We start from the raw sequence: 115,343 nt of genomic DNA on the forward strand, positions 1-115,343 counted from the left end.
CGCCGACCATGTTGAAGCCAATGGCAGACATGGGCGCCGCTCCACGCTCGAATCAGAACAAATGATGTATTCCGCTCAGGAACACCGTCTGTCTGCCGCCCGCCGCTGCGCCGATTCCAAGCGTATTCGCCACCGCCCCGCCGCCTGCGGTCTCGAACATCAAGTCCGCGTAGACCTGCGTCGCTTTCGAGAGAGAGTACACATTCGCCGCGGTGAATTGCGTCCAGCGGTGCCCCGCCAATGTCGCGCTCCACGCTCCCGCCGCGATTTCCTCCGCAGGCGTCAGACGCACGTTGACGCCACCGTCGATCGTGCGAAAGTGTTCGCTGCCGCCGTCCGACTGGATCCGCACATCCGTGGCGAGCGCGTGCAGCGTCACGCGCTCGAAGCGGTACGCTCCGCCGAGCCCCATATCGCGCACCTGCTTCGCGTTGAAGGTAGCGCCGGGCGCGAGCGTCTGCCCTTCGAACGACGTCAGGCCGAGTCCGGTGGAGAGCGGCAGCAAACGGTCGTGGTATTCGGAGTACACCGCCACCAGCTTGAGCGGCCCATTCGTGTAATTCGCGCCGAAACTGAGGGTCCGCCCATTGGTGTTGCTGGCCGACGCGCCGGGAAATCCGTAGAGCGCGCCGAAATTCAGCCCACTGTAATTCGCGCTTTTCCATTTCACCGTGCTCGACAGTTGTACCGGCAAGGTACTTCCAAGACCATCGAGATTGCCGGGGTGAAACGCGGAGAAGTCGCCGAGCAGCTGTCCGGTCGACACTGAGCCGAGCCAATCGAAATTCCAGTCCGTCTGCCGGCCGAGCGTCACGGTGCCGAACATCGGATCGGACATCCCTACGTAGGCCTGACGATTGAAGAAGGTGCTGCTGCTCGCCGATGCGCCGGTTGTCGTGACGAAACCGCTTTCGAGCCTGAATACCACTGAGCGGCCGGCGCCGATATCTTCGACGCCCTGAAAGCCGAAGCGGTCGGCCTGGAAGGTGCCCTGCTCGGCGAGATAGGCATGAGCGCCATGCAGGTTGCTCACATAGCCGAGACCGGCGTCGAGACTGCCATACAACGTGACACTGCTTTGGGCGTTGGCCGCGGTGGAAACGACGAGCGCGACCATGCACGCGACGTCCGTCGCGCGGAAAGTGAAATGGGTTTTCATGGAGAAAGGATTGAAGCGTTTGAAGGAAGACTGCGAGGGCTTACGTTAAAAGCTAACGTTAAAAAGTAAGCGTTGAAGCCCGGGGTCAGGTTGCCTGGATCTTCTCCGCAGGCCTGAGGTGCCATGCACCGAACACCACGTTGACAACGATCGCGGTGAGTGTCCCCGCCGCCATGCCGTTGCCCAGCACGATCTGCAAATAGCCGGGGAACGATGCATACACGTTGGGGACCAGAATCGGTATCAGCCCAGCAACGAGTGCGGCGGCGAGCGTGTACTGATTGCCGCGCGCATGCAGGTCGACCTTGCCGAGCAGGTTGATGCCCATCACACCGATCATCGCGAACACGATCAGCGCTGTGCCGCCCACCACCGGCGCGGGAATCGCATAGGCGAAGCGTCCGAGCGGTGCAAATAGCGCGATGACCATCAGCATCGCACCGGCCGTTGCAGTGACGTAGCGGGAGCGCACGCCAGTGGTCTGCACGACGCCGATGTTCTCCGCGCTCGTGATGATGAGCGAGGTGCCCAGCAGCGAACCGAGCAGCGACGCTACTGCATCGCCGCGAATGGTCCTCGGCACATCGCGGCGCATGTCGATCTTCTTGCCGGTGATCTCGCCGACGGCCACCGTCTGTCCGGTTGCCTCAGCCATTGAAATGACGCTGAAAATCAGCATCGGCAGCGCGGCGAGCACGTCGAAACGTGGCATGCCGAAGGGCAGCAAAACCGGCAGCGTGAAAAGCGGACCGGCCCACATGCCGCCTGCCGGCATCAGCCCGATTGCCCAGCCGGCGCAGGCGCCGATCGCGAGGCCGATCAGCACGGCGAGCCGCCCCACCGTGCCTTTGAACAGGCGCGCCACGGCCAGCGTGGCCACGATCGTGAGCAGAGCCAGACCCAACGACTGCGGCCGCGCGAAACCCGGTGTTCCCGGTTGACCGACGATGATGCCGGCGTAGATCTTGATCAGACTCACCGACACGAGCAGCAGCATCGTTCCCACCACCACACGCGGAAAAAACCGCAGGCAGCGCGCGAATACAGGCAAAACGAGCCAGTAGAACAGGCTGGTGAGAAGCGCCGCGCCCGCGGCGGTGCGCAGATCCGTCTGCGTGGCGATCACAGCGAACAGCATGGCGGGCGCGCCGCCCGGCACCATCACGAAGGGCAGCCGTGCCCCGATCGACCCCGCCCCGAGCGATTGCAGCAGCGTGCCGGCGCCGCAGGCAAAGAAAGTCGCGCCGATCAATTGCACGGTCATGTCCGATGAAAGCGACAACATTCTCGACACCAGAAAAACTGCGGTGACGGGCGACGCCGCCATCGACAGGACATGCTGCAAACCGAACAGCACGAGTTGCCACGCGGGCAAGCGCGCGTCGACGCGATGAGTGGCTGGGTCTGGATTCACATTACCCCCGAAGGATCGAAAACGCGGCGTTCAGGCGCGCAGCCACGGCAATTGCGCGCGGCTGTAGCGGAACGTCTGGAAGACGCTGTTCAACTGGCCGGGGCCGGTTTTGCGCGCCGCTTCGTCCGGGTACTCGCCGAACCAGGGAATGACGTATTCCCACACCACCTCGCCCGCGGGCGTCACTTCGAAGAGGCGTCCCGTGGCCGACTCGGTGATGTGCGTGTTGCCATTCGCGAGCCGCTGCGCGTTGCCCATGAAAGCGCTGTAGAAGGCATTCACCATGTCGTCCGCGTACGACCACACCACCGCGTTATTCGACGGATCGATCTCGAGCACGCGAGAGAAAGCCACATGCGCGCCGGTGCGGAAATTGCCGTTGTCGAACGTGAGAATGTTGCCGTTGGCGAGCGCTACGGGGGCATGCTGGTGCGACACCACGCTCGGCGGAATGTGCATCGTGACGCCACCGGTCTGGCGATCGACGGCGATGATGCCCGACGTGGTGCGCAAGCTCATCAGCACGTCACCCTTCGCGTTCACGCCGAGCCCGTTCACGAGCGGCCAGTGATACCGGCCAAAGCCGGGCGCGATCGGAAAGTCCTCGGGTTCGAGGTGCTCCCATGCTTTCCATTCCCACACCAACTCGCCCGCGCGATTCACTTCGCGGATCACGTCGGCATACATGACTTCGTCGGGACCATGCGCCGTACCACCGGGCACACGTTCGGCAAACCCCGCCGGCACCGGCGCGCAGGCGGCGTAAAGCAGATTGCCGTTAGCAAGCCACTGCGCGTCATGGTGATGCGCAGGATCCTCGTAATGCCAGACCACCTCGCCCTCAGGCGTGACTTCGGAGAAATCACCGCCATGCCACATCGACCAGGAAGCGTAGCGATTTTCCGATCTGGCGTGGTTGCCGTTGTAGCCGAGATTGCCGTTAGGAAGAATCACAGCGTGGCGCCCGGCCCGCACCGGCATCTTCCATTCGTGGACGATCGTGCCATCGATATCGATGAGATAGACGTGACCGTTCGCCGTTTGCGGCGCAATCAGCGTATAGCCGCCGGCTGAAGCCTTGGGGTCGTGAGCAATGAGGCCGACGCCGCGGCGCCGCTGGGTAATTTGATCGACTGTCGTAGTCACGGTCCGCTCCGTTAAGATGATGAAGCGAAATCTAGGCTATCCAGTCTGTCAATAAAACCTGATTATTCTTTACGGCCCGTATGGAAAAACTATACGGTCGATTTATGCGTCCAATATCGCAGACATTCCGTTGTTTCGACGAGGTAGTCAGGCGCGGTTCGATCCGCAAAGCGGCCGAATCGCTGCACCTGACCGCGGCCGCCGTGCATCAGCAAATCCTCAACCTAGAGGAGCAAGTCGGCTCGCCGCTCTTCGACCGTCTGCCGCGCGGCATGCAACTGACCACGGCTGGCGAGATCATCATTGCCGCCGTGCGGCGCGGACAACGCGATTTCGATAACGCGATGACTCAGGTGGAAGACCTGCGCTCGCTGCGCCGTGGGCATATCAACCTCGCGGTGTCGCCTTCGTCCGCCGAGCAACTGGTGCCCGACGCCATTCAGGCGGCCATGAAAAGCTATCCGGGCGTGACTTACAGCGTGCGCTCGGGCAACGGCGAAAGCATCCTCAAATGGGTGGAGACGGGTGAGGCCGACATCGGCTATGGCCTGCGCCGCAAGCCACCGCCCGGCGTCGTGGAAGTGCGCGCTTTCTCGCAGCACCTTGGGCTTGTTACGCCGCCTGCGCATCCGCTGACGAAACTCGGCAAGCGGCCGCGGCTGCGCGACTGTCTCGACTATCCGCTCATCCTCATGACACCGGATACGGAGTTGCGGGCCATGGTGGATCAGATCGACCACCGCGAGCAGCGCAAGGCACGTCCGCTGGTGGAAACGAGTTCGGTGTCGATGGTGCGCCGACTCGTGGCGGACGGTGTGGGCATCGGCTTCCTGATTGCGGAGAATGTGGCGGAGGACGTAACGCAGCGCAAGCTCGCGTGGACGCCGCTCGCCGATGCCGGCGCGAAGTCGTTCAGTTGCCTGTATCAACGCGCCGGTCTGACGACGACGGTCGCGATGAGCATGTTCCTGCAGTTCCTCGGCCACGCGATCGAGACGACCGAGAGCCGGTTCCACGCTTCAGCGCAAGCGGGTCGCAAGCGTGGGCAACGGGTCAGGTGAGGGACTCCGGAGACATGCGAAGTGCACTAGCGCGCTCAGTAGAGAATCGCTCCACACACGCCTGCCTCACCCTCTCGACCGTCGCGGACCAGTCTTCGCCCACCGCCCGGCGAAATAGCCGCAGCGTGTGCGGATACCACGGCGAATCGTCGCGCTCATGCATCCAGCGCCAGTCGACGTCCTTCTCCGGCAGCATCACCCAGCACGGTTTGCCCAGCGAAGCGGCCAGATGCGCCATGGACGTGTCCACGCAAATCAGCAGATCGAGTTGCTCGATGATCGCGGCGCTGTCCGCGAAATCGTTCACCGCCGTGCCGAGCGCAAGCAGCGGCTGACCGTCGGGCGGGTTGTGCGCCTCATCCTCACCCTGGCCTTTTTGCAGGCTCACGAAGCTCAGACCCGGCACGCTCCAGAGGGGTGCGAGCGTGGCCAGCGTGGGGATCGACCGGTTCGCATCGTTATGGTGTTTCGCATTGCCCTTCCACACCAGCCCGATTTTGTGACCGGGCGGCATCGTCTCGAGCATCGGCCGCCACTTTTCGACGAGCGACGGCTCGGCCGTGAAACGAACCGCGCGCGGAATCGTGTCCACCGTCGTACGCAAATGCAGCGGCGCGCTCAGCAGGCTCGTCCAGCAGTCGTAGGTGGATGCGGCGACACGGGCCAGTGCCGTATCGTGATCGAGCACGGCGTCGACGCCGTCCACCGAAGCCATCAGCCGGTGCAAGGCGGGCGCGCAAGCAAAGGCGATATGCACAGCCCCTTGCGCCTTGAGCAACGCGAAATAGCGGCTGAATTGAACCATATCGCCAAGCCCGTCCTCCTGCCAGACCAGCAAGGATTTGCCGGCGAGCGTCTCGCCTTGCCACTGCGGACAGCTCAACATGGAACGCGTCTTGTAATGCATGAAATCCGGCTGTTCGTAGCGGCATTCGTACAATCGCCAGCCCTCGTCGAAGCGGCCCACGCTGAGCACCAGCACGGCCAGGCCGAACCTGGCGTCGCCGTAATCGGGGCGCAGAGCGAGCGCCCGAAGGTACGCGGCTTCGGCTTCCGGCAAGCGCTTGAGCTGCGCCAACGCGGCTCCGACGTTGTAGTGAGCCTCCGCCAGGTCGGGACGGAGCGCGAGCGCATGGGCGAAGGCCTCGACCGCTTCAGGCAGACGATCGAGCAGACGCAGCACGCAGCCCAGGTTGTTGTGCGCGTGAACGATGTCGGGCCGAAAGCGAATCGCCTCGCGGTAAGCCATTTCGGCCTCGGGCAAACGCTCCATGCCGGATAGCGCGAGGCCGAGGTTGTAGTGCGCCTCGGCATAGTCCGGGCGATGCGCGAGGGCCTCCCGGTACGCCGCCTCCGCCTCGGGCAAACGCTTGAGATCCGCCAGCACCGCGCCGAGGTTGAGGTGCGCCTGGGCGTAATCCGGGCGGATGGCCAGCGCGAGCCGGCACGCCAGTTCGGCCTCGGGCAGGCGGTACGCCGCCTTCAGCACACTGCCGAGGTTATTGAGCGCCTCGGGATATTGAGGCTTGATGGTCAACGCCTGCCGGTACGCGGCGTCCGCCTCGGCAACGCGGCCGAGTTCCATGAATACGTTGCCGAGGTTGTTATGCGCCTCGGCATGATCGGGCAACCCGATCAGCGCCTGGCGATAGGCCGCTTCCGCTTCATGCAGGCGGCGCAGCTCGTGCAATACGATGGCCCGGTTGTAGTGCGCCTCCGCGTAGCCGGGATTGATCTCGACCGCCCGGCGATATGACGCCTCCGCCTCGTCCTTGTATCCCATCCCATAGAGCACGGCGCCGAGATGGTTGTGCGCGTCGGCCTGACCGGGGCGCAGCGCGACCAGTTGCCGATAGACCGCCTTGGCCGCCGACAGGCGGCCGAGCGATTTGAGCAGCACGCCAAGACTGCTGTACACCTCGGCATAGCCGGGCTTTGTGCGCAGACACTGGCGCCAATAAGCTTCCGCATCCGACAGGCGGCCCAGCCCGTACGAACAGGCTCCCGCAATATTCAGCGCGTCGGCCCGCGCATCTTCCGACACCTCGGCGCTCGGTTCGAGGATCGGCTTCACCAATAACCAGGCATCGGCGAATTGCCCGTTTTTGCAAAGCAAGGCCGCCTGACGATTAATGTCGGCTATCGAGGATGCGCGCGTCTGCGTGGCGATCATGAGTCGTGGTAACGGGTTATGGCGGCGGTCGGGCCGTCAATCGTGTTTTGCGCGCCCTGTCCGGCGTTTTACGTATCCGCGCATCCGCGCAGGGCGTCGAGGCGACAACAGGGAAAGCGGAACATTTACCACGCAGCTTAAGGGAAACAGGCAAGCTGTAACGCCCCGAAATGAGCCGGTTTCGGCCTTCTAATCCGACGCTATAAACGGAATCACACGAGAAAAGACCGCGCCGCAATGCTAGAATCGCCCGCGTCTTTACGTTCATCACCATGACTCCACACGCCCGTAACCGCATGACCGCATGGCTTGGCCTGATCGCCATGTGGCTTGTCGTGTTCGCGCCGGTCGTGAGTCAGTTGCTGGTGTCGAACCGCGCGAACGAGCCCTTCGCGGCGCTCTGTTCGGCGCTGCAGCCGGCCAATCAGAGCCTGGTGAGCCACGCCACGCAGGCCAACCCGGCGCCCGTCCATCTCAGCCATGACGACGCGTTCGGCGCATGCGGCTACTGCCATCTGCTCCAGCATCACGTCGCCATGCCGAGTGTCGCGGCCGTCGAACCGCCGCCCGCGCTCGCGCTTGCCGGCACTGTGCCGCCCGCCCTCTCCACCCGCTTCACGCCGCTCGGCGCGTTCCCGTCCGGACGCCCAAGAGGCCCGCCCGCCGTTTCCTGATCGCTGTTGTTCCTGATCGCGCGTCTTGCCGCACCCGTTGAGGGCGCGCGCGATCGCCTGTTCAATGCATCAAGGAAACGTTCATGCTCAACTTCGCTTTGCGAGGGCTGCGCTTTTGCGCCCGCCGCGGCGCCCGGCGCATTCCATCCGGCCGGCGGCCGCTGCCGGCGCTGTCGCCGCTGTCATATTTCTCAACGTATTTTTCCGCGCTGGTTCCAGCATTCGTACCGGCATTCATCGCCTCCCCGGCTCACGCGGAGAGCGCACCCGCCGACGCCACGCTGCCTATCGTAAGCGTCACGGCCAGTGCCAATGCCGTTGCCAACCCGCGCGCCGTCGATCCTAACCTGCCGGCCTCGGTCGAAACGGTGACGCGCGAACAGTTCGACAACTGGAACGTCGTCAACACCGAAGACGTGTTGAAGTACATGCCGAACCTTGCCGTGCGCAAGCGCTTTATCGGCGATCTGAATTCGATCATCGCCGTACGCGGCACCAGCAATACACAGAGCGCACGCGGTCTCGTCTACGCGGACGGCCTGCTGCTCAGCAATCTGCTCGGTAACAGTTATTCGTTTCCGCCGCGCTGGTCGATGGTGTTTCCCGACGAGATCCAGCAGGTCGACGTGATCTACGGCCCGTTTTCAGCGCTCTATCCGGGCAATTCGCTCGGCGCCACCGTGCTCATCAGCACGCGCATGCCGAAGAAGTTTGAAGCCGACGCGGACGTCAAAGCCTTCACGCAGCATTTCAGCCTGTTCGGTGTGAATCAGAACTTCAATGGCAGCGAAGCGAGCGCGTCGATCGGCGACCGGATCGGGAAATTCTCGTATTTTCTAGGCGTGAATCACCTGGAGAACACGAGCCAGCCGCTGCAATTCGCCACGCTGGCCAAGTCGGGTACGCCGGCGAAAGCCGGTGACACGCCCGTTACCGGCGCGTACTTCTACAACAACCAGACCAACACGCCGACCGCGGTGCTCGGCGTGAACGGTGAAGGGATCGAACACACGGTGCAGGACCAGTTCAAGCTGAAGATGCAGTACGACTTCACGCCGACACTGCAGGCCGCCTTTACGCTCGGCTACTGGCACCAGACCTACAACAGCGAGACATCGAGTTTCCTGCGCGACGCGAATGGCAACCCGGTATACAGCGGCAAGGTTGCGATCGGCGGCTACGAGTACACGATTCCGGCTGCCGCGCTCGCCCCGAGTCTCGGCCACAGCGAGAACTGGCTATACGGGCTCACGCTGAAGACCCGCAACGCCACCGGCTGGAACGGCGAAGCCACCGCTTCTTACTACGACGTCGGCAATAGCGTGGCGCGCACCGCCAATTCCGGTGCGCCGGGCAACGGCCCCGGCACGGTGATCTTCGGCGACGGCACCGGCTGGAAAACACTCGATCTGCGTACTACTTACACTCCCGTCACGCCGCAAGCGGGGTGGACGAATCACGCGCTGAGTTTCGGCTATCACTACGACAACTACTTCCTCGACAACCAGAGTTACAACACGCTGAACTGGCGCGACGGCGCGGCCACGTCGTTCGCCAATGCGTTCGCCGGCAAGACGCAGACTCAGGCGCTGTACGCACAGGATGCCTGGCGCTTTCTGCCGCGCTGGAAACTGGTGTATGGCGTGCGGTACGAAGACTGGCAAGCCTATGGAGGCTCGCAGGCGCTGCCCGGCAACACCCTGCCGTACAGCGATGCGAACCAGCATCATGTCTCGCCGAAAGCCTCATTGTCGTTCGATGTCACCGACGATCTGAGCTTGCGCGCTTCCATCGGCCGCGCCTATCGGTTTCCCACGGTGGGCGAGATGTTCCAGGGGCAAATCAACGGCTCGTCGATCATCAACAACAATCCGAATCTGAAACCCGAAGACGATCTCTCGAAAGAGCTGACCGCCGAATGGGCGCACTGGAATGGCGTGTTCCGCTTCTCGCTGTTCCAGGACGACGTGAAGAACACGATCTTCAGTCAGACCGATACGACCGTGATTCCGAACGTGACGAATTTCCAGAACATCGGCAAGGTGCGCTCGCGTGGCGTCGAAACGAGCTACTCGGGAGAGGATGTATTCGTACGCGGCCTGGATCTGCTGGCGAGTGTGGCGTACACACAGTCGAAGATCATCGCGAATGCGCAGAATCCTGCGAGTGTCGGCAAATACTTCTATCGGATTCCGCTGTGGCGCGTGAATCTCGCCGCGACGTATCACATCGACGAACGCGCGGCGTTCACGCTCGCCGCGCGCTACTCCGGCCGCCAATACAACACGCTCACCAATACCGACACGAATCCCGATGTTTTCGGCGGCACCAGTTCGTACACGGTGGCGGACGCGAAATTCACGTTCAAGCCGACCAGGCTGAGTGAAATCGGCATCGGCGTGGACAACCTGTTCGACGCGCGCTATTTCGTCTACCACCCGTACCCGGGCCGCACGTTCTATGTCGAAGCGAAGTTGCGCATGTGAACACGCGATCGGCATGCGCTATTTGCACGCGCCCGGTACTCGAAATGCTCGAAGCACTCGACGTGCTCGCGAATTGCAAATTCAGCCCATGCCTCGCGGCGCAAACCGATCGACCCACAATCTGCTTCAGGAGGATTGAATGTCCACCACGACTGCCCAACGCACGACCTCGGCAACAGGCACGGCCAACGCCGGCTACCGGACGCTCTGGCGCTGGCACTTTTACGCGGGTCTCTTTGTGATGCCGTTTCTGGTGGTGCTTGCGATCACCGGCACGCTGTATTGCTTCCAGCCGCAAATCGAGCCGCTGCTTTACCCGCACCGCCTGATTGTCGAACCGCAAGCCACGCCACGGCTGCCGGAAGACGCATTGCTTGCCAAAGCCCGTGCAGCGATGCCGGCCGATGCGCGCGCGTTGACGGCGCCTATCGCGAACGCCCCGAACCGCAGCACCGAGTTTATCTTTCGCCTCGCCAACGGCGAAAAGCAGAGCGTCTATCTGAACCCATATAGCGGCGAAGTACTGGGCACGCTGAGCGTCGAGCGCCGCTTCATGCAGGTGGACCGCATGCTTCACCGCAAGCTGCTGCTCGGCAAACCGGGCGAATTACTGATGGAACTGGCCGCGTGCTGGACGCTGGTGATGATCGGCACCGGCATCGCGCTCTGGTGGCCACGCGAGAAAACTACCGCACGTGCGGCGCTGGTGCCGCGTTTTTCGCTGCAAGGACGCGCGCTTTGGAAAAATCTTCACGCCGTGATGGGCATCTGGCTCGCGCTCGGCGCGCTCCTATTCGTGCTGAGCGGTCTGCCGTGGACAGGCTCGTGGGGTAAGCAGTTCAAGGCACTCGCGACCGCCGCTGATCTTGGCGCGCCGCCGGGCGCGTGGGGCGGCCTGCCGTTGCGCTCTGCCCTGCCAGGCGCGCGCGCTGACAAGCAGGCGGGCACTGCCGACACAGGCGCCGAAACGCAATCGGCCCACGGTGCAGATAGACCAAACGCTGAACACGGCGCGCACCAGGCGAACATAGACTCGATGCCGGGCATGGTGATGGACGATCTGCCATTGCCACTCACGCCATGGGCCGTCGGCAACATGCCGGTGCCGCAATCCGCCGATGCACCCGCGGCGCAAGCGCTACCGCTCGGACGCATCGTCGCCCTCGTCGCATCGCTCGGCGTCCAGAGCGGCTACGACATCGTGTTACCCACGTCTGCCACCGGCGTCTACACCGTCTCGTACTTTCCCGACGACCCGAAAAACGAGCGCACGCTGTACATCGACCAATACAGCGGCACGGTTCTGAAAGACATCCGGTACGACGACTACGGCGCGGTATCGAAGGCCGTCTCATACGGCACGTCGCTGCACATGGGCCGCTATTTCGGCGTCGCCAATCAGATTCTCTGCGCCGCGATTTCACTCGGGCTTGCGGGGATGGCCGTGACCGGCTGCGTGATGTGGTGGAAGCGGCGCCCGCAGCGCTCGCTCGGCGCACCGTCGCGCGAGCGCGCCGCGCCGCCGATGCGTGGCTGGAAAACCGGCCTCGTTCTGCTCGGCATCGTCTTCCCATTGATGGGCGCCACGCTGCTCGCGGTATGGCTAGCCGATCGCACGATTTTTGGCCGCGCCACGCGGCAATCCGCTTAACGCTTCATTTCCGCCGTTAAAACCAAGGGATATATCATGAAGACATCACGCAGACTTCTATTCGCCGCTTTGCTGTGCGGTTCATCCGTTCAGGCGTTCGCGGGTGCCGCGGCAACCGCGAGCGTATCGGACTGCTGGATTCGCGCGTTGCCGGGTGATCTGCCGTCGGGCGGGTATTTCAAGGCCAGTAATGCGGGTGATCAACCGGTCAATCTCGTCGGCATCAGCACTGCAGCCTTCGGCATGGCTATGCTGCATCAGACGCAAAGCCAGGGCAGTACATCTTCCATGGCGATGGTCGATCAGGTTGCGGTGCCCGCGCACGGCTCACTCGTCTTTGCACCGGGCAACTATCACGTGATGCTGGAGCATCCGAAGCAACCGCTCAAGATCGGCACGACGATCCCGCTGACATTCTCGTTCAGCGACGGCGAAAAGATCACGGCCAACTGTGCCGTGAGAAGCGCGGGTACGATGAGCCAGTAACATACTGGACAGGCAATGCCACAAGCTTAAAATCGGCTTACAGATAGCCTTGGCGCTGCGCATCAGCGCACCGCATCGACCCGAGGCAACCCATGGCGGAGCGAAGGTCGACGTGGTGCGGAAATCCATCGCCGCTTACTCAGGAGAAGCAAATTGAACTCGAAACTTAGCCGGCCGGCATTGATCGCCGCGGCACTCGCAGGACTCGCGGCCACTAGCATCGGCGCAGCGCATGCAGACGAGAAGGTCCAGTGTTTTGGCATCGCCAAGGCCGGTCAGAACGACTGCGCGAGCAAGACCGGTGTGCATAGCTGCGCCGGTGAGGCCAAGGTCGATAACGACAAAGGCGACTTCAAGACCGTGCCGAAAGGCACCTGTACGAAAATGGGCGGCAAGTTCGACGAACAGCATTCCTGATGCCGGCACTGCGTTCCCGTGCTGTTCGAGGTCTTTGATGCCTCCCTTCGCCACCTCTGCCGGCGCGCCGCCCGGCATCGGTATCGGGTTGCGTCACGCTCACTACCGCGACTTCCTCAGCGCGACGCCCCCGCTCGACTGGGTCGAAGTACACAGTGAAAATTATTTCGGCGACGGTGGCTTCGACCTGCACGTGCTCGACACCGTGCGGCGCGACCTGCCCGTCAGTTTGCATGGGGTCGGTCTCGGCCTTGGCTCGACCAACCCTCTCGACTTCGCCCACGTTGCGAAGCTCAAACGCCTGATCGAGCGGATCGAGCCGGCTGTCGTCTCCGAACATCTTTGCTGGGGCGCGACCTCAGCCGGCCATCTGAACGATCTTTTGCCGATGCCCTTGACCCAGGCGGCGCTCGCGCTGATCTCTGCGCGTGTCAGCGAATTGCAGGACGCGCTGGGCCGGCCGGTTCTGCTGGAAAACGTCTCCACCTACGTTCGATTCCGCGACGATCAGTACAGCGAGGCAGCATTCCTCGCCGAACTCGCGTCACGCACGGGTTGCGGCGTATTACTCGACGTGAACAACCTGTATGTGAACCAATGCAATCATGGCGAGGACGCGGTCGCGGCCATGAACGCGCTGGCGATCGGCACGATTGGCGAGATTCATCTTGCAGGTCATCGCGTGACGGACGTCGCCGTCATCGACGATCACGGCTCACGGGTCGCCAACGAAGTCTGGGCGCTCTATGAATACGCGCTACAGCGGTTCGGTACGATACCGACGTTGATCGAGTGGGATACCGATATACCGGCTTTAAGCGTCATGCTCGATGAAGCCGGCCGCGCCCGTGATGTTCAGAAAACCGCGCACGCCGGACGATCGGCTCTCAATCCCGCGATTCAATACGACGCTGGCGATGCGCACGCCGCTTGAGTCACTGCAGCGCATGTTTGCCGAATCGCTGGAGAGCGAACAGCGGCCTGTGCTTTCGCGACTGCAACACACGGCGCGCGAAGTCGGTCACGCGCAAGCTCGCGCCGACAGGGCGGTATATGCCGATGGACAAACAGCCTGCCTCACCGGCAAGGGCAGTGGCAGTGGTACCGCCGACGACAAGGACAGTGTCAACGTCGACGTCGTTGGCAATGGCAATGGCAATGGCAATGGCAATGGCAATGGCAATGGCAATGGCAATGGCAATGGCAATGGCAATGGCAACGACAATAGCACCGCCACCGAACTCACAGACAATCTGCGTCAGCGCGTCGACCTCTATCGGAGCAGCATTCGCGCCAATCGGCGAACTGCACTCGCGAGCGCCTATCCCGTCTTACTCGCACTAGTCGGCGACGCCTGGTTCGATGCGCTGTCAGTGGCTTACGCGCAAGCGCATCCGTCGCAGAGCGGCGACCTCAATCACTTCGGCGCAGCGCTACCGGATTTCATCGAAACCTATGAACGGACCCCGCGTTTCCGCTATTTTGCCGATCTCGCGCGTCTCGAGTGGTCGCTGCATCTGGCCTACTTTGCAGCGGACGCGAAGGGCCTTACGCAAGCGGAATGGGCCGCCATCCGCCCCGAAGATCTGCTCGAAGCGAAACTGACCGTGCATCCCGCCTGCGCGCTCATCTCTTCCCCCTATGCGATCGCCGGAATCTGGATTGCACATCAGCCGGGCGGCTCTTTTCCGGCAGATATCGAGTCACCGACCTATGCACTGGTCGTGCGACCCCATTGGCAACCGCAGATACTCATTCAATGCGCCGCCGCACATGCGGCTTTCGATGCGTTACAACGTGGAGCGACGCTCAATGACGCGCTCGATTCGGCATTTGCAATCGATGCCGAATTCAATTTCACGTCGCAATGGCGCGCGTGGATTGCGGCCTCGGCGATTACAGGCGTCCAGCTCGCCTAACCTGCGCTCCCGCCGGTGCCTTAACGATCTGTCGATAACGTAGCGTCAGATGAATGTCTGATTGGGTCGATAACCCGCGTAGCCACGCCACGTGGTTTCGTCCTGCCCCCGACGGCTCTCGGTCTGCCACTTTTTCCCGTTATTGCACACCACGCTCGTTTACGATACATTTTGCTCGATTGTGATCGTTTCGAAATCGAGCAAGGTGAAGTCATGCAACGGACGCGGCAGGACGCAATGGAAGGGCTGCTGCCCGACGAACGGGCGCGGCTGATTCTGGAACGGTTACGGGCGCAGGGCCGCGTCCTCGCATCCGAACTCGCTACCGAACTCCAGACATCCGAACACACAGTGCGCCGTCACTTGCGCGAACTGGCCGATCAGGGCCATTGCAAGCGCGTGTATGGCGGCGCCCTGCTGATCTCGCCTGCCGGCGTAGACGCGTCGGTCCGCATGCACGAAGCCCTGGATCGCAAGGCCTGTCTCGCCGTCGCCGCGGCGTCCATCGTCCGGCCCAGTCAGGTCATTTTGCTGGACACCGGATCAACCAACGTCGCGATTGCCGCCGCGCTCCCGGACCACGCGGATCTGACCGTCGTGACGAACTCCCCTGAGGCTTGCGCGCGCCTCCTGAACCGGCCGGGGTTCGACATCATTCTCATCGGCGGGCGCATCGCACAGCACGCAGCCGGCTCAACGGGAGCGACAGCCTTGCTGCAGATCCAGCAGATCAAGGCCGATCTTTGCTTTCTGGGTGCGTGCGCGTTCGATCCAGACGAAGGCGTCGCCGCGTTCGACGCCGAAGAAGCCGAACTCAAACGTGCAATGGTAAAAACAAGCAGCCGGGTCGCCATCGCCATGACGTCGGAAAAATTGATGACCGCCGCGCCGTTTTCCGTTGCACCGGCGCGCTACGTGGACTATTTATTCGTCGAAGCGGATGTGACAGCCGAGCGGCGCGCCCAACTCGAATCGGTTTGCGACAACGTCATGGTGGCGCGCTCATGAAAGCACTCGCCAATCCGGTCAGCACGCCGCTCGTGAAGCCGTTCAAGGAACGTGTGGCCACCCTTGGCGTATTTCTCGCCAACGGATTCGGGATCGGCGCCTGGGCTGTCGAAGTGCCGCGCATCAAGGAAAGCCTGTCACTCAGCGACACATCGTTGGGCATCGCGTTGTTCGCCTTTGCGCTGGGGGCTATCGTCGCGATGCCATTGGCCGGGCAGTTGGCGCCGCGCTTCGGCAGCGGCCGGGCCACCGCGCTGCTCGGCGCGGCATTTGTCGTGGCGCTGCCGCTCCCCGCCCTCGCGCCGAACCTGGTGACGCTGTGCATTCTGCTCCTCGCACTCGGTGCGGCGAACGGCGCGCTCGACGTCTCGATGAACGGCCATGCCAGCACGATAGAAACGCAGTGGAAGTCGCCCATCATGTCCTCGTTTCATGCGGCGTGGAGTGCGGGCGGCCTGCTTGGCGCGGCGATGGGCGGCATGCTCCAGAAAAGCGGCGTCGGCGTGACCGGCGGTCTCTTGCTGCCGGATGTGTTCATCGCCGTCCTCGTTTTCGCCGCTGCGATGCTCGCGTTGCGCGATCTCGGCCCGAGGGCGGCCGCGTCCTCGAGTGGATTTGCGCTGCCCAACGCTGCAGTGATGAAACTTGCGCTGCTCGCGTTCCTTTGCATGATGGTGGAAGGCGCAGTGGCCGACTGGAGCGCGGTGTACTTGCGCTCCGCCTTGAATGAAGAAGCCAGCGTCGCCGCGGTGGGTTATTCCGCGTTTGCGTTCTCGATGGCCGCCTGCCGCTTCGTGGGCGACGTCTCCGTGCGCCGTTTCGGTTCGAGCAAGGTGATCAGCTTCGGCGGTCTTCTGGCGGTGGCGGGGCTCGCGCTGGTGTCGAGCCTGCCGACTGTGTTCACGGCATGCGTGGGCTTCGCCATGGTCGGCGTCGGCCTCGCGAATATCGTCCCGGTGATTTTCAGTGCGGCGGGCCGCTCGACCGTTACACCGGCTATTGGTGTTTCGATGGCGGCCACGGCGGGTTATGCGGGCTTCCTGGTCGGGCCACCGCTGATTGGACTCGGCGCGGGTTTGCTCGGCTTGCGCGTGGCGCTATGCGTGCTCGTCGTGGCTGCTATGGTTGTTTGTTTGACGGGTGGCAAGGCGGTGCGTGGAGTGGGTGTGAGGGGGGGGTAGAACACTCCGGGCAGGCGTTTGCAGCGGCCAGCTCAGCGCACCCAGCAGCGAACGCGGTTGCGCGCCGTCGTCCAGACCAGTGGCCGGCCATTCGTGCTTCGAGGGCACCCAGAGCGTGCCGAACAAATGGTCCCACAGCGGCAGCAGTTGTGTGAAGTTGTGGTCGAAATGCTCGGTGCGGTTCGAGTGATGCAGCCGGTGGTATTGCGGATTGTTGACCCACGTCGTGAAGCGGCCCAGGTCGATGCGCAGGTTCATATGCGCGAAGTAATTGCCGAACATGAAAATGATCGCGGTCACGCCGACAATCCATGGTTCGACCTTGAACAGCACGCCAACTACTGGATAAAGCAGGCAACCCTTGATGAGCACCTCGAACCAGTGATGCCGGAACGTCACCGTGACATTGAACTCGTCGGCACTGTGATGTAGCGAATGCAACTTCCACAACACGGGCCATGCATGCTGCAAGCGGTGAAACGCATACTCCAGCAAGTCGAACGTCAATAGCACGATTACGATAGAAGCCAACGCGCCCCACCCTCGCGAGGCCAACACGACCCAGCCACCGCCGAACGCATTGACAAGCGCGACGCTGATCACCGCCAGGAGTGGCCGCATTGCTTCCGCGAACGCCATATACAGCGCCGCGTAGACGACGTTAAAGCGCATCCCGGCGCGCGATTGCAATAGCTCGGCCGGCCAGCGGCGCTCCAGTGCCCCACCGCCCGCCATCATCAGCAGTGCGAGCGCGTAGCCGCCCAGCCAATGGGTCGCGTGGTGCAGCAGTTCAGAAAATGGGCTAGATGCAAACATGGGCAAAAGTTGCATGGGGCGCTCACTGTGAAATGCGGAGGATCTGCGATGCTAGCTGCGAATAGCACGGTGCAAGGTCCGCCGGAGTCGCAGCGTAACAATAGACGCCGACGGGTTGTTTCGGGTTGTAGCATCGAGGCAAAGCATCCGGCACGTTTGCTATGCATTTCAGAACATCTTCGCCGGGCTCATTATCCCACCCGGTGCCTCCTGTCAGGTACGGACCATATCCGAGTGCGAACACAAAGATGCCTTCAGCGCGTGCTTGCGCAGCCATCGCTTCGAGCAGATTGCGCGAAGCCCGATTGACGTTTATGTATCGGGTTTGGTAGCTGGCGCCGTTCATGTCTTTGGTCACGACGCGCGGAGTGCCCGTAACGATCGGAAACGTAACGAGGGGCTCCGACGCGGCGTGCGCGTTATACATGTCCGGCAAATGGTCGATGTTCGCGGCTGTGCTCGAATAACACGACCCAGACAGCGCCTGCGCCTGGGCGCTCATACTGTCCAATCCGCCTGGATTGCTTTGCACTGACTTCCCGTTCTGCGGCGGAGCGTCGCCCGTCATGAGCGTTCCAAGGGGCTTAGCACACGACGATGCCGCACTCGTCATCGGGAAATTCGATGAAAAACTGTTCGGCGCACCATCCGAAAAAAACACAATAACGCGCTGACTGGATGGCTGCGTGATGACATGGTTCAACTGCCATCTTGCATTCCACATAGCTTCCGAAGAGTTTGTGTTTCCGTTGAACGTGTAGTTGTTTATGTCCGTCGTCATAGTCGTACGGTCGAATCCACGGACGTTGCTATTCTTGAACGGTACGTCGACCACCGTGCCGGCTGCGAAGTGCATTAACGCCACGCGGTCGTTCGTGACATCGAAATTGTTGAGAAAATTTGCCGCACCAGCGCGCACGGCTTTTTGCGTCACGGAATCGCTCATCGACGAAGTCGTATCAATCACAAACGCCATATCGAGCGTCTTGCGGATCGCCTGCGAAGATGCACTGACGTTCAGCACCTTGAAGCCAAGCGTCTGCATGAAGGTGACCGGCACCTGCGCCTGCGCCGACATGTTGATCGTCACGGTCCCTTTGTTGTCGAACACGACTGAGGGCGTGCCGGCCGTCGCCGTCGAACCGAGAAAACCAGCCGGATAGTTGGCCGTGAAAAACGCGTTGGCCGCCTGCGTTGCGTTCGTGGTCTGCTCCGACTGATTGTTGCCGCGCGTCACGGCCTGGCCCGCGGCGACTACCGCGCCGTCGGTGGCCGCATCGAGCCGCGCCCTGATCATATAGCCGAGGCCCGAATCGATCGCAAGGCCAACAATGCCCAGCAACGCGACCAGCGACACCGCGACAATGATGCTGATCGAGCCTTTCTGATGTTTGTGTGACGCTGTTTTCATTCCATCCCCCGACCTGCTTTTATTTTGAATCAGAACACCGTCATCGCATACAGATTCGGCGACAGCGCGGGTGTCGTGATACCGCCGCCCAGTTTCAACGAGCCGATCAGCGGTGTTTGCAGATAGAACGCTTCGACGGCGTATGCAATCTGCCCGCTCGATAGATTGCCTTGCAACAGGTTCACTACCGGCGACTTGCTGCCTGGCGCGGGCAAGCCGCTACAACTACCCGTGCCGTCGGTGGCCCAGCTCGTACTCGTGCCGCTACTGCTGCCGCAGGTCCACAGCTTGCTCGCCGGAAAGTAGTTGCCGCCGGTCCAGCGATACTGCGCGACCACCACCCCGGTGCAGCTGTTGCCATTGGCGTCGCAATTGTTGTTGCCCATGATCTCGGTAATGTAGATCATGCCGTTCGCGTCCATGTTGAGTGGCGGCGTCGTCGCAGTGAGCGACGACATGATGGTCTGCATCGGATACGTCAGCGACGCACGGGACGACAGGTTTGCCCCTTCGCGGCTCACATTGATCAGAATCATCTGCGCCTGGATGTTGCGAGCGACGTCGACGACCGGCAGCGCAAGTGCAACGAGTACCGGTAGCAGCAGCGCCAACTCCACGCTGACGACACCAGTGGTCTTGCGACGGCTCTTCCCCCATGGTTTTGTCTTCACGTTAGAAGCCCTCGTTGCGCATCGTCGTCGCGACGCTAAAGCTATATTTGCCGCCGGAAAAAAACGGGCTGACCAGTGGGGTCAGCAAAGGCCAGATGCAATTGATCTGCAGCACCACGATGTCGCCAGGATTGCCGAACATGCCGGATCCGTAGCTCGCCTGTGTGTTGTAGGCTTGCGTGGTACCGTTGATCGTGATCGTATAGCTGGGCGACACCAGGTTGTACAAACCCATCGAGCTGTTCTTGATCTCCTGCACAATCGCGAGATAACGCTGCTGGTTGGTCGCGCTCGGGTCGAGGTTACTTTGGCCGGTCACCGAATAGCGTGCTCCCTCGCGCACGGCATATTGCATCGTCAGGTTGACCCACAGCGCGATACCCATATCCATCACAATGCACAGCAGCAGAAACAGCAGCGGTGCAAGCAGCGCAAACTCAACAGTGACGACCCCACGCTGTTTGGGCGTGCGCTTCGGCGCCTGCTTCAGTTGCGGGCGAGCAGTTCTCATATCGCCTCCTCGTTAAGGGTCACCAGGCATTGTCGTCGAAGCCGGCACGGTGTCTGGCCTCCCTAGATGCCACTCATCGTTGGCACCAGTTGGCGTATCACCTGGATCGCCGACGGACCAATCAATACCGTAACCAATGCAGGAAAGATAAAGAACATCAGCGGAAACAGTAACTTGAGCGCGATCTTGGCAGCCTTCTCTTCGGCGCGCATGCGGCGTTTGGTGCGCAGATTGTCCGTATAGACGCGCAGCGAGTCGCCGACGCTGGTGCCGAAGCGATCGGCCTGAATCAGCATCGCGGTGAGCGTGTCAATATCTTCGACGCCGGTGCGCAGCGACAGGTTGCGCAGCGCCTTGTCGCGTCCCGAGCCAGCACGCAGTTCGAGCAACACCAACTCGAATTCATCTTTCAGCGCGTGACTTCTTACGCCGATTTCTCGTGTGACACGCATCATGGCCGCGTCGAGGCCAAGGCCGGCCTCCACACAGACGGTCATCAGATCAAGCGCATCGGGCAGGTCCTCGAACAGCTTGCGCTGGCGTTGTTCGATCATGCGTGAAAGGACCAGGTTCGGCAGATAGAAGCCGAGCGCCGACGCAGCGAGCACTGCAAGCAGCAGCAACATGCGCCGCTCAGGGGTAAAGAGGCTTCCACAAAAAATCAGGGCTATCGCAGGCAACACCAGCGCCAACAGAGTCTTCGCGGAAAAATAAAGCGCCGGGGCGGACGGATTGCGGATGCCTGCGTTGGCGAACCGCAGCCGGAGCGTCGACTTGTCCCAATCTTCTTTCGGCAAAGAAAGTTTTGCGACATGGTGGGACATTTTCGTGACGGTTTCGACCCACGTATTCTGTTCCGCCGAGTCGGACTCGTCGAGGGACGCCGGCGCGCCGACATGATCGATACGCCGTTGCAATGGATCGGGTCGCAACAGCATCATCGCCTTCAACATGGCGCAGAACACAATGATAAACATCAGACCCAGCACGACGATTTGTTCGGTTCTCATGGTCTGCGGGTTGTCCCGCCCTCCTCGATTCGTTGTTGCCTGATGCGCCGGCCTGAAATCACTCCGATCCCGTGACTACACACGGATACGTATCACCTTACGCATCCACAAGATGCCGAACAGCATCATCGTGAGCGCAGACACAGCAAGACGGATACCGATCGGATCGGTCCAGAACACCTTGATATATCCCGGGTTGAGCAGGGACAGTACCCCCATGACGACGAACGGCAGCAAGCCGAGAATCCACGCCGACAGCCGCCCCTCCGCCGACAGTACCCGCACCTTGCCGAGAAGCTTCAGGCGCTCGCGAATAATGTTGCTGATGCAGCCGAGAATCTCCGCCAGGTTGCCACCCGCCTCGCGCTGGATCAGCACGGCGATTACAAAATAGCGGAGATCGTCCACCGGCACCCGGTTCACCATGTTCAGCAGTGCATCGTTCATCGACACGCCGTAATTGATCTCATCGAACACCAGTGCGAACTCTCCGCCTAGCGGCTCGGGCAACTCTTCGCCGACCATCCCGAGCGCAGCGGGAAACGAGTGACCGGCGCGCAGCGCACGGCTGATCAGATCGGCTGCGTCCGGCAGTTGTCGTTCGAGCTGCAATACACGCTTGCCGCGCTTGCGTCGAAGAATCATCAGGGGCAGCAGCGCACACGCGCCGGCGAGCCCGAACATCACGGTCCATGGCGCATGCAGCACGATTCCGATGAAAAGCCCGACGAGCGCGAACAGCAGCGTATAGGTCACAAAACGCGCTACCGACCACGTGAGCCCCGACTGTTGCAACTGGCGATCGAGCGTATGGACGCGCGGCAAAACCATTAGAAGCCGCGTGACCAGCGGCGATTCGCTCAGCATGCGCTGCTTCAGAATCGACAGTTGCTCCGCGCTCACATTGCCGCCTGCGGACAACGCGCGGATGCGCTCGTCCATGCGCTTGACGACGGGGCCGTGATGGCTGCTCCAGAACAGGTAGATGCTCTCAATCAGCAGCACGATCGCCAGAAACGCCAGAACCGCAAAACCGATAAACGCTGTGTTCATGCTCGACTCCTTGGACGACGCAGACCTTGCAGTTCGCGTCGCGTGCTTACACGTCCAGATGCCGCGAAGGATCGAACATCTGATCGGGCAGCGTGATACCGAAGCCGGCCAGCCGGTCGCAGAACTTCGGACGCACGCCGGTGGCGCAGAAGTAACCTTTGATCATGCCCTTTTCGTCGACACCGGTGCGCTTGAACGTGAAAATCTCCTGCATGTTGATGATGTCGCCCTCCATGCCGGTGATTTCCTGAATACTCATCAACTTGCGGCGGCCATCCGTCAGCCGCGACGCTTGCACGACCACCGTGATCGCCGATGCGATCTGCTGGCGGATCGCCTTGATTGGCATCGTCAGGCCGGCCATGCCGACCATGTTTTCCAGTCGCGTCAGACTATCGCGCGGCGTATTCGCATGGAGCGTCGCCATCGAACCTTCATGGCCGGTGTTCATCGCGTGCAGCATGTCGAGTGCTTCGGCGCCCCGCACTTCGCCGAGCACGATGCGATCGGGCCGCATCCGCAACGCGTTGCGCACCAGTGAGCGCTGCGAGATTTCGCCTTTGCCTTCGATATTGGGCGGACGTGTTTCGAGGCGCAGCACGTGTTGCTGTCGCAGTTGCAGTTCCGCCGCGTCTTCGATCGTGACGATCCGTTCGTCGTCGGGAATGAAACCGGACAGCAGATTCAGCAAGGTCGTTTTTCCGCTGCCCGTACCACCCGAAATCAGCACGTTGAGCTTCGATTTGATCAGTGCTTCGAGCAGTTGCGCCATCGCCGGCGTGAAGCTCTGGTTGTTCACCATGTCGGTCACGGTCAGCGGATTCACCGCGAAGCGGCGAATCGACACCAGCGGACCATCGATCGCCGACGGCGGAATGATTGCGTTGACGCGCGAGCCGTCCGGCAGGCGCGCATCGACCATCGGCGTCGATTCGTCGATGCGGCGGCCCACACGTGAGACGATGCGCTCGATGATTTTCATCAAATGGGCATCGTCGTAAAAGGTCACGTCAGTGTGTTCGAGGCGGCCACGGCGCTCTACGTACACGTGTTGCGATGTGTTGATCAGAATGTCTGAGATAGTCGGATCGTTGAGCAGCGGTTCGAGCGGTCCGAGGCCAACCATCTCGTCATGCACGTCCTGCGCGAGCCGACGGCGCTCCAGCTCGTTCATCGGAATCTTGTCTTCCTCGACAATGCGCTCGACGAGTTGCGCCAGCTCGCGCTTGACCTGTTCTGGAGAGAGACGCTGCAGCTTATCCAGTTCGACGCGCTCGATGATCGTTTGATGAATATTCATCTTGAGCTGCTGATACGCGCGCCGCGCCGCGAGGCTCTCGGCCGCGACACCTGCCGCTGCCGCACCCGCCGCATCTGCCGGCAAAAATCCGCTCTGGATCGACATCTGTTCGCGCAATGACATGATGGTCTCCGCTGCCGTTAGCCGGTCAGTGTTCGGTCTTCAACTGTTGAAGGGGATTTCGCCGGGTCGCGAAGAGGCGGCTCAGCACACCCGTGCGTGGCGTCGCGACAACCGGCCACAACATCTCGGCGAGCAGGACGATCCCCTGAGCGAGCGCGCTGCCCTTGGCCGCCGTGACGACCGGTATGCCGTGATTGAGCGCGTCGTTCGCGTGTTTTTCGTCGCGCGGCAATTGATGCGCGACCTTCGCGCCAAGCGTCTCTTCGAGCGTCGGCAAGTTGATCTGTGCGTTCTTTTCGTACTGGTTCACAACCACGCGCACCTTGCTGGCCGGATAGCCCAGCTCTTTAAAAATATCGAGCATGCGACGCCCCGAGTGCAGGTAGAGAATGTTCTGCCGCACCACCATGCAGATTGCGTCGCTATGATCAAGCACATGAATCGTCAGCGGGTTGATGCTTTGCCCGACATCGACGATGACCGCGTCGTATTGTTCACGCACCAGGGTAAGCATCCGTTCCAGATGCGCAGGGCGCAGCTCGGCCGCTTTGACCGGATCGCCAGCGCCGGCCAGCACGTCAAGATTCGCGTGAACATGCATCACGCAGGCTTCGAAGAAAGCGGAATCGAGCCGGTCGATCTGCGAGCACAGATCGGCGAGCGTCGCCGGCGGCGCCTTGTCGGCTACCAGCAGGCTCGCATCGGCAAACTGCTGGTTCAGGTCGATCAGCAACACGCGCTTGTCGCGCTGCGCGGCGAGGGTGTACGCGAGGTTTACGGCGATCAGCGTGGTGCCGCTGCCACCCTTGCACGAACTCACCGATACCACGCGTCCCTCGCGGCGCAACCCTGCGTTTTTCTTGTTGGCGACATGCGTGAGCGCGTCGACGATCTCGCGTTCATCCAGCGGCCATGACAACACGTGACGCACGCCAACGCGCATCGCAGCCATCAGGAGGTTGGTCGACGGCGCGGGCGTGATCAGCATGCAATGCAGATGCGGCGTCTGCACGAGCGCCTCCTCGATGCCGCTCAGTTCGCGCGCCGTCAGATCGACGTCGTCGACGATCAACAGATCCGCGGTCTTGATCGCCGTGGCATGCGCGCGCAATTGGCGCACCTCGCCGTGCACGGTGCGCAGCCGATAGGCGACGCCGCTTTGTTCGAGCTGCGCGCCGATGTGCGTCGCGCGTTCCGCGCTGGACGAAATCAGGAGGATGTCGATCATTTCAAGTCTCCGCTGACCCTGCAAGGTGTTGTTGGCAGGACCTGTTTCAGTAACTACTGCTCGAGCCGACGCCGATCGTAAACATATTGGTTGGCGGCGTCGGCGCAGTGAACGATTTGGCATACCCTTTCTGCGCCGCTGCCGCCGCCGGACCGTCGATGCCCGCCACCGGATCGGTGTTAGCCGAGGCATCTGGATTGAGTGTTTGCATTGCCTTGACCTGATTGACCGAATCGCCGAAGGTCGCGTCCCAGTGGGGCGTCGAGGTGAGGCACCCGGCGAGCGTCGCAGTCACACCTGCGCACAGCGCGAGGCGGATCAGTGTGGGAATGGTTTTCATGTGGATCTCCGAATAACCGTTGGATGCGCGCCTCTATCACCGCGCCGCGTGTGAGTCGTCGTCCGCCGGGAGCGCCGCGCTGACTACCGCCGCCGCGGGAACTGATTCGCTATGCGGTGCGTCATTGGGTTTCGTCGACGTGGGCGGCTGCGAGCCGGGCGTGCCGTGGTCGTCGTCCGGCGCCGGTACCCTGGCGGGCCCGGACACCGGTACCGGGTTGCGATCTGGGGCGGGTGCCGGTTGCTGCGGCAATGTCGGTGCCGCCAGCACGGGCGACGTCGCCGCAGCGGCCGATGAAGCGCCTGCCGCAGGCGCCACGCGCTTCTTGCCCTCCATGTTGCCAGTCAGATAGACGTTGGCTTCACCTGCATCGCCAAACCCGTCCGTCGGCAGCGGATAGTTCTGCGGCAGCGGCTTGGCAAGTCGAGGCGTGACGACGAAAACCAGTTCCGTCTTGTCCTGCTCGTAGCTCGTGCTGCGAAACAGCGCGCCCAGCACGGGGAGTTCGCCCGCTCCAGGCAGGCCCTTGATCGCGCCCGTCACGTTGTTTTTGATCAGACCGCCAATCGCGAAGCTCTGACCGTCATAGACTTGCAGCGTGGTCGAAGCGCGGCGGGTTGTGATCAGCGGCAGGATCGTCGTGTTGCTCGAACTGCCAGCAGTTATCGCCACACCCGTCGGTGACAGTTCGGACACTTCCGGCGCGACCTTCAGGTTGATGCGACCGCCTTCGAGAACGGTCGGCGTAAAGGTCAGCCCGACACCGTACTGCTCTTCTTGCAGCACAATCGTCGTACCGCCCGTGCCGTTGCTTTGCGGCACTGGAATATAGACCTTGCCGCCTGCCAGGAAGCTGGCTTCCTGGCCGCTGATCGCCATCAGATTCGGCTCGGCGAGGATCTTCACGAGCTGATCCGTTTTCTGGGCGTCAAACGCCAGCTTCAGCGGCGAGTTGTTGGCCTTCGATGCTGTGATGGCGCTGAGCCCCCCTGACAGAAAATCCGCCAGCAAGCCAAAACTCCAGCTACCGATCCCGCCGTTGATGTTGGCCGACATGCCCAACTGATCGATCAGTGTCTTCGATACTTCGGCAACCTTCACCTCGAGCATCACCTGCTGAGGCGCGGCGATATGCATCATATTGATGACGCGTTCCGAATTCCCGCTTCCCAACGACGGCGGCGGCGCCGGCTGCAAGGCTACGCGTACACCGCCGATTGGTAGCGGTCCCGCAGCCGGCGCGGCGCCCTGCACGGCCGCGGTAGGACGCGCCACGAATGCGTGCGCGAGTTCGACGATGCGTTCAGCCTTCACCGAATCCGATACCACGCCGGTCAGCACCAGCGTGTCGGCAGCGGCCTTCACGCGCACACCGGTTTCTTCGGGCATCAGCACCGCGAGTGTCTGCTGCAGGCCTGCCGGGTCCGCACCGACATTCACGTCGATGATCGTGCACGAACCGCTCTTGCCCTGCACGATCATGTTGGTTGTGCCGACGTCAGACCCGAGCAGATAGAGGGTTGTCGGCGACACCAGCATCGCCTGCACGATCGATGGGTTGCCGACCGTGCGCGTACGCACCGGCTCGCGCAGATCGACCATAGTCGACTTGCCGACCGGAATCTGCACCGACGTATGGTCGGCGACCGGCCCTGTGCAATTCGGGCCTTTGCCGGCTTGCGACGAGCCATTGGTGGGCGCACCGCTGCCGCTCATGCCGATGGTCAGATGCACCGGTCCGCTGGCCGCGACGCTGAGCGGTGTGTCCGGCAGCGCCGGCACGTTCTGCCCGGCGGCCTGCGTGGCGGCCTGCGTGGCGGGCAGCGCCCACAGGCACGTGCCGATCAATCCGCATGCGCTCGCCTGGGCGATCCGCAGCCGCGTACTGGGTTGTGTGACGTGCGGAGCACTCGCCGCTTTCGCGCGATGATTCGGTCTGGCGTTCATGTCCTACCCCCGTAATGGCGCCGTTTGTCACGGCTTGCAGGCTGAGCCTGTCAAAAGCATTCTTGTCTTGAATCTGCACCGTCCAGCACCCGCACGCAGTTGCCCGGCGCCCGCGCTACTACTTTCCGTACGATGTGCACCGCCGGTGCCGGTGCGGGTGCTGCCGGCACGGCCACCGGGATCTTCAGCAGCGATGCCTTGGTGGCGCCAATCGTATCGGTAGCCTGTGGATCGACCTGATTGCGCAACACAAGAGAAAGCGTGCCGATGCTGCGCGCCAGGTCGATCTTCTCAGCCTGCTCGGGCGACACCTCGAGCGTCACCGCATCGACGACTTTCGGTTTGGTCTCGTCGCGCCCGACTTCCTGCGCGACCGCCAGCACAAGAATCTTTTCGAGCACGATCTTCGAAATGTTCTGATCGCGCTGCGGGTTCGGGTCTTTGCTGTCTTTTTGTGTATTGACAATGATGTCGACGTAGTTGCCCGGCAACGCGAAGCCGGCCACGCCGATCACATCGTTCACACGCACGGTGATCGCGCGCTTGCCTTCGTTGATGACCGCCGACAAACCGCCGAGCGTACCGACCGGCGAGAGTTTCGCCTCGAGAATCGGCTCGCCGTGCAAGAGGCTTTCCTTCAGCACGCGACCGTCGAGCTTTTGCATGTCGGAGAACGAACCCGGCGGCACACTGTTCGACGGCCAGTCCGTGACTTTGAGGAAATCAGGCGAGATGCGTTGACCCAGATTGATGTCCGACACGGCCACGACGACTTTCGTCGTCGCGCTCGAAGTCTGCGACGTCATCCAGTGCGCCGCGAAGACCACTGCGGTCAGGCCAGCAATCGTCGCGATCAGCAGCATGATTAAAGCGCGGGCGTTTTTCATTTCGTTCTCCTGCATCCTGTCGTCAGCCGACGACGCTATGAGAATGGAGCTACCGCATCCGATGACGGCGTATTAACTGAATTCGACGGGGCGCACTGGTGTCGACGCAATGACATAGGAGATAGTGTCGTCCACAGTTTGAGCAGCGAGATTGGCTGCCGCACGGCGGTCCACTCGATGTGCGGGCGAAAGCCCGGCTGGCTTGATCGTTGTGTTCATCGCACTCCCCCGAATCTGGTTGGCCTTCCTGCGAAGGCGCTTGCCAGGTGGATCGCGTTTGCGTGCCACGCAAATACGACGTCCTGGTTATCCTCTTGACGTGGGCCTCTCTAAGGAGACTCACGTCTTCGCGCCGGCTGGTCAGGACCGCGCGCCGTACCTTACCCGGTCTAACTCATCACACGTTCGCGAATAACACAACCGTGCTGCCTATCGCGATCGCTACACCGTACGGCAAGGTTCCTATCGAACCACTTGCCAGACCGCCACGTCGCCGCGCCGCGCCGCCATCGGACCCAGCCCTGTCGACCAGCCGCATAGCAGCTCCGCTCAACACGGTCAGCGTCTGGCGCCGCAGGAGCAATGCCGCCAGCGACCACACACCACCGATCACAAAGGTCGCCAGTCCAATTTCGAATGCACCGATTGCGCCGCAGAACGCACCGACAGCGGCCATCAGCTTCACGTCGCCTGCACCCATCAACCGCATCAGATAACCCGGCAAGAGCAGCAGGCCACCCGTCAAACAACCACCCAACCACATTTGCATTCCTTCGGCTCCGCCGTGCAGCGTCACCTGAACCGGCAGTGCGACGACAAGCGCCATGGCAACGAGCCAGTTCGGAATCCTCCGCGTCTGGAGGTCCGACAGCGCCGCGATCATGACGAGCGCCAATACACAAGGTCCAACGGGTAAGGGCACACCGTTCATCACACGCTCCGTTGTCAGGGACGACACCGTTTGGGACCGAGCCAGCCGTCGCTTTACCCCAACATGCTTGATGAGATAAAGCAGACGACCGGACTCGCCACCCACTTCTGCTTGTAGCGATCAGGCTGCCGGGATGACGATGCCGGAGAGCTTGGTCCCGATGTTGGTGAAGAGAGCGGAGATATCCGTGCCCAACGTGGTCGCTGCAGTGATGATCCCCACCGCAATCAGCCCAGCCAGCAGGCCATATTCAATCGCTGCAACACCGTCTTCTTCGCGCAGAAACTTCTGGATTGCGTTCTTCATGCTAACCCCCGTAAGAGTGAAAGTTGACTTCGGTTTGTGCCACGACAGTTGCCTGAAAACAGGTCCACCGGTGCGGCGTTGAGGTCCGTCCACGGAGACGGAAAAAGTGGCAAGGTCAGCGCGTCACGTCGTCCCGGTCGCGAACGCCGATACCTCGTATCGATCATTCGCGCCGTGCTTTATCGACATCCGTTTTTCGTTGGCCCCGCCGCACCCCGTAAAGCGCGTTGAATTCCCCGACGCGTTCTACGAAGACTTTTTGCTGCTGCCGGAATGTGGCCTGCTGCTTCCACTCGTTTGCTGCTTCCCGGCTGCAACGTGTTTCGCTTTGTGACTCGCTTATTGCACGCGCTGTGCCATGTGCCATCAAAGCCTTGCCGGACGGTGATGAGCGATTCGGCGCACCCCGCGCAAGAGGATTCGCATCACGCGATGATTCGTGTTTGATACGCCGTGAGCGGCCGTCGCGGCGGGTTGCCGCGAGGCTCAACGCGTGATTTCCGGAGGGTGGGGAAACCCTCGACGACAAGAACTGACAATGGTTTGACGAATGACCAGGTCAAAAATGCCGGGTCTCAACATACGAAAGTAGCTTTTACGGGTCGCGGACCGATGTGTCGCAAGCTTGAGACAGCCGGCGATCGTTTTGGCAGACAGGTTGCGGAATTGATGCGGCCAGCGTGTGCATTGCTATGTGTGCTGGCCCGCACTACGGGGATTGACGGGCGATTTATGAATCGTTTGGACGTGGGACAAGCCGGCCACCGCGCAGATTTTTTTGTGTGGCGTGAGCGATGTACCCTCTTCGCCGCGCACCAGGCGCAGCGCCTTGCTGGTGGCGCGTCACGCGGCGAAACGGTGGGTTTCAAACGAGGGAATTCTGCGAGCAGCGGATAAAAAAACTTCACGCCTCGCGCGTCGCATAGCCTCCTGGATGCTCGCGAAGCACATGCTGTCCAGCTTAGCTCAGCGCTGAGTAAGAGACGGCGTGAACTGGCCGGTTTTGATTCGTCTGTACCGTGGAGAAACCCGTGCTGATGCGCCGCATATTCACGCAGCCTGCGACTCAATATTCCACGAGGAGGGTGACGCGACGGTTCGCAGTGCGCGCTGCCGCATCGTCACCGACGATCAAAGGGAAATTGTCCGAAGTCGCTATTAAACCAACGGACACCATCCGGAGAATGGTGTCCGTCATTTAACGCCAAGCTACCGGCGTGACCAATCGGACTGCCTCATGCCACCACAGGCATCCGTTTTCAGGCCTCGCGTTCGACTTCCGCGCGAGTCGGGATAGACGGCTGCGCACCGGCGCGCGTGACGGAAATCGAAGCCGCGCGTTGCGCAAGGCTGATCGCGCCTTCCAGCGGCTGCCGGGCGGCGAGTTGCGCGGCAAAGACACCGATAAAGGTGTCGCCAGCCGCGGTCGTATCGACGGCCCGCACCTGTGGTGCGGGAAAATGCATGCCTTCGCCGCCTTCCGGCAACAGGTAAGCGCCTTGCGCCCCAAGCGTGACGATCACGTTGCGGGCGCCGCCGCGTTGCAGTTCAAGCGCAGCCCTTCTCGCGCCGCTTTGCGATTCAACCGGCAGGCCGGCGAGTATCGCGGCTTCGACTTCATTCGGCACGAGGTAATCGACGAGAGGCAGCCATTCCGTGGGCAGCGGGCCCGTTGCTGGCGCCGGGTTCAGCACGGTGATCTTGCCGAGGCGCCGGGCGAGCGCGAGTGTCGCGTGAACGGAATCCCAAGGCGTTTCCAGCTGGCAGACCACCACGTCGCTGGCCTTGATCGCCGCTTCGTGGCGCGCGACGCCTTCCGGCGTGAGTTCACCGTTACTGCCCGCGACCACGACGATCGTATTCTGGCCGTCGTCCGACACCGTCACCATGGCGACGCCGGTAGGCTGCGCGGGGTCGACCTCGATCCCCGCGCAATCGATCCCTTCGGCTTCCAGATCCTTGACCCGCTGCGCGCCGTTCGCATCCTGCCCCACGCGGCCCACCATCGCCACGCGCGCGCCGATGCGCGCGGCCGCGACGGCCTGGTTGCCACCCTTGCCGCCGGCCACCTGCGAGAACGCCTGTCCGCTGATCGTCTCGCCGGGTCGCGGCAAATGCGGTGCGCGGGCGACGAGGTCGGTATTGATGCTGCCCACCACGAGCACGCGGCCCGGCTTCACTTCTTTCGACACTTTCACTCTCCTGCCGACCCTCCGCGAATGCTCGCTGACGGTCATTCATGGTCAATATTTACGCGGCACGGCGGCGGCTTCTATAGGTATCCAGCACGACAGCCACGACAATCACGGCCCCCGTGATAATGCGTTTGGTCGGCTCGGTCGCACCGATCTGGGCAAGGCCCGCAGCCAGCACCGAGATGATCAGCACGCCAAAGAAGGTGCTGATCACCGAACCGCGTCCGCCCATCAAGCTCGTTCCGCCGATCACGACGGCCGCGATCACCTGCAATTCGATGCCCGCGCCGGCGTTCGGGTCCGCAGCCTCGAGCCGCGAAATCTGGAACAGGGACGCGAGGCCGGCCAACAGGCCCATCATCGCGAACACGGCAATCTTGTACGGACGCGGGTTGACGCCCGCGAGGCGCACCGCTTCCTCGTTCGTGCCGATGCCGACCAGATAACGCCCGAACACCGTGCGGGTCAGCACCAACTGCGCGACAACCATCACGACGATGGCAATCAGGAACGCGGGAGAAATGCCGAACGCAATCGGATTGGACAGGAAGTCGAACGCATCGCCGATATAGGCCGTGCGTGAGTTGGTCATCTGGTAGGCGAGACCGCGGGCCGCTTCGAGCACGCCGAGCGACACGATGAACGATGGAATACGCCAGGCCACGGTGATCGCGCCGGTCACGCAACCCGTCAGGGCCGCCCCCGCCATGCCGAGCAAAGCGGCGGGCAATGCCGGCCAGTGCCACTGCAAGGCCGCGACGCTCGTGAGCGCCGCGCCGAGCGCCAGCACGGAGCCGACCGACAGGTCGATCCCGGCGATGATGAGCACAAAGGTCATGCCGACCGACATCACCACCAGATCGGGAATCTGGTTCGCGATCGTGCTGAAGGTGTCGTAGCTCAGGAAGTGCGAACTCAGCAGCGAGAACAGGACGATCATCCCGAGCAAGGCGCCGAGCAGGCCGAGGTAGTTCGAGAATCCCAGGCGCGTGCCGATCGGCTTCGCGTCTTTGGGCGGTTCGTTCTGCACGGTAGGCAGGCTGGTTGGTGCGGTCATGCTTCAATACTCCACAGATTTTTGATCGGGTGCCGCTGAGCCGGGCGCTTTCGCCTGGGGCGCCCGTGCGTCGGGTTCGATCGGCTCATGCAGCAGCGCGTCGCGTTTCGTGTAGCCCGCGAATGCCGCTGCGAGCAGCGCGTCCTGGGTCCAGTTGCCGCGCTCGAACAGGCCCGTCATCCGTCCCGCCGACATCACCGCGATCCGGTCGCAAATCGACATCAACTCGCGCAGATCGCTCGATACCACCACCAACGCGCGGCCTTCCCGCGCGAGTGCGCCCATCAAGGCATAGATATCGAACTTCGCGCCGACGTCGATGCCGCGGGTGGGCTCGTCGAACAGCAGCACCGTGCAATCGCGCGCGAGCCAGCGGCCGATCACCACCTTCTGCTGGTTGCCGCCGGAGAGTTCCGACACCGGCTGCGACGGGCCTGAGCTGCGGATGCTCATGGCGTCGATCTGTTGACGCGCCAGCGCCGCCTCGCGACGGCCGTCCACCACGCCGTTCTTCGACACCGCGCGCAAATGGCCGAGTGAGATATTCGCGGCAATAGGTTGCGTCAACAGGAGGCCCTCGCCTTTGCGATCCTCCGTAATCAGCGCGATGCCGCTTTTCACCGCATCCGCTGGCGACGAGATCTTTACGGGCTGAAGCGGGCCGCCATGCGCGATCGAGACCGTGCCGGCATCCGCGCGATCGGCGCCGTAGACGAGCCGCATCAATTCCGTGCGGCCGGCACCGATCAGGCCGCTGATGCCGAAAATTTCGCCTGCCTTTACTTCGAAGGACACGTCGCGCACGACCGGCTCACGCGTCATGCCCGTGACCTTGAACGCCACGCCACCGATGCGCCGTTCGCCGAGATCGATCCGCTCGCCGATGTCGCGCCCAACCATCAGCGTGACCAGGCGGTCCGCCGGGAGATTCGCCATCTCGTCGACATGCACGAGCCGCCCGTCGCGCAGCACGGCAGCGCGCCGGGCAATACGCTTCAATTCTTCCAGTCTGTGCGAGATATACACCAGCGCCACGCCACGCGCCTTGAGCCGCTCGACCTGTTCGAACAGCAGGTCCACCTCGCGGGCGGTCAGCATTGCCGTGGGTTCGTCGAGGATCAGCACGCGGCAATCGCCGATCAGATTGCGCGCGATCTCGACCATCTGCTGGTGGCCGATGCCCAGCGTGCCCACCAGCGTGTCAGGGTGAATCGCGTCGAGCCCGACCTGCGCCATGGCATGGCGGGCGTCCTCGCGCAGTTTGGCGCGGTCGATCCAGCCGAACATGCCGCGCTGCGGCAAACGGTTCAGAAACAGGTTCTCCGCCACCGAGAGGGTCGGCAGCAGGTTCAACTCCTGCATGACCATGCGCACGCCCAGCGCCTCGGCGTCCTTGCGGCTGGCCGGCGTGTAAGCCGCGCCGCCTAGCGTCATCGAACCAGTGGTCGGCGTGACGAGGCCACCGACGATCTTGGACAAGGTACTCTTGCCCGCGCCGTTTTCGCCGGTCAGCGCCAGCACCTCGCCCGCGTACAGGTCCAGCGAGATATCGGCGAGCACGGGCCCGGCGTAGGTCTTGCCGATGCCGCGAACACTCAGCACGGGCGGGGCATCGGTAAGGGATAGGTTGGGAGTGGACATCAGATTGATAAAGCCAGACAAAGATCAGGCGGCGTGGCCCGCACACGACGCGGGCCACGTGTTACCCCAATCTTACTTGGTGACCAGATCGACAGGCGTTTCGACGACGCCCGACAATTCCGACTGCTTCTTGTGCTCGGAGAGTGCCTTCAAAGCCGTATCGATACCGAACACGGCCTGTTTGGCGGCGTACTGATTGGCTGTGGCGAGAACGCGGCCGTCGGCGAGCATCGGCTTGATCGCGTCGATGTCGTCGTAGCCCACCACCTGCACCTTGCCGGCCTTGCCTGCCGCGCGCACAGCCGAGACCGCGCCGATGGCCATGTTGTCATTGCCGCACAGCAACGCCTTGACGTCCGGATTGGCATTGAGGATCTGGCTCGCTACGGCGTTGCCCTTGTCGATTTCCCACTCACCCGACTGCAGCGAGACGACCTTCATGCCGCCCGTCGCCATGGCCTGCTTGAAGCCGGCCGTGCGTTGCTGCGCGTTCGTGGTGGTCGAGACGCCTTCAATAATGGCAACGTTGTCGCCCGACTTCAGGCGCTTGGCCAGGTAGTCGCCCACCTTCAGCGCGCCCTTCGCGTTATCCGGGCCGACGAACGGGATGTTCAGGTCTTTCGACTTGAGCACGGCCGGGTCCAGCTGGTTATCGATGTTGACCACGATGATGCCGGCGTCGACCGCTTTCTTGAGAACCGGCACCAGCGCCTTGGAATCGGCCGGGGCAATGACGAGTGCGTCGACCTTCGACACGATCATCTGTTCGACGATACGAATCTGGTTAGCCGTATCGGTTTCGTCCTTAATACCGTTCGTGATGAGATCGAATTTCGCGGGGTTCTGCTTCTGATAGTCTTTCGCGCCGGTTTCCATGGTCAGGAAAAACTCGTTCGCCAACGACTTCATCACCAGCGCGACTTTCGGCTTGTGCGCGGCCTGAGCGAACGCCGCGGGCATCGGCAGGATCGACACTGCGAGGAAAGCTGCGCTGGCTACGATGGCGCGACGCCGCGCCGGTTGGAAATGACGAATCATTGATGTCTCCGTATCGCTCATTCGGTCTACATACTGACTGATAGCCGTTGAGTCGTGTGATGGGCTGGTTCGCCAAACTTGCCGCCAACGGCCGCTGAAACCCTCGGGTTTCTTTGCCAGATGCTGGGACGAGTATGGCCAGATCCAATGCTATCCTCGCGATCCACGTTATGCTATGCCCAATTTCAAAATTGAGCGTTTCAAAAATGGAACACGTAGACTGGGACGACCTGAGGATTCTGGTGGCGATCGCGCGCGGCGGCACGATGCGAGCCGCCGCGACGGCATGCGATCTGAGTCCGCCCACCCTGTCGCGCCGCCTGACCGAGCTTGAACGGCGGCTGGGCGAGCCGCTTATCGACCGGGTGCCGTCGGGCTGCACGGTGACGGCATTCGGCGCGCGCGTACTGGCCTGGGCCGAGCAGATGGAGGATCTCGCCCACCAGATCGAGCGCGCCGCGGACGTGACCGGCGGCGCCGCGGCTCATGGCACGGTGCGGATCAACGCCGTCGAATGGCCGTCTTACATTTTGCTTAAACTGCTCGGCTCGTTTCAGGACCGGCTGCCCGGCCTCACTATCGAGGTGCTGACTTCACGACGGCCGTATAGCCTTGCGCGCCGCGAAGCGGACATCGCGCTGTGGTCCGAATGCCCCGACGAGGGCGATCTGTATGTCCGGCGAATCGGCCGGATCCGCTTCGGGCTGTTCGGTTCGCGCGACTACTATCTGCGCCACAAGGCGGCGATTACGCGGAAGGAATGGGACAAACTGTCGTTCGTCGGTTATGACGACCGGCAGCCCGATCATCCCGCCACGCAATGGCTGAAAACCCTGCCCGGCGCGCCCGCGCCCTCGCTTCGCAGCAGCTATGGCATGGGCGTATTCGACGGCGTGCTGGGCGGCTCTGGACTCGGCGTGCTGGCCCAGCTCGCGGGCGACACCACGAGCGATCTCGTCTGCATCGAGAAGCACATCAAGGCGCTCGACCAGGATGTGTGGATGGTGCTGCATCCCGCCCTGCGCGATAGCGAGCGCATCCGCACGGTGGCCAACCTCATCGCCGAGATATTCCGCTAACATTTGAACCGCATCCGGCGATCGCCCCGTTAAGGGAACACCGCAACGCTTTGAACCCACTCTCCGAGGCTGATATGTATAAACGCATTCTGGTGGCGATCGACGGCAGCGAAACGTCCGAGCTCGCATTCAACGCCGCATTGCAACTCGCGGGCGAGAGCGGCGCGCAACTGCAACCGCTGTATGTCGTCGACAACCCACTGGTGGCATACGACGCCTCCGGCTACGATCCGACGATCCTGCGTGGCGCGTTCGTGGAAGAGGGTCAGCGATTGCTGGCGGACGCACTGGCCCGCATGAAACACGTGAACGTGGCCGGCACGCCGCGGATGGTGGACGTCGCGCCAATCGGCGAGGACATTTCGGAGCGCATCCGCATCACGGCGAACGAATTCAATGCGGACCTGCTGGTGCTCGGCACGCACGGCCGGCGCGGCTTCAAGCGTCTGTTTCTCGGCAGCGTCGCCGAACGCGTGGTGCGCAATGCGTGCTGTCCGGTATTGCTGGTGCCGGGCCGGCAGGCACAAATCACGCACGTAGAACCGGCCAAACCGGGGCACACGGACGTTGCCGCTGCGATGTATGAGATGCCCCGCGTTAGAACCTGAACGCTCAGCGTTGCGGTGAGTGTCCGGCACCCACAGCTGACCGCTCCGGGCGGAATGGGGATGGCGCACAAATCGGTCAGGGCAACCTTGTCACGCGAAACTGTTTGTGCGCGCACCCATTCAGGGGAATGTAAGATTCACGCCTTTCCTCGAGACTGAAAAAAGATGGAATAAGCGGCCACTCGATGTGTTTGCCCCTACATAGACGATAACAAACAGACAGTCTACGAGTTGCGGCAGATACGCTTCTGCGCCGATCCAACAGCACGTGAATCACCGAGGTGGGCAAGTAAAGACACCGTTCTTCAATCACACAGATAGTTAGATTCAATCACCATTAATCAGGTATCCAAAATGAAACTCAACATTGCAATGACGCTTTCAATGATCCTTCTTGCGTCCGCTGGCGCAGTCACCCAGGCATCGGCACAGGAAAAGACCCGTGCGGAAGTACGGCAGGAACTGGTTCAGGCAGAAGCTAACGGCTCGCGCCTCGTGACCGACACGTCCTATCCCGAGATCAACCCGATTTTCTCGCAACAGGCCGCGCGCCTGAAGATGAGCACAAGTGGCGAGGGCCCGGCGATGTCGGGTTCGACGGCGGCAGGCCAACGTTCGTCCACCACACCCACCGGTTCAGCAGGCATGGCTATGACAACGTGTGTGGGCCCTGTAAGCTTCTGCACACCGTACTTCGGCGGCTAATCGCGGACGATGCGCCGTGGGGTTCAGTTTCATATTCAGTATGAACAGTACTCCTACTATTTTTACGGCAATCAACCAGTTTTTCTCAATCCCACTACTACCAGCGGAGTGTGTCATGAAATTTTTGCCTCTCGTTGCCTCGGCCTTGTCCCTGTCAGCCTGTCTTTTCGCATCAACCGGCGCAATGGCACAGGACGCCCAGCCGCAGAATGCCCCGGTCCACAATATCGTGCTGGTACACGGCGCATGGGTGGACGGGTCAGGCTGGAAGCCGGTCTATGAGCGGCTGACTAAAGATGGCTACCACGTCACGATCGTGCAGGAGCCGTTGAGCTCGCTCGAAGACGACGTCGCCGCAACCAAGCGCGTTCTCGACCAGCAGAATGGCCCGACGATCCTCGTGGCACACAGTTATGGCGGCTCGGTCATCACCGAGGCCGGCGTGCACCCGAACGTGGTCGGCCTGGTGTATGTGGCTGCGCACGCACCGGCCGTCGGCGAAGATGAAAGCGCGCTGGGCAAGGGCATGCCCAGCTACACGTCGAAGCAAGCAGGCGCCATCATGAAGACCGGCGACGACTATACGTTCCTGAATCCCGCGGATTTCCCGAAGGATTTCGCCGCCGATCTGCCGCTCAAGGAAGCCCGGTTCGAATCGCACGCGCAAATCCTGACTGCAGCGAAAGTCTTCTCGACGCCGCTGACCGTGGCCGCATGGACCAGCAAACCGAGTTGGGGCATCGTCGCAGCCGACGACAAGATTATCAATCCCGACCTCGAACGCTGGTACTACGCGCGTGCGCATAGCCACACAACGGTACTCGCCGGCGCGAGCCACTCGGTCTACGAATCGCGTCCGAAAGAAGTCGCCGCAGTGATCGAAGACGCAGCCAAGCACGCCCAGTTGCAAGTGGGCTGATGCATGAGCCGTCGAGTCGATTCCGACGGCCGCGCGCTATCCGACCACCGCCGCGGCGCGGGCACACCATTCGTCGAAAGCGCACGCAAGCACCCCTCTCCCTCCCGTCAAACGACTGCGGCGGTCCGAATCCGGATCGCCGCTCAGTCGTGAAACGCCCGCCTGGCTGTCCCCAATCGCTCGCAGTGCCTTCCATCGGGTTGTCATTTTTATTTTTCAATGTAATGATATAACATTCCCAGTCGCAGATGACGGCGGGGTGCCCGCTTGATCGGGACCAGTCAGCGCACACCTCGTCATCCGTGCCGCAGCCAGGAAAACGTCAACAAAACCGAAAACACCTCCATCAGTGCTCAACCCGAATAAATAAAGATGAAAAACCGCACGCGTGTCTCTCATGCAGCCCTGCTGCTGTTCGCTATCGCCGCTCATGCGCACGCCGCGCCCGACGAGGGCGCAGTGACGGGCGCCGTCACCGACGCGTCAGGCAAGCCCGTCCGGAACGCCACCGTAAGCGTTCAGAACGCAAGCGGCGCCGCTATCAGCGAAGCGAAAACGGATGCCGACGGTCATTTCGCGATCGATCACGTCACGCCGGGCACCTACGCGATTGTCGTCACCGCGCCGGGATTCGCGAGCGGCAGCAGCATAACGACCACGACTGCGGGCACTGCAAACGCGGTGGACGTCAAACTCGCTCAAAGCGACACCCTCGACGTTCAGGTGAACGCAAAGCGCCTCGATCGGGCCCGCAACGGACTGCTGCCGGAAACCGGCAGCAGCGTGTACCGTTTCAGCCAGGCAGATATCAATGCGTTGCCCGCAGGGCAAGACACGCCGCTGAACCAGGTACTGCTCCAGGCACCCGGTGTGGCAAGCGACTCATACGGGCAATTGCACGTGCGCGGTGACCACGCGAACCTGCAATACCGCATTAACGGCATCATCATTCCCGAGCCGATCAGCGGTTTCGGCCAGTCACTCGACACCCGCATCATCGACCAGGTCAACCTGCTGACAGGCGCGTTGCCGGCGCAGTACGGCTATCGCACGGCAGGCGTGGTGGACATCCGCACAAAGACGGGCGATGCAGGCAACGGCGGGTCCATCGACGTGTTCGGCGGCAGTCATCAGACAATCAAGACCAGCGCGGATGTATTCGGCAATCAGGGGCCGTTCAGCTACTACTTCAGCGGCTCGCTCGGCATGAACAACCTCGGGATCGAGAATCCCACTGCCAGTGCCAACGCGATTCACGACCACACCCGTCAGGGCGATGCGTTCGGCTACATGTCGTACATCATCAACCCGCTCACCCGCGTGAGCGTGATGTTCGGCACGACGAGCAATCAGTTCGAGATTCCCAACACGCCCGGCTTGCCGACCAACTTCACGCTCAACGGCAACAATACGTTCGACTCGAGCCAGTTGAACGAAACGCAATCGGAATTGAACAACTTCGCCGTGGTGGCCCTCCAGGGCACCAATGGCGGTGCGCTCGACTATCAGGTTGCCCTCTTTACGCGCTATACGCGGACGCAATTCAATCCCGACCCGGTCGGCGATCTGCTCTTTAACGGCGTGGCGTCACAGGATTTTCACAGCAACTCGGCCAATGGCGCCCAGGTGGACACGACCTGGCGGCTGAACGACAAGCATACGGTCCGGGCGGGTGTCTTCTTCCAGCAGGAACATGCCGTGTTCAACGACAGCGTCAACGTCTTCGCAACGGATAGCAACGGCAACCCGCTGTCCGATCAACCCTTCAATATTCAGGACTCCAGCAGTAAGACCGGCTATCTGTATAGCGCCTACGTGCAGGACGAATGGAAAATCACGGACAAACTCACGCTGAACTATGGCTTGCGCTATGACAAGATGGACGAATATGTCAGCGCGAGCCAACTCAGTCCCCGCATCGGCCTCGTCTATGCGCTGACGCCGGCCACGACGGTTCATGCCGGCTACGCACGCTATTTCACGCCGCCTGCGTTCGAACTGGTGTCCGGTTCGACCATCAGCCGATTCAATGGCACGACCAACCAGAGTCCGTCGGATCAAAACGACCAGGTGCAACCGGAACGCAGCCACTATTTCGATCTCGGTGTGACCCAGCGCATCGGATCCAACGTCACGATCGGGCTCGACGCTTACTACAAGAAATCGGCCAACCTGCTCGATGAAGGACAGTTCGGCTCCGCGCTCATCTTCACGCCGTTCAACTACAGGGAGGGGCGCGTGTATGGGGTCGAGTTCACGGCCAACTACAAGCAGGACAATGTATCGGCGTATATGAATCTCGCATGGAGCCGCGCGCAGGGCACGCAGATCGATTCAGCACAGTTCAATTTCGACCCGGCGGAACTCGCCTATATCAACAGTCACTGGGTCTATCTGGATCATGATCAACGCATCACCGCGTCATTCGGCGGCACCTACGATCTCGGCAAAACGACCTTCACGTTCGACGGACTGGTAGGAAGCGGCTTGCGCAGCGGCTTCGCGAACACCGACCGGCTGCCGGTCTATGCGCAAGTCAATCTCGGCGTGATACAGCACTTCAACCAGCCGCTCATCGGCAAATTCGATGCACGCCTCGTCGTGGTCAACGCGTTCAATCGCGTCTACGAGTTGCGCGACGGTTCGGGCATCGGCGTCGGCGCACCGCAATATGGCCCACATTTCGCCGTCTACGCCGGGCTCACCAAGCATTTCTGATTCCGTCAGGCTCCGAAGAGGTAAAGCATGCAAGACTGGGCAAGCGTTCTCGCGGCGGTACGCGTAGGCGGATGGGTCATCTATCCGCTGACGATACTCGCCATTCTGGCCGTCGCCATCACCCTCGACCGGGCTTATGTGTTTGTGCGTTTTGGCCGGTTGCCGGGCACGCTACGCGGCACCCACGAAATCGCGGCGCCCGGATCGGCCCTTGATTGGGCCGGCAGATTGAAGGATGCCGCCGGACAGAACGCATTCAAACGGATGAGCGCGCCGTGGGCACCCGATCCTTCTGTGCCGCTATGGCTGCGTGAGGCCAAGGCGCAATCGGTTGCCTCGCAAATCGAACGCGACATGAGCAAAGGCTTCTGGGTGCTGGAAACCATCGTGACGGCGGCGCCTTTGCTGGGTCTGTTGGGCACCATCGTCGGCATGATGCATTCGTTTCAGTTATTCGGCGGCGATGGTCTCGTCGATCCGGGCGGCGTGACCGGCGGCGTGGCGCAATCGTTGGTGGCAACCGCGATCGGCCTCGTCGTCGCCTTGTTCGCGCTCTTTGCGTTCAACTATTTTTCCCGCCGGCTTGAACGGCTCATGGACGAACTCGAGTCGTTCGCCAATGCGCGGCTCAGCGAAATCCGTCTTGCCGACACACCCGCGGGAGCGCTGCCGTGAAGTTCAAGCGCTCGCGCGCGGCGAGGCGCGGTCGCATCGAAATCATTCCGATGATCGATGTGATGTTCTTTCTGCTGGCAACTTTCATGCTCGCATCGCTCGCGATGCAGCGGCTCGACGCGCTCAAGATCAATCTCCCCGCCGGCCACGCGCAAAAGATGGCAGCCCATGAACCGCTTACGATCACGGTCGACAGCAGCAATGCGCTATTTGTGAACCATCAGTCAGTTCGCCTTGATCAAATCGAGCCGACGGTCAAGCGTCTGCTGCAACCGGACGGCAATGTCGTGATCGCGGCTGACGACGCCGCGGGCCATGGCGTGGTTGTTCAGGCGATGCTGGCCGCGCGCCGCGCGGGTGCCGAGCGGTTTCTGATCGCCGTGCATCGTGAGTAGCCGGATGCGCCTCGCGGCCGCGGTGGACAATGCTCCGCAAATACGAATCGCGTTAGCGGTGCTGGTCGCGCTAATCGTATGGATCGTGTTTCTATTTCAACTAGGGCGCTGGCTGGGCGCAACGAAAACCACGCGTACACCGGATAGGCCACTTGAAATGCGGGTCGTGGAACTCGATCCGCCGAAAGCCCCAACGGCGACGCTTTCTGCGCCTCCGGTTACGCACGCTCCGATCGCTCCGGCGAAGCCACGACAACCTGTCGATCCGCGCCCTCACGTTTCAACACAATCACCCACCTCGAAGCCAGATGTGCACCCGGTGCAAAGCGTTGCCCCTAGTCAGCCAGCCGCCGCAACGAAAGCGGCCGATCCGTCTGCGCATGCTGCCGCCCCCGCTTCCGAAGAACGTGCAAGCGCTACACCATCGGCCACGTCATCCGGCGATGCCACCGCACACGCCATTGCCCAACCGTTGCCGGAACTGCCCGACGATTTGCGCGAGCAGGCATATCAAACCGTCGCGACAGCCCGCTTCGCCATTCACGTTGACGGCTCAGTCGATGTCGAACTCATCAAGCCGACCGCCAACCCGCGGCTCAATCAGATCCTGCTCGAAACGCTCCGTAAGTGGCGGTTTTTTCCGGCGATGCAGGCCGGACATCCGGTCGAAAGCCGGCAGGATATCCGCGTGCATTTCAATGTGGACTAGCGTGCTGAAACTTGTGCGGCAAGACTGACAATGACCGCATCACACACGCGGTTTCTCGATGTTCAAACGAGCAAGGTGACGGTATCAAACAGCGCAAGGTCTTCTTTCTTTGCCGATCTTGCATGCTTGCGGATCACGTGCAAAAGACACTCGATAAAGCAGTGTGCCGCGCCACTAAGCGTGCTGTTCCGGCGCGTGACAATGCTCAGTTGCCGCGAATCGAACTTCTCTTTCAACGTGAGCGCCACCAGTTGACTTTGAAACAGGGGAGCCGTTTGAAGGACGGTCGGGCACCACGTGCACATGTCGGCGCGCTCAACCAGCATCTGCAGCGTGCCTAGCGACTGAGCCCGCACAATGCGGTTCGCTTCAATCTGCGCGCCATGGCGCGTGAACAGATAGTCGATCAGTGCGTCCCGTCCGTCAGGCGCGAAATTGAGCGCCCAGTCCTGGTCCAGCAAATCGTAAATCGAGCCACAGCGCTGACGCGGATGTCCCCGGCGAACCATCACGGCCGTCTCGTAGTTCAAAACCGGTTCACACGAAAACTCCTGGGTTGCCGTAGACGGATGCAACTGTCCAATCACAAAGTCCATGTCGCCGGTGCGCAAAAGCGGTTGCGCGACAGCCATCAGGCTCTCGAACAGTTCCAGCTGGATATCGGGCATCCGCTTGCGAAACAGCAATACTGTCTCGCCCAGAAACGTCAACGTGATCCACGGTGTCACACCGACGCTAAGCCTGCCCTCCGCTCGACCGCGTAGTCTTGCCAGGTCGTTCTGCGCATGCTCCAGCTGATTGAGAACCAGCCGCGCGTGGGTGAGCAACGCCTTGCCATATTCGGTGAAGCTGATTCCTTCGGGTGCGCGTATCAGCAATGGCAGTTGCTCGGTGGCTTCGAGTTCGCGCAGCGCGCGCGTGACGGCGGCCTGAGAAATCCCCAATGACCGCGCGGCCGCCCGGATGCTTCCCGTTTCCGCACTCGCCACTAGCGCCTGCAGTTGATGAATCTTCACGAAACCACCCCGACAACAAATGGTTGTCAGCATAACAAAACTGCGGCTTCCGCCTCGAAATTTCGCTGAATAGCATTCCGACCAGTGCAGACAGTTGCGTCGCCTGAATCTCCAAGGGCTGACGCGACGACCGGGTCTGTCCGCTCTTCAAAGGATTTCATCAATGGTTCAAGACTTCGTTTTGCCTGGCATCGCCGCCATTCGCGAGGAAATGATCGGCTTGCGCCGCCGTATTCACGCCTATCCGGAACTCGGCCTGCAGGAGATCGCAACCAGCGAACTGGTCGCCGAATGCCTGAACCAGTGGGGCTACCAGGTCACGCGAGCTGTGGGTCAAACCGGCGTCGTAGGCACGTTAAAGATCAGCGAGGGACCGTCCCTCGGACTGCGCGCCGATATGGACGCGCTTCCGATTCACGAGACGACGGGCTTGCCGTATGCCAGCCGGAACGAAGGCGTCATGCACGCCTGCGGTCACGACGGGCACACCGCCACGTTGCTGGCCGCAGCAAAATACCTGGCCGAAACGCGAGCGTTCTGCGGCACGCTGAACCTGATTTTCCAACCTGCCGAAGAAGGCCTCGGCGGCGCTCAAAAGATGATGGAAGACGGCCTTTTCGAACGCTTTCCGTGCGACGCCATCTTTGCTCTCCACAACGTGCCGGGGTATCCCGCGGGTCATCTCGGCTTTTACAGCGGCGCATTCATGGCGTCCGCCGACACCGTCACGGTACGCGTGATGGGTCGCGGCGGGCATGGCGCCGTGCCGGACAAGGCCATTGACCCGATCGTCGTATGCGCGTCGATCGTGACTGCGTTGCAAAGTATCGTGTCACGTAACGTGAGCCCGCGCGATCTGGCCATCATCAGCGTCGGTTCGATTCATGCGGGCGTCGCGTCGAATGTGATCCCGTCGTCGGCGCAGATGCTGCTGACCGTCCGGGCGCTTGCGCCGGATGTCCGCGACCTGCTCGAACGCAGGATTCACGAACTCGTGCATGGGCAGGCGGCAAGTTTCGGTGCGCACGCGGAGATCGACTACGTCAGGTGCCATCCGGTGCTGATCAATCATCGTGCGGAAACGGACTTCGCGCGCCAGGTGGCTGCGGACTGGCTCGGCCCGCAATCCCTCATCGACAATCTCGAACCCTTCACCGCCAGCGAAGACTTCGCATTCATGCTCGAAGAATGCCCTGGCAGCTACTTCGTGATCGGCAATGGCGATGGTGAACGCAGTTGCGCACTACACCACTCCGGCTATGACTTCAACGATGACTGCCTCGCGGTGGGCGCCACCTACTGGGTCAAGTTGACCGAACGTTTTCTGGCAAAACCTGTTTGTATCGAACATCAGCATTTCAACAACGACATTGAGGAGAAACACACGTGAAAAAGACACTCGCAACCATCTCGTTCGCTTTGATGGCGCTGTCCGGCAGCGCCGGTGCCGCAGATTGGTCCGGCAAGGAAATCAGGCTGGCGGTCGATCCGACTTACCCGCCGCTAGAGTTCAAGACGCCGGACGGAAAGTTGACCGGTTTTGGCGTGGACATCGCCAACGCGCTGTGTGCCGAGCTTCACGCGCGATGCGTATGGGTCGAAACCAGCTTCGACGGCATGATCCCCGGACTGCTGGCCAGAAAGTTCGATGCGATCTCGTCCTCAATGACCATCACGCCCAAGCGCATGCAGCAGATTGCGTTTACGAACAAGATCTCCAACGCGCCGGCAAGACTGGTCGTCAAGCGCGATTCCGATCTACTGCCGACTGCTGCGTCGTTAAAAGGGAAACGTGTCGGGGTCGAACAGGGTTCGAGCCAGGAGGATTACGCCAAAGCGCAGTGGCAACCGGCCGGCGTGCAGATCGTCTCTTACCAGAATCAGGATCAGGTCTACATGGACCTGCTCTCAGGACGGCTCGACGCGGCATTTCAGGCGTCGATCGAGGCGGACGATGGTTTCCTCAAGAAGCCTGAAGGCAAGAACTACAAGTTTGCCGGCCCGGCCTTTGACGATCCGAAGTATTTCGGTCTGGGCGACGGTCTTGGTCTTCGCAAGGAGGACGTCGCGTTGCGCGATGCGTTCAATCAGGCACTCGCTGCCGTGCTGGCCAACGGGACCTATGCACGAATCAACCGGAAGTATTTCGACTTCGATATCTACGGCGCGAAGTGAACCGGCCTGAGCTAGCCACCCCATTGAACAAAATGATTCTCTGAGGCTTCGGACTAGCCCACCTGATCGCACCAGCGAAACGGCAATCTGATCGACAAATCAAGTAGAAAAAAACCTTCCATATTCAGGATCGCGAATTGAATAAAACTATTGTTTGTATTGCGATAACGTCCGCATTTGCAACATCGGCATTTGCACAGAGCAGCGTGAGTTTGTATGGCGTCATTGACGAGGGACTCGACTTTACGAATAACGTCGGCGGAAGCCACGCGTACGAACTGACAAGCGGCTATGCACAAGGCAGCCGCTGGGGACTGAAAGGCGCCGAAGATCTGGGCGGCGGCCTCAAGACAGTCTTTCAGATAGAAAACGGCTTCAATGTCAACACCGGCAAGCTTGCTCAAGGCGGACTCGAGTTTGGACGCCAGGCCTATGTCGGCATCGAGAGCGAGCAGTACGGTACGGTTACGTTCGGCCGGCAATACGATTCGGTGGTCGACTATCTTGCATTGACGACCGCCAACGGCAATTGGGGCGGCTATCTGCTATCCCATCCGTTCGACAACGACAACACAGATAACACGTTTCGCATCAACAACACGGTTAAGTATGCGAGCCCAGACCTCGCCGGTTTCCAGTTCGGCGGCACCTATAGCTTCAGCAACAGCACAGGCTTTGCCAATAACCGGCAGTTGAGCATTGGCGCACAGTACACGAACGGCGGACTGCTGATCGCAGCGGCCTATCTGAACGCGGACAATCCGGGATCGACATCCGGCGGTGCGATTGCCGGTTCGAGTTCGACGGTCGCCGCGGACGCAAACTTTCAATCCGGGCGCTTGCGCATCTTTGGCGCAGGGATCAACTACACAGTGGGCCCGGCTACGCTTGGCTTTGCGTATACCGATACGAACATCAGCAACCCCGCTGCGAATGTCGCCTACCTCAGCGCGCAGGAGAGCATCCAGCCGACCACCGGTGCGCTGGCAGGCGGAACATTGACCCGTTTGAAGTACCAGAATTTCGAACTGAACGGAAAATATCAGTTCACGCCGGCGTTCTTCGTAGGCGCGCAATACGTTTATACGCTGGAGAACTACGATGCAACGACAGGCAGCGTACGGCCGAAGATTCACACCGCCGGCCTGATGGCGGACTACAACCTGTCAAAGCGCACCGATGTCTACCTTCAGGGCGCCTTCCAGAAGATCACCGGCGACGCCACCGGATCGGCGCTGGATCAGGCGTACGTGCCTGGCGCACAGGACCTCTCGTCGTCATCGAGTCAGCTTGTTGTGCGGGCGGCGATCCGGCATACGTTCTGACGCCAATCCAGCGGGCGCGTTGCCCTGACGCGCCCTCACCCCTTCGTGGCTCCGAATGTCAGCCCCGCCACGAAATGCTTCTGCATTGCAAAGAACATCGCGACCGAAGGCAACGCGGCGAGAATCGACCCCGCCGAAACCAGATTCCATGCCGTCGTCCACTGCCCTTTCAAGGCTGCGACGCCTACGGTAATCGGCGCAGCGTCATCGCCTTGCGTCAGACACAGCGCCCAGAAGTAGTCATTCCACACGAATGTGAACACGAGAATCGCCAATGCGGCCAGCGCGGGACGGATCAACGGCAATACGATCCTGAAGAACACCGTCCACTCATTGGCGCCCTCGATCCGCGCCGCCTCGACCAGTTCAAACGGCAACTGCTTGATGAAGTTCCGCAGAAACAACGCGCAAAATCCTGTCTGAAACGACACATGGAACAGAATCAGCGCGCTTACCGTATTGAACAAACCGAGCTGCAACGACAGATCCCGCACCGGAATCATCAACACCTGCACCGGTACAAAATTACCCGCAACGAACGTCGCGAACAGCGCCGAATTGCCGCGAAAACGATAGATGGCCAGCGCGAATCCCGCCATCGCCGCAAGCGCAATCGAACCCACCACAGCGGGCACGGTAATCAGCACGCTATTCCAGAAGTAATGCAGCATCGGCGAGGTGGTCAATGCCTCGCGATAATTATCGAACATCGCGAAGTGTCTCGGCCAACCCCAATAGTTGCCCTCGCTCAGTTCTTCCGTCGAGCGCACCGAGGTCACGAGCACGGCGATCATCGGCAGCAACCAGATCAGCAGCGCGAACGGTAACGTCAGTTTGTATGCGCGGCGCGTCACCGGCTTCCATTTGTCGATCGGAATCGGAAACATGATCGGCTCCTTATTGCTCGGTGCGCAGCATGCGGCGCAGGTGATAGACGATGTACACCAGCATGATGGCGAACAGCACAACCGCCACTGCCGCTGAATAGCCGATGCGGTAATACTTGATCGCCTGGTCGTACATGTAGTACGCGAGCACGGTCGAACTTTCGAACGGTCCACCGCCGGTCATCACCGAAATCAGATCGAAGCTGCGCAACGCGCCGATCACCGTGACGACGATCGCCATGAACGTGGTCGGCCGCAATTGCGGCAGAATCACGTGCCACAGCATCGACCAGCCGCGCGCCCCCTCCATTCGCGCCGCCTCGATCTGCTCGGCGTTCAACGACGTCAAACCAGTCAGGTAAAGAATCATGCAATACGCAGTTTGCGGCCACAGTGCGGCGAACACGATCCCAAAGGTCGCGTAATGAGAGTCGCCGAGTACCGGCACGCCGTGCCCGAGAATCACCGCGAGTAAGCCGAAGGTCGGGTCGTAGAACCACGAGAAGATCAAACCCACCACTACGCCCGACAACACGAACGGCGCGAAGAACAGCGATTTGACGATGCGGATGCCGGCCACGGCCTGGTTCAGATAAAGCGCGACGGCGAGCCCCATCGGCGGGGCGAGCAGGAACAGCAGCAGCCAGATAAGGTTGTTCTTCAGCGCCGTGTAGAACGTCGGTGTATGGAACAACTCGATATAGTTGGCGAGACCGACGAAAGACGGGTCGGTCATCCCATCCCAGTTGAAAAAGCTCAGGCGGACAGTCGAGATGATCGGCCACACGACGTAGATCGCCACCATCACGCAGGCCGGCGCCAGAAACAGGAAAGCGGCTCGGCGCTGCCGGCGCGCGGTCGGCGAAGGACGGCGCCGGCGCGGCGCGCGAGACGAGCCGCCGCGCGAAGCGCCGCCCGATGCCGGTATGCCCGACGCCGGTACGCCCGATGCAGGCAAGCCAGGACCGCCCGGTTCGGCAGAGCCGCCAACAGTGTGGCGAGTGACGGAATGCGACACGATCATTCTCCTGTGTCGATTGGAATTAGCGCTTCACTTCTTATAGATCCGCTTACGCGTCTGCTCGAGTTGCGCCAGCACATCGTCGAGCTTCGAGGGATCGGAGATGAATTGCTGCATTCCCTTCATCCCTTCATCAGCCATTTCCTTTGTCATGTCACGATCGTAGAACTGCGCAATGCCGCCCTTCGTATTCGCGAGAATCTGGAAACCGATCTTCGAAATCGGATCCTCAGGTTCCGGCGATTTGCTATTCGCCGACAACGAACCGAGGCCGGCCGCCAGCTTCGCGCCATTTTCCGGCGTCTGGACGAACGCAAGGAAGGCATGCGCATCCGCCTTGTTCTTCGCCTTCGACGGGATATGCAGCGATTCGACCGGACCGTCTTCGGCGGTCGGCACGTTCGCGTCGATGATCGGGAACTGGAAGTAGCCCATTTCCGTCTTGACGTTCGGCGGGAAACCACCCGTGATGAAGGTGCCCATCAACATCATCGCGGCCTTGCCCTGGAACAGGAACGGCTGCACCGCATCCAGATCGTAGGAAAGCGAATTGTCGATGAAATAGCCGGCGTCGATCAGCTGCTTCCATGTCGTGTAGACCTTCTTCACACGCGGATCGGTATACGCAATCTCGCCCGCCATCAGTTTCTGATGGAACGCGTTGCCGTTCAGGCGCAGGTCGAGATAATCGAACCAGCCGGCCAGCGTCCATGAATCACGGCCAGCCACGGCAATCGGCGTAATGCCTGCGGCTTTCAGCTTCTTGCAGTCGTCGAGAAACTGGTTCCATGTTTTCGGTTCACCGGCAATGCCGACCTTCTGGAACAGATCCTTACGGTAGAACATGCCCCACGAGTAGTACACGGTCGGCGCGGCGTACTGCTTGCCCTTATACGACGACGCTTCTTTCGTCGACGCATACATGTCGTTCCAGCCGTTCTTCGCCCAATCGCCGCTCAGGTCTTCGAACAAACCGCGCTGCGCGTAATAGGCCATCCGCTCGCCGTCATGCCAATTGACGATATCGGGCGCGACGGTGGAGAGCCAACCGGGCAACTGGACTTTGTACGCTTCTTCGTCGACGAACGACACCTTCACGTCGGTGCCCGGATGCGTATTCTTGAAATCGTCGATGATCGACTGCCAGACGGCGCGTTGACTCGCGCCCTTGAACGCGATGTTGACCGCGAGCGTGCCGGCCTGCGCCGTGCTGACGACGGATATCCCTGCGGCCGCCGCGGCCAGCGCGAGTGCCAGCAGAATCTTGCGAGGTTTCAGTGCCATGTTGCTGTCTCCTTTATCCCTTGATCTTGCGTCGTTGTTGTTACTGCATGGAATCCTTCGTTCAGCGCTTCAGATCATTTTCCCGATCGATAGACGGCCACGCCTCGCGGTTCGATCGCGCGTGAACCGATCACGAAAGCGTCGTCGGCGACATCGGCCAGCGTGTATGTCTGATCACCGTAGTTGAATACGTAGGTCAGCGCACCACGACGGCTGAACCGCACGCTGTCGCCGAGCGGTATCGTCTCGATGCCCGCTTCTTCGGCGATCTGCTTCAGGAGGCGGACGGTGAGCGCATCGTCGAACAGGCTCGCGAAGTAGTGAAACCGACCGCTTTTCACATAAGCGGGATGGTCGTCGGCGAAACGGGCACGTATGTCGAGCGAAGCCGCCGGACCACCCTCGCCTTCGATGAAATCGCGCCAGTGACGCGCGACGCCGTCCTCCCGCGTCACGTCCCCGTTATCCACGAGCCGCACTGCTTCGGTCACATTCGGCCGCATCGACTCGACGCGCCACACGCGCAACGGCAGCACAGAAGCAAGCGCGCCCGGCGGCAGGTTCGCGGGAATCTGCACGTCCTGCGTCTTCGAAGCGGTGCGGGGACCCAGCACGACGTGCGCGCCCGAGTTCGACAGTCGCGCGGCGAAATCCGCGGGCACGACCGGCAGCGGCGGCACGACGATCAGACGATAGCCGTCGAGCGCCGCGTCGACCGGCACGATATCGACGTCTAGCCCGAGCGCGCGCAACGCCGAGTAATACTCGAATGCAAAGCGCGGATAGTGAAAATCCGCACCCTGCGGATGAATCTCGAAGAGCCACTTCGCTTCATAGTCGTAAACAAGCGCGGCTTTCGAGCGGATCGCAGCGTCGGCGTCGGCATTCGCGGCCTGCACCGCGCGAATCTCTTCGGCAACCTGCGCTGCTTCACGTCCGCCGGCATCGAGCCGGTTATCGGGGGTATTCAAACCCGCGTGCATCTGCTCCTGCGCAAACGGCGCCTGGCGCCAGCGGAAATACGACACGCAGCCCGCGCCGTGCGCGAACGCCTCCCAACTCCATAACCGCACCATGCCGGGCAGCGGCGCCGGATTCCACTGCGCCCAGTTCACGGGACCCGGCTGCTGCTCCATTACCCAGAAAGGCAGCTTCGACATGCCGCGGTACACGTCATGGTTGAACGACGCGAAGTCGGGATGTCCGCTGCGCAACCAGCGCGCCTTCACGTCCGGCGCAAACCACTGCTCTTCGAGCGCGCCGAGCGGATAGCTGTCCCACGTGGCGACATCGAGATCGGCCGACACCTTGTAGTGATCGAACTCGGTAAAGAGCTGCATGAAGTTGTGCGCGACCGGACGCCCCGGCGAATGCGCGCGGATGATCTCGACCTGCATGCGGTTGTAGCGCGCCACTTCGTCGGAGGCGAAACGCCGGTAGTCGAGCCGGTGCGACGGATGCGCTTCGGTGACGGTCGCCACCGGCGCGTCGATCTCGTCGAAGCTGCGGTACTCCATGCTCCAGAACACCGTGCCCCACGCACGATTCAGCGCATCAATCGTTTGATAGCGCGCCTTGAGCCACTCGCGAAAGCGCCCCACCGCGGCCGCCGAATAGCTGACCACCGTGTGATGACAGCCGAATTCGTTATCCGTCTGCCAGTACGCAACCGCCGGATGCTTGCCATAACGCTCAGCGACCGCCGTGCAGATTCGCTGCGACGCGGTGAAATACGAAGGCGATGAGAAATCGTAGTGACGGCGTGAGCCGAAGGCGCGCGGACGGCCGTCCGCACCGATCGGCAGAATGTCCGGATGACGGTCGATCAGCCACTTGGGCGGCGTCGCGGTGGGCGTGCACATGACGACCTGCAAACCGGCCGCGCCGAGTACCTCGATCGCGCGATCGAGCCAGCCCCAGTTGTATTCACCAGGCGTGGGCTCTATCCGGCTCCATGCAAATTCGGCGATTCGCACCTGCTCGATGCCAAGCGCTTTCATCCGGCGAGCGTCGTCTTCCCACATCGACTCCGGCCAGTGTTCCGGGTAGTAACAGACTCCAAGGCGCATCCGAATGTCCTCTATGCGTAGTGTTCGACGGATTCGAGCGAAGCGGCGGCAAAGCCGTCTTCGGTAAACAAATGGCATGCACGGCTGGGAACGCGCAAACTCGCGCGGTCGCCGGGCGCGAGACGTGTGTCGCCCGGCGCTTTGGCGATCAGCACGGCGCCGCCGGGCTGATCGAGGTGGACATAGCTGTGCTCGCCAAGCTGTTCGACGAGGGACACGGTGCGAGTCAAAACACCGTTCTGCGAGTGTTCAGACGCTGCCGCGCCGATGAATTCGAGGTGTTCCGGCCGCACGCCGAGCGTGACGGGCTGAGACGTCTGCAGACCTTCACCGCTGACGGGCACACGAACGCTTTCAGACGTCTCGTCGAGTGTGACGATCACGCCCTGCGGATCGACCGACGCCACCCGCCCCGGCAAAAAATTCATCCGCGGCGACCCGATGAAACCGGCGACGAAGCGGCTCTTCGGCCGGTGGTACAACTCGAGCGGCGCGCCGATCTGTGCGATGCTGCCGTGGCGCTCCATGTCCTTACCCGCATGCAGCAGCACGATCTTGTCGGCCAGCGTCATCGCTTCGATCTGGTCGTGCGTGACGTACACGACGCTGGCTTTGGCGAATTGCTTGTGCAGCCGCGCGATCTCGATGCGGGTCTGGCCACGCAGCGTCGCATCGAGATTGGAAAGCGGTTCGTCGAACAGAAATACGCCAGGTTCGCGCACGATGGCCCGGCCAATCGCCACGCGCTGCCGCTGCCCGCCAGACAGTGCCTTCGGCCGGCGCTCGAGCAGCGCCTCCAGTTGCAGAATGCGCGCGGCCTCCCGCACCTTGCGGTCGATTTCGTCTTTCGGGGTTTTGGCCAGCTTCAGGCCGAAGGCCATGTTCTCGAACACGGTCATATGCGGAAACAGCGCATAGCTCTGGAACACCATCGCCACACCGCGCTGCGCCGCCGGAACGTCGTTGACGAGGCGGCCGGCGATCGACAGGTCGCCCTCGGTCACATCTTCGAGGCCGGCGATCATCCGCAACAAGGTGGACTTGCCGCAGCCGGACGGACCGAGAAATACACAGAACTCGTTCTCAGCGATCTCCAGATCGACATCGCGGATCACCAGCGCACCGTCGCCATATGCCTTCTGCACGCCTCTCAACGAAATGCTCGCCATTGCATCGACTCCGTGATTTAATCGGCTCGATGTCGGAGATTAAGCGCTTAATCAGCAAAGCCGAAAAAAATCGATCGCATGCGATCGCTGGGCCTTGCCTGTCTCCGATATCGTTTTGTCTGTGCGGCAAATGGTGCCGCGCCTTGGCGTGCGATGCAAATGTCGAACAGCTATCCCAAATACTGAAAATATCATGACCACCCTTAGCGAAGTCGCGCGCCACGCGGGCGTCACCCCTGCCACGGTATCGAATGTACTGCGCAATCGCGGCCGGGTCGGCGCGAGCACCCGGCAGCGCGTGCTGGACGCCGTCGACGCGCTCGGCTACCGCCCGCATCTGGCGGCCCGCGCGCTCGCCGAGGGCCGCGCGCCGACGCTGGCGTTGATGGTGTCGAGCATTGCCAATCCGTTCTATCCGGAGTTCGCGCTCGCGGTCGAACACGCGGCGCGCAGCAGCGGCCACTTCGTGATCATCTGCAATACGAACGAAGATCCGCTGACCGGGCGGGCCTATCTCGACCAGATCGCCGGGACACTGTCCGAAGGCGTGCTCGTCACGAATGCGAACCTGGACTTCGCGGACCTGCATACGACCGAATCGCGCGGCACGCCCGTGGTGTTGTGCATGTGGGAACGGCCCAATGAGCCACCTGGGCTGCCGTGCGTCGCAGTCGACTTTCGTCTGGCAGGCGAACTGGCCGGCACGCATCTGCTGGATCTTGGTCACCGGCGAATCGGCGCGATTGTCGGCAGCAAGGCGTCGGGCATTCACGCGGCCCGCTACGAAGGGTTTGTCGATGCCTTGCGTGCGGCCGGCGTGCCGAAAAGCCGGGTCAAGCATGGGCCCGATACGATACAAGGCGGCTACGCCGCGGCGCGTGCGCTGCTGGAAGCCGATCCCACGCTCACCGCGATCTTCGCGACCAACGATCTGCCGGCGCTCGGCGCCATGCACGCCGCTGCCGATCTCGGTTTGAATGTGCCGGCCGATCTGTCCGTGATCGGCATTACCGACATCCAACTGGCGCGCGAATCACGGCCCGCGCTAACGACCGTTGCCGTGCCGACCGTCGAAGTCGCCGGCCTCGCGGTATCGCTGTTGCGCGAGCTGATCGAATCGTCCTACGGACAAGCGGGTTCTCAGGTCGCGGCAAACGTGCCGATGCGAATTTCCTCCGCGCCGAAACTGGTTGTGCGGGCCTCGACTGGCGCGCCGCGTCAGGCGCGTTGAATGAGGTGGGCAAAATCGGCCTGGCCGTGTCCCCGCTCAGCGCGAGGCATCGCTTCTTGTGACGCCTCGGGCATAGCGCGCCGTCGTCACGCCTGAGCACCGCCCCTGTTCTCATGTGGCCGTAACAGTATCGAAGACGTTACGTAGCGAACGCTGCACAGCGCCCTCTCCGCCTCCCGGGCCGCTCCCCGCAAACGCCCGTATAAAGCGGTTCCACGGCAAAAACACCGCTTCGATCAGTCTATCCATGCAGTTGGCACGGTCCCTGCAATAAAGCAGGAAAAGGCTGAGCGCTGGCATACCTATCCCATGCCGCTTGCGCTCCCCCAACCGGCCAGGCCAAGGCCATAACAAGCATGGATACTCAAATGAATGCCGCCCTTCTGCTGGACGCCGATCTCGCCGAACAGACTACCGATGCAGACTCGACCTTCGCGCAGCGCCACCCCTTGCAAATCGCCGTTTGCCTGCGCAAGCTGATGGCCGGACAAGACTTCGTGACAGTGGAATTCAACGGCCGCCAAATCGTTACGCAAGTACTCGAGGTCGACTCGCGCAATGCGCGCTTTACCTTCGACGCCGGCAGCACGGATCTGGACAATTACGCACTTCCATCGGCGCGCCAGTTAATCTTCCGTAGCCTGCCGGGAGGCATTCGCACGGAGTTCACGACGCTTAACGCAGACCCCGTCATGTTCGACGGACGCCCGGCTTTCGAGGCATCCTTCCCTTCGTTGCTGTACTACGTTCAACGTCGCGAATTCTTCCGCGTGCAAACGCCTGTGCTCGATCCGTATATCGCTAGCGGGCCGTATGCGGACGGCGATACGTTCCGGCTCGAACTGCAGGATCTTTCATTGGGCGGCGTGGCGCTGAAAACCGCCGATGCGCGTTTCGGCGCGCTTGAAAGCGGCACCGTATTGCGCGACGTCACGCTCCAACTCGGCAGCTTCGGCACGTTGCGACTCGATCTGGAAATCGTCGCGCCCCGGCAGTTGACCACCTCAAAGGGCGATCTGCGCTTCGTGATCGGCTGCAGGTTCGTGCAGATATCAGGGCCGGCGGAGCGGACCTTGCAGCGCGTCGTCACTCAGCTTGAAACGAAGCGTCAAACACTCGCATCGCGCAGGTAAGCACCTTCAGTCTCGCTCACCACGACTCTCGCGGCGTTGATCAGATGTGCGGTCATCGCCGTGCGAATCGCTGCTTTTAGTCGCCTCTTTTAGTCGCTGCTTAATCCCTTCGCGACCGCCCGCTATCGTCGCAAAGCGTCAGTTAACATTTCAAATCGCCTTCACCCGAGCCAGGACTTTCCCGGAGTCCCGGCGCTCGATCTTGCATCGCACCACGCCTTCAAAGCCCCGTCACACATAGCTCGCCGCGTTCGCGGCGGCTTCGGTGCATGGATGTTCATCCCGATCGTTTTCTTGACGGGCGTCGCCGCGCCTGCTGTACTAAATCAACCAAAGTGATTTAGGCGGTCAGTCTCGGACCGCCGCGGAACCGCGTCAGGTTCCCATCCAGATTGCGAACAGATTGCAAGCGCGCAGCGTTCGCGTACGCAATCGCCCGCAGTTCACACCGTCGTGGCCAATAACCGGAGGAGCGTCCCATGAATCTGAATTCCCGCAGGCATCCTGTCGCCAGGAAAATCGTGTCGATGTGCGTCGCGGCATCGGCGGTATGGTGTGCGAGCGCGAGCCAGGCGGCCGACCAGCCTGTCGTCGGCCTCATCACCAAGACCGACACCAATCCGTTCTTCGTGAAGATGAAACAGGGCGCTGAAGCGGCTGCCTCGAAAGACGGCGCCAAACTGCTCACCGCCGCCGGTAAATTCGACGGCGACAACGCGAGCCAGGTCACCGCCATCGAAAACATGATGACGGCCGGCGCGAAAGCGATTCTGATCACGCCAAGCGATACCAAGGCGATCGTGCCGAGCATCAAGAAAGCCCGCGCTGCAGGGGTGATGGTGGTCGCGCTCGATACGCCGACCGATCCGCAAGATGCCACGGACGCCCTCTTCGCCACCGACAACTTCAAGGCCGGCGTGCTGATCGGCAAATACGCAAAAACCGCCCTGAACGGCAAGCCCGCGAAGATCGCGACGCTCGACCTTGCGCCCGGCGTCTCGGTCGGCGTGCTGCGTCATAACGGCTTCCTGGAAGGCTTCGGCGTGAAGGAAGGCGATCCGTCGATTGTGTGCAGCCAGGACACGCGCGGCGATCAGTCGAAGGGCCAGACAGCAATGGAAAACTGCCTGCAGAAGTCGCCGGATATCAATGTGGTCTACACGATCAATGAACCGGCCGCAGCGGGCGCCTATCGCGCGCTCAAAGCGGCGGGCAAGGACAAGAGCGTGATGATCGTTTCCATCGATGGCGGCTGCGAAGGCGTGCGCAACGTGAAGGCCGGTGCGATTGCCGCGACCTCGCAGCAGTATCCGTTGAAGATGGCCGCGCTCGGCGTGACGGCGGGTGTCGAGTATGCGAAGACCGGCAAGAAGGTCTCCGGCTATCAGGACACGGGCGTGACGCTGATTACGGACAAGCCGATGTCGGGCGTCGACAGCAAGGATACGAAGTTCGGCCTCGACAACTGCTGGGGGAATAAGTAACGCGCGTTGAATGGCGGCCCACGACGCTGGGCCGCCGTCGGATCGCGAGCGGCGGATTCCGACCGCCGGATTACCGCTTGCCCTGTTTACCCGCCGCCGGCTCGCCGGCCGCAGCATCGCATCACCCGCCCCGTATTCGCCGCGTGGTCTGCCCGCCACGCTCAAGCATCAAGGACACCCATCATGTCGACACCTTCCGCGCCCGCCGGCCACCCACGTACCTTCGCCGACCGCTTGCCGTCGCTCGCCGAAATCGGACCGCTGATCGCCCTGCTGCTCGCCTGCGGCTTCTTCATTTCGCAGAGCAACCGCTTCCTGTCGTTCCAGAACCTCTCGCTGATCCTGCAGCAGACGATGGTGGTCGCCGTCATCGCCATCGGCCAGACGCTGATCGTGCTGACAGGCGGGATCGATCTGTCGTGCGGGATGGTGATGGCGTTCGGTTCGATCATCATGACCAAGTTCGCGGTCACGCTCGGCGTGCCGCCGGTTCTCGCGATTCTGTGCGGCGTGGCCGCGAGCACGCTGTTCGGCGCGCTCAATGGCGTGCTGATCACGCGCATCAAATTGCCCGCCTTCATCGTCACGCTCGGCACGCTGAACATCGCGTTCGCACTCACGCAGATCTATTCGAACGCGGAGAGCGTCTCGAACCTGCCGGACGCGATCATGTTCCTCGGTAACACGTTCAAACTCGGCCCCGCCGACGTCACCTACGGCACGGTGCTCACGTTGCTGATGTACGCGGCAACGTGGTTCGTCTTGCGCGACACCGTGCCCGGCCGGCATCTGTATGCGCTCGGCAATAACCCCGAAGCCGCGCGCCTGATGGGTCTTTCGTCGCAAAAGATTCTGCTCACCGTGTATTCGCTGGCCGGCGCGATCTACGGCATCGCCGCGCTGTTGTCGGTGTCGCGTACGGGCGTCGGCGATCCGCAAGCGGGGCAAACCGAGAATCTCGACAGTATCACGGCCGTGGTGCTGGGCGGCACGAGTCTGTTCGGCGGACGCGGATCGATTGCCGGCACCCTGCTCGGCGCGTTGATCGTCGGCGTGTTTCGTAACGGTTTGACGCTGATCGGCGTCTCTTCGGTCTACCAGGTGCTGATCACCGGCATGCTCGTGATTCTCGCGGTCGCCGCGGATAAACTTTCCCATCGTCGCGGTTGAACGTCAAAAGGAGCCTGTCATGTCGACACCTACTTCCGCTTCCGCCGTGATGCCCGTTCTGCAGGCGCGCGGACTCGTCAAACGTTACGGCAACGTCACCGCGCTCGACGGCTGCGATTTCGAGGTGCTGCCCGGCGAGATTCTCGCTGTGATCGGCGATAACGGCGCGGGCAAATCGTCGTTGATCAAGGCGCTTTCCGGCGCCACCATCCCCGATGAGGGCGACATTCTGCTCGACGGCAAGCCGGTCAAATTCCGCAGCCCGCTGGATGCACGCGCTCAAGGCATCGAAACCGTGTACCAGGAACTCGCGGTGGCGCCCGCCATGAGCATCGCCGAAAACCTGTTTCTCGCCCGTGAACTCGTCAAACCGGGCTGGCGCGGTTCGATCTTCAAGATGATCGACAAGCGCCGCATGCTCGACGAAGCCACCGCGCACATGAAGGATTTGCAGATCGGCATCCGCTCGATGCGCCAGGCGGTCGAAACTTTATCCGGCGGTCAGCGTCAAGGCGTGGCGGTGGCGCGCAGTGCGGCGTTCGCGCGGCATGTGGTGATTCTCGACGAACCCACCGCCGCACTCGGCGTCAAGGAAGGCAACATGGTGCTCGAATTGATCCGGCGTGTGCGTGATCGTGGCCTGCCGGTGATCCTGATCAGCCACAACATGCCGCATGTGTTCGAAGTCGCGGATCGTATTCATATCCAGCGGCTCGGCAGACGTGCCGCGGTGGTCAACACCAAAGACATCCACATGTCGGAGGCCGTGGCGATCATGACGGGCGCGAAGGAAGCGGACGTCAAGGCGATAGCATGATGTCTGCATCCCGCTGAGAGGCCCACGACGATGGACACCACCGGTACACGTTCGCCTCTCAAACGCACGGTCGGCTCGAATCAGGTCGGCATGCGGCAGTTCAACGAACGGATCGTCCTGCAGGCGATCCGTTTGCATGGGCCGTTGCCGAAAGCCGATGTGGGCCGTCTCACGCGTCTGTCGATGCAGACCGTGTCGATGATCGTCGACCGTCTGATCGACGACGGCCTGCTCGAGAAGCAGGCGCGCGTGCGCGGGCGCATCGGTCAGCCTTCGGTTCCGATCGCGTTGCGTGCCGACGGCGCGTACACCATCGGCATCAAGGTAGGCAGACGCAGTCTCGACGTGCTGGCGATGGATTTCGCGGGCCACGTGGTGTGCCGCGACGTATTCGAGTATGCCTACCCCGATCCGCACACGCTATTCCCCGCGCTCGAAAGCAAACTGGCGCGCGTGAATCAGACGCTCGGCGCGCGGGCTCACAAAGTGGTTGGCGTGGGCGTGGCCGCGCCATTGTGGCTTGGCGGCTGGCGCGACTTTCTCGGCGCGCCGCAGGAAGCGCTGGAAGCCTGGCACGAGATCGACTTGCGCAGCCGCATCGCGACGATGACGGGCTTGCCCGTGGAGTTCGCCAAAGACACCACCGCCGCCTGCGCGGCCGAACTCGTGATGGGCCAGGGCCGTGGAATTCACAATTTTCTCTATCTGTTCGTCGGCACGTTTATCGGCGGCGGTCTGGTGATTGACGGCCGTTTGCACGGCGGACCGCATGACAATGCGGGCGCGGTGGGCTCAATTCCATTGAAAGACGGCAGCGCGCGCAAACCGGCGCGGCAACTGCTGCATGCGGCGTCGGGCTTCGTGCTGGAACAATTGTTGAGCAATGCGGGGGCGCCGGCGGCCGCCGCGCACGACCATCGCGCGTTGTCGCCTGAATGGTGGCGGCAGACCGAACAATGGCTCGACACCGCGTGTCCTGCGATTGCCAATGCATTGACCAATGCGGCTGCGTTGCTCGATCTGGAAGCGGTGGTGATCGACGGCGAACTCGACCGGCAACTGGTCCGTGAAATCATCCGCCGAACCGAGCGCGTGCTCGATCGCTTTGAATGGGAAGGCATGGTGCGTCCGCAACTGCTGGAAGGCACCATCGGCGCGGATGCAAGGGCGATGGGCGGTGCGATTCTGCCGCTCTATGCGCATTTCGCACCCGTGCACGAGCTTTTCCTTAAGCCGGCGACGGACGCGAGCTATTAGGCGCCGAGACGAATCTGTTTCCGGTTTCGCTTGGGATCGCAGCGTGCCGCATTTTCGCTCATCAGGTGTTTGCACGGCGTTCAAGCGGTGATTGCGCCTCGCTAACTCACCCCTCTATTGCACGGTTACTTTCTCTACAGAAGCCGTTTTGGCAGGCGGATTTTGCAGCAATGGCTGCAGCACCGGCGCCAGCGACTTCAGCAACTGCACCGAAAGCGCACTTGTGAACTCGTAATGGGCCGCGTAGGGCTCATGCACCCAGGCGGTCAGCGTGCCGTAGAAGCGATCACCGATCACAAACACGAAAGTTGCGCTGCGGTTTACCTTGCGCGACTCGATCAGGCGCGCGCCTTTGGCCCACACATTGAAGCGCTGATCGCCGGTGCCGGTCTTGCCGTAAATCTCGAGTGTCTGGCCGTTGGGGAACGTCATGCCCTGCGCAAGCCGCTTGGCCGTGCCGCCTAATACGACGTCACGCAACAACCCTCTGACAACCCCGGCGATTTCCGGCGACAACTGCTGCTGCGGCGCCACCGCCGCGCGCTGGAAATGCGTTTCGTACGGCGTGTTTTTTGCGAAGTCGAGTTGCGTGAGGCTTTCGGTCGGCACCTTGTTGCCGCCGTTGGCAATCACGCCAATCAGTTGTGCGAGCGCAGCCGGCCGGTCGCCGGACGCGCCGATCGCCGCCGCATACGACGGCGTGAGCGTCGCGAACGGATAGCCGAGTGCCTGCCACGATTTGCCGATCGCATCATATGCGCGCAGTTCGACCATCCGCTTGATACGGCGATCCTGGGTGGCGTGATAGCGGGTTTTGAAGAGCCACGAATACGTCGACAGGCGCACGTCGCGACTGGCGTTCTGTATCTGGTCGAGCGTTGCGTCGGGATGAGCGCGCAGATAGTTGAGCGTCCACAACTCCAACGGATGCACGCTCGAAATGTAGCCGCGATCGTTCAGATTGAAGCGGTCGATCGCGTATTTGTCATACAGGTTCGCCAGGTCCTCATCGTCCAGGATGGAGGCGGCCGGCGTGTTTTTCAAAGCCGCACGCATCTTCGCGTTGAACCACGCATTCGATTCATCCGGCGCGACGCTGCGCAACACCGTCGCCACTTTAGGCGGCGATTTGCGCACGCCGAGCAGCAGCAAGGCCAGTTGCTGTTCGGGCGTCTTGCCGTGGTACTTCGTGTAGAAACGATTCATGTACACGCGGCTTTCCTGATCGGCGAAACGCGTGAGATACATCTTGCGGATCGCCGGATCACCGAGCCATTGCGCCGACGGTCCGGTGGTCTGCACCATCTCGTAGTGGACGATATCGCGCATCAGCCGCACGAACACCAGATTCACCGAATGCTGGAATGCACGATGCACGGTGAGAATGCGGCTGTTGTCGTCGGATTCGAAGTTGTTGAAGGTTTGCGCGCCGCCGCCCGTGTAAAACGTTTCGCCTGGACTTGCCGAGTATTTGCGTTCCACGGCCGCATCGAGCATGGCTTGCAGCGAGCGGTCCTGGGTGTGCGCCAGATAATCCAGCGCCCAGCGCGTGAGTTGATCGTTCGGATCGGGTTTCACGGCTTTCAGCTCCGCTATGCTCAGCGGAGCATAGCGCGCATGCAGGTCGGAGACGATCTGCAGATACGTCACCACGGTACGCATTTTCGCTGTCGAACCGAGATTCAGCCGTGCGCCGGAGTTGATGTCGAACGGTTGATTCACGCTATCGGTTTGCACGCGCACGAGGTTCGCGCCGCCACGCCGTTCGAACAGCGTGAAGCTATAGGCGATTTTCGACGGATCGTCGGAGGCGCGCAGCATTTCATAGCCGACGAGCCCCGCGGCTTTTGCGCCGTCGCGCGTCGCGGCGGCGGCAAGGCGCTCGCTCACCGCCTGCTGCACGGCGTTGTTGAGCGTGCCCGTTGCCTGCAGGTCCAGCCGGTCGAGTTCATAGAAACTCGGTATGCCGAGCGCCGTCAACAGATGCGAGCGCATCGACGTCACGGCTTTGCGCGACACGAACGAGTCGGCGTTCAGCGTTTTTTCCGGTGCGCGATGCAAATCCACTTGTGCGGACAGCGCGGCATCGCGCAACGGGATCGAAATGACACCGCCACTCGCCAGCAAGCGCAGATAACTATCCGTCAGACGTTCAAGTTCCGCATAGCCGTGATGCAGAAAATACGATGGCGCACGCTGCGCGATCATCAGCGAGAGCACCTGGCGAAACGCCACGCCCTGCTCCGCGAGATTTTCTTCTGTCGACGGCGCTTTGAGAATGCGGTTGACGTCGTTGAAATCGCGACCGTACCAGGCGGCGAGCCCGTCGCCCATTCCGTTGATTTCGCCGATGCCCGGTTGCGCGGCCAGCGGCACCGAGTTGAGATAGTGGACGACGATCTGCTGGCGCGCGGGCATGGTCTGCGGGCCATTCAGATACGCGCGGACCGAGGCGGATGCGATTTGCCGCAATTTCTCCGGCGGCGTTGCCGTGCGCCCACCCGCCGAGTGGCGGAACTTCTCGATCTGCGTGGCGAGCGTGCTGCCGCCGGGCGTCGATTGATGCCGGTTGAATACGCGCGCCCCCTGATCGACGAGCGCGTGGCCAAAGCGCCCCCAGTCGATCGCCGGATTACGGTTCGGCTGATCCGGATCGAGCAGATAGCGGTCTTCGATAAAAAGCAGTGAATTGACGATCAGCGGTGGGATCGACTCGAAGCTGTCATAAACGCGGCCCGGATACTGCGCGCCAAACAGCGGCGCGCCGGTACCGTCGAAGAGTTGCAGCCCCGCCTGATCTTTTTCGGCGTAGGGAATAAATAGACCGCTATCGGCCAGCGACAGCATTCGCTCGGAATCACGCGACTGTGCGCTGATTTCAAATCCGCGTTCAAGCAGGCGCTGCTGGAACGACGGTAGCAATGCGTAGCCGAGGCGGCTGTCGTAGGGGCCTTTGTCTGCCTGCGGGAAGCGGACGGAATGACTTGGACCGGGCTCGACGGAAAAACCCACGTCGCGCGTGAGTTCGGAAAGATAGCGCGCCTGCAGCCGGGACGTTTCGATCTCGACCTGAACCAGGCGGGCCGCCAAAGCCAGCGCCAGCAGAAATGCCGCTGCCAGCCCCCATTTGAGCCACTTCCTGACAGGCGCCGTACCTGCCGCGCGAAGCGGTAACCGAACCAGTGGCCGATTCATGGCTGCTCTCCCCGAGCGTGCGCCATGCTCTCGATTCTGGCGCACCTTCGATCAAGTGTAGCGCGGAACGCGAGCGGGCAATCGGTTCGGATTTACCCGACAGTGTCGCCGCCGCAACACCTTTTCACGGGGCGTGGCGAAGCACTGGTTGACATGAGATATTGAAAGTCTTTCGCGCGTCAAAAAACCCGATTCAGGCGTTTTTTTGTGCAGACGCCGCTTGCCCTTCCCCCCTGCCCGATCGTCCGTCCACGCAGCAACGCGATGAATTGCGTCGCCGGCGGCGACAGCACGCAGCCTTTGCGCGTCACAATGCCGACACCGCTGGTGTTGCGCTGGAGCGTCCAAGGTCAACCCGGAGCAGTCCCAAGCAAAACGATAAGCGCCCACGCGCATCCCTCGGCCGCAAACCCGGTCCTGCAACCCTATACGCGGCCATAAACGCGGCGGATGCAGCACACGGGAGGGGAAAACTACATATAAGGCCGCAAGGAAATTGAGTAACATAGGCCCGCAAGTTCACCACTCCACTTTCCATGACCGCCGATCCTCGAGAACTGACGCCGGAAACCCTCGCCGGGTTGCTCGAACGCATTGCCAAAGAAGACGCCTCGGCACTCCGCGAGCTATATGATCTCGCCGCGCCGAAACTGTTTGGTCTTGCGCTCCGTATATTGAGCAAGCATGAGTGGGCCGAAGAAGTATTGCAGGACAGCTTCGTCAACATCTGGCGCTTTGCGGGCGACTATCGCCGGGCACTGTCCGCCCCGATGACGTGGATGTCGGCAATCGTCCGGAACCGTGCTCTCGATCACCTGCGGCGGGTCAACAAGCAGGAAACAGAATGGAGCGATGCGTTGGACGATCTTGTGGCAACCGGCGATCCGGATCCCGAAGCGCTGACCGCAGTCAGCCGGCAGGCACGTCTGCTGGCCGGCTGCATGCAGCAGCTGGAACCGGCGCAGCGTCAGGCGGTTGCGCTCGCCTACCTGCGTGATCAGAGCCATAGCGAGATCGCGGAAACGCTGACGGTGCCGCTCGGCACGATCAAGTCCTGGATCCGGCGCGGCCTTGCCAAGCTGAAGACCTGCCTGGGAGGCGAGTGATGAATCTCCATCGCTATCCTCATCTGGTCGATATGCTGGCCGCCGAGTATGTGCTCGGCACGCTGCGTGGCGGCGCCCGGCGCCGCTTCCAACGCTACGCGGATCACGATACGGTGATTCGTCAGGCCGTCGACGAATGGCAGCGGCGAATCTCGCCGTTGGCCGAACTCGCTGAGCCATGCATGCCGCCGGCTGCCGTATGGGATGCCATCGAGCGGCGGCTCGGCCTGACGTCGGTGCGTGAAGCGGCGCGTGAGGCGGCACGACCGCGCACCGTAGTCGAAAAACCCACGCGTCCGTCCGGCAGCATCTTCGAGAACCTCGCGTTCTGGCGCGGCTGGGCCATCGGCGTGACAGGGTTCGCCACAGTCGCCCTGGTGGTTGCCGTGCGTTCGCTGCTGCCGTCCGGCGTGACGCCATCCACGGCGCCGACCGTCGCGCAACAGCCGGAAGCGTCCGTCTCGCATGTCGCGGTGTTGAACGACAAGGACGCGCATCCGGTCATGCTGGTCGCGTGGGATGAAGCGCGCTCCACCATGACGCTGCACCCGCTCGGCAAGGTCGACTTGCCGCCCGGCCGTGCGATGGAGCTGTGGGGCATCCCGGCCAATGGCCATCCGGTGTCGCTCGGCTTGCTGCCGGACAGTGCGAACGGCAAGGTCACGGCCGGTCAGCAGAAACCGGAGAGCTACGCGGCGCTCGCCGTCTCGATCGAAGCGCCGGGCGGCTCGCCCGATCACAATGCACCTACGGGTCCGGTGGTGTTCAGCGGCAAGCTGCTGCCGGTATCCTGATCCGCCATAGAACTATGCAAAGCTTTTACGAAGCCACCATCGCCCGCGCTGCCGGGCGCTCGTCCGCTTACGCGCCGCTAACTGGCCGGCGCAGTGTCAACGTCTGCATCATGGGCGGCGGCCTCGCGGGGTTGTCCACGGCGTTGGGACTTGCGGAGCGCGGCATCACCGACGTCGCCGTGCTCGAGGCCGAGCAGGTGGGCTTCGGCGCCTCCGGCCGCAATGGCGGCTTCGTGTTCGGCGGCTACAGCCTCGATTGCGCGGATCTGCTCAAAACCCTCGGCCCGGCCCGCGCGCGCGAACTCTATGCGCTGACCACCGAGGCCGTCGATCTCATGAGGCAGCGTATCCAGCGCTACCGCATCGATTGCGACGTGACCGATGCCGGCGTGATCCTCGCCAACTGGTTCGACGAACCGGCAAGGCTCGAGACGCAGCGGCGTCTGATGCGGGATTCGTTCGGTGTCGAGTGGGAACCCGTGGCGGCCGCGGAACTCGCTTCGCAATTGAAGACGAGCCGTTATCACGGCGGCCTGTTCGAGCGCAACGCGTTCCACTTTCATCCGCTGAAATATGTGCTCGGTGTCGCGGGCGCCGCAGCCAACGCCGGCGTGCAGATTTACGAGAAGTCGCCCGTTGTGCGCCTGCAGCGCAGCGGCGCCGGTTTCGTCGTGCATACGCCGCAGGGCGCACTCGAAGCACGCCACGTGGTGATGGCCGGCGGCGGCTATGCGCGCAACGTCTATGCGCGGGTCGAACGCGCGGTGCTGCCGATCGCCACTTACGTGATGGCCACCGAACCGCTCGGCGCCCGCCTGAAAGATGCAATGGACACCCGCGCCGCCGTGTACGACACCCGCTTCGCGTTCGACTATTACCGTCCGCTGCCGGACACACGAATCCTGTGGGGCGGCCGCATCTCGGTACGCGACCGCGCGCCCGACGTTATCGCGCGACTATTGCGGCGCGATCTGTTGAAGGTCTATCCGCAACTGCATGACGTGCGTATCGACTACGCCTGGGGCGGCCTGATGAGCTACGCGCGGCACAAAATGCCCCAAATCGGCCGCAGTACGGACGGCGTCTGGTATGCGGTCGGCTTCGGCGGCCACGGGATGGCGCCCACCACCGTCTCGGGCGAATTGCTGGCTGCGGCGATTTCTGGCGAACGGCCGGTGCCCGATGCATTCGCGGCTTTCGGCCTGACGCCCACCTACGGCGCGCTCGGTCTCGCAGCCGCGCAACTCACCTACACGGCCATGCAGACGCGCGACGCGTTCGCCGCCCGGCGCCCCCCGGCCCGGCCGACGTCATGACGCGATCCGGTACCGGACTCGATACGCCGCGCCTGATGCCCGAGACGCGCGCCAGAGGCCGGTTTTGCCATGCTAGAATGCGCCGTCACTGCCGCTCGAATACACAATGAAAAAGGGAAGCAAGGCCGCCGAGCCTGATACCAACGGCATCGCGTCCGACGCTCCGCGTCCCGACGCCCGGCGCAAGTACGACCCCGAACAGACGAAGCGCAACATCCTCGACGTCGCGACCCAGGAGTTCTCCGCGATGGGGCTGACCGGTGCGCGCGTCGACGCGATCGCGGAGCGCACGAACACGACCAAGCGCATGCTGTACTACTACTTCGGCAGCAAAGAAGGGTTGTACCAGGCCGTGCTGGAAAAAGTGTACGGCGACATTCGCGCGCTCGAACAGGATCTGCACGTCAGCGAACTGGATCCGATTGAGGGCATGCGCGCGCTGGTCGAGTTTACGTTCGACTATCACGATCGCCAGCGCGATTTCGTGCGCCTCGTGACGATTGAGAACATTCATGGCGCGAAGTACGTCGAGCAGGTGAAGACCTTCAAAGGCCGCAACGTCACCATCATTCATACGATCGAAGACCTGCTCTCGCGCGGCATTGCGGCGGGCCTTTTCCGCAGCGACATCGATGCGATCGACCTGCACCTGATGATCAGCTCACTGTGCTTTCACCGCGTCGGCAACCGCCATACTTTCGGTACGGCGTTCGGCCGTGATCCATCGCACCCGCGCCTGCGCGCGCGTCATCGCGCGATGATCGTCGACGCCGTACTGCGTTTCGTGCGCAAGGAAGACTGAGCCGGGCATGAAACAAAAAAGCGGGACGTGGCGTAAGCCAGGTCCCGCTTTTTTTGTTCAACCCGTTCGAACCGTTCAAACGATACGAGCCGTTCAGTCCACCAGCACGATGCGCTTGATATCGCCGACGATAAAGATGTACGACAGCGCGCCGACCAACGCGACTGCACCGATGAACACCAGCGCACCGACAAACGAACCGGTTGCCGCAACGATGAAACCCACCACCAGCGGCGTCACAATGCCGGCCAGATTGGCAGCAAAGTTGAAGATGCCGCCGGTCACGCCGAGCAGGCCTTCGGGCGCGATGTCCGACACCAGCGTCCAGCCCAGCGCCGCCATCCCCTGTGCAAAAAACGCCACCGACAGAATCTCGATCACCACCACGTTGCTCTCGACATAGTTGGCGAGAATGATCGTCGACGCGAGCAGCAGGCCGGCGATGATCGGCAGCTTGCGCGCCACATTCGCCGAGGTGCCGCGACGCAGCAGCCAATCGGAGAAGATGCCGCCGAACATCACGCCGACCGATGCGGCAATGAACGGCATGATCGCGAAGAAGCCGATCTTCAGCCACGCCATATGGCGTTCGGTGGCGAGATACGTGGGAAACCAGGTGAGGAAGAACACCAGCGTCGAGTTGCCGGCGAACTGGCCGAGACAGATGCCGGCCAACTGACGATGCTTAAGCAGGCGCCCGATGGTGCGCCATTCGAATCCGCTCTTTGCCGCTGCAGCCGGCGCGCCGGAAAAATCGGCGTCCTTCTTCCCGTGCGTCAGACCGCCGCCGGCTTCGATATAGTCGAGCTCCGCCTGATTGACGGACGGATGATCGTGCGGCTCGCGATAGAAGATCCACCAGATCATCCCGAACACGAGGCCCACAGCGCCCACCACGTAGAACAGCGAGCGCCAGCCGAATGCGCCCATCAGCATGAACAGAAACGGGCTGAAAAACGCAAGGCCGATATATTCGCCGACGGTGTAGGTGCCGGTCGCCATCGCGCGTTCGCTCTGCGGAAACCAGGTGGCCACCACGCGGCTATTGGTCGGAAAGCACGGCGCTTCCGAGACGCCGAGGCCGAGACGGAGCACGAACAACGCGCCGATGCCATGCACGAGCCCTTGCGCCAGCGTGAACAGCGACCAGAATGTCATCGACAGGAAATAGGTCAGCTTGCTGCCGAAGCGGTCGAGGAAAAGACCGCCCGGAATCTGCGAAGCCACATAGCTCCACGAGAACACGGAGAACAGCAGCCCCATCAGCGCCGCGTTGATGCCGAGTTCTCTTGTCAACTGCGGCGCCGCGATGCCGAGCACCGTGCGGTCCAGATAGTTGATCATCGTGCCGACCGCCAGCAGCGAGAGAATCTGATAACGGGCTTTCGAACGACGCACGGTGCTCGCCGTGGCATTCGACTGGGCCGTGGCGTGGCCGGGGGTCGATTGAATGGGTTGTGGCATGGCGTCTCTGTCTCCTCGGTCTGGTGGTGTACCGGCTGCGGTGCACGGCTCGCGTGCCACCGGTTTAGCGTTGCAGCAAGGACTGGAAATGCGTGTAAACGCGCTCGGCGTCGGGTTCCAGGCCCGTGAAAATGCGCATCGCGTCGACCGCCTGATAGACCGCCATGCCACCACCGCTCAGCGTGCGGCAGCCGAGCGCTTCGGCGGCCTGCAGCAGTGCGGTGCGAATCGGGAAATAGACGATGTCCGCTACCCACAAACCGCGGTGCAACAATTCGACCGGCAACGGCAAGCCCGGCAATTTCGCCATGCCGGTGGGCGTTGCGTGAATCAGGCCGTTAGTGGCGGCCAGTGATTCGGCTAGCGAGTTGCCGGCGTTGACAGTGGACGCAGGGAAGCGTTTCTGCAATTCCGCGGCGAGCGATGCGGCGCGTCCGGCGTCCACGTCGAATAGCGTGAGCGTTTGTGCGCCCATCGTCAAAGCGGCGTGCGCGACCGCTGCACCCGCGCCGCCCGCGCCCAGTTGCACGACCCGCTCCAGCGACACGTCCGGCAGGCCGCGCTGAAACGCGCGGGCGAAACCGGACCAATCGGTGTTGTGGCCGATACGTTTGCCGTCCTTGAACAGCACCGTATTGACCGCGCCGAGTGCGCGCGCGTCGTCGGAGAGTTCGTCGAGCAACGGAATGACGGCCTGCTTGCACGGATACGTGATGTTCAGTCCGTTGTAGCCCATGCGTTCAGCGGCGACGAGCAAATCGGCAAGCGCCGTGATGTCCAGCTTCAACGCTTCCAGATCGATGCGGCGGTACACATAATGCAGGCCGAGCTGGCTGCCCTCTTCCTCGTGCATCGCGGGGCTGAGCGATCCGCCGATGCCCGAACCGATCAGACCGACGAGAAAGGATTGGGGGCTGGCTTGAGCATGAGCCTGGGTGTTCGCCTGGATATTCGCTTGTGTGTTCATTTAGCCACCCTATTCTTCAGGATGACCGCCATCCGCTCCAGCGCGAGCACATAGCCCTGCGTGCCGCATCCAATGATGATTGCCTCGGCCACCGCCGACACGTACGAGTGATGCCGGAACGCTTCGCGGCGATGCACGTTTGAAATATGCACTTCGATGACGGGCTTTTCGATCGCGGTGAGCGCATCGGCGATCGCTACCGACGTATGCGTGTAAGCCGCCGGATTGATCACGATGCCGTCGACCTTGGTGCGCGCCGCATGCAGCCAGTCGATGAGCTGGTGTTCCGCATTCGATTGGCAAAAATCGACCGACAGATCCAGCCGCTCGCCCGCATCGCGGCAGAGCTTCGCGACGTCGTCGAGCGTTTCCGACCCATAGATGGCCGGCTCACGCGTGCCGAGCAGATTGAGATTCGGTCCGTTGAGGACCAGCACTGATGCAAAACTCATGACGACCACTCCTGCAAAAGTAAGGCATAAAGCGGGCCACAGCACGCGCCGCGGCTCTACAACGTGAGCGCAGTGTGCGCGCATTGCCGGCAACCGTCATTCGGGGTTTATACGAATTTGTACCATCTAGTTAGTTTGTATAGACTGTCGAAAAATTGCGCTATATTGGGTTCTTCTGGCCTTTGTATTGCTGTTTTAAGGTAACTAGCTAGACCATTTTCGCATTGCAGCATGGCGGACCACAAGACATGCGGACGCCGCACGGCGGCCACTTCGCGCCATCCCGACCACCGTTTCATTGTTTTTGCAGGAGCCGTTCATGCAACGTTCGATTGCCACCGTGTCGATCAGCGGGACCCTCGTCGAGAAGTTGACCGCAATCCAGGCGGCCGGCTTCGAAGGCGTCGAAATCTTCGAGAACGACCTGCTGTATTTCGACGGCTCGCCCGCCGACGTGCGGCGCATCGCCGAGGATCTCGGGCTGAAGATCATGCTGTTCCAGCCGTTCCGCGACTTCGACGGGGTGAGTCCGGAGCGCCTCGAACGCAATCTGGATCGGGCGAAGCGCAAATTCGACGTAATGCACGCACTGGGCACGGACCGGATTCTGGTGTGCAGCAATGTGTCGCCCGATACGATCGGCGATGATTCGCTGATGACCGACCAGCTCGGCGCACTGGCCCGCGCGGCGGAAGCGGCCGGCGTGATTGCAGGCTACGAGGCGCTCGCGTGGGGCAAGCATGTAAAGACCTACCGCCATGCATGGAAGCTCGTGAACGCGGTGAATCATCCGAATCTCGGGCTCGTGCTCGACAGCTTTCACACGCTGTCGCTGAACGATACGGTGGACGGCATCGCCGGGATTCCGGGCGAACGTATCGCCTTCGTACAAATCGCCGATGCGCCGAAGCTCGCCATGGACGTGCTCGAATGGAGCCGCCATTACCGCTGTTTCCCGGGTCAGGGCGATTTCGATCTGGCAGGCTTCACCGCGCAGGTCGTGAAAACCGGTTACACCGGACCGCTTTCGCTCGAAATTTTCAACGACGGTTTTCGCGCAGCCCCGACCACCATCACCGCGGCGGACGGTCATCGTTCGCTGCTGTTCCTCGAAGAGCAGACTCGCGCGCTGCTTGAATCAGCCCGGCAGCCGGTCGGCGATCTCTATCAATCGCCCGCTGCGCCCGCGCACGTCGGCTATCAGTTTCTCGAGTTCGCGGTCGACCACACCACCCGCGCGCAGCTCGCCGACTGGCTCGGCAAGCTGCGCTTCCGTCAGGCCGGCCAGCATCGTTCGAAAGATGTGACGCTGTTTCAGCACGGCGCGGCGTCGATCGTGCTGAACGCCGAACCGGACTCGTTCGCCAACGCCTTCTTCCAGCAACATGGTTTGTCGCTGTGCGCGTCGGCGTTTCGCGTGGACGACGCCAATCAGGCATTCGAGCGCGCCGCCGGGTTCGGCTACGCACCGTTCTCCGGCCAGATCGGCCCGAACGAGCGCGTGCTGCCGGCCGTGCAGGCACCCGACGGCAGCCTGAACTATTTCGTCGACGAAACGCCGGACCAGCCCACCCTGTTCGAAGCCGATTTCGTGCTCACCGACGTCAACGGTCCGAGCGAAGTCGGGCCGCTCACGCGCATCGACCACGTTTGTCTGTCAGTGCCGGCGCCTTCGCTGGATACGTGGGTTCTGTTTCTGCGCACCGCGCTCGGCTTTCAGGCTGAATCCGGCGTGCTGGTGCCCGACCCGTACGGGCTGGTGCGCAGCCGCGCGCTGCGCAGTCGTGACGGTTCGGTGCGCATCGTATTGAATGCCTCGGTGGACCATCACACGGCGGTGGCTGAGGCATTGCACACCTACCACGGCTCGGGTCTGAACCACGTCGCGTTCAGCACCGGCGACATTTTCAGCTCGATTCCCGAGTTCATTGCCGACGGTCTGCCGGTGTTGCGCATCCCGCGCAACTACTACGACGATCTCGCCGCCCGCTATGCGCTGCCGGATGAAACGCTCGAGGCGCTGCGCGCGCACAACATCCTGTACGACCGGGACGAACGCGGTGGCGAGTTCTTCCACGCGTACACCGAGCAGTTGGATCAGCGCTTCTTCCTGGAGATTGTCGAACGGCGCGGCGGCTACGACGGCTATGGCGCGGCCAATGCAGCCGTGCGGCTCGCTGCGCAGGCCCAGCGCCGTCGATAGGATCTTTTGCGCAACGCGCAAGTTCATGCCGGCAGCGCAGAGGGTTGCGGTTGCGGTTGCGGTTGCGGTTGCGGTTGCGGTTGCGGTTGCGGTTGCGGTTGCGGTTGCGGTTGCGGTTGCGGCCTGCCGTCTACCGCCTTCGGATTCAAGCGGATCGGGCACGGCCCATGCTTCCTCGGCTTAGGCCGACGCGCCGCACCGATATAATGGCGGCTGATCCACGGCCCGGTGCCGCGCGCACTCGGCCCATGCGGACGACGCGCGAACCGTCGGCCGAATGAAACGCCAGGAGAGATATGAAGAAGTTTGCCGTAGTTCTGTCAGTTCCCCTGCTTCTCAGCGCGTGCGCGTACTTCCAGAAAAATCCGGATGCCGGCGAACCCGTCACGGACACCACCACGCAACGCTCAGTCAACGACGTGGTCGCCTGTCTGACGCAAGTGGCGACCAGCCACAACGCCGCGTTCAAATCGACAGCAATCCCGCAAGGCCAGATGCTTGACTTCGGCGATTCGAATATCGTCAAGGTCCGCAGCGATAACGGCGCGACGACTTATCGCTTCTACGCCGGCAAGCGCCATGTGGGCAATCTGTGGATTGAATCGGCGAGCAAAACCTGCGCACCGTAAGGTAAGCAAAGGTAACAATCAGCCATGTGTAACGATCGGTAACTTGTTCCGACGCAATCATAGTGTCACGGTGTTACATCACAATGGTGTCTTAAGAATCGTTTAAGACTTCATCCGCATGATCCACCCGACACTATCCCGCACAAGGTGCGCTCCATGAACCAGCCCGATCACAACACGAACGACACGCCAGCACCGGCGAAACGGCCCACGATTCTGCGCCGCCTGCTGAGCCACCACGAACTGGCCACGCTGCTGCTGTTGCTGCACGCACCGATCGACGCATCCGCGAAACCCGAAATTCCGCAGCTTTACGAAGCCGGCTTGATCGAAACGGTCTCCAGCGACGCAGGCGCCTCGCAGATCCGTCTGACGCCTGAAGGCAATGCCGTGCTGCGCGGGCTTGGCGTGAGATAAGACCTGCCTTACGCCTGCCATACGCCGTACCCCGCCTCACGCAGTCCAATCGCCAATTCCACTTCCATATCCTGTGCGCCGCGGTAAGGCATTGGATTGAACACCTCGTACAATTCGGGCATGAGGCGCAAGCCGTAATCGCGCACATAGCGATTTGCCTGAATGCCGGCCTTATGCCGGTCGAATCTCAGATCCGGGTCCAGCCCCGTCATTCCCACGTACACGCAAGGCTTGTCGAACCGGTAATCCGGATTCGCGCGGCGAAAGCGCGCCTCGTTCCAGACCGTGTCGTCCAGCGCGACGACGTAGACGTAGTAGTGATGCTTGCGGCGAACCATGTAGGCGGCGGCTCAGCTTCGCGAGGTTCCGTGCAGCAGCATCCGGTACTCGGTCGGCGTCACGCCGACGGTCGCCTTGAATTGGCGCGTAAAGGCGCTGTGGTCGGTGTAGCCGCAAAGCGCGGCGACGTCGGTGACCTTGTCGTGCGAAACCAGCAGTGCGGTGGCGGCGTCCAGCCGCGTTTTCAACAGCACCTGACGCGGCGTCAAATGAAACACTTTGTGAAAGTAGCGCTCCAGTTGCGCCACCGACATATCCGCCATGGCGGCCAGCTGTTTCAGATTCAACGGCTGCACATAGTTTTCCTGGATGGATTGCACCACGGCGGCTAGCCGGCTGTAAGCGGGATGACTGCTTTCGTCCGCTTTCAGGTCGCGGGAAATGCCGGCGAGGCCGACCACCTTACCCGCCGGATCGCGCAACGGCTGCTTGCAGGTCAGGCACCAACCCGGCTGACGGCCGGGATACAGGTGCAGTTCCAGTTGATCGATCATCTGGCTGCCGACGTTGATGATCGCTTTGTCCTGGGCGGTGTAGATGCGGCCGAAGCGGCGCGGGAAGACGTCCTCGGCGGTCTTGCCGAGCAACGCGGACTTTTCCTTGAAGCCACAGCGCGAAGCCAGCGTGCGATTGACCAGCGCATAGCGGGCATGCGCGTCCTTGACGAAGAATACGACGTCCGGCATCGCGTCGAACACGGGCTCGAGCAGTGTGAAATGCGACAGCATGCCGGACAGCGTTGCGTCGTCCGGTTCGAGCGGATGAGCCAGCGTGTTCATCGTGCGGGTTCCGTGGTCGGGGCGGTTGTGCTGGTTTGTGCGTTGCAGCCGGGTGGTCACGACGCGCAGTTGATTATAGGGCTGCGCAACTGGCAGGAATATTCAGTGGGCTGAGGGACGCGGCGGTTGCTCTGCTGGAGGTGGTCATTCTGCTGGGGGTGGTTACTCTGCCGGGGGTGGTTACTCTGCCGAGGGCGGTTACTTTGCCCGGGGTGGCTACTCTGCCGAGGTGGTTACTTTGCCGGGGCGGTTACTCTGCCAAGGGCGGTTACTCTGCCAAGGGCGGCTCCTCGCCGACCGCCATCAACGTGCCGATTTGCGCCGGACTGAACGGAGGCCTCGGCGCCGCGGCTTGCCAGCCGAAATACAGCGACGCCGCGGCACCGCAGATGCGTCCCTGGCATGCTCCCATTCCACAGCGCGTATGCAGCTTGGCCGCGCGCCAATCCGGATAAGCGCGCACCTCGCCGAAGCTGACGTCTTCACAACGGCAGAGCAACGTGGCGTCGTCGGGCGGCGTGCGTGCGGCGGTCCGCAGGGAAAACGCCGCGCCGACGCGCTTCGCGAAACGCAGCCATCGAACTCGTTGGGCCTGCAGGGCTGCATGGTTTGCCGAGATGCGGCTTGCCGGAGCGCCGCTCGCGAACAGCCCGGCGATCTCGCCCTCCACACCCGACAGCTCCGCGCCGCCGATGCCCGTGCATTCGCCTGCCGCCAGCACGCCGTCGACGGACGTCCGTTGCTCATCGTCGACGACGATCTCGCCCGCTTCGGTGATCGCACAGCCGAGCGCTTGCGCAAGCGTGATGTTCGGCACGAGTCCATAGCCGCAGGCGATGCGGTCGCAGTCAAGCGTCAACTCCCGCTGGCCGCGCAGGATCGTCACGCGCTCGACGCGGCCAGCGCCATCCGCGCGCCGGACAATGCTGCCGGTCCAGTAGCGCACGCCCGCAAAGCCGCGTGTCATCGCACCGGCTTGCCGCAACTTCGCCGGCTCACCGAGCAGAGAAACGCCGAAGCGGGCGACCTCGAACGCCGATGCCTGCTCGACCACCGCCACCACTTGCGCCCCGGCAGCACGCGCGGTGGCAAGCGCCGCGATCAGCAATGGACCGCTGCCCGCGATCACGATCCGTTCACTACGTACTGGCATGCCGCCTTTGATGAGTGCCTGCAGCGCGCCCGCACCGGTCACACCGGGCAATGTCCAGCCGGCGAATGGTAATAGCCGCTCGCGCGCGCCGGTCGCGAGAATCAACCGATCGTAGCTGATCGACGCGCCGCCATGCTCGGCGGACTCGAGCAGCAAACCGCGTGGCCCCCAAGGGGCGATCACGCGAGTCGACGGCAAAAGGGTGACGTTGGGTTGCATCGTCAGGCTGGCGAGCAGGCCCTGTAGAGGCGCTTGCGGCGTATGGCCGGGACCTTGTCGCCAGATTTGGCCGCCAGCGCGCGGATTGTCGTCGAGTAGCGCGACTATGGCGCCTTCGCGCGCCGCTGCCTGCGCAGCGTGCAACCCCGCAGGACCGGCGCCCACTACGACGATATCGAAGTGCTGCGTCATCGTTTGCCTGTGGGGATTGAGGGGGTAATGGCGCCAGTTGCGTTGGTTGCGTTGGTTGCGTTGGTTGCGTTGGTTGCGTTGGTTGCGTTGGTTGCGTTGGTTCCGCTGGGTCCGCTGGGTCCGCTGGGTCCGTTAGGTCCGTTGGTGCTGTTGGTGCTGTTGGTGCTGTTGGTGCTGTTGGTGCTGTTGGTGCTGTTGGTGCTGTTGGTGCTGTTGGTGCTGTTGGTGCTGTTGGTGCTGTTGGTGCTGTTGGTGCTGTTGGGTCCATGGGCGTTTCGAAGCCCGCTGGATACGTTGGCCGCATCGGCGGCCCTGCTCACGGCAGTGCAAACCATCTGCCCTTCCCGGCAAAGCGTCTGGCAGGCCAACGCATGTGCCCGACCGTCGATCGTGACACGGCACTCCTGGCACACGCCCATCCCGCACAGTGCGGCGCGCGGCTGGCCGCTGACCGACGTCCGCGTGCCGCCCGCTCCCGCCATGACAAGCGCCGCAGCGACGGTCGTACCCGCTTCGACCTCGACGCTTCTACCGTCGATCATCAAGCGCAGGCGTGCTGCATCAGCATTAGTCATGGGCGGCCTTTTGCGCAAAACGGACCGGCAAGTACGGCTCGACAGGAATCGGCGCGACGTCCCCCGTGATTTGCGCGGCGAGCAATCTTGCGGTCGCCAGTGAGGTCGTCACGCCAAGGCCTTCGTGCCCGACTGCGAGCCATACGCCCGGTGCAGAATCGTCGGCCGGACCGATCAACGGCAAACCATCGGGCGACGCCGCACGAAAACCGGTCCACGCGCGAATGCCATTGAGTGTCGGCAGAACCGGCAGATAGTGAGCCGCACGCCGCAACATCTGCGCAAGCACCGGCATGTCGACGGCGGGGTCGGTTGTATCGAACTGGCGCGACGAACCGATCAGCAACTGCCCTGTAGGCCGCGGCTGCGCATTGAATGCCACCGAGGTGCCGGTCGCGTGATGCGCGCTCTTGATATAGCTCAGTTCGAGCAATTGATGGTGAATAAGCTCGGGGTAACGGTCAGTGATCAGCAGATGGCCTTTCTTCGGCTTCAATGGCAGCGACCGCAGCAGTTTCTGAGCGTCCAGGCCATTGGCCACGATCACCTTTGCAGCACTGATGCGTTCGCCATCGGCCAGCGTCACATCGCCGCCACTGACTGCAGTAACTCGCGCGCCAAGCCGCATGCGGATATTCCCCGCTCCTGAAGATTGCGTCAGCAGCCAGCTGGCCACAGTGGGCGCATATACGATGCTGTCGTGCTCGATTCGCAAGCCGCCCGCCATCGATTCCGCCAGCGCCGGCTCACAAGCGCGCAACGCAGCCGCGTCGAGCAGCTGCGCGGAGACGCCCTGCGCTTCGAAGGCGGCATGCATGACGCGGGCAGCTTGCCATTCCTCATCGTCGGCGGCGACCCACACCGTGCCGCAGCGCGCGAACGCGTCGCACGTGCGCAACTGCGGCGCGAGTTCCTGCCACAAGTCGCGTGAATAGCGGCTCAATGCGAATTCCGCAGGCGAGTCGTTCATCACGACGATATGGCCCATGCCCGCCGCCGTCGCGCCGCTGCCAATACCCTGGGCGTCGAGTACCTCGACCCGCATTCCGAGCGCGGCCAACTCAGCCGCGCAAGCCGCGCCGACAATGCCAGCCCCGACGATCAGCACGTCCGCCGTCATGCCGTGCGGATGCCCCACGCAAACGGATCGCGCTCGTCGAAACACAAACGCCCCTCGGCCATGATGTGCGCGTGGCCGGTGATGGTCGGAATCACCGAGACGCCATCGCCGGCGTGACGATAGCTCGCCTCGAATACGCTGCCGATAATGCTCTCCTGCCGCCACACCGCGCCTTCGGCCAGCTTGCCGTCGGCGGCGAGGCAGGCGATTTTCGCGCTCGTGCCGGTGCCGCACGGCGAGCGGTCGTATGCGTCGCCAGGACAGAGGACAAAGCTGCGGCTGTCGATGCCGTCGCGCGAGCCGGGCCCGAAGAGTTCGATGTGATCGATCAAGGCGCCGTCCGCGCCGGTGATGCGCTGCGCGATCAGCGCATCACGGATGGCCGCACTGAATGCGGTCAGCTCGGCAATACGCGCCGCCTCCAGCGTGCGCCCGTGGTCGGCGACGAGAAAAAACCAGTTGCCGCCCCAGCCGATGTCGCCACGCAACCTGCCGTAGCCCGGCACGTCCACCTGCACGCCTTGCCGGAAGCGATAAGCCGGCACGTTGCGCACGGCCACACTGCCGTCCTCGTTGAGCGTCGCTTCGACAATACCGACCGGCGTCTCGATCCGATGAAGACCCGGCCCGATCCGCCCCATGTGCGCGAGAGAAACGACGAGACCGATCGTGCCGTGCCCGCACATGCCGAGATAGCCGACGTTGTTGAAGAAAATCACGCCGGCCGCGCACGCGGGGTCGTCCGGTTCGCACAGCAGCGCGCCGACCACGACGTCCGAACCGCGCGGCTCGGTGACAACGCCCGCGCGCCAGTCGTCGAAATGCGTGCGAAACACGTCGAGCCGCTGCGCCAGCGTGCCGCCGCCAAGCGCCGGTCCACCCGATACCACCAGGCGGGTCGGTTCACCGCCGGTGTGCGAGTCGATGATGTCTAGGGTTTTCATGATGCACATGGTAGGAATACCGGGCGCGCGAGTCTTGGCGTGCATCATCGTGGATTGTGACGATTTCAGCATAAGTATTCTGCCCGTTCATCCACATGTCGGTTCTTGAAAACGGGAAAGACCATGCTTTGAGCCGTGTACGGCGCGTCGCATCAAAAAGGACGTGCAAAGCTCTGTCCATACGCCCTCAACATACTTCGCGTTTTGTCCTGAAATAAGCGCTATGCCCGATCTTATCGGGCGTACAGGCATAGGTACTATGCCGAAATCGTCATCCGCTACGCGAGAATCACGCAAGACGGCGGCATTTTCCCTGCTTACACTGCGCTTCGACTCAACACACTCAGGAGAGCAGTCGTGGCGCATATCTGGGAAGGCGTATGGCCCGCAGTGACCACCAAGTTTCACGCGGATTTCAGCATAGACCGCGAATGGACCGGCAAGAATATCGAGGCGCAGATCGACGCGGGTGTGGACGGCATCATCGTGTGCGGATCGCTCGGCGAAGCGTCGACGCTCTCGCTGGACGAGAAGCTGCAAGTGCTCGACGTCGCCGTCGAGGCCTCGCGCGGCCGTGTGCCGGTTTTGCTGACGATCGCCGAGAACAGCACGCTCGACGCGTGCCGCCAGGCCGAAGCCGGCAGCCGGCATGGCGCAGCCGGTTTCATGGTGCTGCCCGGGCTACGCTATCTGTCCGACCGGCGCGAAACGCTGCACCACTTCCGCAGCGTCGCCGATGCAAGCGCGCTACCGCTGATGATCTATAACAATCCGCTGGCCTATGGCGTCGACATGACGCCCGGGATGTTCGCGGAAATTGCCGACGAAAAGAAGATCGTCGCGATCAAGGAATCATGCGGCGATGTGCGGCGCGTGACCGATCTGATCAACGTGGTCGGCGACCGCTTCGCGATTCTGTGCGGAGTCGACAACCTCGCGATGGAAGCCATCTTGATGGGCGCGCATGGCTGGGTGGCCGGTCTCGTATGCGCGTTCCCGCGCGAGACGGTGGTGATCTATAAGTTGCTGAAGGCGGGCCGTCTCGAAGAAGCGCGTGCGATCTATCGCTGGTTCGCGCCCCTGCTCGCGCTCGACGTTTCGTCGAAGCTGGTGCAGAACATCAAACTGGCCGAGACGATCGTCGGACTCGGCACCGAGCCGGTGCGGCCGCCGCGTCTGCCATTGGCCGGAGATGAACGCAAGGCCGTTGAAGCGTTGATCCGCCGTTCGCTTGAAACCCGGCCGACGCTGCCGCAGGTTTGAGTTGTGGCAAGTTGATGAGTAGCGGCTCCCGGTCGCGGCGCGGCCGGTGAGGCGCGAGTTTGTCAGGCCGCCTGCTTTTCCGCACCCGCTTCGCCTTGCCGCAGATGCAGCAGCCGGTAGCCGCTCTTGTAAACGGGTTGCAGCCGGAAGTCGTTTTGCGGCTCGATTTCAAGCAGCAGGCGCAGACGCGACACATGGCTGTCGATCGTGCGGGTGAACTCACGGAATTCACGGCCCCACACCATCGCGAAAATATGGTCGCGCGACATCACGCGGCCAATATTGGAAAAGAACAGCGACGCCAACCGGTATTGCGTACCCGACAGCTGCACAGGCTGGCCGCGCAGCATGACGAGTTGGCGATGCGTATCGAAATGGTAGGGGCCGACATTGAAACTCGCGGCGCTGAAGCGGTCTGGATAGGCGCGGCGCAGCAATGCCGTGACACGCTCGCGGAATTCGCCCGGACGCAATGGCAGGCCGACATAGTCGTCGGCTCCGCCGGCAAAGGCACGCACTACGCTGTCCTCCGACGTCTCCGCCGAAGCGAACAGGACCGGCAAGCGGTCGCCACCGACTGCGCGCACCGACCTCAGGACTTCGGCGCCGGACAGGCGAGCACCTTGCCAGTCCAGCACCAGCATGTCCACGGTGGAACGGGCGAGCGCCTTCGACATGGTCAGACCGTCGTCGTAGACCATACAGGTATGGCTGGCACTCATGAGGACCTTTTCGATCGACTGACGCATGACGGGGTCACGCTGAAGGATGGCAATGCGCATGGGATGACTCTTAACTGATAGCTCGGACGCGATTCTCTGAGGGACGTCCTCGCCATCCCATAGGAGCATTCCGAATTTGCATATCAATCACTCTGTTCCGACAGGCTGTGCATAGCATTCCTACACTCGACTAAGACAGCTCGCACGACGCGCAGCCCACGCGATCCCGCAAGCCATCGAAGAGACACATGCCGGGGAACTTTTCCAATCTAATTAAGCACTTCCCGAAGCGACCGGCTTTCATCCTGTAAAATCCCGCCCCTGGCCCCAGTCGTCATCGCGCCGCCCTACCCGGGCGGCGCGCCGGTGTCCCGTGCTCTACCCAGCGCTTGCCACACTTCTCGCCCGACGACCGCCGTATTTCCACGCGCTACGTGTGGCTCCCAATTCAAGACAAAACACAAGCAATGCAAGCGACAAATCTGGGTGGAGCGCAGGCTGTCACCCCACGCCCTCTTGGGCGAAGCGATTACAAGACACTCGGCCTCGCCGCGCTGGGCGGGGCGCTGGAGTTTTACGACTTCATCATCTTCGTATTCTTTGCGCCGGCGATCGGCCAGTTGTTCTTCCCCGCCGCGATGCCGGACTGGCTGCGCCAGGTGCAGACCTTCGGCATTTTCGCGGCCGGTTATCTGGCCCGGCCGCTGGGCGGCATCATCATGGCGCACTTCGGCGACCTGTTCGGACGCAAGCGCATGTTCACACTCAGCGTGCTGCTGATGTCCGTGCCGACGCTGATGATGGGTTTGCTGCCCACCTACGCCAGCATCGGCGTGATGGCGCCGGTATTGCTGCTGGTGTTCCGCGTGATGCAGGGCGCGGCGGTCGGCGGCGAAGTGCCGGGCGCATGGGTGTTCGTCTCCGAACACGTGCCCGAGCGGCATGTGGGCTATGCATGCGGCACGCTGACGGCCGGCCTCACGGCAGGCATTCTGCTCGGCTCGCTGATCGCATCGGCGGTGAACCGCAATTTTGCACCGGCAGAAATCGCCGACTACGCATGGCGTATTCCGTTCCTCGTCGGTGGTGTATTCGGCATGTTCTCGGTTTATCTGCGCCGCTGGCTGCATGAGACGCCGGTGTTCGCCGAACTTAAGCAACGCAAGGCGATCGCCGCGGAAGTGCCACTCAAGGCCGTGCTGCGCGACCATGGCCGCGCCGTGATCGTGTCGATGCTGCTCACGTGGATGCTGTCGGCCGCGATCGTCGTGGTAATTCTGATGACGCCGACGCTGCTGCAGAAGCAGTTTCATATCGCGCCGGCCACCGCGTTGCTGGCTAACTGCGTGGCGACGCTGTGCCTGACGATCGGCTGCGTGATGGCGGGCTCGATCGCCGGCCGCATTGGCGCGGGGCGCACGATTTTCATCGGCGGCCTCGCGCTGGCCGTGACGTACTACGTGATGTTCCAGCAGCTTGCGGTCGATCCGTCGGCGCTGGTGCCGCTGTACGCGGTGGCCGGACTGTTCGTCGGCGTGATCGGCGCGATTCCGTTCGTGCTGGTCAAGGCGTTCCCACCGGTCGTGCGATTCTCGGGCATCTCGTTCTCGTATAACGTCGCTTACGCGGTGTTCGGTGGTCTCACGCCGATCGCCGTTTCGCTGATGATGAAGTCGAACCCGATGGCCGCGCCGCTGTATGTCGGCGCGATCTGCATTGTCGGGGCATTGACTACGCTGTTTATCAAAGACGCGCCGCACGCGCGCTAAGCGGGTTGTTTCACGACGGCGCACCGGGTGGTGCGCTGTTGTTTTCATGGGCTCGGCGCCGCGCTATTTCGGCTATTTCGGGATGGGCCTCGCGGTCCCGGCGATGACGACCGCCGTACTCGCCTCCGTCGAAGCGACGCGCGCCGGCACTGCGTCTGCCGTGCTGAATACTGCCCGGCAAGCGGGCGGCGCGGTGGGTGTTGCCGCCTTCGGCGCGTTGGCGAGCGGCACGGCTGCCGCGCAGATCGTCTCGGGAATGCAGACCGCGACGGCTGTCTCAGTCGGTTTGCTGGTGGTCGGCGGTGTAATGGGCTGCCTTGTCCAACCGGAGCCGCACCCGTCGAACTCCAACCCGCAGACAACCGGCCTTCAGCGAGTTCGTGAATCGCGCTGATCGTCTCTTCGGTCGGCAGCGCGGTTCGACAAATCGCACTGCCGCCGCACCGGCTTACAGCGACGCTTCCTGAATCGTGCCGGTGTCGATCGCGCGCTCGATCAAGCCTTCGTTTTGCGCCTTGGTGATCGCGTCCGCGATCAGCTTTTCCGGCTCCTCAATTTCAGCCTTGATTGTGCTGATGAGGCCGGATGCATCCAGAACTACCAATGTTTTCGCCGAGTCGGCAAGGCTGATGATGACGCGATGCGGCGTAGGTCCTTCGCCCAGACTTGCGCACAACTGCGTGACCTTTCCGCCAATAGTTTGCTCAAAACTTTGAATCATTATTTGCTCCCTTGATTACAGCCAGCATCAAAAGCGACCTGCGCAGACTACTACCTCGACTGCGTGATCAGAGATTCAACCCGCCGCGTGGCGCACGCGCGCCATCGATACTGATACGGCCCGCTCCGGTCACGAACAGCAGCAGGAAACCACCGGCAATACCGATATTCTTCCAGAAGTGGATCACCATATCGCGTTGCAAAGCAGGATCGGTAACGTTCCAGAAATCGTGGCCCAGCACTGCGGTTGCCACGGTGTAGACGGCCATGAGCAGCGCAAGCGGGCGGATCTTGAAGCCGACGATCAGCAGCAGGCCACCGAGTGCCTCGACCGCTGTTGCAATCGGCGCGGCGATCTGGACGAACGGCACGCCCTTCGAATGCAGATAGCCGACGAAACCCGCATAGCCCAGCAGTTTCATCACACCGCCCCACAAAAACAGCACGGCAAGGGCGATGCGCGCGATGAGGATGACGCCGGAATCGACGGGACGCGTCATGAGGGGCTCCTGTAGATGAATAAGCAGCAGACCCGGCCAGGCGGCCGCAGTTCCCCACTTTGCACCTGAGAATAGGTGCGTTGGCCGCCATTTCCAAGCGTGGGCCGGCGTGAACGGCGCAATTCGCGTCGTCTCAAGGGAAGGAAAAGGTGTCCGGGCGTTCAGCAAATGCCCGGGTTTGTACGGCACGGGCGGTATCGTCACCGTGCCTCTGTACGAGGATACGCAGCGACTTCGATCAGATTACCGTCCGGATCGCGGCAATACATCGAGGTCACAGTGAGGTGCTATTGCTGCGGAGCATCCGGCGCGAGCAGGACACCCTTCGTAAATACGAAGCAGCCATAACCGCGCGCTTCGCCGGTAGCGATCACGCAATAGGCTTTGCGCGCCCGCTCATAGAATGCGAAACGCTCGACCGAAGCCAGCGGCACCTCGCGCCCTTCCGCGGCATTGATCTCGATCTGCACTTCGCACTGAACTGCCGGAATCGTATCCGGCTCTCCCACCACTTCCATTCGCGATGCCGGGCGTTCGATGAACGTATCCAGCGGCATCACCGACAGAATCGCGCGAATTGCCCGCGGTGCGTTCACGCCATCGAGGCGCAACAGTTTGCCCAACACCGTCTCCTGCGCGACGGATGCGCCAGGAAAATTGGCGTCGCACACCACCAGTTCGTCGCCATGTCCCATCGAGCGCAGCGCATGCAGCACGTCGGCATTCAGCAGCGGGTCCAGATTCTTCAGCACGGTGTCTCCTTGAGGTTCGATTGGCGGCCAGCCGCCCGGGTTCGAGCGGATTGTCCCTGTAGCGCGTCGCGATCGATTGTAGCAAGACCGTGGCGCACGGTCCGTTGCCGGCGGCTCATCGTCAACTCGCTTTCCGCAACATGCGGCGAGCGGTATTCCCGCGACACTGCCACCGCAGCCATCCGACCAGCGCAAGCAGCACGAGGCCCGCTCCGCCCAGCACCGGCTCGCGCCAGGCCAGCAACGCAGTGAAGGTGAACGCGCGTGCGCCGGCCAGCAGAGCGAAGCCGGCGATCGCGCTGGAGAGCGCGTCGACGGCGCCCAACAGACGCGCGACCGTGAGGACAATACCGGGAGCCATGGCGGCAGCGGACTCATGCATGATCGTCTCCGTGAAAAAACTGCGGGTGGTCAGGTGGCGGCAGGCAGCTGGTCGAGGAAACCTGTTACTTCCTGCAGTCGGCCGTGCATGTCGAGCACGCCGAAATCGGATCCCTTGACGATCGCATCGCCGGCCGGCGTGCTGAGTTCCCACGAGAAGCGCAGCCGGTTCGCGAAGCCGTCGACCTCCGTCGTGCGGCGAAACGTGTGATGCGGGAAACGTTCATGCACTGCATGGATCATCGCGTCGATGCCGTCACGACCCGAGCCTGCCAGCAGCGGATCGCGATAATCGGCATCGGCAGTCCATGTTGCGGCGATCAGTTCGCGGCGGCGCACTGCGTCGGTTTCATTCCATGCGTCGAAATAACGGTCGATCAGATCGGTATGCGCATTCATTTCAGACTCCTTGATTGGCATGACTGAGCACTACGCTCGGCAGACACGTTGTATGCGGCGGGCTCGGAGTGAAGATTGGCGGTTTGAGCGCGGCGAGTCGATTACGTCGGAGGTAAGCATCCGGATGCACCGAATGCACCGGGTGAGGAACCGCGCCTGTTTTCTACCGGATTGGCCATCCGGCCGAATCGTCACGGGCTGCGTCAACCGCTAACCTCATGGCGGAAATGGGCGCCGCGCGACATTGATGTGCGGTATGTGACGAACTTGAACGGGCGCGGACACGAACCGCTTTTTAATATGGTTTTCACACTTGCAAGATCGTATCCAATAGGATACAGTCATCAACAAATCGGTTCACCGCCTGTATACACGGTCAACCGCACCGAGGAATTCGACCACTGGCTTGCCGGCCTCGCAGACTTGCGAGCGAGAGCAAAAATCCTCGTGCGAATCCGGCGTGCTGAGCGAGGTCATTTCGGCGACGTGAAGCTGCTGGAAGACGGTGTGTCCGAGATGCGCATCGATTATGGTCCCGGCTATCGGGTCTACTTCGCGCGCGAAGGGCGCATGGTGTACCTGCTGCTCTGCGGTGGAGATAAATCCACGCAGCCAGCCGACATCAGGCATGCCAGATCAATGTGGGCAGCAATCAGAAAGGAACTGTCATGAGCAAAGTCAAAACCGCACGGTTTGATGCATCGCACTACCTCGATAGCGAAGAGATGATCGCTGAATATCTCAACGCAGCGCTGGAAGAAGGCGACGCCGACCTCCTCCTCGCCGCGATCGCCGACATCGCAAAAGCACGCGGCATCGCGAAGGTCGCGGCGGACGCTGGACTCGGGCGCGAAAGCCTCTATAAAACGCTTGCACCCGGCTCCAAGCCGCGCATGGATACGGTGTTCAAACTGCTGCACGCACTCGGCGTCAAACTCAATGTTGTGCCGGAAGGTGTGGCGCACGCGTGACTCGTGCTTGGTGTGCTATAGCCTGGGGCAACGGCCGGAATGCGCTATGCATTCCTGGGTGCTCCTACGTTTTCTCGGATATCCCTTGGTATTTCTGAGTGTTCCGGAGTATTTCCGGGGGATTCCCGGGTATTCCCGGGTATTCCATTACCTGCCAGGTAATGGATCACTGACACGCTTTGGCTATCATCGACGGCATGAACACACTTTCTCTTGCGCACACCATCCCGTCGAACGAGCCGACGGCAAGCCGCACGGTCGGCGATCTGCTGCGCGAATGGCGGCAGCGGCGAAGAATGAGCCAGTTGCTGCTTGCCGCTGAAGCCGATATTTCAACGCGGCATCTGAGCTTCGTTGAATCGGGCCGCGCGGCGCCCAGTCGTGAAATGGTCATGCACCTCGCCGAGCGGCTCGACGTGCCACTGCGCGCACGCAATGCGCTGCTGATCGCGGCGGGTTATGCGCCGCTGTTCCGCGAACGTCCTTTGACGGACCCGCAGTTGGCCGCCGCGCGCGAAGCAGTCGAGTTAGTGCTGAAAGGGCACGAGCCGTATCCGGCACTCGCGATCGACCGTCACTGGACCATCGTCGCATCGAACAATGCGCTTGCGCCGCTGCTTGCAGGCGCAAGCCCGGAACTTCTGAAACCGCCGGTCAATGCGATGAGACTGAGCTTGCATCCGGAAGGCATCGCAGCTTCGATCGTCGACTGGCATGGGTGGCGCGCGCACGCGTTGTCCCGGCTCCAGCGGCAAATCGACGTAAGCGGTGACGACACGTTGAGCGCGTTGCGCGACGAACTAGCTGCATATCCCGCTCCACCCGGCGCGGAAGTGGCCGACCACGACGACACCGCGAACGATCAGATCGCCGTGCCACTGCGGTTGCGCACGCCGATCGGCGAGCTGTCGTTCTTCAGCACGACAACCGTATTCGGCACGCCGGTAGATGTCACACTGTCGGAGCTTGCTATTGAAGCGTTTTTTCCCGCCGATCAGCAAACCGCAGCGGCATTGCGCGAGTTTGCCGCGAGCCAAACTGCCGAGGGCCAAGGGGCGAAGCCATGAAGCGATAGCGGGACGGCAGAAACCCGAGCAACATCGAACACCGGGTTGTCACCGCTCGCTGCGCCCTTCAACCCACACGGAGAGACATACTTGATTGACAACGCCCCGCTTGTCCGCCAACTCGGTCCTGCCGACCGCGACGCCTACTTTCAGCTTCGCCTCCGTGGACTGAAGGCGCATCCGGAGTCGTTCGGTCAAAGCTACGAGGAAGCGGTGGCCAAGGGCGCCGCGGGGCATGAAGCGATGTTGCAGGGCGCACGCGCAGCCGAAGGCGACTTTTTGCTCGGTGCTTACGAATCAGCCCATACCCCGTTGATCGGCGTGGTCGGATTGCTGCGCAGTCGGAGCGACAAGGAGCGGCACAAAGCCTCCGTCATCGGTATGTATGTCGCGCCGGAGGCTGCGGGCCGCGGCGTCGGGCGTGCGTTGCTGAATGAATTGCTGGCGCGAGCGGCACAGATACAAGGTCTGCGGCAAATCCAGTTGATGGTGGGTAGCCGAAACGAGCCGGCACGCAAACTCTATGAGTCGCTTGGATTTCGCAAATATGGCTGCGAGGTCGATGCGCTGAACGTCGGCGGGGTGTTTCATGACGCCGATCTGATGGCGCGCTTCATGTAACAGCTGTCGGGTGCTGATCCGGCTTCCAGGGCGGTCGGCCGCCATGCAGCGACAAATGGGCAATCAGTGCCCACCGTGTTCACATACGGAACATAACCAGGCGCCTGGGAAGCCGGGCCGCCGGTAACGTGCTCGATACTTATCTGAGCCCGGCGTTCGGCTCGAAATCGAACGGGCCACGCAAACGGTTGCTAAAAGTTACAAATACGACCTCGTTTGTAACTGGGGCCGCACCAAGCTGTTACACATCTGATGCGTCCCCATAGCAGCGTTAACAACCGGCATTTATTACTTTCAATTACCCCCGCTTTCTATCTCCTTTCTAGTTCAGTCCTGATTTTCCGGCTCTCGACCGGATACGCGACATTGTTCATATGAATTACGCCAGAGCCCACCACACAAGGGTTTTCATGGATCAGACAAAATTCCCAAGCCATAAAAAATCCGCTAAGCATCATGTATTACAGGACCGTGAAAGAGTTACCGAAATTTGATGTATCTTTTTGAGATATTTTTTTGAGAGGGGATTGATTTCTTGTTTTACCCTTCATACAATTCGTCCCAAGCTGTTACGAAATGTAACGCGATGTATCAAAAAGTCGCGATCTGTATCAGGTGGTGACATGTAGCCGGAGGACAACGTTTCCGGTGAGGCACAAAAGACATAACGGCAAAAAATGCCGACATAGTAATTCGGGGCTTCGGAAACACAAAAAATGGACCGTAGCAGCGAGACGCTGGATTCAATCCGCGAGATCAACTTGTCGTACATCATGCTCGCGCAACGTATGTTGCGTGAGGACAAACCGGTCGGCATGTTCCGGCTGGGACTGTCGTCGGAACTGGCTGATTTGCTTGCCGGGCTGTCGCTCGCGCAGATCGTCAAGCTGGCCGCTTCCGATCAGCTTTTATGCTTCTTCCGCTTCAACGACCACTCGATGTTGTCGGCGTTGACGCAAACGACGAAGCACGCAGCAGTTGCACCGACTCACGCGGCGATCCTGCTTGCAGGCCAGCCTGCTGAGCAGTTTGCTTAATCGAGGTGACCGCGATGCAGAAGCGTAGCCTGACGGAAGATGCACAAGAAGTATTCCGTGCCATCGCGCTAATTGAACTCGGCGCGCGCATGCAGGTGCTCGAAAGCGAGTTGACGCTTTCGCGCGACCGCATGATCCGCCTGTACCGCGAGGTCAAAGGCGTGTCGCCGCCCAAGGGCATGCTGCCGTTTTCGGCGGACTGGTACATGACGTGGCTCGCGAACATCCACGCGTCGTTGTTCTACAACACGTACCTGTTCCTGAAGAACGAAGCGCGTTGCTCGCACCTGGACGCACTGACCAAAGGGTATCGGCTGTATCTGGAACATTGCCAGCACAGCGAAACCGAACCGGTGCTGGATCTGACGCGCGCATGGACGCTGGTGCGTTTCTTCGACGCCGATATCTTGCAGCAGACCAAATGCTGCCGTTGCACCGGCAAGTTCGTCGCGCACAAGCACGACCTGCAACACAACGTGGTGTGTGGCGCCTGCCAGCCGCCTTCGCGCGCGGGCAAGACCAAGAAGGCCGCAGCCGCTCGCCAGGAAGCGCTCGACGCAGCGCAGATTGCACAAGCCGCTTGAGTCGAATGTAGCGATGAGGGCCGGTCCAGCCTGATTCGAACCGAAGCACCGAGGAAAAAAGTCCGCCATCACGCGGACTTTTTTTATATGGCTTTCGCCTTGACGCCAGACACCGGTAGGCCCCACTACCGAATCAGTCCACCAACCCGACCGTCTGCACCACCAGCCACAGGTTCGCCGCACTGATCACCACGAAGAGCGACCAGGCCACGAGCCGCGTCGGCAGCCTGTTGGCAAATTCGCCCATCAACGAACGATCGTTGGTCATGCGGATCAGCGGATAAAGCGCGAACGGCAGTTGCAAACTCAACACGACCTGACTCGCGACCAGCAGCTTGCCGACAGCGCCGTTGCCCATCATCTGCACGCCGATCAACGCCGGAATCAAGGCCAGCGCCCGCGTGATGAAGCGCCGCTGCCAGCACGGAATTTTCAGCTTCAGGAAGCCTTCCATGATGACCTGCCCCGCCACCGTGCCGGTGAAGGTCGAACTCTGCCCCGACGCCAGCAGCGTGATCGCGAACAGCACCGCCGCGAAACCGGTGCCGACGATCGGCGCCAGCAGTTTGTACGCGTCTTCGATTTCGGTGACCTGATTGTGGCCGGTCGCATGGAACGCGGCAGCCGCGAGGATCAGGATCGCCATGTTGATCAGCAGCGCGATCACCAGCGAGACGATCGTATCGATGCGCGACATGCCGATCGCCGACCGGATGCTGGCCGAATCGCGTTTGACCGCGCGGGTCTGCACGATCGACGAATGCAGATAGAGGTTATGCGGCATCACGGTGGCGCCGAGAATGCCGATCGCCAGATACATCGGCTCACGGCTGCTGAGTGCCTGCCACGAAGGAATCAGTCCTTGCGCGACCGACGGCCAATGCGGCTTCACCAGCGCCAGCTCGATGATGTAGCCGACACCGATCGTCGCGATCAAGCCGAGCATGATCGCTTCGAGATCGCGGAAATTCTTGCCCTTCAGGCCGAGCACGATCAGCGTGTCGAACGCGGTCAATAACACGCCGGTGGTCAGCGAGCATTTGAAGAGCAGATGGAAGGCCAGCGCGCCGCCGAGCACTTCGGCCAGATCGCAGGCCACGATCGAGAGTTCAGCGAGCAACCACTGAAAGCGCGCGACGCCCGGTGAATAACGCAGTCTCGACAATTCCGCGAGATCCCGCCCGGTGGCGATGCCGAGCCGCATGCTCAGGCATTGCAGCGCCATCGCGGCAAGACTCGACAGCATGACGACGAACAGCAGGCTGTAGCCATAGCGCGAGCCTGCTTCGATATCGGTGGCCCAGTTGCCGGGGTCCATGTAGCCGATTGAAATCAGCAGGCCGGGCCCCGCGAATTGCAGGATTTTTTTCCAGAACGGCGCGCCTTGCGTGACGGCGACTGTGCCTTGCACCTCGGATGGGCAAAACGGCGCCGTTGCGGTGGTCGGTAATTTGAACTGCAAGCCGGTGGTCTCTCAAGGGGGATAAACCGCGACGCCTCATGCCGGCCGCCGCGAACCGCCTCAAGTGTACAAAGAAACCTCCGGCAATGTCCCGCTCAACGCAAAACGGCCGACGTCGCGCACGCGATAGTCGAGTGGGTCGTGCAGCGTATGCACACGCGCATTGCGCCAGAAGCGGTCGAGCGCGAGCGGCGCGTGGGTGGCGCGCGCACCGCAGGCGTCGAACAGTTTCTCGCTGACGTCGAGCGCGGCGCGGTGCGCGACGATTTTCGCCTCCGAAGTGGCGAGCGCCACGTGCGCGCGGGTTTCGGCGTCCAATGCCGGGCCCTGTTGCCACGCATCTTCGAGCGCGTAGGCGGCACGCGTTGCCAATGCTTCCGCGCTCACCGCCTGCAGACGCATCTCGCCAAAACGCTGGATCAGGTAGGGATCGTCGGTCGCCTTCTCGACGCCGGAAGAAATCCACGGCTTGCCGTACTGTGTGACGTACGCGCGTGCTTCTTCGAGCGCGCCCTGCGCGATGCCGACGAACAGATTGATCAGCACCTGCTGCGAGATCAGTGTGCGCAAACTCGCGTATGGCGTGTCGGCCCGCTCAAGCACCTCATGCGGTTCGACCTCGACTTGCACGAAGGAGACGCTGCCGCTATCGGTTTGCCGCTGACCGATCGGATTCCAGTCTTCATGGACGGTAATACCTTCACGCGTGGTGGGCACCACCGCGAACACGGCCTTGCCAGTCACCGGATCGTGTCCGGAAACCGTCATCATGTGCGAGCCGCGCGTGCCCGAACAGAACCCTTTCTGCCCGTCGAGACGATAGCCGCCACCGCTGGTTGCGCGTGCAACGAGTCGGGTATCGAGCGGATTGACCGCATTGCCCCACCACCAGTGCCCTTCCACGGTGCCGCTCAGATAGCGGGCACGTTGTTCCGGGTTGCCCCAGACATTGACGCTGACCACCTGCAGGCACGTGAAACCGAGCAGGTGCGCGAGCGCACTGTCGACTTGCGCGATCCCGCGGATCGTCTCGTAGATTTCGGGCCAGCGCGCGCCAGAACCGCCGAATTCTCGCGGCACGGCAAGCGTAAGCAGACCCGCATCGGCGATCCATTGTTTTTCCCGCGCGGCGTGGCCGCCGTCGCGATCACGCTGAGCCGCGCTGGCACGCAATGCGTCGAGCAGGCCGGCGAGGTCGCGCACCACGGGTGCAGCGCCGGTTTGCAGTGTTTGCAGCGCCTCGGGATGACGAGGTTCGTTCATGCAATGTCCACGTGAAGAGGTTTGGCAAACGGCATGCGGATTGTCAGCAGCGCGGCCGGCTCGTGTCCGCTCCGATGAACGGGAGTCTCGCTGCGCCTGGCGTCGTAAATAGCATGATAGACGGTGAGTTCAACGCTGAAAACGTGGACCGTATACACGTATTCTATTCGTCATGCAAATAGCGGTCGAAAGGCCACGATCACGCGCGTTGCGCGAGTCGCCGCACGAAGCGGTCCCCAGCAAACTGCACCGCCGTCACGATCACGATCAGCAACACGATCACCGTCACCATCACGGTCGTATCGAAACGCTGATAGCCGTAGCGGATCGCCAGATCGCCGAGGCCGCCGGCGCCTACCGCGCCCGCCATGGCCGAAGAACCGATCATCGCCACCACGGTGATCGTGAAGCCGCCAAGAATGCCCGGCAGCGCTTCAGGCAGCAGCACATGCCAGATGATATGCCGGCGCTGCGCGCCCATGGCCTGCGCGGCTTCGATCAAACCGCGATCCACTTCGCGCAAGCTCACTTCGGCTACGCGTGCGAAAAAAGGAATCGCCGCGATACTGAGCGGCACAATCGCGGCCCATACGCCAATCGTCGTGCCGATCAGCAAACGCGTGAGCGGCAACAGCGCGACCAGCAGAATGATGAAAGGCGTGGAGCGGAACGCATTGACGAGCGCGCCGAGCGTGCTGTTCACCACGCGCTTTTCAAAGATGCCGCCGCGCGTGGTAGTAACCAGCACCAGGGCGAGCGGAATGCCGACCAACGCCGCAACGAAGGCGGACACGCCGACCATGACAATGGTGTCGCGAATGGCATCGGCGAGTTCCGAGAGCCAGAGATCAGACATAGCCCAGTACCTCGACATGATTAGCATAGTGACGCGCACGCTCTAGTAGCGTAGCGATCTGCTTTTGCACTGTGTCTTCCGCATTCGCACGCACTTCCGCCGACACCACCAGACGCCCTTGCGCATGCCCTTGAATCCGGTCGATGCCGCCATGCACGAAACTCACGCGACCACCGTCTACGCTCAATGCCGACGTCAAACCGCCCAGATCAGGCTCACGGGCATCGCTGCCGGTGAAGCGCACGTCGAGCAGAATCCGGGCATCCGCTTGCGCGATCTCGTCCAACGGTTTGACGCGTGCGGCAAGATCTGCAGGCAGGTCGTGCACGAGGGTACGCAACAGCGCGCGTGTCGCGTCGTGCTGCGGGTCGCCGAACACCTGCCACACCGGTCCGGTCTCCACCACTTCACCGCGCTCGATCACCGCCACCGTATCGCAGACTTCGCGAATCACCTGCATTTCGTGCGTAATCAGCACGATGGTCAGGTTGAGCCGTTGATTGATATCGCGCAGCAGCGCGAGAATGGCTTGCGTCGTTTCGGGATCGAGCGCGGACGTCGCCTCGTCGCACAGCAGAATGTCCGGGTCCGTCACAAGCGCACGCGCGATGCCGACTCGCTGCTTCTGCCCGCCGGATAAGCTCGCCGGATAGGCATCGCGCTTGGTTGACAGCCCAACCAGTTCGAGCAACGCGTCGACTTTCCTGTCGATCGCCGCTTTCGGCACGCCGGCGATTTTCAGCGGCAGCGCAATGTTTTCTCGCACCGTCTTCGCGGAGAGCAAGTTGAAGTGCTGGAACACCATGCCGATACGTCGCCGCAGCGTGACCAGCCCGCGCTCGTCGAGTTCGCCGACGCTCACGCCATTCACGCGCACGGCGCCCGAACTCGGTTTTTCCAGACCATTGACGAGCCGCAGCAGCGTCGATTTGCCCGCGCCGCTGCGGCCGATAATGCCGAATACTTCACCTCGCGTCACCTTCAGCGTGACGTTGGCCAACGCCACGTTAGACACACCGCGCACCGTGGAGAACACCTTGCCCACGTTGTCAAATACAACGGTCTCTTGCGCGGTATCGGCGGCAACACGATTCAACGCGAGCGATGGCGCGTCTTCAATAAACTGCGGCACATCAAAAAGATTAGCCATGCTTCGCTCCTCTCATGCGTCCACGGTGGACTGCGTACCGGCTTGCGCGTGACGTCGATGCTGCGCGCCGGCATGAACCTCAGGCAATCGCGCGCGGCCGCCGCCAAACAGCTTTTCGCGCAGCGTCGGCGCCGGGTCGTAATCTTCCTTATAAACACCGCGATTCTGCAATTCCGGCACCACCAGATCGACAAAATCTTCGAACGATTCGGGCATGACCGTACGCGTCAGATTGAATCCGTCGACGCCCGCCTCTTCTATCCACGAGACCAGCTCATCCGCGATTTGCTGCGGCGACCCGACAACCGGCTTCGCGCGGCCGCCGAGCGTCATCTGTTCGAGCACCTTGCGTTTGGTCCATACGCCGCTCACGCTCTTCTTCGAAATCGCTTCGACAGCCGATTGCATCGATTCGGTCTTCACGTACGAAATCGGCTCATCCAGTTCGTACTGCGAGAAGTCGATGCCGGTCGAGCTGGAGAAATGCGCGATGCCGCCCTCGGCGCTCGCATAACGCCGGTACTCTTCGAATTTCTCCTGCGCGGCGCGTTCTGTTTCTCCAACTACAACGGTAATGCCGGCAAAGATCTTGATATCGTCAGGCGCGCGGCCGAAGCTCACCGCCCGCGCGCGAATATCGTCGACAATGGAGCGCGTGAGCTGCTTGTTCTGGCCGCCGACAAACACACATTCCGCGTGACGCGCCGCGAAATCGACACCCCGGCTCGACGAACCCGCCTGATACAGAACCGGCGTGCGTTGCGGTGACGGCTCGCTCAAATGAATGGCGTCGATCGAATAGTACGGGCCGTCGTGTTTGACGCGATGCACCTTGTCAGGATGCGAGAAGATGCGTGCTTCACGATCGCGCACTACCGCGTCGTCTTCCCAGCTTTGTTCCCATAGCTTGTAGACCACGTCCATGTAATCGTCCGCACGATCGTAGCGGTCGTCGTGGCTGATCTGTTGCGCGAGCCCCATGCCGCGTGCCGCGCTGTCCAGATAGCCGGTGACGATGTTCCAGCCGACCCGGCCCTTGGTCAGATGATCCAGCGTCGACATGCGGCGCGCGAACAGATACGGCGGCTCGTAAGTCAGATTCGACGTAACGCCGAAGCCGATATGCTTCGTGACATGTGCCATCGCGGGCACGATCAGCGACGGATCGTTGATCGGAATCTGCACCGATTCGCGCAACGGCGTTTCCGGTCCACCCTGATAAACGTCGTACACCCCGACGATATCCGCGAGAAAAATCCCGTCGAACTTGCCGCGTTCGAGCGTTTGCGCGAGGCTCGTCCAGTAGTCGAGGTCGGTGTAATGCGCGGAACGGTCCCGCGGATGCGTCCACAAACCATGATTGATGTGACCGACCGCATTCATGTTGAACGCGTTCAGCAGGATCTTCTTCTTCGCCATCGTGCGGCTCCTTGCTGTATGCAACGTTGCTAGCTGCGTGACTTACCAGGCGACGGCGTAGAGATTGCCGAAGGCTTTGTCGAGCGCGGCGCGCACAGCGGGCGAATGCTGATAGATCGAGATGAACTTGCGGATACGCGGGTCGTTTACGCTTTCCGGGCGCACCACCCACTGGATCGCGTAGTTCTTGTTTTCCAGGCCGTCGAACAACAATGCGCTATTCGGATCGGTGGTGCCTGCGAGCTTGATGAAGCTCGGGTAGCCTTGGGCGAGATCGACGTCGTCGAGCGAGCGGGCCAATTGCGAGGCTTCGAGCTGAACGATCTTCAGGTGCTTCGGGTTGTCGATGATGTCGAGCGTCGTGGCGCGATAGTCGATGCCCGGCGTCAGCTTGATGAGACCGGCGCGTTGCAGCAACAACAAGCCACGGCCGCCGTTGACCGGATCGTTAGCGATGGCGACGGTGGCGCCGTCCTTCAATTCATCAAAGCGTTTGATCTTTTTCGAGTACAGGCCGATCTTCATGATCGTGCCCGGCGCGATGGCGACGAAGTTATAGCCGCCCTGCTTCTTTGCGTTCTCAAGAAACGGGATGTGCTGGAAATAGTTGACGTCGATATCCTTGTTGGCGAGCGCCGCGTTCGGGGTATTCCAGTCGGTGAACTCGATGATCTTCACATCGAGCCCTTGCTCCTTCGCTTCGCGCGCGGCGACTTTGAGCGCCTCGATTTGCGGGCTGGTGGCCGTGCCGATTTTTAGCGTGGGCGTATCCGCCGCAAATGCGGGCGCGGCGGACAACGCCAGCGCGAGACCGAACGCGCTGAACAACGTCAGCGTCCGCGCCTTGAAAAAGCGCCGTGCAGTGGTCAGAGAAATGCGCATGGTGAACTCGTTAGGATGGGGGCGTGGTGTGTTTCGAGACGGACCGAACCAGCGGCATGCGGGCAGGCGCGCCGGATCGGGTCGGACAACGGAAATCTGCAGCGCGGGTTAGCCGGCGCACAGCAGCAATAGAACGCGCGAGCGGATCAGCGCGGGCAGCAGCAGGTCGGACAGGTCATCGCCTCGCTCCAGATGAGGTGCGAATCATGATAGACGGCGGGAAACCGGCGGTCTACGAACGGATTTTGGGAAGGAAAGCGGGAAAAATGATTTGGGAGCGGCAGGGTTGCAAGTCGGGCTTGAAAATCACGAAAATATGTATAAAATCAAAATTAAGTCGCTTAAATTTGATTTTATTGTGAAAAAATCCCCGCTGCTCGACATACTGCCGTTCGAAGCCGAGGAAGTGGTTGCTGCCGTGGGATACAAGATCGCGCTCGCGCGCCGGGCCCGATCTTGGACTCAGGCGGACCTCGCCGCGAAGATGGGCGTCAGCGTGAACACCGTGGTCAACCTTGAAAAAGGCCGGCCCTCGGTTGCATTCGGGCAAGTCGTTATGGCCCTGTGGTTGCTGGATTCTCTGGACATGCTTCGCGAGGCCACGCGTCCGGAAGATGACCCCGTGATCCAGAAAGAAGCGTTACGGCACTTGCCAAAACGCGTACGAGGATCGCATGACTGAAAAAACACGGCCGGTATGGATATGGCTTCCCGGCGAAGTTGAGCCAGTCGTCTGCGGCACCTTCGCGTGGTCGCCGGGGATCGGTCAATTCGCCTATCTACCGGAATATAGGGCACGCGCTGGCGCCCTGCCTGTTGATCCCAGCAACCTACCGTTCACGCGCTCGACAAAACCTGCAACGACAACACTAATGAACGGTGTTTTCGGCGTACTACGCGATGCAGCGCCCGAAGGATTTGGCCTGGATTTGCTCCTCGCGAAACACGCGAGGCAGGATCTCGACGAAATCGACCGGATGGACCTGGCGGTCGGAGATGGTGTCGGGGCAATCGAAGTCTGTTCGCCCGAAATGATCGATCGAAAGCTCGCATATCGGCCGCCATCCGAGGAAGAATTGAAACTGCAACTCGCCGATGCCGAGGCCGGATTCTCGGTGCGTCGCGTCGTTGAACAACTATCCGGAATAGACGACGGCACCAGTCTCGGCGGAGAAAAACCCAAACTAACCATCACGCGGCAAAGCGGCGGTTCGACCCAATGGTGGATTGCCAAGCTGCAGGAGCGCGGCGCGGCGCCGTTCCTTCCTGCGCGTGAATTCGTCGCCATGACGCTGGCCGCCCAATGCGGCATTGACGCGGCTCAGGTGCATTACAGCAAGATAGGCCAGCACGAAGTCGTGCTGGTTAAAAGATTCGATCGCGACGTAGTGGCAGATGGGGTCCAACGTTCGCTGTTCGCGAGCGCTGCAACTGTGCTACGACTTCGCAGCGATTCGACGCGCGAAGACCAGGACCGTTCGTATGTGAAGTTCGCGCACGAGTTGCGACGCTGGTGCGCTGATCGGCATCAGGGCTACGCCGATCAGCAGCGTGAACTATGGCGGCGTATGGTGTTCAACACGCTGGTCGGCAACTATGACGATCATCCTCGCAACCATGGACTGCTTTATCGCGCCGGCTCCTGGGCATTGTCGCCTGCCTATGACATCGTGGCGATACCGCGTCGGAGAGAAGATCAGGCGATGGCGTTGAACCGGCAGGGCAGTCGCATTGCAACGCCAGAAAGCCTGGTCGTCGACGCACCGGCGTTTTCGTACGGGCTAGAAGAAGCATGGGACACATTACGTGCAATGGCCGACGCCGTGCATACGTCGTGGCGCGCATTATTCGCGACGTCATGCGGCCTCACCGAACAGGAGGTCGAGATTCAGCGCCCCGCTTTTAAACTTGCGGAAGAGATATCGACCGGACAACAGACGCTGGATTTGACGCAGTTAGGCCGACGCCGTCGATGAAGGCATGTCGCCCATGCCGCTAACAGATGGAAAAACGCCGGGTCGCGCGTAAGCACGGCCCGGCGTTCTTCACCAGCCAACAAACTCAAAGCCAACCTTACCGCTTCGCCACCTGCTCCACCGGCACAAAGACAGAGGCAGAGGTAGAAGCAACAGCCGCACCCGATGCCGGCGCAACCGCCCCCACCGCTTCGTCACCCGCAGGCTTCACATCGCCCCAGCCGCCGCCCAGCGCGCGAATCAGATTGACCGTCGCCACCGCCTGCGTGCCTGACAGATGACTCGCCTGCAGTTGCGATATCAGCACCTGCCGCTCGCCGTCGATCACATCCAGATAGCTGACCGCGCCCTCCGTGTACTGCGTGCGCGACAGATGCGCCGCACGCTGCGAGGCCACGACCGCATCGTTCTGCTCGCGCATCTGATCGTCGAGCAAGCGCAGATCGGCCAGATTGTCCTCAACTTCACGGAACGCCACCAGCACCTGTTGACGATACTGCGCGACATCCTCGTCGTACTTCGAGCGCGCCTGCGCGAGGTTGGCCTTGCGGCGGCCGCCGTCGAATAGCGGCAAAGTCAGCGCGGTACCGGCGAACGGCCCGAGAATGAATGCGCGGCTCGACCACATGAACAGATCACCCAGCGTCGCCGATTCGAAACCGGCCCCACCCGTGATATCGAGCTTCGGAAAGAACGCCGACTTCGCCAGACCGACTCGCGCGTTCGCCGCCATCATCGCCCGCTCCGCCGCCGAAATGTCCGGCCGGCGTTCGAGCAGCGCCGAAGGCAAACCTGGCGGCACACGCACCGTCACCGGCGCGAGCGGCGCTTCTGCGAATGAGAAATCCGCCGGCGGCTTGCCGAGCAGAATCGCCAGACTGTGCTCGGAGGCCGCGCGCTGACGCGCCACGCCCACTGCGTCCGCGCGCGCACTCGCGAGTTCGTTGCGGGCACGCGAAACATCCAGCTCGCCGATATCGCCTTCCTTGAAGCGGCGTTCGACCAGCTTCAGCGTGTCCTCGCGCAACGCCACCGTACGGCGGTACAGATCCTGATCCGTGTCGAGCTCGCGCAACTGGAAGTAGTTTTGCGCAACGTCGGCTTGCAAGGACAACTGCACCGAGCGGAACAGCGCTTCAGTTTGCTGCTCGTCCGCACGCGTTGCGTTCACATTCGAGCCGACTCGCCCGAACAGATCGGTCTCGTACGATGCGCCCACCTGCGCGCGCCAGATCGTGCCCGTCGTGCCGCCCGCGCTATCCGGCTGGAATTGCGAGGCCGCCGACGCACGCTCGCGCGTCGGGCCAAAGCCCGCGTCGAGCTTGGGGAACCAGTCCGATTTCGCCGCCTGCGTCACCGCACGTGCCTGTTGCACACGTGCCGCAGCCGCCTTCAGATCCTGATTCGCAGCAGCGGCCTGTTCTTCCAGCGCGTTGAGCTGCGGGTCGCCGAAAATCGTCCACCATTCGCCGCGATGCGCGTCGTCGGCAGGTTGGGCCTGCTTCCACGTGCCCGTGTCTTGCGGCGATACGGTTGCGGACGTAGCCGACGATGTGGCCGACGTAGCCGATGCAGCAACCGGAGCTTCCTTGAACGCAACCGGCGTATCCACCTCCGGCCGCTTATACGTGGGCTCCACGGAGCAGGCCGCGAGCAACGCCACCAGCAAACCGCTGGCAGCCGCTCTGCCCCACCCGCTTAAAGATTCAAAACGCTTCATTATTGTTTTCTCCTCAGGCGTCCGTCACCGGCGCCCCAAGGTGCGGCGCGTCTTTCTGCGCGACATGAATCGTCCCGCCTGCCAACGTACGCAGCACCACATAGAACACAGGGGTCAGCATCAGGCCGAACAGCGTCACGCCGAGCATGCCGAAGAACACCGCGATACCCATCGCATGACGCATCTCCGAACCGGCTCCGCTCGAAAGCACCAGCGGCACCACACCCATGATGAAAGCGATCGACGTCATCAGAATCGGACGCAGACGCATACGGCTCGCTTCGATCGCCGCCGCCAGCGGCGTACGCCCGTCATGCTCCAACTCGCGGGCGAATTCGACGATCAGAATCGCGTTCTTCGCGGACAGCCCCACCAGCACCATCAAACCGATTTGCGTGAAGATGTTGTTGTCACCGCCCGTGAGCCAGACACCGGTCAGCGCGGACAGCACGCTCATCGGCACGATCAGGATCACTGCGAGCGGCAGCGTCAGGCTTTCATACAACGCGGCCAGCACGAGGAACACGAGCAGCACGCTGATCGGGAACACCCACAAGCCCGCATTGCCGGCGATGATCTGCTGATACGTGAGGTCGGTCCATTCGAGTTTCACGCCATGCGGCAAGGTTTCCGCCGCCACGCGTTCGGCCGCGGCTTGCGCCTGGCCCGACGAGAAGCCCGGCGCCGGTCCACCGTTGATGTCGGCGGCCGTATAGCCGTTGTAGCGCACCACCATTTCCGGACCATACGTCGGCGTCACCGTCACCAGCGACGACAGCGGCACCATGTCACCCGCAGCATTACGCGTCTTCAGTTGCAGGATGTCGTCCGCACGTTGACGGAACGGCGCGTCAGCCTGCACCCGCACCTGATACACACGGCCGAAGCGGTTGAAGTCGTTGACATACAGCGAGCCCAGATAGATCTGCATCGTGTTGAACACATCCGTAACCGGCACACCGAGTTGCTTGGCCTTCACGCGATCCAGGTCGACGTTCAATTGCGGCACGTTGATCTGATAGCTCGAGAAGGTCGGGCCCAGTTCCGGTGTTTGCGCAGCCTTCTTCACAAAGGCTTCCGCAGCCTTGTTCAACTCGGCATAGCCCACCGCGCCGTGATCTTCCAACTGCATCTTGAAGCCGCCCAGCGTACCGAGACCCAGCACAGGCGGAGGCGGAAACACCGCGACGAACGAATCCTTGATAGCGGCGTACTGCTGGTTCAACGCACCGGCAATCGCCCCGGCCGCGAGTTTCTTGCTGCCACGGTCCTTGAAAGGCTTCAACGTGACGAACACAATGCCCGCGCTCGAACTGTTGGTGAAGCCATTCACCGACAAACCCGGGAACGCCACGGCGCTTTCCACGCCCGGCTGCTTCAGGGCAATCGCGCTCATATCGCGGATCACCTTTTCGGTGCGATCCAGCGACGCGCCGTTCGGCAACTGCGCAAAGGCAATCAGGTATTCCTTGTCCTGCGCCGGCACGAAACCACCCGGCACGACGCGTGAGATCAGCACAGTCGCGCACAGCAGGATCGCGTATACCGCGAGCATTGCACCTTTACGGCGCAGCACGCCCTTCACGCCACGGCCATACTCCGTCGAACCGCGATGGAACACCTTGTTGAAGCCCTTGAAAAAGCGGCCCAGCACGCGATTCATCACACGCGTCAGGAAGTCTTCCTTCGCGCCGTGGCTGCGCAACAGCAGCGCGGACAATGCCGGCGACAAGGTCAGCGAGTTGAACGCCGAGATGACCGTCGAGATCGCGATGGTCATCGCGAACTGCTTGTAGAACTGGCCCGTCAGGCCGGTCATAAAAGCGAGCGGCACGAACACGGCGACCAGCGTCAGCGCAATGGCGATAATCGGCCCGCTCACTTCCTGCATGGCCTTATACGTCGCGTCGCGCGCACTGAGCCCGCTTTCGATATTCCGTTCAACGTTCTCCACCACCACGATCGCATCGTCCACCACGATCCCGATCGCCAGCACCATGCCGAACAACGACAACGCATTGATCGAGAAGCCGAACGCCAGCAGCAACGAGAACGTACCGACAATCGACACCGGCACCGCAATCAACGGAATGATCGACGCACGCCACGTCTGCAGGAACACGATCACCACGATCACCACCAGCGCGATCGCTTCGAGCAGCGTGTGGATCACCGCCTCGATACTCGAGCGCACGAACTGCGTGGGGTCATAGACGATCTTGTATTCGACGCCGGCGGGCATGTCTTCCGCCAGTTCCTTCATCGAGGAACGAACCTGATCGGAAATCGCGAGCGAGTTCGCACCCGGCGCCTGATTGATAGCGAGCGCTACCGCGGGCTTGTTGTCGAGCAGCGAACGCAAGCCGTATTCCGAGGCCGCCAGTTCAATACGCGCAATATCGCGCAGATACGTCACGCCACCATCCGGCGCGGTTTTGACGATGATGTCGCCGAATTCGCCCTCAGTCTTCAAACGGCCACGCGCATTCACCGACAACTGCAATTGCGTGCCCGGCACCGAAGGCGATGCGCCGATCACACCGGCTGCCACCTGAATGTTCTGCTCGCGGATCGCGTTGACCACTTCGGTCGCCGTCAAACCGCGCTGTGCGACTTTCTGCGGATCGAGCCAGACGCGCATCGCGTAGTCGCCCGAACCCCACAACTGCACTTCGCCGACGCCCTGAATCCGCGCGAGCCGATCCTTGACGTTGAGCAGCGCGTAGTTGCGCAGATACGTCATGTCGTAGCGATTGTTCGGCGAGATCAGGTGGACCACCATGGTCAGCGTGGGCGAACTCTTGATCGTCGTGATGCCGAGGCGCTGCACGTCTTCCGGCAGGCGCGGCAGCGCCTGGTTGACGCGGTTCTGCACCAGTTGCGTCGCAAGGTCCGGATTGGTGCCGAGCTTGAAGGTCACCGTCAGCGTGAGATTGCCGTCGCTATTGGCTTGCGACTGCATGTACAGCATGTTCTCGACGCCGTTGATCTGCTCTTCGAGCGGCGCGGCGACAGCCTCGGCGATCACCTTCGGGTTGGCGCCCGGATATTGCGCGTGCACCACCACCGAAGGCGGCACGACTTCCGGATACTCCGAAATCGGCAGCTTGAAGAGCGAAATGATGCCCCCCAGCAGGATCAATACCGATAGCACGCCGGCAAAGATCGGTCGATCGATGAAGAATTTGGATATGTTCATGGGAAGCTCTTAACGTTGGAGCATGCGCCCGCTACGGCCGGTCAACATGACTGGCCAAGCGCAGCGCACGAGACTCACGAATTCTTGTCCGCTGCTTTCGCCCGCGTCTGTGCAAGCGGCGCGCTGTTCGGATCCTGATCGGTGGTCATCGGCACCATGTGGGCGCGCACTGCATCGCCCGGACGCACACGCTGGATACCGTTCACGACGATCCGGTCGGTGGCCTGCAAACCGCCCTTGACGACGCGCAGGTTGCCCTGCATGCCGCCCACCGCGATCTCGCGATACACGACGTGATTGCTCTGGTCGACCACCAGCACGAATTTCTTGTCCTGATCGGTGCCCACGGCTGCGTCGTCGATCAGCAAGGCCGGATGCGGCGCGCTGCCGCCGACCTTCACACGCGCATACAGACCCGGGATCAATGCCCCGTCCTGGTTGTCGAAACGCGCGCGCACCCGGATGGTGCCGGACGACGTATCCAGCCGGTTGTCGACGGATTCGATCGTGCCGTCGCGCGAGTAGCCGCTTTCATCCGCCAGACCCAGCTGCACCGGCACCTTGCTGCCATCCTTCGCGCGGTTCAGGTATTGCAGGTAGGTTTGTTCGTCGGCGTCGAACGATGCATAGATCGGTGAAACCGACACCAGCGTGGTCAGCGGCGTCGAGCTTGCGCCTGCGGACACCACGTTGCCCACCGTGATTTCCGCGCGCGAGACACGCCCCGCCACCGGCGCAACAATCTTCGTATAGCCGAGATTGATGCGCGCGGTTTCGACGGCGGCCTGCGCGGCCTTCAGGTTGGCGCTCGCCTCACGCGCGGCGTTCTGCTTCTCGTCGTAGTCGCGCTTGGCGATCGCGTTGTCGGCGATCAGGCGTTGCGCGCGTTCCCAATCGCTTTGCGTGTAGCCCGTACGCGCTTGCGCCGCCGCGAGCTGGGCTTCGGCGCGATCCACTTCGGCGGCGTACGGACGCGGATCGATCACGAACAGCGTATCGCCCTTTTTCACGAGCGCGCCGTCCTTGAAGTTGACGGACACAATCGTGCCGGGCACCTGCGAACGCACATCCACTTTTTCGACCGCTTCGAGGCGGCCGGAATAGCTTTGCCAGTCGGTGATGGTCTTTTGCACCACGGTGGCGACATCGACTTCGGGCACGATAGTCGGCGCAGCGGGCGAGCTTGCGTCGACGCGAATCGCGCCGAACGTGCCCAGCCCGGCCACGACGATGACGGCTAGCGCGGCAATCGCCACACGGCGACGGGAAAGAGGAAGGATAGTCATGAGAAGCTCCCGGTATCGTTGATTAAAGTTCTGCTTATTTCTGTCTCAGCGATGGGCGCGCGCATCGAAGCGCCACTGAAAAAATCGCACCGCTTCCTGCAATGCCGGCGGATGATCGGCTAACGCGGCGTGCGAGATGCTGGGATAGCGGACCACCTGGGTCAGCACACCCGCGTCGATCAGACTGCTCGCGTATTTCTCCGCTTCCACATGCAGTACATCGTTTTGCGCCGTCGCGATCAGCGTGGCAGGCAGGCCCGCGAGGCGCGACGATTCGAGCGGCGCGGCATACGGATGCATGCGTTGCGACGCTTGCGGCAGATACGCGCGGTAACACGCCGCGCATTCCTTCGCGGTGATGTCCGAGCCGAGGCGCTGTTCGTCGCCGAGGCGCGTGAGGCTCGGGTCGAGCATCGGTCCGAACAGCGCTTGCGCCGCAATGCGCACGTCGCCGCGATCGCGCGCGATGAATGCGAGGCAATTGGCCAACTGTCCGCCCGCATCGTGGCCCGCCACGCCGACCTTCTTGCTATTCCCGCCAAACGCGCGGGCTCTTGTCTGCACCCACAGTGCCGCGCGATGCGCGTCTTCCGGCGCCGCCGGGAAAGGAAACTGCGGCGCCAGCGAATAACCGACCGAAACGACGAGCGCCGGTAAGTGTTCTGCGAAATAGCGTGCGGCGTAGTCGGCCTGATCGATCGAGCCCTTGGTAAAACCGCCGCCGTGAAAATAAAGCAATACTGGCAGTGCGGTTTTCTGTGCCAGCCGGTACAAACGCAACGTAATGTCCTGGGCGTGCCCTTCGATCTGCACGTCCGTGACGTCGAGCGCCGTGCTGTCGGCCTGTGCCAAGCCGCTTCCGGCGGGCACAAAGGAGTACGGCGGTTTAAATGCATCCATGTCGAGCCGCGCAATGCGCATAGAACTTCAATGGTGCGAATTGTGGGTTCGGCAGACTCGTAAATAAATGCCTATAATCCGGCAACACAATTCGGCGCCCCTGAACAATCGAATGCGATTGCTCTGCGGATTCGATTCCTGCTCAGTGCGCCCGCCCCTTTTGGAGGTTTGCAATGGACCGGCTTCAGGCCATGCAAGTGTTCACGCGCGTCGTCGACACCAACAGCTTTACCCGTGCGGCGGAAACGCTCGATCTGCCGCGCGCATCGGTTACCACCATCATTCAGAACCTCGAAGCGTTCCTCGGCACGCGTCTGATGCACCGGACCACGCGGCGTTTGTCGCTCACACCGGACGGCGCGGCCTATTACGAGCGCTGCGTGCGCATCCTTGCGGACGTCGAAGAGACCGAGGCCAGCTTCCAGAGCGGCAATAAAAAGCCGCACGGCAAGCTGCGCATCGACATGCCCGGATCGATCGGACGCTTGCTGGTGATTCCTTCGCTGTGTGAATTCCACACGCGCTACCCGGACATCGATCTGCAGCTCGGATTGACGGACCGGCCCGTCGATCTGTTGCAGGAAGGCGTGGATTGCGTGGTGCGAGTGGGCGCGCTACAGGATTCTTCGCTCGTGGCGCGGCGCATCGGTTTGTTCGAGGGCGTGACGTGTGCGGCCCCCGATTACATCGAGCGCGCCGGCATGCCGACTTCGCTCGAAGACCTCGAGAATCACAAAGCAGTCAATTATTTTTCGAGCCGCACGGGGCGCACGATCGATTGGGCCTTCATGGTTGATGGCAAAGAAATAGAAGTGAAGATGAAGGGCATTGTGTCGGTGAACGACGCCGATGCCTACGTAACTTGCGGACTGGAAGGCTTCGGCCTGATTCAGCCGGCGCTCTTCATGGTGCTGCCGCATCTGCGTTCGGGCCAGCTGATTGAAGTGCTGCCGGAGCTGAAACCTTTGCCGATGCCGATTTCCGCAGTCTATCCGCACAGTCGGCATCTGTCGCCTAAAGTCCGCGTTTTCGTAGACTGGATCGCGGAGTTGTTCGACCGCTGTCCGCTGCTGAGCGGACGCGGCAGTCTGGACGCGACATGCACGAAGCGTACTTTCGAAGAACGCGAGTCTGCTCCGATACTCGATACGCCGGTAATAACCGAGTGGGTCGCCTGATTCACGCGAGTTGAAGTACAGAAAATGGAAAAGTGAATTTCAACCGCGGCTCTAATGCCGCGGTTTCCCTTCAATAACCGGGTAATACTCGCGCTGTCGCGATTGTTCTGGATTCGCGACAATTCATTTCGCGAAAGTGAGATTTATCCGCATCCTCTCGAAGTCTACATTTCACCCTGTCGCAGCGCCGCTCGTGCTGCAAACGAATCGACAGGAGTGAATCATGAAACGCAATCTCTTAGCAGGTCTTGTTCTTTCGCTGCTAGCCAGCGCATCGGTTTTCGCTCAGAGCAATGGCGGCGGCATTGGCCGTGCAGGCACGTACGAAACGCAGCCTACCCCGAGCACAAGCGCCAAAACGCGTGCAGAAGTGAACGCCGAACTGGTCGCAGCGTATCGCGACGGCTCGCTGCCCTCGCTGAATCGCACCACGTATCCGAATAAAGGTCTGATTGGTCAAACACAGGCTGCGCGCATTGCATTGCAGGAAAGCGCCCGCGGCGACGTAACACGCGTGGCCAACGGGCAATGACACGAAGACGCCGCAATGATTCGGTTTCCAAAAGAAATGTTCATTGCGGCGCCGTCCATGCACACCTCAAAAAGGAGCACATCATGACACCCTCAGAACTCGACAATTGGGATACAGACGCACCCGTGTGGACGCCCTACCGCGCACCGCAGCGATAAGCGCTGCCGGATAGCAGCCTGCATTACGCTCTTTCTGTTTGCCTGCGACGGTGCCTCTTCCTGCTCTCTCATTTCAGGAAAGGCACCGCCGCACAGCCATGAGAGCACCAAGAGAGCCTATCGCTTCGGCACGCCATCCCGCCACTCACTCCAATGGGTGGCAATATCCTGCACAAGCGGATTTCCGGAGCGGAACAGGTTCTCGATCGCGATCGTAAAGCCCCCTTGCGCAGCATAGTTAAGCAGATTATCTGCGCTAGTCTGCCCGTCGTAAGGGCGGTCAAAATCCGACCCGGCCCGCACCACCGCAACGCGATTCAAATCGACCTTATGCACCGAGGCTGCACGCTTGAGCGCCTCATACGTAGCGTTATCCTCCTGCTGCGTCGTGCAATAAACCCCTTTATTGTCGGTCAGAATTTTGGTCCAATCCCGAGCCCGCTGTCCAAGCAGCGTCCCTGACCACCAGGTGTCGCCTGCCAGCGTATCGCATTGAATGACAGTGGGCGGCCGATTGGCCGGCGCATAGGAATACTTCGCCCGTGCGGCTTGAGCCTGAGCGTTGTCGGAGAGCGCAACGTTACGCGACAAAGCAAATGCCGTATCGGCAAGCTGCGTATTCAGCTGAAACACTTCGGTCCGATAATCCAGTGGCGGCTTGTCCGTTGGACTCGAGGTATTGATCCCGAGGTAACCCGTGTTCCAGTTGGGCGGAATTTCTCGCCCGTCGATCTCCCACTGAATTCCGAAGTCGACCAGGTACTTCGCCCACGCGGCGGACCCTACCGTGCCCTGCTGCGGATCGATTCCGGCAATCCCCGCGACCATAAAATAGGTATGCCGCAAATCGAAGCGCGGGGAGAAGGTCAACGCCATGATCGACGCCGCAGCATTCGTATGCCCCATGCCGGTGGTCATGACGCACACGTCCTGCCTGTTGCAATGAACGGCCGGATAATCGGGCGATAAACCGTCGACCGTAATCTCGCGCCATGGACCCAGCCGATCGAGCCACACCTGCCCCTCCGGCCCGAACATTGAAATAATCATCACCTTGACCGGCCGCCCGTGCGAGCCGCCGCCGCCTTGCGAGAGAGCATCATTGTCGTCCGCGCTGGCAGGGCCGGATGTAAAGGTGGCGCATGCCGCGAGTGTAATGACGGAGAGTGCGCCAAGTGTGCGAGTCAGCATCGTGATCCTTCCTTTTTGCTTTTGATGCAGATTGGGAGAGGGGCTGCTTTCAAGCCGAAAGAAGTATAGATGCGAAGAAATTATTTTCCACCACGTATTGCAGCGATTCGCGCACCACGATTGAACGGCGCCAACCCGCGCGTTTGGTCGCCCCGTCAGCCCCTCAGCACGCCAACGCGTCCGTTCCTATAATGGAGGACCGTCAGCACGCACCGCGTCTGCGCCCTTCAACCCAGGAGCACCACGATGGATTATGTGAAACTCGGCCGCACCGGCCTGGATGTATCGCGTCTTTGTCTCGGCTGCATGAGCTACGGTGTGCCCGCTCGCGGCACCCACCCCTGGTCGCTCGACGATGAAGCGGCGCGCCCCTTCATCAAGCAGGCGCTCGACCACGGCATCAATTTCTTCGATACCGCCAATGTTTACTCGGACGGCACCAGCGAGGAAATCGTCGGCCGCGCGCTAAAGGACTTTGCGAAGCGCGACGAGATCGTGCTGGCTACCAAGGTCAATAGCCGCATGCATCCTGGCCCGAACGGCGCGGGTTTGTCGCGCAAGGCGATCATGGCGGAAATCGACAACAGCCTGAGGCGCCTCGGAACGGATTACGTCGATCTGTACCAGATCCACCGCTGGGACTACGGCACGCCGATCGAAGAAACCATGGAAGCGCTGCACGACGTCGTGAAGGCAGGCAAGGCGCGCTATATCGGTGCATCGTCGATGTATGCGTGGCAGTTCGCCAAGGCCTTGCATGTTGCGGAACGCCACGGCTGGACGCGCTTCGTGACGATGCAGAACTACGTGAACCTGCTGTATCGCGAAGAAGAACGGGAGATGCTGCCGCTGTGCGAAAGCGAAGGCATCGGCGTCATTCCATGGAGCCCGCTGGCACGTGGACGCCTGACGCGCGACTGGAACACCGAAAGCGCACGTTCCGAGACCGATGAATTCGGCCGCACGCTGTACGCGCATACCGAAGACGCGGATCGCCGGATCGTGGAGCGCGTCAGCCAGATTGCCAAGGAACGTGGTGTGCCGCGTGCGCAAGTCGCCTTAGCCTGGGTGTTGCAGAAGAAGCCGATTACCGCACCCATTGTCGGCGCGACCAAGCTGCATCATCTGGACGACGCGGTCGCGGCCTTGTCGTTGGATCTCAGCGCGGACGAGATCCGTCAGCTCGAAGAACTGTATGTGCCGCACGCGGTGACCGGTTTCCAATAAGCGATCAACACATCAAACCCGCGGCACGTCCGGTTCAAAAAACACCCAGCGCACTTGCGGAAATGCCGCCTGCAAGTCCGCTTCGATCACGTTGATCGCATCGACCATCGCGCGGCCGCTCGCGTAGTCGATCATTTCCGCCTGCACGGCCACCACGACCTCACGGCCCCACTGCAGCGTAATGATGTTGATGATGCTGCGAATCTCGGAGCGCCCGCGCAGATGCGTCTCGATCGCGCGGCGCACCTCCGGGCTCGCCGATTCGCCGACGATCATCGATTTCACTTCGCGCGCCACCAGCCACGCGATCACCATCAGCAACACACCGACGCCAATGGAGCCCAATGCGTCATAAACAGGATTGCCCGTCACCATCGTCGCCAGCACGGCGACGAAGGCCATTGCAAGACCGGCCAGCGCGGCAATGTCCTCGCCGGCCACCACCAGCAGTTCGGACTCGCGCGTTTCGCGAAACCAGCGCCACAGGTGTTTGTCGGGATGCGACTTGCGGATTTCCTTAACCGCGCCCCACAACGAAAGGGATTCGAGCACCACCGAAACGCCCAGCACGAGGAGCGCCACATACGCATACTGCAAAGGCTCGCGCGCGAACAGACGATGCACGCCTTCGTACACCGAAAACGCGCCGCCGACGAAGAACAGCAGCAACGCCACCAGCAGCGAATAGAAATTGATCTCGCGGCCGCTGCCCATGGGATGCAACGGGCTCGCCGGTTTGCGCGCTTCACGCAAGCCGAATAGCAGCAACAACTGGTTACCGCAGTCGGCGGTCGAGTGAATGGCTTCGGCGAACATCGAGCCGGAACCGGTGAAGGTGGCAGCAGCGAACTTGCAGATGGCGATGCCAAGGTTGGCGGCGAGCGCGTAGAAAATGGCTTTCGGCGATTCTTCTTTCATCGTCGTGGAGAGGGTCCGTGAGTGTGCAGAGCGCTTTCAGTTGGCAATAGTTCGTATTATGGACATGCCACACGGCATGCGTCCAACTCCGGCGCTGTTTTGCGACGGGTTCTGTCACGTCTGCAACAGCTCTGCTCCTGTTTGCGCTCCGTCGTGCTATGCCCTTTCGAGCGCGGCCATCTCCCGCACGATCACCAGCAGCATGGACAAGCTCGCGCCGCCCGTGGCCCGCAGATCGGCAAGCAGACGCGCATAACGGTCGAGTTGCGCGGTGCGCTTCTCGCGCCATGCCTGAACCAATGCATCCGGCGTGGAAGCCTCGTCGGCATTGGCCAGCGCGCTCGTCGCCAAGGCGCGTTTCAGGCGTGCGAGTTCGGCCAGTGCCGTGGCGCGCGCCAGCATATCCCAGTGCGTGGGCGCCGGCAGCGCGGCCGCGCGCTCGCTGATCCAGCCGTAGTTCAGCAGCGTGCCAAGCGCGAAGTAAACCCCCGCCACGAGTTCGAGACTGCGCCCGCAGGTCGACGCCACCTCAGCGATGTCGAGCAAAGCCGCCGAGATCTCGCCGCTGGCAATCCGCACCGCGAGTTCGCTATCGACACCCGCGTCCACGAGCACACGTTGCCGCTCGGACAGTGCATCGAGATCGGCGCTCGGCAGCAGCACGGGCCATTGCGGTGCAAGGCGTTGCGCCGCGTCGCGGCAGCGTGCCAGCAAGCCGGCGACATCGCCGTCGCTGACCGCCCCCGATTGCAACTGCCGCAGGAACCACAGCGCCGAGCGCTCGACGAGCCGCGCCACTTCGACGAACATGCGCGCCTGCACATCGTCGGCGACACGGTTGTCCAGCGCATCGATACTGCGCCACACGTCGTCGAGATCGAACACGTCGCGCGCCATGATGCAGGCCCGCACGATGTCGCCAGGCTGTGCATCGGTTTCCTCCATCAGCCGATGCACGAACTCGCAGCCCACGCGATTCACCAACGCGTTGGTCAAATGCGTGGCAAGAATTTCACGCCGCAACGGGTGACGTTGCATCGGTTCGCTAAAGCGCTGCCGCAGCGGCTTCGGAAAGTACTCGATCAGCATGTCGCTGACGAGCGGGTCTTCCGGCATCGACGATTCGAGCAGCGCGTCGTACAGCCACATCTTGCTATAGGCCAGCAGCACCGCGCGCTCGGGCGTGGTCAACCCTTGTTTCGCGGCCTGGCGTTCGGCGACTTCTTCATCCGTCGGCAAGAACTCGATCAGGCGATTCAGGCGGCCTGCGCGTTCGAGGTAACGCATCAGGCGCGCTTCGGCATCGAGCAATTCGACGCTATAGCGGCCCGCGATCGAGAGCGCCTGGGTCTGGTAATAGTTGTCCTGCAAGACAAGCAAGCCGACTTCATCCGTCATTTCCGCGAGCAGTGCATTGCGCTGCTTCTCGGTCATTTCGCCGTCGGAGACGACCAGGCCCAGCAGAATCTTGATGTTGACTTCATGGTCCGAACAGTCGACGCCGGCGGAGTTGTCGATCGCATCGGTATTGATGCGCCCGCCGCGCTGCGCGAATTCAATGCGCCCGAGTTGCGTCAGACCGAGATTGCCGCCTTCCGCCACGACCTTGCAGTGCAGATCTGCGCCGTTGACCCGTATTGCGTCGTTGGCGCGGTCGCCGACCTGCAGATGCGTTTCGCGGCTCGCCTTCACATACGTGCCAATGCCGCCGTTGTAGAGCAGATCGACAGGCGCCTGCAGAATCGCACGCATCAATTCAGCGGGTGCGAGCGCCGGCGCGCTGATGCCAAGCACCGATTGCACGGCGGGAGACAAGGGAATCGTCTTGGCGGTACGCGGAAACACACCGCCCCCCGCCGAGATCAGCGACGGATCGTAATCGGCCCAACTCGACCGATCGAGCACGAACAGGCGCCCGCGTTCGGCAAGGCTGACGGCCGGATCGGGATTCGGATCGAGAAAGATATGTCGATGATCGAACGCGGCCACCAGCTTGATATGTGGCGACAGCAGCATGCCGTTGCCAAATACATCGCCCGACATGTCGCCGACGCCCGCTACCGTGAAGTCGGTCGCTTGCGTATCGACGCCCATTTCACGGAAGTGCCGCTTGACCGACTCCCACGCGCCGCGCGCCGTGATCGCCATTTTCTTGTGGTCATAGCCGACCGACCCGCCCGACGCAAAGGCGTCGTCGAGCCAGAAACCGTATTCCTGCGAGATGGCGTTCGCGTAGTCGGAGAAGGTGGCGGTGCCTTTGTCAGCGGCGACTACCAGATAGGGATCGTCGGGGTCATGCCGCACCACGTCGGGCGGCGGCACCACCGCCGTACCCGCGAGATTGTCGGTCAAATCGAGCAGGCCACGCAGGAAGGTCTGATAGCAGGCAATGCCTTCACGCATCCACGCATCGCGTTCGGTCTGCGGCGGCGGATTCTTCACGACGAAACCGCCTTTGGAACCGACCGGCACGATCACCACGTTCTTCACCATCTGCGCCTTCATCAACCCGAGCACTTCCGTGCGGAAGTCCTCGCGCCGGTCCGACCAGCGCAAACCGCCGCGCGCAACCCGGCCGCCGCGTAAATGCACACCTTCCACACGTGGCGAGTACACCCAGATTTCGAACATCGGTTTCGGTTCGGGCAAGCCGGGCACCTGCGCCGGATTGAATTTGAACGACAGATAGGGCTTCGGATGGCCGCCGGCGTCGAAGCGATAGTAGTTCGTGCGCTGTGTGGCCTTGATGACACCGAGGAATTGCCGGAGTATCCGGTCCTCGTCGAGATTCGGCACCTGATCGAGCGCGCCGTCGATCGTCCTCAGCAAGCTGTCGACGCGCGCTTCGCGCGTATCGCCGAGCACCGGATCGAAGCGCGCCACGAACAACTCCACCAGCATGCGGGCAATCGCCGGATTGCCGGTGACCGCGCGTTCGATATAAGCGTCGCTGAATGTCGACCCCACTTGCCTGAGGTACTTGGCGTAAGCACGCAGAATCGTTACTTCGCGCGCACTCAGTTGCGCGCGCAATACGAGGCGGTTGAAATCGTCGCTTTCGATTCCGCCCGTCCATACCTGTTCGAACGCATCTTCGAAAAGGTCCTTCACGCGTTCTATATCGAACTCCGCATCATCCGCGAGTTCGAGGCCGAAATCGTGAATCCACGCCGGCGTGGCGTCGAGTGCTTCGATCAGATAGGGCCGCTCTTCATCGACACGCACGCCGAGATGTTCGAGCATCGGCAAGCTGCGCGACAACGCAATGGGCAACCCAGCACGATAAACCTTGAAACGGAACGCGCGCGGCCCTGCTTCGATCGGGCGATACAGGTTCATGGCGAGCCGCTCGCTGCCTTGCACGCGTTCGATCAACTCGATATCGCGCACCGCGGTACGCGCCGGATAATCATCGCGATATCCGGGAGGAAACGAATCCGCATAGTGTTGCAGAAGACGGTTGCCCTGCTCTTCGCCGAATGCATCGA

General features: G+C 61.7%; 102 protein-coding genes and 3 pseudogenes (1 of these 105 cut by a window edge). 48 read left to right on the forward strand and 57 right to left on the reverse strand.

The annotated features are described in order from the left end of the window. Positions 1-52 precede the first annotated feature (52 nt). The 3 genes from PQQ95_RS04950 to PQQ95_RS04960 form a co-directional block, all read right to left on the reverse strand. The gene (locus PQQ95_RS04950) at positions 53-1,159 is read right to left on the reverse strand and encodes a porin (protein WP_408435435.1); all 1,107 of its coding nucleotides are present in this window, start codon (positions 1,157-1,159) and stop codon (positions 53-55) included. 85 nt (positions 1,160-1,244) lie between these two features. After that, positions 1,245-2,573: a uracil-xanthine permease family protein gene (locus PQQ95_RS04955; RefSeq protein ID WP_408435437.1), complete on the reverse strand. Its 1,329-nt coding sequence runs from the start codon at positions 2,571-2,573 to the stop codon at positions 1,245-1,247. Positions 2,574-2,603: 30 nt separating this feature from the next. Continuing rightward, positions 2,604-3,719, reverse strand: a complete 1,116-nt coding sequence (locus tag PQQ95_RS04960; RefSeq protein ID WP_408435439.1) for an aryl-sulfate sulfotransferase — start codon at positions 3,717-3,719, stop codon at positions 2,604-2,606. A gap of 104 nt (positions 3,720-3,823) precedes the next feature. Here PQQ95_RS04960 and PQQ95_RS04965 point away from each other — a divergent pair, with 104 nt between their 5' ends. Then, positions 3,824-4,780 (forward strand): LysR family transcriptional regulator, encoded by a 957-nt coding sequence (locus PQQ95_RS04965; RefSeq protein ID WP_408435441.1) that lies wholly within the window; start codon positions 3,824-3,826, stop codon positions 4,778-4,780. Here the strand turns inward: PQQ95_RS04965 and PQQ95_RS04970 are convergent. Then, positions 4,773-6,953, reverse strand: a complete 2,181-nt coding sequence (locus tag PQQ95_RS04970; RefSeq protein ID WP_408435443.1) for a tetratricopeptide repeat protein — start codon at positions 6,951-6,953, stop codon at positions 4,773-4,775. The two genes, PQQ95_RS04965 and PQQ95_RS04970, sit on opposite strands and share 8 nt — an antisense overlap. A 272-nt stretch (positions 6,954-7,225) precedes the next feature. Between PQQ95_RS04970 and PQQ95_RS04975 the strand changes: the two genes are divergently transcribed. The 9 genes from PQQ95_RS04975 (at position 7,226) to PQQ95_RS05015 (ending at position 16,775) form a co-directional block, all read left to right on the forward strand. Further along, positions 7,226-7,627, forward strand: coding sequence for a DUF2946 domain-containing protein (locus tag PQQ95_RS04975; protein ID WP_408435445.1), 402 nt, complete (start codon positions 7,226-7,228; stop codon positions 7,625-7,627). A gap of 83 nt (positions 7,628-7,710) precedes the next feature. Beyond that, positions 7,711-10,113, forward strand: a complete 2,403-nt coding sequence (locus PQQ95_RS04980; RefSeq protein ID WP_408435447.1) for a TonB-dependent receptor — start codon at positions 7,711-7,713, stop codon at positions 10,111-10,113. A 139-nt stretch (positions 10,114-10,252) separates the two neighbouring features. Beyond that, on the forward strand, positions 10,253-11,764 hold the full coding sequence (locus tag PQQ95_RS04985; protein WP_408435449.1) for a PepSY-associated TM helix domain-containing protein: 1,512 nt from the start codon (positions 10,253-10,255) through the stop codon (positions 11,762-11,764). Between the two features lie 36 nt (positions 11,765-11,800). Further along, positions 11,801-12,250 carry a copper chaperone PCu(A)C gene (locus tag PQQ95_RS04990; RefSeq protein ID WP_408435451.1) on the forward strand — a complete coding sequence of 150 codons (450 nt, stop codon included), beginning with the start codon at positions 11,801-11,803 and terminating at the stop codon, positions 12,248-12,250. Between the two features lie 153 nt (positions 12,251-12,403). Next, a complete protein-coding gene (locus PQQ95_RS04995) occupies positions 12,404-12,667 on the forward strand; it encodes a BufA1 family periplasmic bufferin-type metallophore (protein WP_408435453.1) in 264 nt (87 codons plus the stop codon). Between the two features lie 37 nt (positions 12,668-12,704). Further along, positions 12,705-13,601 carry an MNIO family bufferin maturase gene (gene bufB, locus PQQ95_RS05000; RefSeq protein WP_408435455.1) on the forward strand — a complete coding sequence of 299 codons (897 nt, stop codon included), beginning with the start codon at positions 12,705-12,707 and terminating at the stop codon, positions 13,599-13,601. Beyond that, positions 13,585-14,586, forward strand: coding sequence for an HvfC/BufC family peptide modification chaperone (locus PQQ95_RS05005; RefSeq protein WP_408435457.1), 1,002 nt, complete (start codon positions 13,585-13,587; stop codon positions 14,584-14,586). The genes bufB and PQQ95_RS05005 overlap by 17 nt, the downstream gene beginning before the upstream one ends. A gap of 213 nt (positions 14,587-14,799) precedes the next feature. Continuing rightward, positions 14,800-15,594, forward strand: a complete 795-nt coding sequence (locus PQQ95_RS05010; RefSeq protein ID WP_408435459.1) for a DeoR/GlpR family DNA-binding transcription regulator — start codon at positions 14,800-14,802, stop codon at positions 15,592-15,594. Then, entirely contained in the window at positions 15,591-16,775 is a 1,185-nt protein-coding gene (locus PQQ95_RS05015; RefSeq protein ID WP_408435461.1) for an MFS transporter, read from the forward strand. Before PQQ95_RS05010 ends, PQQ95_RS05015 begins: the two co-directional genes overlap by 4 nt. Here PQQ95_RS05015 and PQQ95_RS05020 read toward each other — a convergent pair. The 18 genes and pseudogenes from PQQ95_RS05020 to PQQ95_RS05105 all read right to left on the reverse strand — a co-directional run bounded on the left by PQQ95_RS05020 (position 16,692) and on the right by PQQ95_RS05105 (position 35,240). Next, positions 16,692-17,591: a sterol desaturase family protein gene (locus PQQ95_RS05020; protein ID WP_408435462.1), complete on the reverse strand. Its 900-nt coding sequence runs from the start codon at positions 17,589-17,591 to the stop codon at positions 16,692-16,694. The two genes, PQQ95_RS05015 and PQQ95_RS05020, sit on opposite strands and share 84 nt — an antisense overlap. Positions 17,592-17,613: 22 nt before the next feature. Further along, positions 17,614-19,002 (reverse strand): TadE/TadG family type IV pilus assembly protein, encoded by a 1,389-nt coding sequence (locus tag PQQ95_RS05025; RefSeq protein ID WP_408435463.1) that lies wholly within the window; start codon positions 19,000-19,002, stop codon positions 17,614-17,616. Positions 19,003-19,031: 29 nt separating this feature from the next. Continuing rightward, complete coding sequence (locus PQQ95_RS05030; RefSeq protein ID WP_408435464.1) at positions 19,032-19,673, reverse strand: TadE/TadG family type IV pilus assembly protein; 642 nt, start codon at positions 19,671-19,673, stop codon at positions 19,032-19,034. 1 nt (position 19,674) lies between these two features. Beyond that, complete coding sequence (locus PQQ95_RS05035; protein WP_408435465.1) at positions 19,675-20,184, reverse strand: TadE/TadG family type IV pilus assembly protein; 510 nt, start codon at positions 20,182-20,184, stop codon at positions 19,675-19,677. Between the two features lie 62 nt (positions 20,185-20,246). After that, positions 20,247-21,194 (reverse strand): type II secretion system F family protein, encoded by a 948-nt coding sequence (locus PQQ95_RS05040; RefSeq protein WP_408435466.1) that lies wholly within the window; start codon positions 21,192-21,194, stop codon positions 20,247-20,249. Between the two features lie 75 nt (positions 21,195-21,269). Further along, positions 21,270-22,247 carry a type II secretion system F family protein gene (locus PQQ95_RS05045; protein WP_408435468.1) on the reverse strand — a complete coding sequence of 326 codons (978 nt, stop codon included), beginning with the start codon at positions 22,245-22,247 and terminating at the stop codon, positions 21,270-21,272. Between the two features lie 46 nt (positions 22,248-22,293). Beyond that, a complete protein-coding gene (locus PQQ95_RS05050) occupies positions 22,294-23,670 on the reverse strand; it encodes a TadA family conjugal transfer-associated ATPase (protein ID WP_408435469.1) in 1,377 nt (458 codons plus the stop codon). A gap of 25 nt (positions 23,671-23,695) precedes the next feature. After that, positions 23,696-24,898 carry a CpaE/TadZ family protein gene (locus PQQ95_RS05055; RefSeq protein WP_408435470.1) on the reverse strand — a complete coding sequence of 401 codons (1,203 nt, stop codon included), beginning with the start codon at positions 24,896-24,898 and terminating at the stop codon, positions 23,696-23,698. Between the two features lie 46 nt (positions 24,899-24,944). Next, on the reverse strand, positions 24,945-25,238 hold the full coding sequence (locus PQQ95_RS05060; RefSeq protein WP_408435471.1) for a hypothetical protein: 294 nt from the start codon (positions 25,236-25,238) through the stop codon (positions 24,945-24,947). 36 nt (positions 25,239-25,274) lie between these two features. Beyond that, on the reverse strand, positions 25,275-27,185 hold the full coding sequence (locus PQQ95_RS05065) for a secretin GspD/PilQ domain-containing protein (RefSeq protein WP_408435473.1): 1,911 nt from the start codon (positions 27,183-27,185) through the stop codon (positions 25,275-25,277). A gap of 50 nt (positions 27,186-27,235) precedes the next feature. Next, a complete protein-coding gene (cpaB, locus tag PQQ95_RS05070; RefSeq protein WP_408435475.1) occupies positions 27,236-28,072 on the reverse strand; it encodes a Flp pilus assembly protein CpaB in 837 nt (278 codons plus the stop codon). Between the two features lie 397 nt (positions 28,073-28,469). Then, positions 28,470-29,003 (reverse strand): A24 family peptidase, encoded by a 534-nt coding sequence (locus PQQ95_RS05075; protein ID WP_408435476.1) that lies wholly within the window; start codon positions 29,001-29,003, stop codon positions 28,470-28,472. A gap of 120 nt (positions 29,004-29,123) precedes the next feature. Continuing rightward, complete coding sequence (locus PQQ95_RS05080; protein ID WP_408435478.1) at positions 29,124-29,309, reverse strand: Flp family type IVb pilin; 186 nt, start codon at positions 29,307-29,309, stop codon at positions 29,124-29,126. Positions 29,310-30,375: 1,066 nt separating this feature from the next. Beyond that, positions 30,376-30,459: pseudogene (locus PQQ95_RS05085) on the reverse strand (motility protein B); the annotation flags it as partial. A 109-nt stretch (positions 30,460-30,568) separates the two neighbouring features. Next, positions 30,569-31,501, reverse strand: coding sequence for a ribokinase (gene rbsK / locus PQQ95_RS05090; RefSeq protein WP_408435480.1), 933 nt, complete (start codon positions 31,499-31,501; stop codon positions 30,569-30,571). 58 nt (positions 31,502-31,559) lie between these two features. Then, positions 31,560-32,561 (reverse strand): ABC transporter permease, encoded by a 1,002-nt coding sequence (locus tag PQQ95_RS05095; protein ID WP_115777033.1) that lies wholly within the window; start codon positions 32,559-32,561, stop codon positions 31,560-31,562. A 3-nt stretch (positions 32,562-32,564) separates the two neighbouring features. Then, positions 32,565-34,202 carry a sugar ABC transporter ATP-binding protein gene (locus tag PQQ95_RS05100; RefSeq protein WP_408435482.1) on the reverse strand — a complete coding sequence of 546 codons (1,638 nt, stop codon included), beginning with the start codon at positions 34,200-34,202 and terminating at the stop codon, positions 32,565-32,567. Between the two features lie 72 nt (positions 34,203-34,274). Continuing rightward, a complete protein-coding gene (locus PQQ95_RS05105) occupies positions 34,275-35,240 on the reverse strand; it encodes a sugar ABC transporter substrate-binding protein (RefSeq protein WP_408435484.1) in 966 nt (321 codons plus the stop codon). A gap of 206 nt (positions 35,241-35,446) precedes the next feature. Here PQQ95_RS05105 and PQQ95_RS05110 point away from each other — a divergent pair, with 206 nt between their 5' ends. From PQQ95_RS05110 to PQQ95_RS05145, 8 genes are all read left to right on the forward strand, one after another. Beyond that, positions 35,447-36,319 (forward strand): LysR family transcriptional regulator, encoded by an 873-nt coding sequence (locus tag PQQ95_RS05110; RefSeq protein WP_408435486.1) that lies wholly within the window; start codon positions 35,447-35,449, stop codon positions 36,317-36,319. A 74-nt stretch (positions 36,320-36,393) separates the two neighbouring features. Continuing rightward, a complete protein-coding gene (locus PQQ95_RS05115; RefSeq protein ID WP_408435488.1) occupies positions 36,394-36,927 on the forward strand; it encodes a universal stress protein in 534 nt (177 codons plus the stop codon). 354 nt (positions 36,928-37,281) lie between these two features. Beyond that, positions 37,282-37,632, forward strand: coding sequence for a DUF4148 domain-containing protein (locus tag PQQ95_RS05120; RefSeq protein WP_408435490.1), 351 nt, complete (start codon positions 37,282-37,284; stop codon positions 37,630-37,632). 115 nt (positions 37,633-37,747) lie between these two features. Then, complete coding sequence (locus PQQ95_RS05125; protein ID WP_408435492.1) at positions 37,748-38,551, forward strand: alpha/beta hydrolase; 804 nt, start codon at positions 37,748-37,750, stop codon at positions 38,549-38,551. A 372-nt stretch (positions 38,552-38,923) separates the two neighbouring features. Continuing rightward, positions 38,924-41,269: a TonB-dependent receptor gene (locus tag PQQ95_RS05130; protein WP_408435494.1), complete on the forward strand. Its 2,346-nt coding sequence runs from the start codon at positions 38,924-38,926 to the stop codon at positions 41,267-41,269. 27 nt (positions 41,270-41,296) lie between these two features. Beyond that, positions 41,297-41,944 (forward strand): MotA/TolQ/ExbB proton channel family protein, encoded by a 648-nt coding sequence (locus tag PQQ95_RS05135; RefSeq protein WP_408435495.1) that lies wholly within the window; start codon positions 41,297-41,299, stop codon positions 41,942-41,944. Further along, complete coding sequence (locus PQQ95_RS05140; RefSeq protein WP_408435497.1) at positions 41,941-42,339, forward strand: ExbD/TolR family protein; 399 nt, start codon at positions 41,941-41,943, stop codon at positions 42,337-42,339. The genes PQQ95_RS05135 and PQQ95_RS05140 overlap by 4 nt, the downstream gene beginning before the upstream one ends. 4 nt (positions 42,340-42,343) lie before the next feature. After that, positions 42,344-43,048 carry an energy transducer TonB gene (locus PQQ95_RS05145; protein ID WP_408435498.1) on the forward strand — a complete coding sequence of 235 codons (705 nt, stop codon included), beginning with the start codon at positions 42,344-42,346 and terminating at the stop codon, positions 43,046-43,048. A 62-nt stretch (positions 43,049-43,110) separates the two neighbouring features. Here PQQ95_RS05145 and PQQ95_RS05150 read toward each other — a convergent pair whose 3' ends face one another. Continuing rightward, positions 43,111-44,064, reverse strand: coding sequence for a LysR substrate-binding domain-containing protein (locus PQQ95_RS05150; protein WP_408435500.1), 954 nt, complete (start codon positions 44,062-44,064; stop codon positions 43,111-43,113). A 163-nt stretch (positions 44,065-44,227) separates the two neighbouring features. Here PQQ95_RS05150 and PQQ95_RS05155 point away from each other — a divergent pair, with 163 nt between their 5' ends. From PQQ95_RS05155 to PQQ95_RS05165, 3 genes are all read left to right on the forward strand, one after another. Next, positions 44,228-45,454 carry a M20 aminoacylase family protein gene (locus tag PQQ95_RS05155; RefSeq protein ID WP_408435502.1) on the forward strand — a complete coding sequence of 409 codons (1,227 nt, stop codon included), beginning with the start codon at positions 44,228-44,230 and terminating at the stop codon, positions 45,452-45,454. Next, positions 45,451-46,239 (forward strand): ABC transporter substrate-binding protein, encoded by a 789-nt coding sequence (locus PQQ95_RS05160; protein WP_408435504.1) that lies wholly within the window; start codon positions 45,451-45,453, stop codon positions 46,237-46,239. Before PQQ95_RS05155 ends, PQQ95_RS05160 begins: the two co-directional genes overlap by 4 nt. A 137-nt stretch (positions 46,240-46,376) precedes the next feature. After that, complete coding sequence (locus tag PQQ95_RS05165) at positions 46,377-47,564, forward strand: porin (RefSeq protein ID WP_408435506.1); 1,188 nt, start codon at positions 46,377-46,379, stop codon at positions 47,562-47,564. A 35-nt stretch (positions 47,565-47,599) separates the two neighbouring features. Here the strand turns inward: PQQ95_RS05165 and PQQ95_RS05170 are convergent, their stop codons facing one another. The 5 genes from PQQ95_RS05170 to PQQ95_RS05190 form a co-directional block, all read right to left on the reverse strand. Continuing rightward, a complete protein-coding gene (locus tag PQQ95_RS05170; protein ID WP_408435508.1) occupies positions 47,600-48,451 on the reverse strand; it encodes a carbohydrate ABC transporter permease in 852 nt (283 codons plus the stop codon). 10 nt (positions 48,452-48,461) lie between these two features. After that, positions 48,462-49,475, reverse strand: coding sequence for a carbohydrate ABC transporter permease (locus PQQ95_RS05175; protein WP_408435510.1), 1,014 nt, complete (start codon positions 49,473-49,475; stop codon positions 48,462-48,464). A 27-nt stretch (positions 49,476-49,502) separates the two neighbouring features. Then, positions 49,503-50,756, reverse strand: a complete 1,254-nt coding sequence (locus PQQ95_RS05180) for an ABC transporter substrate-binding protein (RefSeq protein WP_408435512.1) — start codon at positions 50,754-50,756, stop codon at positions 49,503-49,505. Between the two features lie 74 nt (positions 50,757-50,830). Then, positions 50,831-52,825 carry a beta-galactosidase gene (locus PQQ95_RS05185; RefSeq protein ID WP_408435513.1) on the reverse strand — a complete coding sequence of 665 codons (1,995 nt, stop codon included), beginning with the start codon at positions 52,823-52,825 and terminating at the stop codon, positions 50,831-50,833. 11 nt (positions 52,826-52,836) lie between these two features. After that, positions 52,837-53,994: an ABC transporter ATP-binding protein gene (locus PQQ95_RS05190; protein ID WP_408435515.1), complete on the reverse strand. Its 1,158-nt coding sequence runs from the start codon at positions 53,992-53,994 to the stop codon at positions 52,837-52,839. 193 nt (positions 53,995-54,187) lie between these two features. Between PQQ95_RS05190 and PQQ95_RS05195 the strand changes: the two genes are divergently transcribed. The 6 genes from PQQ95_RS05195 to PQQ95_RS05220 all read left to right on the forward strand — a co-directional run bounded on the left by PQQ95_RS05195 (position 54,188) and on the right by PQQ95_RS05220 (position 61,086). Then, the gene (locus PQQ95_RS05195; RefSeq protein WP_408435517.1) at positions 54,188-55,225 is read left to right on the forward strand and encodes a LacI family DNA-binding transcriptional regulator; all 1,038 of its coding nucleotides are present in this window, start codon (positions 54,188-54,190) and stop codon (positions 55,223-55,225) included. Positions 55,226-55,593: 368 nt separating this feature from the next. Continuing rightward, positions 55,594-56,358, forward strand: a complete 765-nt coding sequence (locus PQQ95_RS05200; RefSeq protein WP_408435518.1) for a flagellar brake protein — start codon at positions 55,594-55,596, stop codon at positions 56,356-56,358. A gap of 479 nt (positions 56,359-56,837) precedes the next feature. Beyond that, complete coding sequence (locus PQQ95_RS05205) at positions 56,838-57,842, forward strand: sugar ABC transporter substrate-binding protein (RefSeq protein ID WP_408435520.1); 1,005 nt, start codon at positions 56,838-56,840, stop codon at positions 57,840-57,842. A gap of 183 nt (positions 57,843-58,025) precedes the next feature. Next, positions 58,026-59,012, forward strand: coding sequence for an ABC transporter permease (locus tag PQQ95_RS05210; protein WP_408435522.1), 987 nt, complete (start codon positions 58,026-58,028; stop codon positions 59,010-59,012). Between the two features lie 19 nt (positions 59,013-59,031). Continuing rightward, on the forward strand, positions 59,032-59,829 hold the full coding sequence (locus PQQ95_RS05215) for an ATP-binding cassette domain-containing protein (RefSeq protein ID WP_408435524.1): 798 nt from the start codon (positions 59,032-59,034) through the stop codon (positions 59,827-59,829). A gap of 30 nt (positions 59,830-59,859) precedes the next feature. Then, complete coding sequence (locus PQQ95_RS05220) at positions 59,860-61,086, forward strand: ROK family transcriptional regulator (RefSeq protein WP_408435526.1); 1,227 nt, start codon at positions 59,860-59,862, stop codon at positions 61,084-61,086. A gap of 114 nt (positions 61,087-61,200) precedes the next feature. Here PQQ95_RS05220 and PQQ95_RS05225 read toward each other — a convergent pair whose 3' ends face one another. Then, complete coding sequence (locus tag PQQ95_RS05225; protein WP_408435528.1) at positions 61,201-64,281, reverse strand: transglycosylase domain-containing protein; 3,081 nt, start codon at positions 64,279-64,281, stop codon at positions 61,201-61,203. A gap of 536 nt (positions 64,282-64,817) precedes the next feature. Here PQQ95_RS05225 and PQQ95_RS05230 point away from each other — a divergent pair. The 4 genes from PQQ95_RS05230 to PQQ95_RS05245 all read left to right on the forward strand — a co-directional run bounded on the left by PQQ95_RS05230 (position 64,818) and on the right by PQQ95_RS05245 (position 68,299). Further along, positions 64,818-65,387: an RNA polymerase sigma factor gene (locus PQQ95_RS05230; protein WP_408435530.1), complete on the forward strand. Its 570-nt coding sequence runs from the start codon at positions 64,818-64,820 to the stop codon at positions 65,385-65,387. Next, positions 65,387-66,181, forward strand: a complete 795-nt coding sequence (locus PQQ95_RS05235) for an anti-sigma factor (RefSeq protein WP_408435532.1) — start codon at positions 65,387-65,389, stop codon at positions 66,179-66,181. Before PQQ95_RS05230 ends, PQQ95_RS05235 begins: the two co-directional genes overlap by 1 nt. Positions 66,182-66,195: 14 nt before the next feature. Beyond that, a complete protein-coding gene (locus PQQ95_RS05240) occupies positions 66,196-67,497 on the forward strand; it encodes an NAD(P)/FAD-dependent oxidoreductase (RefSeq protein ID WP_408435534.1) in 1,302 nt (433 codons plus the stop codon). A gap of 106 nt (positions 67,498-67,603) precedes the next feature. Next, positions 67,604-68,299 carry a TetR/AcrR family transcriptional regulator gene (locus PQQ95_RS05245; RefSeq protein WP_408435536.1) on the forward strand — a complete coding sequence of 232 codons (696 nt, stop codon included), beginning with the start codon at positions 67,604-67,606 and terminating at the stop codon, positions 68,297-68,299. A 93-nt stretch (positions 68,300-68,392) separates the two neighbouring features. Here the strand turns inward: PQQ95_RS05245 and PQQ95_RS05250 are convergent, their stop codons facing one another. The 3 genes from PQQ95_RS05250 to aroQ form a co-directional block, all read right to left on the reverse strand. Continuing rightward, positions 68,393-69,763 carry an MFS transporter gene (locus PQQ95_RS05250; protein WP_408435537.1) on the reverse strand — a complete coding sequence of 457 codons (1,371 nt, stop codon included), beginning with the start codon at positions 69,761-69,763 and terminating at the stop codon, positions 68,393-68,395. Positions 69,764-69,827: 64 nt separating this feature from the next. After that, entirely contained in the window at positions 69,828-70,730 is a 903-nt protein-coding gene (locus PQQ95_RS05255; RefSeq protein WP_408435538.1) for a shikimate dehydrogenase, read from the reverse strand. Continuing rightward, complete coding sequence (aroQ, locus tag PQQ95_RS05260) at positions 70,727-71,182, reverse strand: type II 3-dehydroquinate dehydratase (protein ID WP_408435540.1); 456 nt, start codon at positions 71,180-71,182, stop codon at positions 70,727-70,729. The genes PQQ95_RS05255 and aroQ overlap by 4 nt, the downstream gene beginning before the upstream one ends. Before the next feature lie 319 nt (positions 71,183-71,501). Here aroQ and PQQ95_RS05265 point away from each other — a divergent pair, with 319 nt between their 5' ends. The 3 genes from PQQ95_RS05265 (at position 71,502) to PQQ95_RS05275 (ending at position 74,431) form a co-directional block, all read left to right on the forward strand. Further along, complete coding sequence (locus PQQ95_RS05265; RefSeq protein WP_408435542.1) at positions 71,502-73,385, forward strand: bifunctional sugar phosphate isomerase/epimerase/4-hydroxyphenylpyruvate dioxygenase family protein; 1,884 nt, start codon at positions 71,502-71,504, stop codon at positions 73,383-73,385. Between the two features lie 296 nt (positions 73,386-73,681). Beyond that, positions 73,682-74,014, forward strand: a complete 333-nt coding sequence (locus PQQ95_RS05270) for a hypothetical protein (protein WP_169489642.1) — start codon at positions 73,682-73,684, stop codon at positions 74,012-74,014. Positions 74,015-74,170: 156 nt separating this feature from the next. Further along, positions 74,171-74,431 (forward strand): hypothetical protein, encoded by a 261-nt coding sequence (locus tag PQQ95_RS05275; RefSeq protein WP_408435544.1) that lies wholly within the window; start codon positions 74,171-74,173, stop codon positions 74,429-74,431. Between the two features lie 8 nt (positions 74,432-74,439). On the opposite strand, the gene PQQ95_RS05280 is transcribed toward PQQ95_RS05275, so the two are convergent. From PQQ95_RS05280 to PQQ95_RS05305, 6 genes and pseudogenes are all read right to left on the reverse strand, one after another. Beyond that, positions 74,440-74,769 (reverse strand): hypothetical protein, encoded by a 330-nt coding sequence (locus tag PQQ95_RS05280; RefSeq protein WP_408435546.1) that lies wholly within the window; start codon positions 74,767-74,769, stop codon positions 74,440-74,442. A gap of 12 nt (positions 74,770-74,781) precedes the next feature. Next, positions 74,782-75,549, reverse strand: a complete 768-nt coding sequence (locus tag PQQ95_RS05285; RefSeq protein WP_115777001.1) for an AraC family transcriptional regulator — start codon at positions 75,547-75,549, stop codon at positions 74,782-74,784. 268 nt (positions 75,550-75,817) lie between these two features. After that, positions 75,818-77,113, reverse strand: a complete 1,296-nt coding sequence (locus PQQ95_RS05290) for an FAD-dependent oxidoreductase (protein WP_408435548.1) — start codon at positions 77,111-77,113, stop codon at positions 75,818-75,820. 323 nt (positions 77,114-77,436) lie between these two features. Then, positions 77,437-77,688: pseudogene (locus PQQ95_RS05295) on the reverse strand ((2Fe-2S)-binding protein); the annotation flags it as partial. Further along, on the reverse strand, positions 77,681-78,808 hold the full coding sequence (locus tag PQQ95_RS05300) for an NAD(P)/FAD-dependent oxidoreductase (RefSeq protein WP_408436102.1): 1,128 nt from the start codon (positions 78,806-78,808) through the stop codon (positions 77,681-77,683). The gene PQQ95_RS05300 and the pseudogene PQQ95_RS05295, both read right to left, overlap by 8 nt. Further along, positions 78,805-79,761 carry a 4-hydroxyproline epimerase gene (locus PQQ95_RS05305; protein ID WP_408436104.1) on the reverse strand — a complete coding sequence of 319 codons (957 nt, stop codon included), beginning with the start codon at positions 79,759-79,761 and terminating at the stop codon, positions 78,805-78,807. The genes PQQ95_RS05300 and PQQ95_RS05305 overlap by 4 nt, the downstream gene beginning before the upstream one ends. Before the next feature lie 348 nt (positions 79,762-80,109). On the opposite strand from PQQ95_RS05305, the gene PQQ95_RS05310 reads away from it, so the two are divergent. Further along, positions 80,110-81,015 (forward strand): dihydrodipicolinate synthase family protein, encoded by a 906-nt coding sequence (locus PQQ95_RS05310; RefSeq protein ID WP_408435549.1) that lies wholly within the window; start codon positions 80,110-80,112, stop codon positions 81,013-81,015. Between the two features lie 62 nt (positions 81,016-81,077). Here the strand turns inward: PQQ95_RS05310 and PQQ95_RS05315 are convergent, their stop codons facing one another. Continuing rightward, positions 81,078-81,797 (reverse strand): response regulator transcription factor, encoded by a 720-nt coding sequence (locus PQQ95_RS05315; protein WP_408435550.1) that lies wholly within the window; start codon positions 81,795-81,797, stop codon positions 81,078-81,080. A gap of 407 nt (positions 81,798-82,204) precedes the next feature. Here PQQ95_RS05315 and PQQ95_RS05320 point away from each other — a divergent pair, with 407 nt between their 5' ends. Further along, positions 82,205-83,506: an MFS transporter gene (locus PQQ95_RS05320; protein ID WP_408435552.1), complete on the forward strand. Its 1,302-nt coding sequence runs from the start codon at positions 82,205-82,207 to the stop codon at positions 83,504-83,506. A gap of 79 nt (positions 83,507-83,585) precedes the next feature. Next, positions 83,586-83,900, forward strand: a pseudogene (locus PQQ95_RS05325) (MFS transporter); the annotation flags it as partial. 54 nt (positions 83,901-83,954) lie between these two features. On the opposite strand, the gene PQQ95_RS05330 reads toward PQQ95_RS05325, so the two are convergent. From PQQ95_RS05330 to PQQ95_RS05350, 5 genes are all read right to left on the reverse strand, one after another. Next, positions 83,955-84,227, reverse strand: a complete 273-nt coding sequence (locus tag PQQ95_RS05330) for a hypothetical protein (RefSeq protein ID WP_144140691.1) — start codon at positions 84,225-84,227, stop codon at positions 83,955-83,957. 67 nt (positions 84,228-84,294) lie between these two features. Continuing rightward, on the reverse strand, positions 84,295-84,726 hold the full coding sequence (locus PQQ95_RS05335; RefSeq protein WP_408435554.1) for a DoxX family protein: 432 nt from the start codon (positions 84,724-84,726) through the stop codon (positions 84,295-84,297). A 287-nt stretch (positions 84,727-85,013) separates the two neighbouring features. Then, positions 85,014-85,478, reverse strand: coding sequence for an RbsD/FucU family protein (locus PQQ95_RS05340; protein WP_408435556.1), 465 nt, complete (start codon positions 85,476-85,478; stop codon positions 85,014-85,016). A gap of 121 nt (positions 85,479-85,599) precedes the next feature. Continuing rightward, on the reverse strand, positions 85,600-85,860 hold the full coding sequence (locus PQQ95_RS05345; RefSeq protein ID WP_408435558.1) for a hypothetical protein: 261 nt from the start codon (positions 85,858-85,860) through the stop codon (positions 85,600-85,602). Positions 85,861-85,889: 29 nt separating this feature from the next. Continuing rightward, the gene (locus tag PQQ95_RS05350; RefSeq protein WP_408435560.1) at positions 85,890-86,258 is read right to left on the reverse strand and encodes a nuclear transport factor 2 family protein; all 369 of its coding nucleotides are present in this window, start codon (positions 86,256-86,258) and stop codon (positions 85,890-85,892) included. A gap of 258 nt (positions 86,259-86,516) precedes the next feature. Between PQQ95_RS05350 and PQQ95_RS05355 the strand changes: the two genes are divergently transcribed. From PQQ95_RS05355 to flhC, 6 genes are all read left to right on the forward strand, one after another. Then, positions 86,517-86,930 carry a type II toxin-antitoxin system RelE/ParE family toxin gene (locus tag PQQ95_RS05355; RefSeq protein ID WP_408435561.1) on the forward strand — a complete coding sequence of 138 codons (414 nt, stop codon included), beginning with the start codon at positions 86,517-86,519 and terminating at the stop codon, positions 86,928-86,930. Beyond that, the gene (locus tag PQQ95_RS05360) at positions 86,927-87,229 is read left to right on the forward strand and encodes an addiction module antidote protein (RefSeq protein WP_408435563.1); all 303 of its coding nucleotides are present in this window, start codon (positions 86,927-86,929) and stop codon (positions 87,227-87,229) included. Before PQQ95_RS05355 ends, PQQ95_RS05360 begins: the two co-directional genes overlap by 4 nt. 197 nt (positions 87,230-87,426) lie before the next feature. Continuing rightward, the gene (locus PQQ95_RS05365) at positions 87,427-88,296 is read left to right on the forward strand and encodes a helix-turn-helix domain-containing protein (RefSeq protein ID WP_408435564.1); all 870 of its coding nucleotides are present in this window, start codon (positions 87,427-87,429) and stop codon (positions 88,294-88,296) included. Between the two features lie 90 nt (positions 88,297-88,386). Beyond that, complete coding sequence (locus PQQ95_RS05370; RefSeq protein WP_408435566.1) at positions 88,387-88,917, forward strand: GNAT family N-acetyltransferase; 531 nt, start codon at positions 88,387-88,389, stop codon at positions 88,915-88,917. Positions 88,918-89,633: 716 nt separating this feature from the next. Next, entirely contained in the window at positions 89,634-89,954 is a 321-nt protein-coding gene (gene flhD / locus PQQ95_RS05375; RefSeq protein ID WP_028194930.1) for a flagellar transcriptional regulator FlhD, read from the forward strand. A 14-nt stretch (positions 89,955-89,968) separates the two neighbouring features. After that, a complete protein-coding gene (flhC, locus tag PQQ95_RS05380) occupies positions 89,969-90,538 on the forward strand; it encodes a flagellar transcriptional regulator FlhC (protein ID WP_408435568.1) in 570 nt (189 codons plus the stop codon). A 133-nt stretch (positions 90,539-90,671) separates the two neighbouring features. On the opposite strand, the gene PQQ95_RS05385 is transcribed toward flhC, so the two are convergent. From PQQ95_RS05385 to PQQ95_RS05410, 6 genes are all read right to left on the reverse strand, one after another. Then, positions 90,672-92,000: an Nramp family divalent metal transporter gene (locus PQQ95_RS05385; protein ID WP_408435570.1), complete on the reverse strand. Its 1,329-nt coding sequence runs from the start codon at positions 91,998-92,000 to the stop codon at positions 90,672-90,674. Between the two features lie 60 nt (positions 92,001-92,060). After that, positions 92,061-93,263, reverse strand: a complete 1,203-nt coding sequence (locus tag PQQ95_RS05390) for an acyl-CoA dehydrogenase family protein (RefSeq protein WP_408435572.1) — start codon at positions 93,261-93,263, stop codon at positions 92,061-92,063. 199 nt (positions 93,264-93,462) lie between these two features. Further along, on the reverse strand, positions 93,463-94,119 hold the full coding sequence (locus tag PQQ95_RS05395) for a methionine ABC transporter permease (RefSeq protein WP_408435574.1): 657 nt from the start codon (positions 94,117-94,119) through the stop codon (positions 93,463-93,465). Further along, the gene (locus PQQ95_RS05400; RefSeq protein WP_408435575.1) at positions 94,112-95,269 is read right to left on the reverse strand and encodes a methionine ABC transporter ATP-binding protein; all 1,158 of its coding nucleotides are present in this window, start codon (positions 95,267-95,269) and stop codon (positions 94,112-94,114) included. The genes PQQ95_RS05395 and PQQ95_RS05400 overlap by 8 nt, the downstream gene beginning before the upstream one ends. A 12-nt stretch (positions 95,270-95,281) precedes the next feature. Then, complete coding sequence (locus tag PQQ95_RS05405; protein ID WP_408435577.1) at positions 95,282-96,688, reverse strand: LLM class flavin-dependent oxidoreductase; 1,407 nt, start codon at positions 96,686-96,688, stop codon at positions 95,282-95,284. A 42-nt stretch (positions 96,689-96,730) separates the two neighbouring features. Then, positions 96,731-97,570 carry a MetQ/NlpA family ABC transporter substrate-binding protein gene (locus PQQ95_RS05410; RefSeq protein ID WP_408435579.1) on the reverse strand — a complete coding sequence of 280 codons (840 nt, stop codon included), beginning with the start codon at positions 97,568-97,570 and terminating at the stop codon, positions 96,731-96,733. A 316-nt stretch (positions 97,571-97,886) separates the two neighbouring features. Here PQQ95_RS05410 and PQQ95_RS05415 point away from each other — a divergent pair, with 316 nt between their 5' ends. Together PQQ95_RS05415 and PQQ95_RS05420 are read left to right on the forward strand one after the other, a co-directional pair. Then, complete coding sequence (locus tag PQQ95_RS05415; protein ID WP_408435581.1) at positions 97,887-98,252, forward strand: helix-turn-helix domain-containing protein; 366 nt, start codon at positions 97,887-97,889, stop codon at positions 98,250-98,252. Beyond that, positions 98,245-99,546: a type II toxin-antitoxin system HipA family toxin gene (locus tag PQQ95_RS05420; protein ID WP_408435582.1), complete on the forward strand. Its 1,302-nt coding sequence runs from the start codon at positions 98,245-98,247 to the stop codon at positions 99,544-99,546. The genes PQQ95_RS05415 and PQQ95_RS05420 overlap by 8 nt, the downstream gene beginning before the upstream one ends. Before the next feature lie 97 nt (positions 99,547-99,643). On the opposite strand, the gene PQQ95_RS05425 is transcribed toward PQQ95_RS05420, so the two are convergent. From PQQ95_RS05425 to PQQ95_RS05440, 4 genes are all read right to left on the reverse strand, one after another. After that, entirely contained in the window at positions 99,644-101,266 is a 1,623-nt protein-coding gene (locus PQQ95_RS05425) for an efflux transporter outer membrane subunit (protein WP_408435584.1), read from the reverse strand. A gap of 13 nt (positions 101,267-101,279) precedes the next feature. Further along, positions 101,280-104,465, reverse strand: a complete 3,186-nt coding sequence (locus PQQ95_RS05430; protein WP_408435586.1) for an efflux RND transporter permease subunit — start codon at positions 104,463-104,465, stop codon at positions 101,280-101,282. 74 nt (positions 104,466-104,539) lie between these two features. After that, positions 104,540-105,751, reverse strand: coding sequence for an efflux RND transporter periplasmic adaptor subunit (locus PQQ95_RS05435; RefSeq protein ID WP_408435588.1), 1,212 nt, complete (start codon positions 105,749-105,751; stop codon positions 104,540-104,542). Between the two features lie 45 nt (positions 105,752-105,796). Continuing rightward, positions 105,797-106,651: an alpha/beta hydrolase gene (locus PQQ95_RS05440; protein ID WP_408435590.1), complete on the reverse strand. Its 855-nt coding sequence runs from the start codon at positions 106,649-106,651 to the stop codon at positions 105,797-105,799. Between the two features lie 173 nt (positions 106,652-106,824). On the opposite strand from PQQ95_RS05440, the gene PQQ95_RS05445 reads away from it, so the two are divergent. Together PQQ95_RS05445 and PQQ95_RS05450 are read left to right on the forward strand one after the other, a co-directional pair. Further along, a complete protein-coding gene (locus tag PQQ95_RS05445) occupies positions 106,825-107,829 on the forward strand; it encodes a LysR family transcriptional regulator (RefSeq protein WP_408435592.1) in 1,005 nt (334 codons plus the stop codon). Positions 107,830-108,052: 223 nt separating this feature from the next. After that, positions 108,053-108,361 carry a DUF4148 domain-containing protein gene (locus PQQ95_RS05450; RefSeq protein WP_408435594.1) on the forward strand — a complete coding sequence of 103 codons (309 nt, stop codon included), beginning with the start codon at positions 108,053-108,055 and terminating at the stop codon, positions 108,359-108,361. Between the two features lie 275 nt (positions 108,362-108,636). On the opposite strand, the gene PQQ95_RS05455 is transcribed toward PQQ95_RS05450, so the two are convergent. After that, the gene (locus tag PQQ95_RS05455; protein WP_408435595.1) at positions 108,637-109,710 is read right to left on the reverse strand and encodes a purine-nucleoside phosphorylase; all 1,074 of its coding nucleotides are present in this window, start codon (positions 109,708-109,710) and stop codon (positions 108,637-108,639) included. A gap of 246 nt (positions 109,711-109,956) precedes the next feature. Between PQQ95_RS05455 and PQQ95_RS05460 the strand changes: the two genes are divergently transcribed. Further along, positions 109,957-110,937, forward strand: coding sequence for an aldo/keto reductase (locus tag PQQ95_RS05460; protein ID WP_408435597.1), 981 nt, complete (start codon positions 109,957-109,959; stop codon positions 110,935-110,937). 12 nt (positions 110,938-110,949) lie between these two features. On the opposite strand, the gene PQQ95_RS05465 is transcribed toward PQQ95_RS05460, so the two are convergent. Both PQQ95_RS05465 and PQQ95_RS05470 read right to left on the reverse strand, forming a co-directional pair. After that, positions 110,950-111,855, reverse strand: coding sequence for a cation diffusion facilitator family transporter (locus PQQ95_RS05465; RefSeq protein WP_408435598.1), 906 nt, complete (start codon positions 111,853-111,855; stop codon positions 110,950-110,952). A gap of 156 nt (positions 111,856-112,011) precedes the next feature. After that, positions 112,012-115,343, reverse strand: the 3' portion of a protein-coding gene (locus PQQ95_RS05470) for an NAD-glutamate dehydrogenase (protein ID WP_408435599.1). 1,510 nt of this gene lie beyond the right edge of the window; 3,332 of the gene's 4,842 nt are visible here — the last part of the coding sequence; its start codon lies off the right edge, out of view; the stop codon is at positions 112,012-112,014.

The organism is Paraburkholderia caffeinilytica (assembly GCF_046030355.1).
Lineage (GTDB): Bacteria > Pseudomonadota > Gammaproteobacteria > Burkholderiales > Burkholderiaceae > Paraburkholderia > Paraburkholderia caffeinilytica_B.

What these genes read in the sequence shown, in the direction of transcription:
- PQQ95_RS05415 (WP_408435581.1), top strand. Translation starts at nt 97,887, where the DNA reads ATGTATAAAATCAAAATTAAGTCGCTTAAATTTGATTTTATTGTGAAA.
- PQQ95_RS05155 (WP_408435502.1), top strand. Translation starts at nt 44,228, where the DNA reads ATGGTTCAAGACTTCGTTTTGCCTGGCATCGCCGCCATTCGCGAGGAA.
- PQQ95_RS05225 (WP_408435528.1), bottom strand. Translation starts at nt 64,281, where the DNA reads ATGAATCGGCCACTGGTTCGGTTACCGCTTCGCGCGGCAGGTACGGCG.
- PQQ95_RS05040 (WP_408435466.1), bottom strand. Translation starts at nt 21,194, where the DNA reads ATGAGAACCGAACAAATCGTCGTGCTGGGTCTGATGTTTATCATTGTG.
- PQQ95_RS05430 (WP_408435586.1), bottom strand. Translation starts at nt 104,465, where the DNA reads ATGAACATATCCAAATTCTTCATCGATCGACCGATCTTTGCCGGCGTG.
- cpaB (WP_408435475.1), bottom strand. Translation starts at nt 28,072, where the DNA reads ATGAAAAACGCCCGCGCTTTAATCATGCTGCTGATCGCGACGATTGCT.
- PQQ95_RS05300 (WP_408436102.1), bottom strand. Translation starts at nt 78,808, where the DNA reads ATGACGGCGGACGTGCTGATCGTCGGGGCTGGCATTGTCGGCGCGGCT.
- PQQ95_RS05100 (WP_408435482.1), bottom strand. Translation starts at nt 34,202, where the DNA reads ATGTCCACTCCCAACCTATCCCTTACCGATGCCCCGCCCGTGCTGAGT.
- PQQ95_RS04980 (WP_408435447.1), top strand. Translation starts at nt 7,711, where the DNA reads ATGCTCAACTTCGCTTTGCGAGGGCTGCGCTTTTGCGCCCGCCGCGGC.
- PQQ95_RS05250 (WP_408435537.1), bottom strand. Translation starts at nt 69,763, where the DNA reads ATGCCACAACCCATTCAATCGACCCCCGGCCACGCCACGGCCCAGTCG.
- PQQ95_RS05315 (WP_408435550.1), bottom strand. Translation starts at nt 81,797, where the DNA reads ATGCGCATTGCCATCCTTCAGCGTGACCCCGTCATGCGTCAGTCGATC.
- PQQ95_RS05185 (WP_408435513.1), bottom strand. Translation starts at nt 52,825, where the DNA reads ATGCGCCTTGGAGTCTGTTACTACCCGGAACACTGGCCGGAGTCGATG.
- flhC (WP_408435568.1), top strand. Translation starts at nt 89,969, where the DNA reads ATGCAGAAGCGTAGCCTGACGGAAGATGCACAAGAAGTATTCCGTGCC.
- flhD (WP_028194930.1), top strand. Translation starts at nt 89,634, where the DNA reads ATGGACCGTAGCAGCGAGACGCTGGATTCAATCCGCGAGATCAACTTG.
- PQQ95_RS05220 (WP_408435526.1), top strand. Translation starts at nt 59,860, where the DNA reads ATGGACACCACCGGTACACGTTCGCCTCTCAAACGCACGGTCGGCTCG.
- PQQ95_RS05335 (WP_408435554.1), bottom strand. Translation starts at nt 84,726, where the DNA reads ATGACGCGTCCCGTCGATTCCGGCGTCATCCTCATCGCGCGCATCGCC.
- PQQ95_RS04950 (WP_408435435.1), bottom strand. Translation starts at nt 1,159, where the DNA reads ATGAAAACCCATTTCACTTTCCGCGCGACGGACGTCGCGTGCATGGTC.
- PQQ95_RS05210 (WP_408435522.1), top strand. Translation starts at nt 58,026, where the DNA reads ATGTCGACACCTTCCGCGCCCGCCGGCCACCCACGTACCTTCGCCGAC.
- PQQ95_RS05400 (WP_408435575.1), bottom strand. Translation starts at nt 95,269, where the DNA reads ATGGCTAATCTTTTTGATGTGCCGCAGTTTATTGAAGACGCGCCATCG.
- PQQ95_RS05195 (WP_408435517.1), top strand. Translation starts at nt 54,188, where the DNA reads ATGACCACCCTTAGCGAAGTCGCGCGCCACGCGGGCGTCACCCCTGCC.
- PQQ95_RS05135 (WP_408435495.1), top strand. Translation starts at nt 41,297, where the DNA reads ATGCAAGACTGGGCAAGCGTTCTCGCGGCGGTACGCGTAGGCGGATGG.
- PQQ95_RS05425 (WP_408435584.1), bottom strand. Translation starts at nt 101,266, where the DNA reads ATGAAGCGTTTTGAATCTTTAAGCGGGTGGGGCAGAGCGGCTGCCAGC.
- bufB (WP_408435455.1), top strand. Translation starts at nt 12,705, where the DNA reads ATGCCTCCCTTCGCCACCTCTGCCGGCGCGCCGCCCGGCATCGGTATC.
- PQQ95_RS05235 (WP_408435532.1), top strand. Translation starts at nt 65,387, where the DNA reads ATGAATCTCCATCGCTATCCTCATCTGGTCGATATGCTGGCCGCCGAG.
- PQQ95_RS04965 (WP_408435441.1), top strand. Translation starts at nt 3,824, where the DNA reads ATGCGTCCAATATCGCAGACATTCCGTTGTTTCGACGAGGTAGTCAGG.
- PQQ95_RS05010 (WP_408435459.1), top strand. Translation starts at nt 14,800, where the DNA reads ATGCAACGGACGCGGCAGGACGCAATGGAAGGGCTGCTGCCCGACGAA.
- PQQ95_RS05330 (WP_144140691.1), bottom strand. Translation starts at nt 84,227, where the DNA reads ATGATTCAAAGTTTTGAGCAAACTATTGGCGGAAAGGTCACGCAGTTG.
- PQQ95_RS05420 (WP_408435582.1), top strand. Translation starts at nt 98,245, where the DNA reads ATGACTGAAAAAACACGGCCGGTATGGATATGGCTTCCCGGCGAAGTT.
- PQQ95_RS05460 (WP_408435597.1), top strand. Translation starts at nt 109,957, where the DNA reads ATGGATTATGTGAAACTCGGCCGCACCGGCCTGGATGTATCGCGTCTT.
- PQQ95_RS05345 (WP_408435558.1), bottom strand. Translation starts at nt 85,860, where the DNA reads ATGCATGAGTCCGCTGCCGCCATGGCTCCCGGTATTGTCCTCACGGTC.
- PQQ95_RS05435 (WP_408435588.1), bottom strand. Translation starts at nt 105,751, where the DNA reads ATGACTATCCTTCCTCTTTCCCGTCGCCGTGTGGCGATTGCCGCGCTA.
- PQQ95_RS05280 (WP_408435546.1), bottom strand. Translation starts at nt 74,769, where the DNA reads ATGGTTCGCCGCAAGCATCACTACTACGTCTACGTCGTCGCGCTGGAC.
- PQQ95_RS04985 (WP_408435449.1), top strand. Translation starts at nt 10,253, where the DNA reads ATGTCCACCACGACTGCCCAACGCACGACCTCGGCAACAGGCACGGCC.
- PQQ95_RS05170 (WP_408435508.1), bottom strand. Translation starts at nt 48,451, where the DNA reads ATGTTTCCGATTCCGATCGACAAATGGAAGCCGGTGACGCGCCGCGCA.
- PQQ95_RS05020 (WP_408435462.1), bottom strand. Translation starts at nt 17,591, where the DNA reads ATGTTTGCATCTAGCCCATTTTCTGAACTGCTGCACCACGCGACCCAT.
- PQQ95_RS05080 (WP_408435478.1), bottom strand. Translation starts at nt 29,309, where the DNA reads ATGAAGAACGCAATCCAGAAGTTTCTGCGCGAAGAAGACGGTGTTGCA.
- PQQ95_RS05180 (WP_408435512.1), bottom strand. Translation starts at nt 50,756, where the DNA reads ATGGCACTGAAACCTCGCAAGATTCTGCTGGCACTCGCGCTGGCCGCG.
- PQQ95_RS04975 (WP_408435445.1), top strand. Translation starts at nt 7,226, where the DNA reads ATGACTCCACACGCCCGTAACCGCATGACCGCATGGCTTGGCCTGATC.
- PQQ95_RS05455 (WP_408435595.1), bottom strand. Translation starts at nt 109,710, where the DNA reads ATGCTGACTCGCACACTTGGCGCACTCTCCGTCATTACACTCGCGGCA.
- PQQ95_RS05445 (WP_408435592.1), top strand. Translation starts at nt 106,825, where the DNA reads ATGGACCGGCTTCAGGCCATGCAAGTGTTCACGCGCGTCGTCGACACC.
- PQQ95_RS05215 (WP_408435524.1), top strand. Translation starts at nt 59,032, where the DNA reads ATGTCGACACCTACTTCCGCTTCCGCCGTGATGCCCGTTCTGCAGGCG.
- PQQ95_RS05230 (WP_408435530.1), top strand. Translation starts at nt 64,818, where the DNA reads ATGACCGCCGATCCTCGAGAACTGACGCCGGAAACCCTCGCCGGGTTG.
- PQQ95_RS05105 (WP_408435484.1), bottom strand. Translation starts at nt 35,240, where the DNA reads ATGATTCGTCATTTCCAACCGGCGCGGCGTCGCGCCATCGTAGCCAGC.
- PQQ95_RS05005 (WP_408435457.1), top strand. Translation starts at nt 13,585, where the DNA reads ATGCGCACGCCGCTTGAGTCACTGCAGCGCATGTTTGCCGAATCGCTG.
- PQQ95_RS05145 (WP_408435498.1), top strand. Translation starts at nt 42,344, where the DNA reads ATGCGCCTCGCGGCCGCGGTGGACAATGCTCCGCAAATACGAATCGCG.
- PQQ95_RS05110 (WP_408435486.1), top strand. Translation starts at nt 35,447, where the DNA reads ATGGAACACGTAGACTGGGACGACCTGAGGATTCTGGTGGCGATCGCG.
- PQQ95_RS05060 (WP_408435471.1), bottom strand. Translation starts at nt 25,238, where the DNA reads ATGAAAACCATTCCCACACTGATCCGCCTCGCGCTGTGCGCAGGTGTG.
- PQQ95_RS05190 (WP_408435515.1), bottom strand. Translation starts at nt 53,994, where the DNA reads ATGGCGAGCATTTCGTTGAGAGGCGTGCAGAAGGCATATGGCGACGGT.
- PQQ95_RS05405 (WP_408435577.1), bottom strand. Translation starts at nt 96,688, where the DNA reads ATGGCGAAGAAGAAGATCCTGCTGAACGCGTTCAACATGAATGCGGTC.
- PQQ95_RS05175 (WP_408435510.1), bottom strand. Translation starts at nt 49,475, where the DNA reads ATGATCGTGTCGCATTCCGTCACTCGCCACACTGTTGGCGGCTCTGCC.
- PQQ95_RS05095 (WP_115777033.1), bottom strand. Translation starts at nt 32,561, where the DNA reads ATGACCGCACCAACCAGCCTGCCTACCGTGCAGAACGAACCGCCCAAA.
- PQQ95_RS05045 (WP_408435468.1), bottom strand. Translation starts at nt 22,247, where the DNA reads ATGAACACAGCGTTTATCGGTTTTGCGGTTCTGGCGTTTCTGGCGATC.
- PQQ95_RS05390 (WP_408435572.1), bottom strand. Translation starts at nt 93,263, where the DNA reads ATGAACGAACCTCGTCATCCCGAGGCGCTGCAAACACTGCAAACCGGC.
- PQQ95_RS05055 (WP_408435470.1), bottom strand. Translation starts at nt 24,898, where the DNA reads ATGATCGACATCCTCCTGATTTCGTCCAGCGCGGAACGCGCGACGCAC.
- PQQ95_RS05200 (WP_408435518.1), top strand. Translation starts at nt 55,594, where the DNA reads ATGAATGCCGCCCTTCTGCTGGACGCCGATCTCGCCGAACAGACTACC.
- PQQ95_RS05120 (WP_408435490.1), top strand. Translation starts at nt 37,282, where the DNA reads ATGAAACTCAACATTGCAATGACGCTTTCAATGATCCTTCTTGCGTCC.
- PQQ95_RS05275 (WP_408435544.1), top strand. Translation starts at nt 74,171, where the DNA reads ATGAACCAGCCCGATCACAACACGAACGACACGCCAGCACCGGCGAAA.
- PQQ95_RS05015 (WP_408435461.1), top strand. Translation starts at nt 15,591, where the DNA reads ATGAAAGCACTCGCCAATCCGGTCAGCACGCCGCTCGTGAAGCCGTTC.
- PQQ95_RS05365 (WP_408435564.1), top strand. Translation starts at nt 87,427, where the DNA reads ATGAACACACTTTCTCTTGCGCACACCATCCCGTCGAACGAGCCGACG.
- PQQ95_RS05115 (WP_408435488.1), top strand. Translation starts at nt 36,394, where the DNA reads ATGTATAAACGCATTCTGGTGGCGATCGACGGCAGCGAAACGTCCGAG.
- PQQ95_RS05410 (WP_408435579.1), bottom strand. Translation starts at nt 97,570, where the DNA reads ATGCGCATTTCTCTGACCACTGCACGGCGCTTTTTCAAGGCGCGGACG.
- PQQ95_RS05255 (WP_408435538.1), bottom strand. Translation starts at nt 70,730, where the DNA reads ATGAACACACAAGCGAATATCCAGGCGAACACCCAGGCTCATGCTCAA.
- PQQ95_RS05035 (WP_408435465.1), bottom strand. Translation starts at nt 20,184, where the DNA reads ATGAGAACTGCTCGCCCGCAACTGAAGCAGGCGCCGAAGCGCACGCCC.
- PQQ95_RS05240 (WP_408435534.1), top strand. Translation starts at nt 66,196, where the DNA reads ATGCAAAGCTTTTACGAAGCCACCATCGCCCGCGCTGCCGGGCGCTCG.
- PQQ95_RS05065 (WP_408435473.1), bottom strand. Translation starts at nt 27,185, where the DNA reads ATGAACGCCAGACCGAATCATCGCGCGAAAGCGGCGAGTGCTCCGCAC.
- PQQ95_RS04970 (WP_408435443.1), bottom strand. Translation starts at nt 6,953, where the DNA reads ATGATCGCCACGCAGACGCGCGCATCCTCGATAGCCGACATTAATCGT.
- PQQ95_RS05450 (WP_408435594.1), top strand. Translation starts at nt 108,053, where the DNA reads ATGAAACGCAATCTCTTAGCAGGTCTTGTTCTTTCGCTGCTAGCCAGC.
- PQQ95_RS05290 (WP_408435548.1), bottom strand. Translation starts at nt 77,113, where the DNA reads ATGACGCAGCACTTCGATATCGTCGTAGTGGGCGCCGGTCCTGCGGGG.
- PQQ95_RS05245 (WP_408435536.1), top strand. Translation starts at nt 67,604, where the DNA reads ATGAAAAAGGGAAGCAAGGCCGCCGAGCCTGATACCAACGGCATCGCG.
- PQQ95_RS05350 (WP_408435560.1), bottom strand. Translation starts at nt 86,258, where the DNA reads ATGAATGCGCATACCGATCTGATCGACCGTTATTTCGACGCATGGAAT.
- PQQ95_RS05440 (WP_408435590.1), bottom strand. Translation starts at nt 106,651, where the DNA reads ATGGATGCATTTAAACCGCCGTACTCCTTTGTGCCCGCCGGAAGCGGC.
- PQQ95_RS04990 (WP_408435451.1), top strand. Translation starts at nt 11,801, where the DNA reads ATGAAGACATCACGCAGACTTCTATTCGCCGCTTTGCTGTGCGGTTCA.
- PQQ95_RS05075 (WP_408435476.1), bottom strand. Translation starts at nt 29,003, where the DNA reads ATGAACGGTGTGCCCTTACCCGTTGGACCTTGTGTATTGGCGCTCGTC.
- PQQ95_RS05265 (WP_408435542.1), top strand. Translation starts at nt 71,502, where the DNA reads ATGCAACGTTCGATTGCCACCGTGTCGATCAGCGGGACCCTCGTCGAG.
- PQQ95_RS05395 (WP_408435574.1), bottom strand. Translation starts at nt 94,119, where the DNA reads ATGTCTGATCTCTGGCTCTCGGAACTCGCCGATGCCATTCGCGACACC.
- PQQ95_RS05205 (WP_408435520.1), top strand. Translation starts at nt 56,838, where the DNA reads ATGAATCTGAATTCCCGCAGGCATCCTGTCGCCAGGAAAATCGTGTCG.
- PQQ95_RS05360 (WP_408435563.1), top strand. Translation starts at nt 86,927, where the DNA reads ATGAGCAAAGTCAAAACCGCACGGTTTGATGCATCGCACTACCTCGAT.
- PQQ95_RS05130 (WP_408435494.1), top strand. Translation starts at nt 38,924, where the DNA reads ATGAAAAACCGCACGCGTGTCTCTCATGCAGCCCTGCTGCTGTTCGCT.
- PQQ95_RS05050 (WP_408435469.1), bottom strand. Translation starts at nt 23,670, where the DNA reads ATGTCATTGCGCGAACAGATGTCGATCCAGAGCGGATTTTTGCCGGCA.
- PQQ95_RS05270 (WP_169489642.1), top strand. Translation starts at nt 73,682, where the DNA reads ATGAAGAAGTTTGCCGTAGTTCTGTCAGTTCCCCTGCTTCTCAGCGCG.
- PQQ95_RS05320 (WP_408435552.1), top strand. Translation starts at nt 82,205, where the DNA reads ATGCAAGCGACAAATCTGGGTGGAGCGCAGGCTGTCACCCCACGCCCT.
- aroQ (WP_408435540.1), bottom strand. Translation starts at nt 71,182, where the DNA reads ATGAGTTTTGCATCAGTGCTGGTCCTCAACGGACCGAATCTCAATCTG.
- PQQ95_RS05285 (WP_115777001.1), bottom strand. Translation starts at nt 75,549, where the DNA reads ATGAACACGCTGGCTCATCCGCTCGAACCGGACGACGCAACGCTGTCC.
- PQQ95_RS05305 (WP_408436104.1), bottom strand. Translation starts at nt 79,761, where the DNA reads ATGTGCATCATGAAAACCCTAGACATCATCGACTCGCACACCGGCGGT.
- PQQ95_RS05465 (WP_408435598.1), bottom strand. Translation starts at nt 111,855, where the DNA reads ATGAAAGAAGAATCGCCGAAAGCCATTTTCTACGCGCTCGCCGCCAAC.
- PQQ95_RS05125 (WP_408435492.1), top strand. Translation starts at nt 37,748, where the DNA reads ATGAAATTTTTGCCTCTCGTTGCCTCGGCCTTGTCCCTGTCAGCCTGT.
- PQQ95_RS05025 (WP_408435463.1), bottom strand. Translation starts at nt 19,002, where the DNA reads ATGAAAACAGCGTCACACAAACATCAGAAAGGCTCGATCAGCATCATT.